Source organism: Flavobacterium akiainvivens (assembly GCF_001278115.1).
Taxonomy (GTDB): domain Bacteria; phylum Bacteroidota; class Bacteroidia; order Flavobacteriales; family Flavobacteriaceae; genus Flavobacterium; species Flavobacterium akiainvivens.
Genome location: NZ_LIYD01000005.1, coordinates 3,251,223 through 3,366,565, shown reverse-complemented (window position 1 = coordinate 3,366,565; position 115,343 = coordinate 3,251,223). Strand labels below are relative to the sequence as shown.

At 44.7% G+C, this 115,343-nt stretch carries 114 protein-coding genes, 2 tRNA genes and 1 pseudogene (1 of these 117 only partly in view); 58 read left to right on the top strand and 59 right to left on the bottom strand.

Going from position 1 to position 115,343, the window contains the following annotated elements; all coding sequences use genetic code 11:
- Nucleotides 1-126 precede the first annotated feature (126 nt).
- The 3 genes from fabF (at nt 127) to AM279_RS15250 (ending at nt 3,759) form a co-directional block, all read left to right on the top strand.
- Nucleotides 127-1,365 carry a beta-ketoacyl-ACP synthase II gene (fabF, locus tag AM279_RS15260; RefSeq protein ID WP_054408891.1) on the top strand — a complete coding sequence of 413 codons (1,239 nt, stop codon included), beginning with the start codon at nt 127-129 and terminating at the stop codon, nt 1,363-1,365.
- Between the two features lie 286 nt (nt 1,366-1,651).
- Nucleotides 1,652-2,047 carry a YegP family protein gene (locus AM279_RS15255; protein WP_054410361.1) on the top strand — a complete coding sequence of 132 codons (396 nt, stop codon included), beginning with the start codon at nt 1,652-1,654 and terminating at the stop codon, nt 2,045-2,047.
- Nucleotides 2,048-2,484: 437 nt separating this feature from the next.
- On the top strand, nt 2,485-3,759 hold the full coding sequence (locus AM279_RS15250) for a T9SS type A sorting domain-containing protein (protein WP_054408890.1): 1,275 nt from the start codon (nt 2,485-2,487) through the stop codon (nt 3,757-3,759).
- A gap of 66 nt (nt 3,760-3,825) precedes the next feature.
- On the opposite strand, the gene AM279_RS15245 is transcribed toward AM279_RS15250, so the two are convergent.
- From AM279_RS15245 to AM279_RS15235, 3 genes are all read right to left on the bottom strand, one after another.
- Nucleotides 3,826-4,338 (bottom strand): hypothetical protein, encoded by a 513-nt coding sequence (locus AM279_RS15245; protein WP_054408889.1) that lies wholly within the window; start codon nt 4,336-4,338, stop codon nt 3,826-3,828.
- A 44-nt stretch (nt 4,339-4,382) separates the two neighbouring features.
- Entirely contained in the window at nt 4,383-4,976 is a 594-nt protein-coding gene (locus tag AM279_RS15240; protein ID WP_143090359.1) for a hypothetical protein, read from the bottom strand.
- A gap of 77 nt (nt 4,977-5,053) precedes the next feature.
- Nucleotides 5,054-5,872, bottom strand: a complete 819-nt coding sequence (locus AM279_RS15235; RefSeq protein WP_143090358.1) for a DUF6193 family natural product biosynthesis protein — start codon at nt 5,870-5,872, stop codon at nt 5,054-5,056.
- Nucleotides 5,873-5,979: 107 nt separating this feature from the next.
- Here AM279_RS15235 and AM279_RS15230 point away from each other — a divergent pair, with 107 nt between their 5' ends.
- The gene (locus AM279_RS15230) at nt 5,980-6,435 is read left to right on the top strand and encodes a TlpA family protein disulfide reductase (protein WP_054408886.1); all 456 of its coding nucleotides are present in this window, start codon (nt 5,980-5,982) and stop codon (nt 6,433-6,435) included.
- Nucleotides 6,436-6,495: 60 nt separating this feature from the next.
- Here the strand turns inward: AM279_RS15230 and AM279_RS15225 are convergent, their stop codons facing one another.
- The 5 genes from AM279_RS15225 to AM279_RS15205 all read right to left on the bottom strand — a co-directional run bounded on the left by AM279_RS15225 (nt 6,496) and on the right by AM279_RS15205 (nt 15,394).
- Nucleotides 6,496-11,349, bottom strand: coding sequence for a DNA repair ATPase (locus tag AM279_RS15225; protein WP_054408885.1), 4,854 nt, complete (start codon nt 11,347-11,349; stop codon nt 6,496-6,498).
- 111 nt (nt 11,350-11,460) lie between these two features.
- Nucleotides 11,461-13,494, bottom strand: coding sequence for a flotillin family protein (locus AM279_RS15220; protein ID WP_394331222.1), 2,034 nt, complete (start codon nt 13,492-13,494; stop codon nt 11,461-11,463).
- A gap of 129 nt (nt 13,495-13,623) precedes the next feature.
- A complete protein-coding gene (locus AM279_RS15215) occupies nt 13,624-14,262 on the bottom strand; it encodes an OB-fold-containig protein (protein ID WP_054408883.1) in 639 nt (212 codons plus the stop codon).
- 18 nt (nt 14,263-14,280) lie between these two features.
- The gene (locus AM279_RS15210; protein WP_054408882.1) at nt 14,281-14,994 is read right to left on the bottom strand and encodes a PspA/IM30 family protein; all 714 of its coding nucleotides are present in this window, start codon (nt 14,992-14,994) and stop codon (nt 14,281-14,283) included.
- Nucleotides 14,995-14,998: 4 nt separating this feature from the next.
- Nucleotides 14,999-15,394, bottom strand: a complete 396-nt coding sequence (locus AM279_RS15205) for a YbjN domain-containing protein (protein ID WP_054408881.1) — start codon at nt 15,392-15,394, stop codon at nt 14,999-15,001.
- A 203-nt stretch (nt 15,395-15,597) separates the two neighbouring features.
- Between AM279_RS15205 and AM279_RS15200 the strand changes: the two genes are divergently transcribed.
- Complete coding sequence (locus tag AM279_RS15200; RefSeq protein WP_054408880.1) at nt 15,598-16,353, top strand: helix-turn-helix transcriptional regulator; 756 nt, start codon at nt 15,598-15,600, stop codon at nt 16,351-16,353.
- A gap of 180 nt (nt 16,354-16,533) precedes the next feature.
- Here the strand turns inward: AM279_RS15200 and AM279_RS15195 are convergent, their stop codons facing one another.
- Nucleotides 16,534-16,854 carry a DUF3892 domain-containing protein gene (locus AM279_RS15195; protein WP_054408879.1) on the bottom strand — a complete coding sequence of 107 codons (321 nt, stop codon included), beginning with the start codon at nt 16,852-16,854 and terminating at the stop codon, nt 16,534-16,536.
- Nucleotides 16,855-17,072: 218 nt separating this feature from the next.
- Nucleotides 17,073-17,144, bottom strand: a tRNA-Arg gene (locus AM279_RS15190).
- A 334-nt stretch (nt 17,145-17,478) separates the two neighbouring features.
- On the opposite strand from AM279_RS15190, the gene AM279_RS15185 reads away from it, so the two are divergent.
- Together AM279_RS15185 and AM279_RS15180 are read left to right on the top strand one after the other, a co-directional pair.
- The gene (locus AM279_RS15185) at nt 17,479-18,522 is read left to right on the top strand and encodes a hypothetical protein (RefSeq protein WP_054408878.1); all 1,044 of its coding nucleotides are present in this window, start codon (nt 17,479-17,481) and stop codon (nt 18,520-18,522) included.
- Complete coding sequence (locus tag AM279_RS15180; protein WP_054408877.1) at nt 18,512-19,843, top strand: hypothetical protein; 1,332 nt, start codon at nt 18,512-18,514, stop codon at nt 19,841-19,843. Before AM279_RS15185 ends, AM279_RS15180 begins: the two co-directional genes overlap by 11 nt.
- A gap of 215 nt (nt 19,844-20,058) precedes the next feature.
- Here the strand turns inward: AM279_RS15180 and AM279_RS15175 are convergent, their stop codons facing one another.
- From AM279_RS15175 to AM279_RS15155, 5 genes are all read right to left on the bottom strand, one after another.
- The gene (locus tag AM279_RS15175) at nt 20,059-20,550 is read right to left on the bottom strand and encodes a hypothetical protein (RefSeq protein WP_054408876.1); all 492 of its coding nucleotides are present in this window, start codon (nt 20,548-20,550) and stop codon (nt 20,059-20,061) included.
- A 6-nt stretch (nt 20,551-20,556) separates the two neighbouring features.
- Nucleotides 20,557-20,799, bottom strand: a complete 243-nt coding sequence (locus AM279_RS15170) for a hypothetical protein (RefSeq protein WP_173571682.1) — start codon at nt 20,797-20,799, stop codon at nt 20,557-20,559.
- Nucleotides 20,800-20,822: 23 nt separating this feature from the next.
- Nucleotides 20,823-21,893 (bottom strand): helix-turn-helix domain-containing protein, encoded by a 1,071-nt coding sequence (locus tag AM279_RS15165; RefSeq protein WP_054408874.1) that lies wholly within the window; start codon nt 21,891-21,893, stop codon nt 20,823-20,825.
- Between the two features lie 46 nt (nt 21,894-21,939).
- Nucleotides 21,940-22,593, bottom strand: a complete 654-nt coding sequence (locus AM279_RS15160) for a hypothetical protein (protein WP_054408873.1) — start codon at nt 22,591-22,593, stop codon at nt 21,940-21,942.
- Between the two features lie 269 nt (nt 22,594-22,862).
- A complete protein-coding gene (locus AM279_RS15155) occupies nt 22,863-24,194 on the bottom strand; it encodes a hypothetical protein (protein ID WP_054408872.1) in 1,332 nt (443 codons plus the stop codon).
- Nucleotides 24,195-24,964: 770 nt separating this feature from the next.
- Here AM279_RS15155 and AM279_RS20685 point away from each other — a divergent pair.
- Nucleotides 24,965-25,105 (top strand): CBS domain-containing protein, encoded by a 141-nt coding sequence (locus tag AM279_RS20685; protein WP_160316457.1) that lies wholly within the window; start codon nt 24,965-24,967, stop codon nt 25,103-25,105.
- On the opposite strand, the gene AM279_RS15150 is transcribed toward AM279_RS20685, so the two are convergent.
- Complete coding sequence (locus AM279_RS15150) at nt 25,102-25,284, bottom strand: helix-turn-helix domain-containing protein (protein WP_236688524.1); 183 nt, start codon at nt 25,282-25,284, stop codon at nt 25,102-25,104. The two genes, AM279_RS20685 and AM279_RS15150, sit on opposite strands and share 4 nt — an antisense overlap.
- Before the next feature lie 160 nt (nt 25,285-25,444).
- On the opposite strand from AM279_RS15150, the gene AM279_RS20515 reads away from it, so the two are divergent.
- The 6 genes from AM279_RS20515 to AM279_RS15120 all read left to right on the top strand — a co-directional run bounded on the left by AM279_RS20515 (nt 25,445) and on the right by AM279_RS15120 (nt 29,366).
- Nucleotides 25,445-25,957 (top strand): hypothetical protein, encoded by a 513-nt coding sequence (locus tag AM279_RS20515; RefSeq protein ID WP_143090357.1) that lies wholly within the window; start codon nt 25,445-25,447, stop codon nt 25,955-25,957.
- A gap of 12 nt (nt 25,958-25,969) precedes the next feature.
- Nucleotides 25,970-26,449, top strand: a complete 480-nt coding sequence (locus AM279_RS15140) for a hypothetical protein (RefSeq protein WP_143090356.1) — start codon at nt 25,970-25,972, stop codon at nt 26,447-26,449.
- A 208-nt stretch (nt 26,450-26,657) separates the two neighbouring features.
- Nucleotides 26,658-27,338, top strand: coding sequence for a recombinase family protein (locus AM279_RS15130; RefSeq protein WP_054408867.1), 681 nt, complete (start codon nt 26,658-26,660; stop codon nt 27,336-27,338).
- A 551-nt stretch (nt 27,339-27,889) separates the two neighbouring features.
- Complete coding sequence (locus tag AM279_RS15125; RefSeq protein ID WP_054408866.1) at nt 27,890-28,174, top strand: hypothetical protein; 285 nt, start codon at nt 27,890-27,892, stop codon at nt 28,172-28,174.
- On the top strand, nt 28,174-28,320 hold the full coding sequence (locus tag AM279_RS21060; RefSeq protein ID WP_143090355.1) for a recombinase family protein: 147 nt from the start codon (nt 28,174-28,176) through the stop codon (nt 28,318-28,320). The genes AM279_RS15125 and AM279_RS21060 overlap by 1 nt, the downstream gene beginning before the upstream one ends.
- An 11-nt stretch (nt 28,321-28,331) precedes the next feature.
- Entirely contained in the window at nt 28,332-29,366 is a 1,035-nt protein-coding gene (locus AM279_RS15120) for a recombinase family protein (protein WP_054408865.1), read from the top strand.
- A gap of 21 nt (nt 29,367-29,387) precedes the next feature.
- On the opposite strand, the gene AM279_RS15115 is transcribed toward AM279_RS15120, so the two are convergent.
- Both AM279_RS15115 and AM279_RS20820 read right to left on the bottom strand, forming a co-directional pair.
- Nucleotides 29,388-30,239, bottom strand: coding sequence for an IS3 family transposase (locus AM279_RS15115; RefSeq protein ID WP_054406426.1), 852 nt, complete (start codon nt 30,237-30,239; stop codon nt 29,388-29,390).
- A gap of 14 nt (nt 30,240-30,253) precedes the next feature.
- A complete protein-coding gene (locus tag AM279_RS20820; RefSeq protein ID WP_054410124.1) occupies nt 30,254-30,682 on the bottom strand; it encodes a transposase in 429 nt (142 codons plus the stop codon).
- A gap of 13 nt (nt 30,683-30,695) precedes the next feature.
- Here AM279_RS20820 and AM279_RS15110 point away from each other — a divergent pair, with 13 nt between their 5' ends.
- Nucleotides 30,696-31,268, top strand: a complete 573-nt coding sequence (locus AM279_RS15110; protein WP_074961732.1) for a hypothetical protein — start codon at nt 30,696-30,698, stop codon at nt 31,266-31,268.
- On the opposite strand, the gene AM279_RS15105 is transcribed toward AM279_RS15110, so the two are convergent.
- A tRNA-Asn gene (locus tag AM279_RS15105) sits at nt 31,231-31,307 on the bottom strand. The genes AM279_RS15110 and AM279_RS15105 overlap by 38 nt on opposite strands.
- 175 nt (nt 31,308-31,482) lie before the next feature.
- Complete coding sequence (gene rseP / locus AM279_RS15100) at nt 31,483-32,808, bottom strand: RIP metalloprotease RseP (protein WP_054408864.1); 1,326 nt, start codon at nt 32,806-32,808, stop codon at nt 31,483-31,485.
- Between the two features lie 224 nt (nt 32,809-33,032).
- Here rseP and AM279_RS15095 point away from each other — a divergent pair, with 224 nt between their 5' ends.
- From AM279_RS15095 to AM279_RS15055, 8 genes are all read left to right on the top strand, one after another.
- Nucleotides 33,033-34,109: an NADH:flavin oxidoreductase/NADH oxidase gene (locus AM279_RS15095; protein WP_054408863.1), complete on the top strand. Its 1,077-nt coding sequence runs from the start codon at nt 33,033-33,035 to the stop codon at nt 34,107-34,109.
- Nucleotides 34,110-34,492: 383 nt separating this feature from the next.
- Entirely contained in the window at nt 34,493-35,533 is a 1,041-nt protein-coding gene (locus AM279_RS15085) for a Gfo/Idh/MocA family oxidoreductase (RefSeq protein WP_054408861.1), read from the top strand.
- Between the two features lie 4 nt (nt 35,534-35,537).
- Nucleotides 35,538-35,948 carry a DUF1304 domain-containing protein gene (locus AM279_RS15080; RefSeq protein WP_054408860.1) on the top strand — a complete coding sequence of 137 codons (411 nt, stop codon included), beginning with the start codon at nt 35,538-35,540 and terminating at the stop codon, nt 35,946-35,948.
- Between the two features lie 23 nt (nt 35,949-35,971).
- Complete coding sequence (locus AM279_RS15075) at nt 35,972-36,919, top strand: aldo/keto reductase (protein WP_054408859.1); 948 nt, start codon at nt 35,972-35,974, stop codon at nt 36,917-36,919.
- 131 nt (nt 36,920-37,050) lie between these two features.
- Nucleotides 37,051-38,016 (top strand): 2-hydroxyacid dehydrogenase, encoded by a 966-nt coding sequence (locus tag AM279_RS15070; protein ID WP_054408858.1) that lies wholly within the window; start codon nt 37,051-37,053, stop codon nt 38,014-38,016.
- A gap of 342 nt (nt 38,017-38,358) precedes the next feature.
- A complete protein-coding gene (locus tag AM279_RS15065; protein WP_054408857.1) occupies nt 38,359-39,393 on the top strand; it encodes an IS110 family RNA-guided transposase in 1,035 nt (344 codons plus the stop codon).
- A 154-nt stretch (nt 39,394-39,547) separates the two neighbouring features.
- Nucleotides 39,548-40,771 carry an MFS transporter gene (locus AM279_RS15060; protein ID WP_054408856.1) on the top strand — a complete coding sequence of 408 codons (1,224 nt, stop codon included), beginning with the start codon at nt 39,548-39,550 and terminating at the stop codon, nt 40,769-40,771.
- Nucleotides 40,772-41,215: 444 nt separating this feature from the next.
- Complete coding sequence (locus AM279_RS15055; protein WP_054408855.1) at nt 41,216-41,455, top strand: hypothetical protein; 240 nt, start codon at nt 41,216-41,218, stop codon at nt 41,453-41,455.
- Between the two features lie 6 nt (nt 41,456-41,461).
- Here the strand turns inward: AM279_RS15055 and AM279_RS15050 are convergent, their stop codons facing one another.
- The 5 genes and pseudogenes from AM279_RS15050 to AM279_RS15035 form a co-directional block, all read right to left on the bottom strand.
- On the bottom strand, nt 41,462-43,255 hold the full coding sequence (locus tag AM279_RS15050; RefSeq protein ID WP_054408854.1) for a hypothetical protein: 1,794 nt from the start codon (nt 43,253-43,255) through the stop codon (nt 41,462-41,464).
- 77 nt (nt 43,256-43,332) lie between these two features.
- Nucleotides 43,333-44,136, bottom strand: coding sequence for a TdeIII family type II restriction endonuclease (locus tag AM279_RS15045; protein WP_054408853.1), 804 nt, complete (start codon nt 44,134-44,136; stop codon nt 43,333-43,335).
- Nucleotides 44,137-44,170: 34 nt separating this feature from the next.
- Nucleotides 44,171-45,253, bottom strand: coding sequence for a DNA cytosine methyltransferase (locus tag AM279_RS15040; RefSeq protein ID WP_236688545.1), 1,083 nt, complete (start codon nt 45,251-45,253; stop codon nt 44,171-44,173).
- 2 nt (nt 45,254-45,255) lie between these two features.
- A pseudogene (locus tag AM279_RS20900) lies at nt 45,256-45,388 on the bottom strand (MerR family transcriptional regulator); the annotation flags it as partial.
- Nucleotides 45,389-45,454: 66 nt separating this feature from the next.
- On the bottom strand, nt 45,455-45,910 hold the full coding sequence (locus tag AM279_RS15035; RefSeq protein ID WP_143090439.1) for a very short patch repair endonuclease: 456 nt from the start codon (nt 45,908-45,910) through the stop codon (nt 45,455-45,457).
- A gap of 128 nt (nt 45,911-46,038) precedes the next feature.
- Here AM279_RS15035 and AM279_RS15030 point away from each other — a divergent pair, with 128 nt between their 5' ends.
- Both AM279_RS15030 and AM279_RS15025 read left to right on the top strand, forming a co-directional pair.
- A complete protein-coding gene (locus tag AM279_RS15030; protein WP_054408851.1) occupies nt 46,039-47,082 on the top strand; it encodes a ligase-associated DNA damage response exonuclease in 1,044 nt (347 codons plus the stop codon).
- Nucleotides 47,079-48,683, top strand: a complete 1,605-nt coding sequence (locus AM279_RS15025; protein WP_054408850.1) for an ATP-dependent DNA ligase — start codon at nt 47,079-47,081, stop codon at nt 48,681-48,683. Before AM279_RS15030 ends, AM279_RS15025 begins: the two co-directional genes overlap by 4 nt.
- A 16-nt stretch (nt 48,684-48,699) precedes the next feature.
- Here the strand turns inward: AM279_RS15025 and AM279_RS15020 are convergent, their stop codons facing one another.
- Nucleotides 48,700-50,211 carry a glycoside hydrolase family 43 protein gene (locus tag AM279_RS15020; RefSeq protein ID WP_201782550.1) on the bottom strand — a complete coding sequence of 504 codons (1,512 nt, stop codon included), beginning with the start codon at nt 50,209-50,211 and terminating at the stop codon, nt 48,700-48,702.
- Between the two features lie 359 nt (nt 50,212-50,570).
- Here AM279_RS15020 and AM279_RS15015 point away from each other — a divergent pair, with 359 nt between their 5' ends.
- The 3 genes from AM279_RS15015 to AM279_RS15005 all read left to right on the top strand — a co-directional run bounded on the left by AM279_RS15015 (nt 50,571) and on the right by AM279_RS15005 (nt 55,564).
- Nucleotides 50,571-52,259, top strand: coding sequence for a carbon-nitrogen hydrolase family protein (locus AM279_RS15015; protein ID WP_074961677.1), 1,689 nt, complete (start codon nt 50,571-50,573; stop codon nt 52,257-52,259).
- Between the two features lie 149 nt (nt 52,260-52,408).
- Entirely contained in the window at nt 52,409-54,874 is a 2,466-nt protein-coding gene (locus tag AM279_RS15010; RefSeq protein WP_054408848.1) for a ligase-associated DNA damage response DEXH box helicase, read from the top strand.
- 87 nt (nt 54,875-54,961) lie between these two features.
- Nucleotides 54,962-55,564 carry a DUF1349 domain-containing protein gene (locus AM279_RS15005; protein WP_054408847.1) on the top strand — a complete coding sequence of 201 codons (603 nt, stop codon included), beginning with the start codon at nt 54,962-54,964 and terminating at the stop codon, nt 55,562-55,564.
- Here AM279_RS15005 and AM279_RS15000 read toward each other — a convergent pair whose 3' ends face one another.
- Together AM279_RS15000 and AM279_RS14995 are read right to left on the bottom strand one after the other, a co-directional pair.
- A complete protein-coding gene (locus tag AM279_RS15000) occupies nt 55,565-56,356 on the bottom strand; it encodes an HAEPLYID family protein (RefSeq protein ID WP_054408846.1) in 792 nt (263 codons plus the stop codon). It abuts the gene before it with no gap.
- A gap of 63 nt (nt 56,357-56,419) precedes the next feature.
- A complete protein-coding gene (locus tag AM279_RS14995) occupies nt 56,420-56,797 on the bottom strand; it encodes a winged helix-turn-helix transcriptional regulator (RefSeq protein WP_054408845.1) in 378 nt (125 codons plus the stop codon).
- A gap of 107 nt (nt 56,798-56,904) precedes the next feature.
- On the opposite strand from AM279_RS14995, the gene AM279_RS14990 reads away from it, so the two are divergent.
- From AM279_RS14990 to AM279_RS14965, 6 genes are all read left to right on the top strand, one after another.
- Nucleotides 56,905-57,504 carry an FMN-dependent NADH-azoreductase gene (locus AM279_RS14990; RefSeq protein WP_054408844.1) on the top strand — a complete coding sequence of 200 codons (600 nt, stop codon included), beginning with the start codon at nt 56,905-56,907 and terminating at the stop codon, nt 57,502-57,504.
- 119 nt (nt 57,505-57,623) lie between these two features.
- Nucleotides 57,624-59,828 (top strand): S41 family peptidase, encoded by a 2,205-nt coding sequence (locus tag AM279_RS14985; protein ID WP_054408843.1) that lies wholly within the window; start codon nt 57,624-57,626, stop codon nt 59,826-59,828.
- Nucleotides 59,829-59,910: 82 nt separating this feature from the next.
- Complete coding sequence (locus AM279_RS14980; protein ID WP_054408842.1) at nt 59,911-60,414, top strand: DinB family protein; 504 nt, start codon at nt 59,911-59,913, stop codon at nt 60,412-60,414.
- A 187-nt stretch (nt 60,415-60,601) separates the two neighbouring features.
- The gene (locus AM279_RS14975; protein WP_054408841.1) at nt 60,602-61,954 is read left to right on the top strand and encodes an ammonium transporter; all 1,353 of its coding nucleotides are present in this window, start codon (nt 60,602-60,604) and stop codon (nt 61,952-61,954) included.
- A 100-nt stretch (nt 61,955-62,054) separates the two neighbouring features.
- A complete protein-coding gene (locus AM279_RS14970) occupies nt 62,055-62,513 on the top strand; it encodes a DUF4259 domain-containing protein (protein ID WP_054408840.1) in 459 nt (152 codons plus the stop codon).
- Entirely contained in the window at nt 62,510-63,037 is a 528-nt protein-coding gene (locus AM279_RS14965) for a nuclear transport factor 2 family protein (protein WP_054408839.1), read from the top strand. The genes AM279_RS14970 and AM279_RS14965 overlap by 4 nt, the downstream gene beginning before the upstream one ends.
- 62 nt (nt 63,038-63,099) lie before the next feature.
- On the opposite strand, the gene AM279_RS14960 is transcribed toward AM279_RS14965, so the two are convergent.
- The 3 genes from AM279_RS14960 to AM279_RS14950 all read right to left on the bottom strand — a co-directional run bounded on the left by AM279_RS14960 (nt 63,100) and on the right by AM279_RS14950 (nt 67,114).
- Nucleotides 63,100-64,035: an L-threonine 3-dehydrogenase gene (locus tag AM279_RS14960; protein ID WP_054408838.1), complete on the bottom strand. Its 936-nt coding sequence runs from the start codon at nt 64,033-64,035 to the stop codon at nt 63,100-63,102.
- A gap of 216 nt (nt 64,036-64,251) precedes the next feature.
- Entirely contained in the window at nt 64,252-64,914 is a 663-nt protein-coding gene (locus AM279_RS14955) for a response regulator (RefSeq protein WP_074961680.1), read from the bottom strand.
- A 154-nt stretch (nt 64,915-65,068) separates the two neighbouring features.
- Complete coding sequence (locus AM279_RS14950) at nt 65,069-67,114, bottom strand: M13 family metallopeptidase (RefSeq protein WP_054408836.1); 2,046 nt, start codon at nt 67,112-67,114, stop codon at nt 65,069-65,071.
- A 185-nt stretch (nt 67,115-67,299) separates the two neighbouring features.
- Here AM279_RS14950 and AM279_RS14945 point away from each other — a divergent pair, with 185 nt between their 5' ends.
- The 6 genes from AM279_RS14945 to AM279_RS14920 all read left to right on the top strand — a co-directional run bounded on the left by AM279_RS14945 (nt 67,300) and on the right by AM279_RS14920 (nt 71,967).
- Nucleotides 67,300-67,986 carry an SCO family protein gene (locus AM279_RS14945; RefSeq protein ID WP_054408835.1) on the top strand — a complete coding sequence of 229 codons (687 nt, stop codon included), beginning with the start codon at nt 67,300-67,302 and terminating at the stop codon, nt 67,984-67,986.
- Nucleotides 67,987-68,071: 85 nt separating this feature from the next.
- Nucleotides 68,072-68,305, top strand: a complete 234-nt coding sequence (locus AM279_RS14940) for a FeoA family protein (RefSeq protein ID WP_054408834.1) — start codon at nt 68,072-68,074, stop codon at nt 68,303-68,305.
- 6 nt (nt 68,306-68,311) lie between these two features.
- Nucleotides 68,312-70,417, top strand: a complete 2,106-nt coding sequence (gene feoB, locus AM279_RS14935; protein WP_054408833.1) for a ferrous iron transport protein B — start codon at nt 68,312-68,314, stop codon at nt 70,415-70,417.
- Between the two features lie 10 nt (nt 70,418-70,427).
- Entirely contained in the window at nt 70,428-71,249 is an 822-nt protein-coding gene (locus AM279_RS14930) for a hypothetical protein (protein ID WP_054408832.1), read from the top strand.
- Nucleotides 71,249-71,371 carry a FeoB-associated Cys-rich membrane protein gene (locus tag AM279_RS14925; RefSeq protein WP_074961682.1) on the top strand — a complete coding sequence of 41 codons (123 nt, stop codon included), beginning with the start codon at nt 71,249-71,251 and terminating at the stop codon, nt 71,369-71,371. The genes AM279_RS14930 and AM279_RS14925 overlap by 1 nt, the downstream gene beginning before the upstream one ends.
- An 11-nt stretch (nt 71,372-71,382) precedes the next feature.
- A complete protein-coding gene (locus tag AM279_RS14920; RefSeq protein WP_054410357.1) occupies nt 71,383-71,967 on the top strand; it encodes a Fic/DOC family protein in 585 nt (194 codons plus the stop codon).
- Nucleotides 71,968-72,211: 244 nt separating this feature from the next.
- Here the strand turns inward: AM279_RS14920 and AM279_RS14910 are convergent, their stop codons facing one another.
- From AM279_RS14910 to AM279_RS14885, 6 genes are all read right to left on the bottom strand, one after another.
- A complete protein-coding gene (locus tag AM279_RS14910) occupies nt 72,212-72,643 on the bottom strand; it encodes a VOC family protein (protein WP_054408830.1) in 432 nt (143 codons plus the stop codon).
- 129 nt (nt 72,644-72,772) lie between these two features.
- Entirely contained in the window at nt 72,773-73,231 is a 459-nt protein-coding gene (locus AM279_RS14905; RefSeq protein WP_054408829.1) for a hypothetical protein, read from the bottom strand.
- 65 nt (nt 73,232-73,296) lie between these two features.
- Nucleotides 73,297-74,028 (bottom strand): hypothetical protein, encoded by a 732-nt coding sequence (locus AM279_RS14900; protein WP_054408828.1) that lies wholly within the window; start codon nt 74,026-74,028, stop codon nt 73,297-73,299.
- Nucleotides 74,029-74,163: 135 nt separating this feature from the next.
- Nucleotides 74,164-77,508, bottom strand: a complete 3,345-nt coding sequence (mfd, locus tag AM279_RS14895; protein WP_394331221.1) for a transcription-repair coupling factor — start codon at nt 77,506-77,508, stop codon at nt 74,164-74,166.
- A gap of 33 nt (nt 77,509-77,541) precedes the next feature.
- Nucleotides 77,542-78,261 carry a hypothetical protein gene (locus AM279_RS14890; protein WP_143090440.1) on the bottom strand — a complete coding sequence of 240 codons (720 nt, stop codon included), beginning with the start codon at nt 78,259-78,261 and terminating at the stop codon, nt 77,542-77,544.
- 20 nt (nt 78,262-78,281) lie between these two features.
- Nucleotides 78,282-79,079: an NAD(P)H-binding protein gene (locus tag AM279_RS14885; protein WP_054408825.1), complete on the bottom strand. Its 798-nt coding sequence runs from the start codon at nt 79,077-79,079 to the stop codon at nt 78,282-78,284.
- Between the two features lie 344 nt (nt 79,080-79,423).
- Here AM279_RS14885 and AM279_RS14880 point away from each other — a divergent pair, with 344 nt between their 5' ends.
- Together AM279_RS14880 and AM279_RS14875 are read left to right on the top strand one after the other, a co-directional pair.
- The gene (locus AM279_RS14880; protein WP_054408824.1) at nt 79,424-79,705 is read left to right on the top strand and encodes a hypothetical protein; all 282 of its coding nucleotides are present in this window, start codon (nt 79,424-79,426) and stop codon (nt 79,703-79,705) included.
- A 105-nt stretch (nt 79,706-79,810) separates the two neighbouring features.
- Nucleotides 79,811-79,990: a hypothetical protein gene (locus AM279_RS14875; RefSeq protein ID WP_054408823.1), complete on the top strand. Its 180-nt coding sequence runs from the start codon at nt 79,811-79,813 to the stop codon at nt 79,988-79,990.
- A 26-nt stretch (nt 79,991-80,016) separates the two neighbouring features.
- On the opposite strand, the gene AM279_RS14870 is transcribed toward AM279_RS14875, so the two are convergent.
- A complete protein-coding gene (locus AM279_RS14870) occupies nt 80,017-81,150 on the bottom strand; it encodes an OmpA family protein (RefSeq protein ID WP_082344241.1) in 1,134 nt (377 codons plus the stop codon).
- A gap of 183 nt (nt 81,151-81,333) precedes the next feature.
- Between AM279_RS14870 and AM279_RS14865 the strand changes: the two genes are divergently transcribed.
- The 5 genes from AM279_RS14865 to AM279_RS14845 all read left to right on the top strand — a co-directional run bounded on the left by AM279_RS14865 (nt 81,334) and on the right by AM279_RS14845 (nt 85,514).
- Nucleotides 81,334-81,567, top strand: coding sequence for a hypothetical protein (locus AM279_RS14865; RefSeq protein ID WP_054408821.1), 234 nt, complete (start codon nt 81,334-81,336; stop codon nt 81,565-81,567).
- Nucleotides 81,555-81,866 carry a type II toxin-antitoxin system RelE/ParE family toxin gene (locus tag AM279_RS21055; RefSeq protein WP_054408820.1) on the top strand — a complete coding sequence of 104 codons (312 nt, stop codon included), beginning with the start codon at nt 81,555-81,557 and terminating at the stop codon, nt 81,864-81,866. The genes AM279_RS14865 and AM279_RS21055 overlap by 13 nt, the downstream gene beginning before the upstream one ends.
- Before the next feature lie 411 nt (nt 81,867-82,277).
- Nucleotides 82,278-84,413, top strand: coding sequence for a methionine--tRNA ligase (metG, locus tag AM279_RS14855; protein ID WP_054408819.1), 2,136 nt, complete (start codon nt 82,278-82,280; stop codon nt 84,411-84,413).
- A gap of 68 nt (nt 84,414-84,481) precedes the next feature.
- Nucleotides 84,482-84,799 (top strand): hypothetical protein, encoded by a 318-nt coding sequence (locus tag AM279_RS14850; protein ID WP_054408818.1) that lies wholly within the window; start codon nt 84,482-84,484, stop codon nt 84,797-84,799.
- 82 nt (nt 84,800-84,881) lie between these two features.
- The gene (locus tag AM279_RS14845; protein WP_054408817.1) at nt 84,882-85,514 is read left to right on the top strand and encodes a chloramphenicol acetyltransferase; all 633 of its coding nucleotides are present in this window, start codon (nt 84,882-84,884) and stop codon (nt 85,512-85,514) included.
- 92 nt (nt 85,515-85,606) lie between these two features.
- On the opposite strand, the gene AM279_RS14840 is transcribed toward AM279_RS14845, so the two are convergent.
- Nucleotides 85,607-86,431, bottom strand: a complete 825-nt coding sequence (locus AM279_RS14840; protein WP_054408816.1) for a winged helix-turn-helix domain-containing protein — start codon at nt 86,429-86,431, stop codon at nt 85,607-85,609.
- A 142-nt stretch (nt 86,432-86,573) separates the two neighbouring features.
- Here AM279_RS14840 and AM279_RS14835 point away from each other — a divergent pair, with 142 nt between their 5' ends.
- Together AM279_RS14835 and AM279_RS14830 are read left to right on the top strand one after the other, a co-directional pair.
- A complete protein-coding gene (locus AM279_RS14835) occupies nt 86,574-86,792 on the top strand; it encodes a DoxX family membrane protein (protein ID WP_054408815.1) in 219 nt (72 codons plus the stop codon).
- Nucleotides 86,793-86,818: 26 nt separating this feature from the next.
- Nucleotides 86,819-87,010, top strand: coding sequence for a hypothetical protein (locus AM279_RS14830; RefSeq protein WP_054408814.1), 192 nt, complete (start codon nt 86,819-86,821; stop codon nt 87,008-87,010).
- Nucleotides 87,011-87,134: 124 nt separating this feature from the next.
- On the opposite strand, the gene AM279_RS14825 is transcribed toward AM279_RS14830, so the two are convergent.
- The 15 genes from AM279_RS14825 to hemA form a co-directional block, all read right to left on the bottom strand.
- Nucleotides 87,135-88,034, bottom strand: a complete 900-nt coding sequence (locus tag AM279_RS14825) for a histone deacetylase family protein (RefSeq protein ID WP_054408813.1) — start codon at nt 88,032-88,034, stop codon at nt 87,135-87,137.
- 153 nt (nt 88,035-88,187) lie between these two features.
- Nucleotides 88,188-88,964, bottom strand: coding sequence for an enoyl-CoA hydratase/isomerase family protein (locus AM279_RS14820; RefSeq protein WP_054408812.1), 777 nt, complete (start codon nt 88,962-88,964; stop codon nt 88,188-88,190).
- A gap of 11 nt (nt 88,965-88,975) precedes the next feature.
- Nucleotides 88,976-90,484: an ATP-binding protein gene (locus AM279_RS14815; protein ID WP_054408811.1), complete on the bottom strand. Its 1,509-nt coding sequence runs from the start codon at nt 90,482-90,484 to the stop codon at nt 88,976-88,978.
- 3 nt (nt 90,485-90,487) lie between these two features.
- Entirely contained in the window at nt 90,488-91,039 is a 552-nt protein-coding gene (locus tag AM279_RS14810) for a CopD family protein (protein WP_054408810.1), read from the bottom strand.
- Nucleotides 91,040-91,047: 8 nt separating this feature from the next.
- A complete protein-coding gene (locus tag AM279_RS14805; RefSeq protein ID WP_143090441.1) occupies nt 91,048-91,503 on the bottom strand; it encodes a hypothetical protein in 456 nt (151 codons plus the stop codon).
- A gap of 12 nt (nt 91,504-91,515) precedes the next feature.
- Entirely contained in the window at nt 91,516-92,211 is a 696-nt protein-coding gene (locus AM279_RS14800) for a hypothetical protein (RefSeq protein ID WP_143090442.1), read from the bottom strand.
- Between the two features lie 35 nt (nt 92,212-92,246).
- Entirely contained in the window at nt 92,247-93,584 is a 1,338-nt protein-coding gene (locus AM279_RS14795) for an MATE family efflux transporter (protein WP_054408807.1), read from the bottom strand.
- Nucleotides 93,585-94,622 (bottom strand): ferrochelatase, encoded by a 1,038-nt coding sequence (hemH, locus tag AM279_RS14790; protein ID WP_054408806.1) that lies wholly within the window; start codon nt 94,620-94,622, stop codon nt 93,585-93,587.
- A 177-nt stretch (nt 94,623-94,799) separates the two neighbouring features.
- Nucleotides 94,800-95,459 carry an endonuclease/exonuclease/phosphatase family protein gene (locus AM279_RS14785; protein ID WP_054408805.1) on the bottom strand — a complete coding sequence of 220 codons (660 nt, stop codon included), beginning with the start codon at nt 95,457-95,459 and terminating at the stop codon, nt 94,800-94,802.
- Nucleotides 95,456-95,992: a GNAT family N-acetyltransferase gene (locus AM279_RS14780; protein WP_054408804.1), complete on the bottom strand. Its 537-nt coding sequence runs from the start codon at nt 95,990-95,992 to the stop codon at nt 95,456-95,458. Before AM279_RS14780 ends, AM279_RS14785 begins: the two co-directional genes overlap by 4 nt.
- Entirely contained in the window at nt 95,989-96,360 is a 372-nt protein-coding gene (locus tag AM279_RS14775) for a hypothetical protein (RefSeq protein WP_074961684.1), read from the bottom strand. The genes AM279_RS14780 and AM279_RS14775 overlap by 4 nt, the downstream gene beginning before the upstream one ends.
- A 115-nt stretch (nt 96,361-96,475) precedes the next feature.
- The gene (gene hemE, locus AM279_RS14770) at nt 96,476-97,501 is read right to left on the bottom strand and encodes a uroporphyrinogen decarboxylase (protein ID WP_054408802.1); all 1,026 of its coding nucleotides are present in this window, start codon (nt 97,499-97,501) and stop codon (nt 96,476-96,478) included.
- Nucleotides 97,502-97,664: 163 nt separating this feature from the next.
- Complete coding sequence (locus AM279_RS14765; RefSeq protein WP_054408801.1) at nt 97,665-98,333, bottom strand: uroporphyrinogen-III synthase; 669 nt, start codon at nt 98,331-98,333, stop codon at nt 97,665-97,667.
- Nucleotides 98,333-99,256: a hydroxymethylbilane synthase gene (gene hemC, locus AM279_RS14760; RefSeq protein ID WP_054408800.1), complete on the bottom strand. Its 924-nt coding sequence runs from the start codon at nt 99,254-99,256 to the stop codon at nt 98,333-98,335. The genes AM279_RS14765 and hemC overlap by 1 nt, the downstream gene beginning before the upstream one ends.
- 15 nt (nt 99,257-99,271) lie before the next feature.
- Nucleotides 99,272-100,534, bottom strand: coding sequence for a glutamyl-tRNA reductase (hemA, locus tag AM279_RS14755; RefSeq protein ID WP_054408799.1), 1,263 nt, complete (start codon nt 100,532-100,534; stop codon nt 99,272-99,274).
- A gap of 226 nt (nt 100,535-100,760) precedes the next feature.
- Between hemA and AM279_RS14750 the strand changes: the two genes are divergently transcribed.
- The 6 genes from AM279_RS14750 (at nt 100,761) to AM279_RS14720 (ending at nt 105,740) form a co-directional block, all read left to right on the top strand.
- Nucleotides 100,761-101,633, top strand: a complete 873-nt coding sequence (locus AM279_RS14750; RefSeq protein WP_054408798.1) for a helix-turn-helix transcriptional regulator — start codon at nt 100,761-100,763, stop codon at nt 101,631-101,633.
- Nucleotides 101,634-101,667: 34 nt separating this feature from the next.
- Nucleotides 101,668-102,570 carry an oxygen-dependent coproporphyrinogen oxidase gene (gene hemF / locus AM279_RS14745; protein ID WP_082344240.1) on the top strand — a complete coding sequence of 301 codons (903 nt, stop codon included), beginning with the start codon at nt 101,668-101,670 and terminating at the stop codon, nt 102,568-102,570.
- Nucleotides 102,561-103,517: a DUF4421 family protein gene (locus tag AM279_RS14740; protein WP_054408796.1), complete on the top strand. Its 957-nt coding sequence runs from the start codon at nt 102,561-102,563 to the stop codon at nt 103,515-103,517. The genes hemF and AM279_RS14740 overlap by 10 nt, the downstream gene beginning before the upstream one ends.
- 46 nt (nt 103,518-103,563) lie before the next feature.
- A complete protein-coding gene (locus AM279_RS14735; RefSeq protein WP_054408795.1) occupies nt 103,564-103,935 on the top strand; it encodes a four helix bundle protein in 372 nt (123 codons plus the stop codon).
- A 27-nt stretch (nt 103,936-103,962) separates the two neighbouring features.
- On the top strand, nt 103,963-104,976 hold the full coding sequence (hemB, locus tag AM279_RS14730; RefSeq protein WP_054408794.1) for a porphobilinogen synthase: 1,014 nt from the start codon (nt 103,963-103,965) through the stop codon (nt 104,974-104,976).
- 365 nt (nt 104,977-105,341) lie between these two features.
- Nucleotides 105,342-105,740 (top strand): c-type cytochrome, encoded by a 399-nt coding sequence (locus tag AM279_RS14720; protein WP_054408792.1) that lies wholly within the window; start codon nt 105,342-105,344, stop codon nt 105,738-105,740.
- A gap of 83 nt (nt 105,741-105,823) precedes the next feature.
- Here AM279_RS14720 and dprA read toward each other — a convergent pair whose 3' ends face one another.
- Nucleotides 105,824-106,927, bottom strand: coding sequence for a DNA-processing protein DprA (gene dprA, locus AM279_RS14715; RefSeq protein ID WP_054408791.1), 1,104 nt, complete (start codon nt 106,925-106,927; stop codon nt 105,824-105,826).
- Nucleotides 106,928-107,024: 97 nt separating this feature from the next.
- Between dprA and AM279_RS14710 the strand changes: the two genes are divergently transcribed.
- The 3 genes from AM279_RS14710 to AM279_RS14700 all read left to right on the top strand — a co-directional run bounded on the left by AM279_RS14710 (nt 107,025) and on the right by AM279_RS14700 (nt 113,813).
- Nucleotides 107,025-107,966, top strand: a complete 942-nt coding sequence (locus AM279_RS14710) for an HU domain-containing protein (RefSeq protein WP_054410355.1) — start codon at nt 107,025-107,027, stop codon at nt 107,964-107,966.
- Between the two features lie 78 nt (nt 107,967-108,044).
- Nucleotides 108,045-108,554, top strand: coding sequence for an acyl-CoA thioesterase (locus tag AM279_RS14705; RefSeq protein WP_054408790.1), 510 nt, complete (start codon nt 108,045-108,047; stop codon nt 108,552-108,554).
- 270 nt (nt 108,555-108,824) lie between these two features.
- A complete protein-coding gene (locus tag AM279_RS14700) occupies nt 108,825-113,813 on the top strand; it encodes an Ig-like domain-containing protein (RefSeq protein ID WP_082344239.1) in 4,989 nt (1,662 codons plus the stop codon).
- A 76-nt stretch (nt 113,814-113,889) separates the two neighbouring features.
- On the opposite strand, the gene AM279_RS14695 is transcribed toward AM279_RS14700, so the two are convergent.
- From AM279_RS14695 to trhO, 4 genes are all read right to left on the bottom strand, one after another.
- Nucleotides 113,890-114,363: a methylated-DNA--[protein]-cysteine S-methyltransferase gene (locus tag AM279_RS14695; protein WP_054408788.1), complete on the bottom strand. Its 474-nt coding sequence runs from the start codon at nt 114,361-114,363 to the stop codon at nt 113,890-113,892.
- 16 nt (nt 114,364-114,379) lie between these two features.
- Nucleotides 114,380-114,580, bottom strand: coding sequence for a helix-turn-helix transcriptional regulator (locus tag AM279_RS14690; RefSeq protein ID WP_054408787.1), 201 nt, complete (start codon nt 114,578-114,580; stop codon nt 114,380-114,382).
- Complete coding sequence (locus AM279_RS14685; RefSeq protein ID WP_143090443.1) at nt 114,570-115,061, bottom strand: hypothetical protein; 492 nt, start codon at nt 115,059-115,061, stop codon at nt 114,570-114,572. Before AM279_RS14685 ends, AM279_RS14690 begins: the two co-directional genes overlap by 11 nt.
- Nucleotides 115,062-115,212: 151 nt before the next feature.
- A protein-coding gene (gene trhO, locus AM279_RS14680; protein ID WP_054408785.1) for an oxygen-dependent tRNA uridine(34) hydroxylase TrhO crosses the window boundary here: on the bottom strand, nt 115,213-115,343 show its end. The gene runs 1,222 nt beyond the window's last position; the window shows 131 of its 1,353 coding nt (coding positions 1,223-1,353); its start codon lies beyond the right edge, outside the window; its stop codon occupies nt 115,213-115,215.

Genomic DNA, 115,343 nt, shown 5'->3' with positions numbered 1-115,343 from the left:
GCGGCTTTTTTTATATAAAACACCCAACCTATCGTGCTATATTTTAAATCAATAAACTAAATTATACCAATTGGTTTATTTTTATACCTTTGTATCTACAAACAAAATATACTAATTGGTATAATTATGAAACGAGTAGCAATAACAGGCCTGGGTACTGTAAACCCGCTAGGCAATGATGTAAACACTTTTTGGGATAATATACTTAACGGAAAAAGCGGCGCAGGTACCGTAACGCGGTTTGACCCCTCGCCTTTCCGTACACACATAGCCTGCGAGGTTAAGGGTTTTGAACCGGAGAAATACCTTGACCGCAACGAGATTAAACGCAGCGACCTCTTTACGCAATATGCGCTATATAGTGCGGCTCAGGCCCTTGAAGATTCAGGTCTTGACGTAAAAAAGCTTGACCCGTTTGATATCGGCGTAATTTGGGGTGTAGGCCAGGGTGGCATGGAAACCTTTGAAAACGAGGTGGAAGGGTTTGTAAAAGGCAACTATGTTTCACGATTCAGCCCGTTTTTTATTCCAAGGCTGATAGTAAACATGGCCAGCGGCATGATATCTATGAAGTTTGGCCTGCAGGGCATTAACTATACTACGGTTTCGGCATGTGCCACAGCAAACACCGCCCTTATGGATGCCTTTAACTACATACGCCTAGGCAAGGCAAAAATTATTGTGGCCGGTGGCAGCGAGGCGCCCATTACGCCTGCCTCAATAGGCGGGTTTAGCGCCATGAAGGCCATGTCTACCCGAAATGAAGATGCCGCCACCGCCAGCCGTCCGTTTGATGTAAACCGCGATGGGTTTGTAATGGGCGAAGGTGCAGGCGCTTTGATTCTTGAAGACTATGACCACGCCATAGCCCGTGGCGCAAAAATATATGCCGAACTTGCCGGTGCCGCCATGACGGCAGATGCCTACCACATGACATCGCCACACCCCGAAGGAATAGGCGCTGCAAAAGCCATGCAGCTTGCGCTGGAAGAAGCCGGTATTGCCCCATCTGAACTGGATTACCTCAACCTGCACGCTACCTCCACCCCGGTGGGCGACATTGCCGAACTTAATGCCGTAAACCGCCTGTTTAACGGTTCGGCCAACCTGTGGGTAAGCGCTACCAAGAGTATGACAGGCCACCTGCTGGGTGCTGCCGGTGCCATTGAGGCCATACTGGCAATTAAGTCGATTACCGAAAACACGATACCCGCTACTATAAATGTAGAGCAGCTTGACCCTACTATTCCCGCGGGTATTAATATAGTGGTAAACAAACCGCTGCAAAAAACGGTTAATACGGCCATGAGCAATGCCTTTGGCTTTGGCGGGCATAATGCGAGTGTGGTTTTTAGGAGGTTCTGAGGCACTTAGGTACTGAGTTGTTAAGGTTTATTCCATATTTTACCCCCCGGATTTCATCCGGGGCTAATCTACGCGACCCCTTCAGGGTCGATCTACCGAAACCCCATCCAGTCAAAGTAAAGACAAACAGAGAAACTAAAACCAGCCTCAGAACCTAAGTACCTAAGTACCTCTTTTAACACATCTTTATTAATTTACAATAGCCCCCGGCTCTAAAAAAATTCCTATTTTGTTTTACTTTTGCGCCCCCGCAAAAAAAAGACGGCAACTAAAAAGTACTACAGGAATGGGAATGTTTATTATAAGCAAACGCCACAATGGCGAGTATAAATTTGTGTTTACCTCACGCAAGGGCAAAACCGTGTTTACCAGCATTGGCACCAAAGAAAAAGCCGACTGTGAGCGTATGATTGCCGCCATACAGGAAAACATAGATATGTTTACATTCCGTAAAAACGGTACGGCTTCGGGCAAGTATTTCTTCCGCCTTAGCAAAGACGGGCTTGTGCTGGCCACCAGCCGTAAATATTCTACTGAGCTGAGCCTGCAAAAAGGCATCAAGGAAATTGTGACGTATATGTATCGTTCTGAAGTGCTTGATTTTTCTGAAGACAGCATGGTGTTTCCTCCTGCCGAAGACATTTGGGGCACTGAACCCGAAGCGGTTTCGGTTTCTGCGTAATAGCAGCCCTGTTTCTTTGTACACCTATACTACACCACTTTAAAAACACCTCCCACCCCACAACCTTAATCCATAGTATTGTCCATATTTATAAAAATAAAATCCATTTTAACATAGATTTTAGATTATAGATTTGACTGTTAGAACAAACAACTAAATCGTTTTAGAAAACCAATTCAGGCAACTCAGCATAAGCCACCAACGGACAAGGCTTAAGCACACTTATTAGATTATCAAACAATTACAATAAAATTAGTGGTGATTCACATCAACTTACCACACGGCTGACTCATGCCTTAAAAAAACAAAAAAGCAACGTTTATGACGAAAAAGCAAATTACCTATAACCCAAGTAATATCCATAAAAAGCTAATAGTACAGCTTATATAAACCAGAAGTAAATCAATCCCAAATAACGTAAATCAAACCGAATTTCTATGAAAACAAAACTACTTGCTTTAAGCTTTTTACTTGCCGGATGGGCCGCCAATGCCCAGGTGCTAAACGATTTTGAGGCCGACTCGCCGGCGGTAACGGCTGCATATGGCGCAGAATTCAGTACCATTGCAAACCCTGACCCTAACGGAAACACCACGGCAACCGTAGGCAAAATAAACAGGACCTCTACTGCATGGTATGAGCTTGTGCGCTTTAATGTATCGTTTACCGTGCCTGCCAATACAACAAAGTATGTGCATATGCTGGCGCGTTACACATCAACAACAGAGCCCAATATGTCTATACGTGTAGATGCAAATGGCAACGACGGCAGTGTAGACATACACCCCATGAACACCTACAACACACCCGGCGAATGGATGGATATGGTATTTAAGGTAGAGGGCGGGGCCACAGGCATTACCCCTACCGAGATACTTTTCTTTGCCGATGCATCGGTTACGGTACTTGACAATGCAGATTTGTATGCGCTTATAGATGAATTTGTACTTAACGACAGCGACACCCCTATAGGCTATGAGCCACAGGACATGATGCTGAACGATTTTGAAGAAGGTTCTCCGGCCGTAACGGCACATTATGGCGCTGAGTTTACTATTGTGGCTAACCCGCTTGCCACAGGAAACCCATCTGCCAATGTGGGCGAAATAAAACGCACAAGCGGCGAATGGTATGAGCTTATACGCTATGCAAAATACTTTAATGTTCCGGCTAACACCACCCGCTATATACACGTACTGGCACGCTACACCACTACAACAGTACCTAATATGTCAATCAGGGTAGACGGCAGCGCCACAGGCGATGGCAGTGTAGACATACACCCAACGCTTGAATATACTAACGTGGGCCAGTGGCAGGATATGGTTTTTGCAATACCGGGCGGCGAAAACGGCATTAGCGTTACCCACATCCTGTTTTTTGCCGATGCGTCAGTAGGTGCTATAAACAATACTGATTCTTTTGCCTACATAGACCAAATGCAGATTAACGACAGCGCAGAGCCTGTAGCAAGCGTCCTTACCTTTGAAAAGAATGCAGTTAGCGCATACCCCAACCCAACTAACAATGTGTGGAATTTTACCGCCGGCAGTAGTGAAATTACATCTATACACATTGCAGACTTAACCGGTAAAACCGTGCTTAAATCAAACAGCGCTGCTGTAGATGCCACAGGGCTTACAAGCGGTATGTATTTTGCGCAAATAACTGCGGGCGGGGCAACACAAACAATTAAGGTTATTAAGAATTAATCCCGTAAGTAAATACTTTTCATGTTAGTGCCGCTCCGCAAGGGGCGGTTTCTGTTTACAGTATCTTTAATTTTGGCAGTAGTTATAAGCCTTTTCAGGTGTAAATACAATATTGTTTATTTTGCCACGGCTAAAATTTACGGGTATATCTTTATAGGCTACAGTACCCCCGGCCCCAATACCAGAGCGTTCTACAAGTACCAATGGCATACTTTTCTGAACAATCATAATCCTGAAAACATTGCTACGCAGTTCGGTATTATCATATTTTAAATGTATTTGCTTGTCATACTCCTGCTTACAGTCTATGCCCCCCAAATTAATATTAACAGGCACAGTACCCACTTTAAAGTCCCCTGTTTTTACCGGCAACATACAGGCAAGAGTTTGCCTTTGCGGATTAAAAGTACCGGGCTGAAGGCCAAAATATGCATCTATATCTTCGTCCGGGATTGTAGTATATACCTGGAAAACTGCCTGGTTACTCATAATGTTGCTTGCATTATAAGCACTGAAAGCCTGGAAGGCAATAAACAAAATACCTATAATTGTACCTATTACAATAAGTACCCTTTTCATACTTGTGAGGTTTTATGGTTGGATTTAAAAATAGGCAAAAAGCTTTACCTGCACAACACCGCCTTTATTTCATCCTGAGTCTTGGCTTTCAGCAACTTATACTGCCTTGACGTAGGCGAAAAACTACACGTCCTGCATTCGGCAACATTTTTATCTTTCAGGTAGCGAATGGCCTCATCATTTTGCACATAAGTGCGGTATTCATTTTTCTTTATGCAGCCTTCGCAGGCGGGGCCACCTTCAACAAATTCGTAGTTAAACACAAGTTTGCCTTTATCATAATAATAGCCTTCCTTAGCATACACATCGCCCACGGTGCCAAAGTCTATCGCAATTTTTACCAGTTCATTGCCTTCATAAAAATAATCAACCATCATCTTTTCATCACACATAAACTCAAAGTGCTTTTTTTCAAGCTTTGCAGTATTAATATGTTCTACCCTTTGGCGAATGGCCGCTATGGGTTGGATTGATTTTTCAGTAGTTTTCTCTAAAGGTTTTGTGGTGTCGGGTACGGGTGTGGTATCCGTCGCCGGAGCTGTTGCAGCAGGGCTATCTGTAGAAATAACAGGGGTTTGGGTTTCTTTTTTGCACGATGCAAATGCTATTATACAGAGTATTACAACAATCTTTTTCATAGCATGAATTTTTGTTTTTCCCTTAAAAGTAGCCATTGCACAGCGGCAAAGCAAGCTTTTTAAGAAAACCGAAACGTTCAGGCAAGGCCATCGGCAGTACCTGCAACGGCGGGCTGTATATGAGGCGGCAGGTGTAGTTTTATAAGGGCGAGGGCTTCGGCGGCATTGCCTTCGCCCAGGTATTCGCTGCGGTTGCGGGAAACAATATACCGCCCGTCTTCGCCTTCACTTTCACCCATAATCAGGCGTCCGTCTTCAAACCGGGCAAATTGTGCGGGGGTAACATACGGCAGGCCAATATCATCATACGGGTAGCCCGTACAGCGGCTCAGGCACAGGGTGTAATGGCTTGTAAACGGAAACAACCTGCCTACTACCTCATCGTGCATGGCAAGGCTTATTATAGGCTTAAGATGCTCGCCACGGGTATTTAGCATGCGGTTCCAGGCATAAGCTACTTCCCGGCCCTCATCAAAAGCGGCAGCGTGCTCGTGAGGCACTATAAACGGGTATTTTTCGGCGAGCTGCCGGGTGGTAACATCATAAGTTAACCAGTAATCTATAGCCTCTGCAAGCAGGTTAAAATCATCAGTACCGCCCTGTGCGAGGCACACTCCATTGCGCCAAAAATCAGGCAAAAAACGCCTTACATCCTGCGCTATGTATACTTGCGAAAACTTGTTATTGTTTACCATATGTGTGTTGATCACCGGAAAATCATAGTCGGCATCACGTCGCATAACGCGCAAAGAAGAGCCCCTTGCCTCTAAAGCCTTATCAAGGGCATTAGGCAGGTTGCCCGCCTTTTTAACTTCGGGGTACAGGTCTTTCTTAAATATATTGAGGAGCTTCTTTACAAATGCATCGCCCTGTTTTTTAACTATATAGTATGGCATGATATAAAAGTAATTAAAAAACAGATACTGTATTACCTCTTTAAAATGCATTTTTTGCGTTATGTTTTTACACCCTGATTTATTTATATTTACACAAAACCCTTACCATGAAAAAACTCACATTTGTATTTGCCGCAATTGTAGCACTAACCACAGCCGCGCACGCCCAAACCAAATCATTTAAAGAAATACTGGCCGAAAACAAAGGCAAGGTAATACTGGTAGACTTTTGGGCCAGCTGGTGCGGACCCTGTATGGAAGAAATGCCCGCCATGAAAAAAATACATGATAAATATAAAGATAAAGATGTGGCGTTTATATACCTTTCTTATGATGCCAATGCCGAGAAATGGAAAGCTGCCGCCAAAAAACTGGGTTTTATAGATGAAAAACACAGCTTTATGACCTCTGACCTTTCCGAAAGCGAAGTGCTGAAGGCCCTGAACATAAAGAGTATTCCCCGGCACCTAATTTTTGATAAAACCGGCACCCTTGTCAATCCCGATGCGCCGCGCCCAAGTGATGGCGTGCTGGATAGAGAACTGGATAAATATCTGGAATAGGTAAAACAAAAAAGCAGCACATTGCTGTACTGCCTTCCGGAGGAGGAAAATTATAATGGTTTATACTTTGTCCTGATTGCCTTTAAGGATTTCTTTAATACCCTCTATATGGCCGGTAAACTCCATCATTTGGCGGAGTATTTGTGCCATTTCGTTTTTATTGCCAAAACCTTTCAGTTTGTTGTTTTGTACAAACGTTTCCTTGATGGATGCCCAACGCTCTTTTTCAGTTTCGTTAAGGGAGCCTGCCATTTCTTTATATTTTAACAGGTTGGCCTCTGCCGCACTGGTAAGGGTTTGCGTTTCGTTTTGATAATGCGATAACAAAAGCGCGTTAACCTCATCATCATTCATTATGGCATCTATTTTGGCCACGAGCTTGTTCATATCGCGGTAAGAACCCTGTAGTTTAAAGGGCGGCTCTGTCCTGTAGGCATCTTCCATAGCGGCAGATGCTATATAGGCCGCATTTGCCTGCAACACCATTGTTCTTACCTTAACAACCTTATCCAGCAGCTGCACATAGGTTTCTATATCCTGCTTGGTATGGTTGCCCTTCAGCTCCAGCCCGTCGCGCTGGCCGGTTTGTGCCATGGTAATAAGCGGGTACAGGTCTTCCATACTTTTTGAGGCAAGCTGCGCCAGCAACGGGTGCGATGTAAGCGCATTTTCTATAAGGCTCAGCTCAAACAGGTGGGCGGTATTGCCTATAACATCGCCCAGGTTGTAAATATCGGCACGGTTGGCAAGCATATCGGGTATGCGGAATTTCTCGCCCGTTTCGGTATATGGGTTGCCTGCCATTACCACACAAAACTTTTTAGATTTCATGTCGTAGGTTTTAGGCTGCCCGTTATATACACCTTCTATCTTACGGGTACCATCGGCCAGGGAGATAAACTTTTGAAGGAACTCCGGGCTGCAATGCTGTATATCGTCCAGGTAGAGCATAACGTTGTTGCCCATTTCCAGCGCCAGGTTAAGCTTTTTAAGCTCTTCCCTTGCGGCAGAGTTTGTTGCCGAAAGCGGGTCTACCGATGTAACCTCATGGCCTATGGCAGGGCCGTTTATCTTCATAAATACAAGCCCGAGCCTGTTTGCCAGGTATTCCATAAGGGTGGTTTTACCATACCCCGGCGGCGAAACCAGCAGCAACATACCCGATCGGTCTGTGCGGCGGTCGTTGCCGGCACTGCCAAGCTGCTTTGCAAGGTTATCTCCAAACAGGGGCAGGTATACCTGGTCTATAAGCTTGTTGCGCACAAACGATGTTAACACCTTTGGCATAAACTCATGCAGCCTTAAATCGGCTTTAAGCTGCTGGGTAAGCTTGTGGCGCTCTTCCTTAAAATGCTCAAAAGCGGGTACGTCTTTCTCAAAATGCTGCTTAAGCAGGGCCGTAAACCTATGGTAATGAAACAGGAACACGCCATCTATAATTGACGGATGCGCCCCGGCAAGGCCTGCAATGGTTTCTTCAGGCTCTATGCCCGATACCTTTTCGGCCGATTCATGCCTGTACAGCAGCAGCGCCACCACCTCATAAAGGTATTCGGCACTTTGTGCATCGGCGGTTTGCGCCAGGTAAGACGATACCCACTGCACCGCCAGCAATAACGCCGACTGGTTATCTACGGCCTCATCAATACTGCGCCTGAAGCCGGTTAGGGCACCTTTAGCTTCCAGCACCTTTATAAAGCTTTCGGCTATTTGTGCAGCACGGTGGCTTACGGTAAAGGCATCATCATCTTTAAGCTCGTTAAAAAGATAATGGGCCGCCGCATTGGCATCAGCCGCTTCGCTGCCCAGCCAGTTGTTACTTTGTACAAAGGCAGTTGTTATTTGCCCCAGCTGTGCAATGATATAATCAAACTCGCCACTTTGCGGGAAAACCGCCAGCACACTGCCCGAGGCCTTTATTTTAGCATTAAGGCTGCTGCGGGTTTCTTCTTTAAGGCCAAACCATGCAAACTGAGCCAGGGCACGCGTGGCGGGCGCATATTGCAGCAGCTTTAAATTGTTGTGCTTTGCCACAAGCACCCTGAGTATTTTAAAGGCATCGGCATCGTGCACGCCTTTTACATAGCCTTCTGTATAGTTTTTAGATGTTTCTTCTTTTACAATGGCCTCCAAAGCCTCATCGGTAAGGTTGTAGAGGTTACCCGCCCCATAATTTTTGAATATTTTATAGGCCAGGTATGCCCCGCGGTAAATGGCATCGTTTTCTGAAACCAGGCTTTGCGACCAGTATTTTTGCAATGAATCGAGGCTGCTGCCTTTTATTTGCTGGTAAAAATCAGTCCCGGTTAAGTGATAGTTAAGCGCCCCTTCCTTAAAAACAATGGTAAGGTCTAAAGGCTGCTTGTTAACCGTAAACTTATGCTTGCCCAGGCGTATTATATTTTCGCCGTCTTCATAAAGCTCCTGCCTGTCTTTAAGCTTGCGCAGGGCATCTTCGCGGGCGGCTTTTAGCTGCGTTTCTATAGCCTCGGCCTTGCCGGTATCTTCCAGCTCAATAAGCTGTGCCGTAAGGTCGCGCAGCTTGGCTATCATCAGGTCTGATGCAAAATAACCGTTAATCTCATCGGCCGAATTAAGGGTAAGCGCCTTTGCGGCCACATTTTTAAGTATGCGCGCCGCGGCACCGTCAATAGCCACAGCTTTTTTGTTACGGGCTTCGGTAAGGCTGTTTTTCTTAGCCTCAAAAGCGGCATAAATCTCCTCGCGCTTTTCAATTATAGATTCGGTAAACTCCTCATAATCGGCAAAGCGCGCCTCGAGGTCTTCCAGCTGTACCGATATTTTATTGAGCAGCTCATCTGTCTTTTCGGGCGTTGTGGCGCGGTCAAGGGCGTTTACAATGCTTTGGTCTATCAGTTTAACCTGCGCGGCAAAATCGGCCTTTGCCTCTTTACCGCCCAGTGCTGTAACCTTGTTTTTAATATCGGCCTTGAGCCTGTTTAGCGTGGCAAAAATGAGCGATATGGTATTGATGATGTGCGTAGACTTACTTGTATCGTCAATCTTAAGGTTTGATACGATTTCGATAAGCATTTCCAAATCGGCCGTAATGGTGTTAACCTCATCTTCAAGCTTGCGGGCCTGTGCCACGGTGGCTATATCATCAAGGCCTTTTTGCTTTTCTGCCACGCGGTTGTGGTAGGGCACAAGCGCCTTATCATCCATAAGGAACTGCACGCAGTTTTGCGAAATATGCTCGGTCTGGGCAACAATTTCGGCCTCAAGCTCATTAATAAAGGCCTCGTCTACATAGCGCACTTCTTTAAGGCTTATAACCTCGCCCCGCAGGGCACGCAGCCCGGCAAGGTCGGCCACAAAAACATCTATATCGTCAAGCGGCGAGCTCTTTATTTTAATGAAGAGGCTTTCGGCTTTGTCCTTTACATCCTGTGTGGTTTTGGCGGCGTTTAGGCGCAGCTGCACCACTTTTTCAAACTCGTCTATGGCCGCATTTGCCGTGTTTTTAATTTCGGTAAGCGGAAGGCTGAGCTCAAAGGTTTCTTTGCCGGTAATCCAGTAATAGCCGTCGAGCACGTTTTGGGCAAGCCTTGTCAGGTCGGCATACAGGCCGTCATAATCATCGCTTTTATTAAGCAGCGTTATGATGGAGTGGCTTTCGGCCATGGCCTTTACAATATCTTTATTGCCTATTTTATATACATAGCTGTCTTTGTGCTGTGTGGGCATAACATCGCCCTTTATAAAGGGGGTTTGCCATATTTGCACCAGATGGTTTTTAGTATGTTCTGCCTCTGCCCTAAAGTAGCACAGCTCGCCGTTTTGCAGTATGGTAAAGCCGTTGCAAATTATGGGCGTAGAAACTTCATGCGTTATAATGTTATAGGCCATGAGCACATACTGCCCCGTGGCCTCTTCATAAAACACATACATAAAATCTTCGCCGTTAGGAGAGGTTATCCTTTCCTGGAACAGCAGGTTTTGCAGGCTGTTTTCAAATATTTTGTATTCGCCCGTTTGCAGGTAGTAGCCGTTAGAAAAAATGAGCCCGTGCTGATCGGGCAACAGTATTGCCGATGTAGAAAGGCTGTCTATTTTGCGTACTTCCTGCAGTTTGTGGTTGTATATAAAAAACCGAGGGTCTTCCTGAAAAGGCTTTATTTGGAGAGCTATAAGGTTGCCCAAATCGGCATACTGAAAGTTACCGTCATCAAGGGTCTGGTCCGGGTGTATAACGTCTTCATCATAAATGCCCTTGCCGGTAGTGGTGTTGTCTTCTACCTTTATGGTAAGGGTGCCACCTACTGTTTCTACAAAAACCTTGTCTAAGATAGACACGTGCGGATGCTTGCCATAGCGCTGCATTTCGCGCGCGGCCTCCTGCCAGGTAAAATCGTGCTGGCGCGGGAAACGGTATTCGTGGTCGCTGCGGTTATCCTGGTATACAAGCGTATTGTCTTTTATAAGCCACTTAAAGGTTTTTATGTCTGACACCCTTTCGCTTACCTGGAACACCATGTACAGGTAGTTGCCCGATACAAAAAACTTCCTGAACTCTGTATCCCTGTAATACTTATACAGGTTAAAGAAATCATTAAGGAAACCCTCGTCATTAATAAGGGTTAAATCCTGCTGGCGGAAATCGCCCTCCTCATAGCTGTAAATGCTAAAAACATCCTGTGTTTTAATATCGGTACGCAGGCCAAAATGCACGTTGTAGCCAAAAATACAGGTGTTGCCCAGGCTAACAATATCGCCGGGAATACAGTTGTTTTCGGTTATAATGCGGTTATTGGCAATAAGCCTTGTTTCTATACTGCCAAAAATTTCTTTCCTAACCGTGTTAAGTTTTTGCAGCCGGGCCAGAAGGTCGTTTTTCTGTGCTTCCAGCCTGCTGCGTATAATTTCATATGTACCGCCTTCCAGTGTACTCATGATGGGTTGGTTTAAAAATTATTAAACTGCGTGGCAGTTAAAAATGAGGTGTATTCCCGTGCGGTATAGTGCCCCGCACGGGAAAGGTTTATTAAAAAAATACAAAGAGGCTTATCCTAACTTTTTACCCGACAGGCCAAGGTTTTTAGCCATATCCATAAGTTTGGCAAACAGGTTTTGCTCACCCGCATCGTTACTGCGGTTTTGCAGTTCTAACAGCAGGCCTGCCACGGTAAGGTTTTTAATATCTTCAGATGATATGCCATACTTATCGGCAAACCCTTTTATCCTTTCCAGCAGGTTTTCGCCGCCTTGGGCACCATCGCCCAGTATGGCCTCTTTAATATCGGTAATATTCTCTGAACTGTTTACCAGCTTATCAAAGCCTTTCGCCTTGGTAATCTGCCCCACAATATGGTCAAAGAACATGGTTTCGCCACCCACAATATCAATTTTGGCGGCCCTAAGCGCCTCGGCAAGTACGTTAGCCTGGGCATCGGCAATATCTTTTTGTATGTTAATATGAGCCAGGTCTACCTGTAGCTCTTTATTAAGCTTAAGCTTAAACTCTTCGTGCTCTTTGCCCACGCCGTCAAGCTTTTTCATGGCCTCGGCTTTTTCTTCAATACCGCTTGCTTCGGCAAGGGCTTTTTCTTTAATAACCTCGGCTTCGGCAACACCCAGTTGTTTTTCGGCTTCGGCTTTGGCCTTAATACCCGCTGCTTCGGCAAGGGCTTTTTTCTCTATAACCACGGCATCTACAATACCCTGCCTTTCGTTAGCATCGGCCTTGGCATGCATTACCTGCGCTTCAGAAAGGCCTATGGTAGCGTCTTCCTTAGCTTTGGCTTCAGCAAGTATTTTACGGGCTTCGGCTTCTTTTTCGCTGGCAGCCATCCTTGCGGCAGCCTCAATGTTTATCTCCTCAGCTTTTTGCTTGGCAGCCTCTTTTTCGGCCTCAGCAGCCTTTAGGCGCTTAATGTACAGTTCCTCGCTCTCTTTCTCGGCAAGGGTAACGGCCACTTTTTTCTGCCTGTCTGCCTGCTTAAAGGCTTCAATGTCCTTCATGCTTTCCTGCTCCTGCACCACGCCTTTTTCAAGCACTACCCTGTCTCGGATTACATTTTGTATGTTTTTGCGCTCTACCTCTACCGCCTTTTCTTTTTCAATCTGGGCAAGGGTAACAATACGCTCCCTTTCAGTCTGCTCGAGGGCGCGGTCTTTTTCTACCCTTTCGGTTTCAACCGCCTCAGTGCGCTGCTTGTTCTTAGCCGCTACAATAACCAGGCGGTCTTTGTTTTCTTCGGCCACCATTACTTTCTCGGTAGTGTTAATACGGGCAGTTTCAGATTTTAGCCTTTCTTCTTCAGATACCTTAATAATCTCGGCCTCTTCGCGGGCTTTAATATTGGCAATTTCCCTTTTTTGCTGCTCTTCTTTTTCGGCCAACTGGCGGTCTAAGGCCAGTATGGCCTCACGCGCCTCTACGTCCTGCTTGCGGATGGTTTTTTCTTCATCGCGGCGGATAAGGTTGGCCTTAATGTTTTGGGCTGCGGTAAGCTCGGTAATTTTCTTTATACCTTCAGAATCCAGAATGTTATCGGCCTTAAGGTGCGATAGCGGTGTTTGCTCAAGGTCATCAATAGCACAGTCATCAAGCACATAACCGTTAAGGTCTGTACCAATAATTGAGATGATTTCTTCCCTAAACTCGCTTCGGGCCTCATACAGCTCGATAAAATCGAACTTTTTACCCACTGTTTTAAGGGCTTCAGAAAACTTGGCATCAAAAAGGTTCCTTAGTACATCTATTTCCGAAGCGCGTTCGCAACCAATAGTTTGCGCCACATTTATAATATCTGTAGTAGACTTGTTGATTTTTATGAAGAAGGTAACCTTAATATCGGCCCTTATGTTGTCTTTGCATATAAGCCCGTTAACGCCTGCGCGCTCTACATCGAGCTTTTTAACCGATATGTCCATAATTTCCATTTTATGCAGTACCGGCACTACAAGGCCTGCATTGTAGAAAACCTTTGTGCCACCTGCACCGGTGCGCACAATAACTTTTCCCTGGATGATTTTTTTGTACATTGAAATGACCCATACCAAGAGGCCTATTACCACCACTATAATGGCAATCATTGTAATAAGAAGAGAGTTTCCTAACATTGTATTTGTATTTAATAATTGGTTTTTTAAAATAGGTTCGTGAGAAGATTAAGTGTGTAGTGAACTACATAAAGTATAGCTGTGCACATAATTGGTTTGTTTTTAATAGTCAAATTTTTCTATGAGGTAGTACTTTTTATCGGCGCTTTCGCCCACAATAACTGCCGGCTGCCCGGCTGCAATTACCTCTTCGGTATTGCTGCGTGCGTAGAGTTTTATGGGGTCTCCGTTAACAGTAAGCTCGAGCTGGCCTGTTTTGTGCGGCCCTACCGATGTTATAACGGTACACCTGCGGCCCAAAAAGTCTATTTCCGGCTCGCCCTTGTGGTTGAGCTGTTTGTAAAAGTAAGACAGGGGCTTGCTGAAAAGCTTTACCACAAAAAGGCTGAGTATAAAATTAGGAATGAGCAGCACAAAGCCCAGCAGGGTGCTTTCTATGCCCAGGTAGTAGGTTACATTTACCCCTATGAGCCACATACTAAAGAACACAATGGTGATGATGAACATAAGCGGGAGCTCATCAAAATTAAAGTATTCCAGCACCTTCATAACACCGCCGGTATCTGCCTCGCCATCGCCGTCAAAACCGGTGTCGAGGTCGGCTGAATCAAAATCAACGCTAAACAAATCAGGGTCTATACCCGCAATTATTACCAATAGCCAGTACAGTACCAGCAAAATGCACATAATAGAAAAAAAGGCATTTACCGGCGAAAACGAGATTTCGATTAATTCTTTCATTTAAAAAAAGCGGTTTTATCAGTCGGTGTTGTTGTCTATGCCCATTTGCTCCTTAAGCTTTTCGAGCTCTGTGGTGGCTTTGGCTTTTTTAACGTCTACCGCCCTGTTTATTTCATCGTCAATAGATTTTGATGCACTTGCAATTTCGCCATAGGCTTCGGCAAGGGCTTCTTCCTGGTGCACTTTTTCTTTCATGCGTTCCAGCAGTGCTATGGTGCCGTTGCTGTCTATCTTAGCCATTTGCTTGTTAAGGCTTTTTGTGGCATCGGCCACTTTAACACGTGAACGCAGTATTTTTAGCTCGTTTTCCCACTTGCTTATATTTTGCTTAATGGTTTGCACATTGGCCTCCATTTGCAGCACATTCTGGTCAAACTTTTCCTTGTCGGCCATAGCCTGGTTTTGCTGGCCTATGGCTTCTTCTTTTTTAACCAGGGCCTCTGTAGCCAGCCTGTCGGCCTCATCGGGCTCTATGCCGCCTTTCTGGGCTTTTTTAAGTATAAGCATGGCCTTGCCATTATAGTCTTCGGCTTTTTCGCCATACTCGCTTACCTCTTTCTTGGCGCGTATGCTCATGGCTTTTACCTGTGCCAGCGCCTCAAGCGCCTTGTCGAGGTCGTCTTTCATATCCCTTATGCCCTGTTCGGTCATTTTAATAGGGTCTTCCATATTATCAATGGCATGATGTACTTCGGCCTGGCCTATTTTAAAAAGTCGTCTCAGAAATTTCATGTCGTTAGTTTTTTGAAAAGTTAATAATTTGTTCAGAATACTCGCTAAGCAAAAGGCTAAGCGAATTTAAAGTGGCACCAAACTCATTCTGGTCCAGGTTTTCCAGCTGCAGCGAGTCCCTGAATATAACCTTTCTGCCTGTAGCATCGAGAACAAAGGCCCCGTGAATAATATCGCGGTTTTTTTGAAGCAGCGCTTTATAAACTGCGGGCGACTCTGCCTTAATTTCAAACAGGAACTGCTCGAAAATAACAATAGGGTATGCCACGCAAATTATAAGGTTAAATACACCCTCCTGCTCATTGCTTACAATAAAAATACCCTCGCGGCTATTTTCATATTTTATGTCAAGCTCCAGTGCATTGAGGTAATTTTTTACCACTCCATAATAGTCTTTCATCATCTACAGGTTGTTAGTTGGTTAAATCTCGCTTTTTTTACCGGTTGAATAAAACTTTGTTATCATATTTTTTTAACAGGCATTAAAAAACCCTCTCAGCCTGCTCATATAATTAGCATTTAATTTTTATATTTGCTAATATTGTTAGGCAAATATACTAAGTGTTTTTATATTTGCAAATAATATTAGCAAAATATTTAACTATGGTGTTTGGCAAAAACTTAAAAAAGATACGCAAAGTACACAGCCTGAGTCAGCAGGATTTTGCAGAACTGTTTGATTTAAAGCGTGCTACGCTTGGTGCGTATGAAGAAAACCGCAGTAACCCCAAGATTGACACCGCCATAAAAATTGCTCATCATTTTAGCATTGGACTCGAAGATTTACTTATTAAAGAGCTTACCATAAATGATTTGCTCAATTTTAATGAGAACATAACCACCGCCACCAGTATGCCCGCTACCCCTACCTTTGAAGGTGTTGCCTGCATTACCCCCGAGGTAGAGCAGTCTTTTTTAAATGAATACCGCACGGCTAATACCGTGGGCAGTATTTACCTGCCCTACTTGTACCTGCCCAATATTACAGGGGGCGATAAGCTGGCCTATGTGGTTAACGACCTGTCTATGTCGGGCGGAGATGGTAAATTTTTACCCAAAGATGTTGTTATAGGGCAGGAGGTGCCCCCGGCAGAAAAGTTCAGTATATCGGGCAGCCTGGTAATTGCCGTTACCAATACTGCAATATACCTGCGCACCATAGAAATGCACGGCAGCATTGCCCTGCTTAAAGCCAACCACGCAGGCGTAGAAACCATTACACTGGAAAATAAGGATATTATAGGCTTATGGAAGGTGCAGCACGTTTTTAGGTATACCCTGCCACAGCCCGGCAATGAGCTGGAACAGCGCCTGGCCCTGCTGGAAAGCTCTATTGCGGCGCTGAATAAGAATGGGTAGGATATCAAACAAAAAAAGCAGCACATTACTGTACTGCTTTGCTTTTTGTAGCCTCCGATAAATCAAACAATTGTATTAATTATAATCGTTACACCAATATCTTTGGCAAACTTTTTCAATATGTTTCGTATACAACCCATTAACAAATAAATCATGTTGATACCCTTCTGAACATGTCATCTATGGTGCGATCCAGTCATAATCAATCAGATGTCCTAAATTATCAGTCAATTTATTATCTGGATTAGAACGAAGGTATTTACCATTAGAACCATTAACAACCGTAACGGTTTCACCAATAATCCAAATGCATTTATTATAGCTCCAAACCCATGTAGTAGCACTATTTCCTGCTTGTTCCAGAAGCGCTATTGCTTGCGCTTTTGTTTTTTTAACTGCTCTCGAAGCCGAAGCACCTGTATCATTTACAGTATGAAAAGCGTAAGCAATAATTGTGTTATTGGTGTCTTTCCATACACCGGAAATTCTATACTCTGCCATATTTAAATATTTTAGACAGCAAAAGTATTCAACATTGAAAACTTGTTTTTGCGGCTTTCCTCATTCTTGAATAAATTTATTACCATCCTGATATTTATATCAGACGTACACCCTATGTAATGTTTATTGAGTTTTGCAGAATGTAAAATGTAGACAAAATATTCCATGAAATAAAGAAACAAAAAAAGCAGCACATTACTGTACTGCTTTGCTTTTTGTAGCCTCGCCAAGAATCGAACTTGGATCAAAAGTTTAGGAAACTCCCATTCTATCCGTTGAACTACGAGGCCGAATAAAAAAGGCCATCATTACTGATAGCCTTTAGATAAGCTCCCGCTAATGTTGTTTTATCGAACCAATTCGCATCAGATTTGAAGAAATTGTATAATCTATATCACGACATTATGGAAACCGTTTAAGGCTATCGACACCCCTTGTTACAGGGTCGTCCTTTTTTAGAGGTGCAAATATAGAAACTCTATTCATATCTGGCAAATATGAATAGAGATATTTTGCAGCTTTAAACCACGTACATCATCTTTTAACCGTAATATGATTTTCCTGCTGAATTAATTATAAGATTTTCATTTATTATTATATTTGTGTTGTCCTCAATAAATCTATGTGAAAAATATTAAGCCAATCTCCTTACACCCTATTTTAGTCAGTGCTTCTGTGGAATTCCTCAAAGATGAGGTAATGGAGTGCTTAACAACTCAAGATGGTCTACCTGAACTTATCGGTCAATTGTTATACTATAAGGAAGAAGGTAAGGCTCTTTATCCTGAAATATATATATTTGACGATATTGATTTAATTAAAAAAATTCTGTTTAACTCACAATTCTGTTTACTAGGTTCAGGGGAAAAATCTAAAGAAGTGATGTTGAAGGCACTTAAAAAATGTGCTCCTTTAACTGAAAATGGCTGGGCAATATATATTCTTAGGAAAGATAATTCACTTGAATATGGTGTATTTAGGGCTGGCAATTCAATTTTATCAATGTCGATATCAGAAGCACTTATTGACGAAGGCTCTGAGGAACTAAAAGTTATTTTAGTCCACCAAATAGCTGACAAATTAATTGAGGTCAGAGGCATAAAGGCAGATACTCTTCTAATCAGCTATGGAAATCAACAATTAGCGAAGAATTCTCCCACTACGAATCAAATTGAATTCATATCCTCAATAATTAAAGATGTGAAATCAGAGTACAAAGACCCTACAGTAAATTTTTTAAGAAAAGTATTCCTTGAAGTTTTACAGAAAGGTCATGGGACATTAGCTTGTGTCATTCATCACAAAAAGAAGGTAATACCTAAGAAACTTGAAGATGGGATAGTATTAGGAAGTAGGATTAATATTCCTGATATGATAAAGGAATTACAAGATAAAAATGATTTACAGGCTAATTCTAAATTAGAGGCTCACTTTGCTTTAATAATAGGAATGATGCAAAGTGATGGTATCACAGTATTTACAACAAACGGTGAAGTAGCATCTTATAATGTATTTGTTAAGCACCCTGAAAAACTCATTAATTCGAAAACTAGTGGCGGTGCAAGAAGTAGAACATATTTAACCCTATGTGATATGATTGGAAATGGAGTTGAAGCAGCATACATACAATCCCAAGATGGTAAAATAGAGTATAGTAATGGAAAATAATATAGCTGTATTATGGAGTAAAACTGACACCCCAGTCTTACCCAAAAAAGTTAATAATATCTCAGAACTGGTTAGTCTTGGCATGCAACTATCGAGCAAAGACCAAAGCCAGATAATTAGGACTTTTGAAGACGGCTCGTATGAGATGGTCTCAACTTATATTTGGACTAAATCGATTAATTCATTACGAAATCAGTTAAGTAAGATGGGTATGTCATTTATTGCTGAAATGTTAGACAGGCCAGATATAAACGAACATACAAATTTGCAGCAAGCCATCTCTGAATTTGAAGCGATTAAGTTAGCTGAGGAATTAGGAGTTATAAGTCCCACTTCTGCCTTTAGATTAAAACAAGCTATGCAAACAGTAACTCATTTTAATCAACCTGAATTAGAGGACGACCCAGAAAATGAGTTAACGGAAGAGGAAGCAAAAATTATTGTTCGTTCTTGCATTCAAGGTATACTTGGGTACAATAGAATTGAAGCTGCGATAGACTTTAAAAATTTTCGTACCGATTTAGAAGAAAAGACACTTACTGAGGATAGCGTTTATATTTATAAGCTTATCCAAAGTCCATATTTTTTCCATAGAACTACAATCCGAATATTACTATCACTTGTTAAATCTGCTTCGGGTGCCCAATTAGAAAACTCATTAGCGAATTCAAATCTCATTATACCCAAGATATGGGAGGGTCTGAAACACCCTGAGAGATACCAAATAGGACGAAGTTACTCTGAATTATTTGCAGATGGAAAAAACAGAGCAGCTAGTGGTTTAAAACAAGTTTTACTAAAAGTAAAAGGTTTTGATTTTGTTCCCGAAGATTTACGCTCATCATCATTTATAAAAGCTGCAAATGAAGTTTTAATAGCGCATGAAGGGATGAATAACTTTTACAATGAACCTGCTCCATTAAGAACATTATACAATATGGGTAGTGTCATTCCTATTCCTGCTTTTCCCGTATGTATAACTGCTATTCTTTCTGTAAGGCTTGGAAATTGGTATGGTGTTTCAAGAGCAGCTCAAGATACTGCAACCGAAATGTTAAAAAATATAACTCAAGAGCGTTGGGTGTTCTTTTTTAATGAACTTTTAGAGACAGACGATAGAATTCTTTATAAACTTACCCAAGATAGCCCATCATCACGCTGGATGAAATTGTTTAGCGATAAGTTCATAGATAGCATACTAACTCAGATACAGCACAGAGACATTATTAATCTCTTAAAATTTACAAAGGAGAAAAAGCAAAGTAGGGTCAATAAAATTGCCAGCGAAATGTATGTAAAACTTGGTTATGGTGATAAATAATACGATTTACTTATAACAACAAAAACCACCCTAAGGTGGTTTTATCATTTACTACTATCCTTTTTAGGTGGTGGTGGAGGTGCTTGATATGTTGGCAATGTATTACTTTTAAGTCTTCCTTCACCATGCTGGGACTGGCTGTTAGTTCCTGAATTCCCCCGCTCTTGTTGGGAATTACCCGATGATTTTCCTTTGTCGTTACTCATAAATAATCTTTATATATTAAATGCTCTTTGAAAAAAATTGTCACATTCTGTCTGCGCTTTTCGAGCAAGCTTTTTATTTGTAGACTTGTGAATTTCGTTTACAATTCGATTGATTTCTCTTTCAGTTTGCTTTAGCTCTTGAAACTTTTGCAATAGTTCGGTATCATCAATCCTATCATTTTCGTAATCAAACCAAATTTTTTCTAGTTTTAAGTAGAAATCATAGTAAAAGTCAGAGACTTTATTTAGTTTTTCAATTTGTTTATCAGAAGGTATAAGATGCGGCTGAGCAAGTTTTGCTAATGATATAAAAGCAATTATACCACATGCCAAAGCTGGTAAATCACTCCAAATCTTCCATCCCATTATTCCCGCAGTGGAAAACACGGTGATAATCAAATTAAATATATTTAGTACCCCACGTTGGTAGCCTATTAAAGTGCAAGTGTAAGTTTCGGAATATTTTGCCTGAGCTAGCTCATACCACAACCTTGCCCGCATAACCTATTACCTTTGTTTATTAGATTGTGATAAGATTGAAGCAGCTAAAGTCTTAGTGTCGTCATTATATTTCGAGCTATCAAGAACTTTTGAAGCTTTAGTTTCCATACTGGAGCCAGTTTGGTTCTGCTTATTAACTTGTGAAAGTGCTGAACCTGCTAAAGACTTAGCAGTTGCAGAAGCATTTGGGTTTGTCAGTGTCTTTGAAGCTAAAGAAGCTACGGAAGACGATGTTTTTTTATTGTTCATAATACTGCGATTTGAAATAATAATTATAAAATGATTTTCATTTTAGGCCTGTCTCTATCAACTAATGTAGAATAGACTTCTTCAAAAATTTTTTTCGAAAGCCCAAATTCTCTATAAAACTCTGCTTCATCACCTATATCTTCTTGGCATACGTTAAGCATCTTTCTTAATAGTACAGGTGTATTAATATCTATATCATGAGGCTCATTTTTTCGATATGGCGCAAGCATTGTTACCCACCTCCTGTATTGGTCTTCAGAAAGAATAGTGCCTTTAGCCTTATATAACAATGCGCCAACAGATATTTTCCAATAGGCTTTTAACTGAAAAAGTTTAGATAAGGTTAGCCCTCTATATTCACTTCTTAAAGCAGTTCTGGGAGCCAAAAACTCAGAAGCGAATACATTCGCTTCTTTCTCTATATCTCTTTCATTAGAGATGATTGTGTCGTTATGATTATGTGCAATAAGGTGGCATAATTCATGGGCTAAGGTAAAAACCTTCCTGGCGTTCTGAATTTTATTGTTTATTAATATTACGGGAACACCTTTCACATAGAAACTAACACCATCAAAACTTTTATTTTGGGCAGATATAAAATCGTACTCAAAAAAATATACAACAACGCCATTACTCTCAAGCAGCCTAACTAAATCTTCTATAGGTTTTCTTCCCAGCCCAAAATAATCCCTAATCTCTGTTGCCAGATATTCAGCATCTAATTGGAAATTTTCCAAATCCAGCTGAGGAATTTTATTCTCAGGAATTTCAACATACTCCAGTAACTGTTCAATTTTGTTTGAAATTATCAATAATCTCGCTTCAAATAAATCAGTGTATTTTTTAGCAACAGTTGCACTAGCCCTGTAATGAACCTTCAAGTTAGGACTACTCATCATTTGTGAAAAAAAACTTTCTCCAAATTCATCCTTTAACTTTTCAATTATATCACTAGTCAATGGCTTTAGGCCTTTTTCCAAATTACTTACCAGAGCTTGTGATATTTCAAGCTTTTTCGCAAACTCCTTCTGGTTTAAACCAAAATAGTTACGTGCCAACTTTAATGTATCATTTTTTAATATAATTGCTCCCATAATTATTTTTGTTAATTAATCTTCGAATGATGGTCTCGCTTAATATTTAATTACCAGTTTTTTTATTATGATTTTTCCTTTTAGATGTAACTTTTATTTCATCTAGAAGGTCGGCACCATTAAGATTAAATAAGTTTGGCTTGAAAATTTCTTCTAAGCTTACCTCATAAGCAACACCTCCATTATTATAATGAACCAATCTTATATCAGATAATGAATTTCCCGTTTTATCTAAAATATGTCCAATATAGTATATAGGTAAAGGCTTATTTATGCCCATCTCATATAAATTATCGAGCATTACTTTCGAGTAGTGTATTATATTACCACTCATTATTTCTTTAAACCTTTTACTATAGAAACCGCTAATCCTGCCTCTTTCATCCATTTTTTTAAAGCAAATCAATGCTTTTCCATCTAACGAATAATAATCCACTCCGTGAGATTTCAAGTGGTTTACCTTCTTCATTAGTTGATTATCAAAAAGAACACTACTATAAAATAGTTTCTTTACTTTTGAGTTTATCCAGATAGCTTTTGCTGACCTGAACTCAAATTGCCCAGGGTCGTTCTTAAAATCAGATAAAGAACTTTTTACACCCTCTTTTACCTTACTGTATGCCGTTCGCTTAAAATTAACATACAACTCATTAGGAACACCTTGTGATTCTAATGAAAAATCATTACTTTTGTGGAACATAAGCCCAATTTTTTTGAGACCACCATTTCAAAGAACTTAAACAAAAGCACTCTTCGCAACAGAGTGCTTTTTGTTTTTCAAAGATATTGAAAAAAATTAATTGCGCATAATTATAAAAAAATATTACAAATATATTTTTTAACAATCACATTGTTATTATCTTGTTGATAAGCCGCGGTTCTATGTTCAAAACCAAAAAATTATCAATAAAATAAGGGTAAAGGAAAAATGTTCATTATTATATCGTTGAGTAATACTTGTTGATTGTATTAAAGTTTAACCTCAGTTTTAACCCCTTGTTCCAGTATTACCCTATTCATGGTTTCAATAACTGCTGACTTATCCTTTTCTTCGCATAATAACGCATCGTAAACATATAAAACCTGAATGCCCTTAGCGCTGAGGTTGGTTATAACATCTGTCATTATATCCACCTCTACCATAAACATCTTGCGGGAAGTAACTTTATAACCATTGGTAGCCTTATCCTTGCGAATGCGTTCCAACATCAGCGGCTTATGCTCTGAGTAGAACTTATATAGCGGTGATTTCTTCATCTCAACCCATTTTTTATTGAAGAACGCCAAATGTTCTACCTTAACCGCTTTAACATCAATAGCAGCCCTTTCAGCCACTTTTTGGTGTGTGATATAACTTTCATTGCCGCCGTATAAGTGGATGGCTATATTCGGGTGTAGCGCAGTATAATCGCATTCTGCCAGCTTTTTGCCGTCTATAGTAATCTGTTCCCTTATCCACGCTGGCATGAGTGTAAATGAATCCACCACACGCCCACCGCTTGCAGCATCCCCAGCACTTGGTACCATAAACCCACGCCCTGTTAAGAACTCAAACAGTTTGATATTGTCCTCTACAAAGCTGCGGTTCTTCCAGTCGTTCCAGTAGTCATTCTTATGCTTGTTGCGCATTGTAAGTAGCTTGCCCTTTTTGGTGGTACGCCCTTCTTTAACCAGTTTTTTACCAATGGTAAGTAGTTCCGCTGAGATTGGCAGTTGTAGCTTAGGGTACATCTTTACCAAATTCGCACTGATTGGGTTGGTCATAGCATTTGCAAGCTGCTGGTAAAAGAGCCTGTTCCTTGTAGCAATAATACCACTGTTTTTAATGAGGTATTCCGTAAGCCCAGCTTTAAGGTATTGTTCCGTTAATCGGTACTTTTTGGATTGTACACCTACCTCGTAAGAATCGGCTACCTCTATGAATGCGCCTGTTTTCGTTCCTGCCTTTAGCAGTTCCACAATTTTAGTATAGATATAGGTATTGCTGGCATTCTTTGTCTGTTCATGCAGTATAGCAGAGCTTAAAGACTTCCAAGGGTCTTCCGTGTAGTAAGTGCTGGCAAGGTTTGAGAGTACCAGCAGGCACTTTTCAACGGCTATATTAGTGTTGGGGTCTATTTCCCTGAGCAGTGCCTTAGGAACGTATTTAGTGAGGTTGTACTGGGCTTTCTTCGGCACCAGTATGGAATTGACATCTGGAAACACCATCGCCAATTCAGAGAGGTTAAAATCATTGTGGAGGATGCTAATATCCTCAGTATCGCCAGTCAGGGCGATATAATCATCATTTTCAGTAAACATTTTTTGGTTATACTTCTATTCACCCACCAGTAAGGTACTGGTGCTTATTTATAAGGTCTTTACTTATTTTACTTGGTAGAAGCAGCTGGAGGCAGCTTATTCCTCCAGCAACCAAGAATTTTAGTGAGTTTATTCTCATTTTGATAACTATAGACATTTCGGCCCAGATAGTCAATAGTTGTGTGCATATTTATTACAATTATTTTATCAGGATAGCGCAATCCAAGCATAACATTATTACATAGTATCTTTAGGAATGCCTTATTTTATTAATGTTTTCAAACTACATAGTACTATGATATTAAGTAACATATATGAGAGTAGTTAAGAAGTAATAGATGGTAAATAATGGGATAGGAAAGTATGAGCAATATATAATAGCGATAGAATACTACAATAATGCGCTACAATTAATGTAAATAACTTAAGAACATTGGTGTATAATAGCTGTTTATACACATCATTATACAGGAACATTAGCACGTATGGGAACGGCAAAACCCTTGAAATCTCACAGCAATCAAAGGTTTACACAAATAAATTCACCAAAATCTTTAAAAACACGGATGGCTTCACATCCCCTGCCTCCCTGTACTATACTTTCTCAAAAAGCGGCCAGCCGTATCGCACCTTATGTAAAGGAGTAAAATTCCAAAGAGGTTATCGATAATCAGAGTCCTTCAAAAATTTTTTTTTGGAAATTTGTATGGATTTTTTGGAAAACCAGTCCTGAAAAACTGTTGCGACACTATTTATTGTAAAACAGGAGCATGAAAATAAAAATAACTTTGGAACAGTTAAAGAGGGTGTTAACCACCGAAAAGCCGAAATATCCAATTACCGTTGTAATGAAAGGCATTGATAAGGCCGAACTTGAAGATGTTGTTAAATTGCTAAAAAAGAAGGGTTAACCAATAGTCAAAGACAATCCTTTTAATAAATCGGTAACTTCTATATCCAAAGCTTTAGCTAATCTAAAAAGTAAATTAATTGTTATACCCTGTTCATTTCGGAGAATACGTCTTATAGTGGATTCTCTACAATAGGCGGCACGTGCGAACTCAGATTTATTACCATCATATTTTTTCATGAATAGATTATAAATCCTTTTTGATAATTCTGCTTCTATTTTAGCCAACTCATCAGACATTAAGCAAAGAAATCAAACCTAACACCCAAGTTGCAAGGATTGAATTCGCCATATATGGCGAATTTTATTACATTTGTATTTGTAATAAATTCCTCCAAACATGAAAAGACCTTTCTTTATAATACTATGTGTGTTTATAGTATTATTTGCCGTGGCTAATAGATGCGATAAATTGGCATCGCTTACACCACCCGTTGAAAACAGCAAAAGCTATATAACTCCTACACAACCCGCAAGACCTGGGCAAGCTCGTGCAAACTGGAAAAAAAATACAGCAGAAACAAATATTTGCGATGAATGCGGCGGCCGCTTTTTTGGGCGGGGATATACCGAAATAGCACATGGGCAATGGCAGGAAACAGAAGAACCGTACCAAAGCTTTATATGTAGCCGCGCTTGTGGGAGGCAGCACACAAGAAAATGGGAGGAAAAATCACATAAGCTTCATACCACTGCACAACCAGCCAAACCATCGGGCTACAGGAATTACAACAATGAAAATAGTATTGATGACCCCTGCGGCCTATGTGGGGGTACTGGCTATGAAAGCAACCGCTATGGCGATGCAAGAATTTGCCCTCAGTGCGAGGGTACAGGAAAACGTAACAATTAAAAATTTTAAAATATGGCAAATAGTTCAAGTGGTTTTGGTATGAAGCTCGTTATAGGTTTTGCGGCCTCATGTTTAGCACTCGGTATGTTATCCCAATATCAAGGTAAAAATTCTATTAGTGAAATTTCAGCAACTGATTTTGTAATCGTAATAGCAGTTATTACACTATATACTGGTTTCATCATTTTAAGGAATGCGAGTACCGAAAGAAAATATGTACTGTTATCCTTAATGAGATTTTGGTACAACTTAATCGGGCATCTATTAATAATGGGTACTATCCTGTATTGCTTCATATACCTCAATAACACAAACAACTTTATTACTAAAGATATTTTGAAAACGTATAAAGAGGTTGAATTTTCATCCAAGCATTTTTTCACTATATTTTTAGGGGGTATTTCAGCAGGTATGTTCTCTGTTGGCTTTTCATATTTAGTTAGTATGACTTTAGATAAAGAATATCCTCAGGAAGAAATAAACAATGCTTAAAACAGATTCGACATATAATATAAACGAGGCCGACCAGCCTCGTTTTTTATTACCATACACCGAGAACCTCACACCAAAACAGCAGCCAAAACCCAACTACCAGGAAAACCAGGATTTTTCTTGTGCATTAAAAACCAGGATATTACATTCGCTTCAAGTTTGTAATAAATCATAAACGGACGTTTAAGTTTTAAAATTAGTATAAGCCATGAAGAAGTATATCGCCTATTATAGAGTAAGTAGAAAAGAACAAAGTATTAGTGGCCTTGGCTTATCAGCACAAAAAACATCCGTTGAAAAATATGTTGCTTCACAAGATGGTATTATATTAAAGGAGTACACAGAGGTTGAAACGGGAACAAACAAGCGTGAGCGTGTAGAGATACACAAAGCTATCCAAATGGCAAAGAATGAAAGTGCAGTACTGGTTATTGCAAAGCTGGACAGATTGGCACGTAACGTGAGCTTTGTAAGCAGCCTCATGGATGCGGGTATTGAGTTTGTGGCGGTGGATATGCCAAGCGCAAACAATTTTACCATCCATATTTTCGCAGCTTTAGCAGAACAAGAAGCAAAATTAATAAGTAGCCGAACCAAACAGGCTTTGGCAGAACTAAAGAAAAAAGGTGTGAAACTGGGCAATCCTAATAATCTTACCAGTGAGGCACGTGCCAAAGGCGTACAAGCTGTTAAAGAAAACGCACTCACCAATGACAGGAATAGGCAAGCACAATCTATAATAGCAAGCTGTAAAGAAAAAGGAATGACTTACAGGGAAATTGCCACATACCTTAATGAATTGAACTTTAAAACCCGATACGGCAAACAATTTTTACCATCTACCGTATATCAACTGTATAACAAACTTAACCTCATACAAGCAGCCTAATTATGAAAAATTTTAAAGTCCGAATCTGGATTGGCTCCAATCTCACATATATTATAGTACCCGCATTTAACTCTGCCGCCGCGCTATCAACCGCAAGAAAACTTTACCCAAATGCACGTGTAATAAGTGCATCAGTCTAACGTTAGAAATATAATACTATATTTAATTTATTGATTATTAAATGTTTATATAAAATATTTTTCAATATTTGCTTGCAACCTACGTGAAAATTGTGTAGATTTGCATTATAAGATTTTCAAGGAAAGTCTTACCGAAAATCTAAAACTTTTGATTTTCATGTTCTACTCTACACTGTAGAGATAGATGTATAATTCCTAAAAAATACTCGTAGGGAGTCCAGTTGTGACTATAAAAGAATAATTCTCCGCAATAAAAAATTGGAAGAAGCGGAAGAATCGTATGCTATCCCATACAAAATGCAAACAAATTTTGAACCGTGACGGTATTTTCTACTCAGATGCTGAGATTGAAACTATTAGGCAGGTACTTTACTCACTAGCTGAATTACAATTAACCATAAAATATTAAATATGAGCAAATTAAAATTAATCATTGATTTAGATTTACCCATCAAGGAACTAATTGAAGTTATTAAACTACAAGGAGATGTAATAGAGACCGAAGAAAATATATTTGGTGTTTCTAACAATAAATACGTTGACAGAAGGATAATTTATTACGATAAAGTCTTTTGGGTTATATACTCAATACTTGACAATTATGAAGATAAATGCTATTGGGAGGATATGGAAGGATATAGTTCTGAGCAATTAGCTTTAATAGGGTATAACGAATTAAAAAAAACACTAGGATAATGAATACCATAATTTATACACGTGTCAGTACAGACGAGCAGGTAGAGATAGGCTTTAGCTTATGCAATCAGAAAAAAGCCCTAACCACCTACTGTGAAATAAACAAATTTACGATTACTAAACATTATCAACACACTAACAATTAAACAACAATAACATGGCTACAATTATATATACACGTGTTAGTACAGACGAACAGGCAGAAAAAGGCTTTAGCCTACGCCACCAGCAACAAATCCTAACTACTTACTGTGAGATAAACAAACTTACGATTGCTAAACATTTTGAGGACGATTATTCTGCAAAGAATTTTAACCGTCCTGAATGGAACAATCTTATGGAGTATGCTACAAAAAACAAACAAGCTATTGGTAAGATTCTTTTTACAAAATGGGATAGATTCTCCCGAAATGCAGAAGAAGCTCTGGCAGTGATAAGAAGGCTAACAGATATGGGGATAGAAGTAAACTCTATAGAACAGCCATTAGACCTCACAAACCCAGATAATAAGGTTTTATTGTCAATGTATCTTATACTCCCAGAGGTTGAAAATCTTAAAATATCACAACGTACGAAAGACGGGATGAGACGCGCAGTAAAAGAAGGGTGTTTTTTATCCAAAGCACCTTATGGATATGATAACGGGAAAGTTTTAGGTAAGACTTCTGTAATCCCTAATGCCGATGCCAAAATTGTCATTAAGGCTTTCACAGAGGTTTTAAAAGGTCTTGAAGCAGTTGAAGTAATACGAAAAAGATTTAAAGTAGAGCATGGTTTAAGGCTGGAAAAACAACAGTTTTACAATATGCTGAGGAATATCTTATACTGTGGTATGGTTGTAGTACCTGAATATAAAAAAGAGTCGGCACACCTTATAAGAGGACTACATGAACCCTTAATAAGCCGTGAATTATTTGACAAGGTACAGGATGTTTTAGATGGCAGAAAAAATGTAGGCGCAAAGCTACCCACATCTATAAATCCAGCATTTCCATTGAAAGGTAGCCTGATATGTCCTATTTGCGCGAAGCAGATAACAGCGAGTAAATCCAAGGGTAATGGCGGACACTACGAATATTATCATTGTACTTCTAAATGCAAGGTGAGGTATAAAAAAGATGTGCTACATAGTAATGTAACCAGTATGCTCGACAAAGCATTGACTAGTCCTAAAATAACGATACAGGATTAATAATAGTAAAAATACATTTTTTTAGACAGAAGTAGCTTTCGGGTTACTTCTGTTTTTTGTTTTATAGGTTTTCATTTTGATACTGCTTTGCAGGTGCATTTTGTTTGGAGTCAGCATATAATTTGACCAATGTGGCCTGATTTGATTATACTTATTTATAACCTCCGCTACCAGCTTTTTCATTAATGATAATTCAAGATGGTAAGCGTCAATCATAAACTCCTGTTTTAATATTCCATTTACCCTTTCCGCTACTGCATTTTCATAAGGATCTGAGTTTTGAGTCATACTACATTTCAAGTTACATTTTTTTAATAAATATTGATACTCATCCGAACAATATTGTATTCCCCTGTCTGAATGATGTATTAATGATTCAGCCTTAAACATCCTGTTCTTATGAGCCATTTTTAGAGCATTAATACTGCCTTGTGTGCTCAGGGAATCAGACACATCATATCCCATTATCTTTTTAGAATAAGCATCTGTTATTAAGCTTAAATAACAAGGTTTATCCCGTTTCCCGATGTATGTAATGTCGGATACCCACACCTGCTCCGGTTTAGTAATATCAAGTTCTTTAATCAGGTTAGGATGCTTTCTAAAACGATGGTGTGACCATGTAGTGACATGATAACTCCTTTTAGGCTTTATCAGTAAATGATTTGCTTTTAAAATACTAAAGAACTTATCCCTTCCTACTTTTAAATCTTTAAGCTTATTATTAAGTATATGATACAATTTGCGTGTACCAAGCCGGGGTTGGGCTATGCGCTGTTCCTTTACAAGTCCTACAACCTGTTCCGCCAGGCTCCTGCGAAGCTTGACACGTTTAACACTTCGATAATAAACCTGCCTGTCTATCCCGAACAAACCACAGCTGAAGCTTAAGCTTTCCTGCCTTTTTTTACTGAAGGATTGGATTGTCCGGGTGGTAAGTTTTTTCTGATGTCAATATTATATTCCTTTTCCGCTAAGTCTATCATCATATCAAAAATAATAGCTTTAGAATCGGATATATGGTTTTGACTTTCAAGCTGGGCTTTCTGCTTTTCTAAAAGCTTTACTTTGGCCTCAAGTTCCATAATACGTTGTTCAGGTGTCTTTGGCATATTCGATGGTGTTTGATTCTCCCAATCAAAGTTACCATATTTCCTAAGCCAATTTACAACTGTTGAACGAGCCTGGATGCCATATTTTCTTTGCGCGGCATAAGTTGAAAGCTCACCCGATTCAATCTCTTTTACAATTTGAATCTTTAAACTTAAAGTGTAATCTTTTTGGGTACGCCTTACATAATTGTTTTGTCCTTCCATTTTGATACTTTTTTTGTGTATCGATATTTCAGGACGGGACACATCACTAAACAAAAATGTTGGCTCACTTTATAGCGAGGTTTTAAGCGACTTAATAAGCCAAAGTGAGACCGATGCTTACATACGAAGAGAAGAACTCACTAAAGAGAAAGAAACACTTGAAAAACTGATACTGGATGCAGAGGACAGACTAATGAGCAGAGAGATAGACTTAGAGTTGTTCACAAAGATTACAACGAGGTATAAAACAACTATTAACGAAATAGAAGATAGTATATCAAAACTTGCAAGGAATGATGTATATCTTAAAAAGTATGTCGCCGATTCGGTAAAATTACTATGTAGCATGGGTAGTTTGTTTAACCAACTGGAAGACAGAAAGAAAGGCAGTTTTTTACGAACTATTTTCCCTGAAAATCTGATAGTCGAAAAAGAGGGTTTTCGAACCAATTCGACTAATACTATTTTGGAGCTATTATCCCGTAATACCAAGGAGTTAGAAAAGGCTAAAATGAAAAAAGCCGCTAAAATTAGCGGCTTTTCCAATCTGGCTCCCCCTCTTGGGCTCGAACCAAGGACCCTCTGATTAACAGTCAGATGCTCTAACCAGCTGAGCTAAGGAGGAAACTGTATATTGTTTCTCGAATTTATAAAACCTTAAGGCTTTATTAATCTGGTATTAACTTCTAAAGAACTTTTGTAGCGCTAAAGCCGTCAGCTTTATTGCGGTGCAAATATATAACCATTTTTAATTTCTCCAAACAAAAATTTAAAAAAAATTAAAACGTTTTTTCAGCAGCCTAACCCACAATAAGTTGGTAAATGTCTTTTCCGAAAACAAGTGCCATTAAACTCAGCAAAATTACCATTCCCACCGTTTGTACAATGCCTGCAGCCTTATCGCTAAGCTTGCGGCCGGTAATCATTTCGGCAATGGTAAATATGGCATGGCCGCCGTCAAGGCCCGGTATGGGCAGTATGTTCATAAAGGCAAGGCCTATGCTAAACAGTGCCGTAAAGTTCCAGAAGAACTCCCAGTCCCACGTGGTAGGCAGTTTTGTGGCAATACCCACCACACTTGTAACCTGCTTGTAGGCACCCGTGCTGGGGCGCAGTATAAGCTTAAACTGCTTAATGTTGTATATAATCAGGTCATACGACTCGGTTATGGCAGCCGGTATGGCACCAAAAAAGCTATAATGCTCTGTTATTTTGTAATGCTCAAGGCCTTCCGCCACCTGGTTTATACCCACCTTGCCAATAGAATCTACCGGCACGTTAAGCGTCATGGGCTGGCCGTTGCGCTCAATACCAATGTTTATAAAGCCTTTTTTGTGCTTAAACGCCTCTTCGCTCATTTGAGAAAGGTAGCGCTGCTCTTTTCCGTTTACAGTGCGTATTTTGTCGCCCACCTTAAGGCCACCCTTAGCAGCTCCTGAACCCGGCGCTACAGAGTCTACCGTTGCGCTTTTAATCCACGGGTGCATAAAGTCGCGCCCTTCGGTTTCCAGTATCAGTGCTTTGTTTTCATCGCTCAGGTTAACGTCTACACGTTTTCCATCGCGCTCTACCACTACTTTATCCCCTAAAAGCACATCGAGGGTCATACGGTTAAAACTTTTCTGGAATTTGCCGTCGGCCTCTACAATACGGTCGCCGTCTTTAAAGCCCACCTTGTGGCCGGTTTCGCCAAAAACAAGGCCGTTTTTCTGCATTACCTCAGTACTTACATAGGTTTTGCCATAGGTGCTGTATACCACAGTAAAAATTAACCACGCCAGCAGTATGTTTACAATAATACCGCCCAGCATGATTATAAGCCTTTGCCAGGCCGGCTTAGAACGAAACTCATACGGCTGCGGCTCGCTTTTCATTTGCTCGGTATCCATACTTTCGTCAATCATACCACTCAGCTTTACGTAGCCGCCCAGCGGAAGCCAGCCTATACCCCACTCGGTTTCGCCTATTTTCTTTTTAATAAGGCTAAACCCGGCATCCATAAAAAGGTAAAATTTTTCTACCCTTACCTTAAACATTTTAGCGGTGATATAATGGCCAAATTCGTGCAGAACTACAAGAATTGAAAGCATAAGTACAAGTTGTGCAACCTGATTGAGTGTATCCATTTGCGAGAGTTAAATACTTTGTGAACGCACAAAAATACTATTTTTAGGCTAAGCATGGCATTTTTTAGCGTTTTCGTATGTTATTTAAATGTTTTGTTAATAATGATGAATGCAATTTGTAATTGGATAGTATAAGATAACTTTACAAAACGTAACTTTATACTGTAAGGCATTACTGTAAAACTAACGCCTTTTTTACAACTAACCCAAGCCAAAAACAAATTATGTCACACTTATTTTCAATATTCCAGCTCAGGAGCCTTATCCTTAAAAACCGCATAGTGGTAAGCCCTATGTGCCAGTACAGTGCCGAAGACGGTTTTGCTAACGACTGGCACCTGGTGCACCTTGGCGCGCGAGCCATAGGCGGTGCAGGCCTTATTATTCAGGAAGCCACAGCCGTATCGCCGGAAGGCCGCATATCGCCGTGCGACCTGGGCATTTGGGATGATGCCCATATAGAAAAATACAAACAGATAACTGCTTTTATATTACAACACAACGCTTTCCCCGGCATACAGCTGGCACACGCAGGCCGCAAAGCAAGCGTGAGCGCCCCATGGCAGGGCAACCACAAACTTACGCATGCCGAAGGCGGGTGGGACTCAGTAGCGCCAAGTGCCATACGTTTTAGCGAGCACGAAGCCGAACCGCCACAGGAGCTGGATAAGGCCGGTATTGCCAAAGTGGTGGCCGACTTTAAAGCCGCTACCCGCCGTGCACATGAAGCCGGTTACAAGGTGGTGGAAATACACGGGGCACACGGCTACCTGCTACACGAGTTTCTTTCGCCGCTGGCAAACACACGAACCGACGAGTATGGCGGCAGCTTTGAAAACCGCACCCGCCTGCTTTTAGAAGTGCTGGAAGCCGTGCAAAGCGAATGGCCTACCGAACTGCCCATTTTTGTACGCATTAGCGGTACCGACTGGGCCGAAGGGGGCTGGAATGTAGACGAAAGCGTGGCACTTGCCAAAATACTGAAAGAAAAAGGTGTTGATGTGGTAGACTGCTCAAGCGGCGGCGCGGTGCAGCACCAGCAAATACCTGTAGGGCCGGGCTACCAGGTGCCTATTGCCGAAAGGGTTAAAAAAGAAGCCCATATTGCCACGGGCGCCGTGGGCCTTATTACCGAAGCCCAACAGGCAGAAGACATCATTGCATCTGGCAAGGCCGACCTTGTGCTTTTTGCCCGCGAATCGTTGCGCGACCCTAACCTGGCGCTGCGTTTTGCCCATGAGTTAAATGCAGAAACCATCTGGCCCAAGCAGTACGACCGCGCACAGTGGAGGAAGAGGTAGTAGGCAGTGATCAGTAATCAGTGTTCAGATGGCAGATAGCTGGTGGCAGGTAGCAGTTTGCAGCAGCTGTAGAGATGCATTGAATGCGTCTCCCATAATGATACAATACACGCCACCCGACCCTGAAAGGGTCGCGCATATTAGCCCGGGATGAAATCCCGGGGGATGTCAATAATTAAACGTCTGAGTGAAGCTATTCCCCTCCTCCGGAGGGGTGGCGAAGCCGGGGTGGGATTTTTGAATGAGATATCCTGAGTTGAAAAACCACCCCGCCCTACGGGCACCCCTCCGAAGGAGGGGAATACCCATCATACCCTTTAAAATAAAACTTTGTGTACCTCTGTGCTCCTTTGTGAATCTTTGTGGTACCATAATATATACAAATGAAAAAAATTAAAACAGCACTACTCTCTTACGGTATGTCCGGCAAGGTATTTCATGCACCATTTTTAACCCTGCACCCCGGCTTTGAGCTAACGGGCGCATGGGAACGCAGTAAAGACCTTATCCGCCAGGATTACCCCAATGTAAAACGATATGAATCAATAGAAGAACTGTTAGCCGATGATGTAGACCTGGTGGTGGTTAACACCCCCGTAGACACGCATTATGAATATGCCAAACAGGCCATAGCCGCCGGCAAGCACACCCTGGTTGAAAAAGCCTTTACCACTACAGCCGCCGAAGCTAAAGAGTTAGGCGAACTGGCCAAAGCCAAGGGCGTAACCCTAACCGTGTACCAAAACCGCAGGTGGGACAGCGATTTCCTTACCGTAAAGCAAGTGCTGGAAAGTGGTGTTTTAGGCGATATTGTAGAGGCTGAAATACGTTTTGACCGCTACAACCCTATACTAAGCCCCAAAGCATGGAAAGAAAGCGCCAATGCCGGTGCAGGCGTACTGAAAGACCTTGGGCCGCATATTATAGACCAGGCACTGGCACTCTTTGGTAAGCCCGATAGCGTGTTTGCCGATATCCGAACGCTGAGGGAAGGCTCTGTGGTAGACGATAATATTGATATACTGCTGTATTACCCCAATAAGCGCGTGCGCCTGCATGCCGGATTCTTTAATAAAGAGCTGTTGCCGTCTTATGTATTGCAGGGGCGCGAGGGTTCGTTTTTTAAAGACCGTGGCGATATTCAGGAAGACACCCTTAAAACCGGTGCAAAACCCAACCTTGACAATTGGGGTACCGAGCCTGAAGACAAATCGGGGTTGCTGCACTACTCGCAAAACGGCGAGAGCATCCGCAAAACCATACCTACCCTTAAAGGCAACTACTACGGCATTTTCGACGGTGTGTACAACGCCATTACCCAGGGCATTCCGGAGCCTGTTACCGCACAGGACGGCCTGCTTGTAATGCAAATTATAGATGCTGCTATTGAAAGCGATAAAGAAAAGAAAGCAATAAACCTGTAAGATTATGGAAGTATTGGTTATAAACCGGGCAGGCATTTTAGACATTGTTACCAGCATACTGGTAACCGTTATTGCCCTGCTGCATTTATACATTATGTGGCTGGAAATGTTTGCGTGGGAAACACGCGCGCCAAAGGTGTTCCGCAACTTCCCAAAAGACCTTTTCCCAAAAACCAAAACGCTGGCGGCCAACCAGGGGCTGTACAACGGCTTTTTAGCCGCGGGTTTACTATGGACGTTTTTTATTACCGATATGCTGTGGCACAGCTACATACAACTGTTCTTTTTAGGCTGCATTGCCATAGCGGGCATTTATGGTGCTGCCACCGCCACCAAACGCATATTTTTTATACAGGCACTGCCTGCATTAATAACCATACTACTGATTCTTAAAAACCTGGAATCATATCTATAACTATAAGCCAAAATTATTTAATCATGGAAAAAAGACAATTAGGCACCACCGGCCTGCACATGTACCCCATTGCCTTTGGCGGTAATGTATTTGGGTGGACTATTGACCAAAACAAATCATTTGAAATACTGGATGCCTTTACCGGCGCCGGGTTTAATTTTATTGACACGGCCGATGTATACTCGCGCTGGGCACCGGGCAACGCCAGCGGCGAGAGCGAGGCCATTATAGGCAACTGGCTCAGGGAACGCAACAACCGCAGCGAGGTAATTATTGCCACCAAGGTGGGCAGCGATATGGGCGACAGTAAAAAAGGCCTTAAAAAAGACTACATCATTCAGGCGGCAGAGGCATCGCTTAAGCGCCTTAAAACCGATTATATAGACCTGTACCAAACGCATTTTGACGAAGAAAGCACACCCGTGCAGGAAACCCTTGAGGCCTACCAGCAGCTTATTAAAGACGGCAAGGTGCGCTATATAGGCACCAGCAATATGTCGCCCGAAAGGATAAAGGAGTCATTACAAACGTCTCAGGAACACGGGCTGCCGCTGTATGAAACCCTGCAGCCGCACTACAATATGCTGGACCGCCAGGGTTATGAAAGCACGTATGAGCAGCTTGCCCTTGCAAACAACCTTGGGGTTATTCCGTATTTTTCGCTGGCAAGCGGTTTCCTTACGGGGAAATACCGCACTAAAGAAGACCTCGGCAAAAGCGCACGTGGCGGCGATATGGACAAGAACTTTAACGAAAGGGGATTCCGTATTCTTGCGGCGCTTGATAAGGTGGCGGCTCAATACAACGCCACCCCTACCACCGTGGCGCTGGCATGGCTTATTAATCGCCCAAGTATTACGGCTCCTATTGTAAGCGCCACAAGCATTAGCCAGTTAGACAGCCTTATTGCGGCGCCTAAACTTAGCCTTACGGCAGAAGATGTGGCTTTCCTGACGCAGGAGAGTAAATAAGCCTCTCCCCACCCCTCTCCAAAGGAGAGGGAGTAGCTTCACTCATACTTTAAACTATTATAGAAACCAATTTTCACGCTCTTGACTCCCCTCTCCTTTGGAGAGGGGCCGGGGGTGAGGCCAATTATAAAATGAAAGTATTTATAACACGTAAAATACCACAGGCGGGGCTGGCGCTTCTTGAAAAAGAGGGCCTTGAAATTACGCAGTGGGAAGAAAAGCGCGAACTTACCGAAGCCGAATTTATTGAACACTGCAAGGTTGCCGATGGCATTATATTAAGCGGCAGGCGCATGGTTAATGCCGCTTTTTTTGAGCAATGCAGCCATTTAAAAGTGGTATCGCTGCTCTCTATTGGTTATGATAATGTAGATATTGAGGCGGCTACAAAGGCTGGCGTTGCCATAGGCAATACACCCGATGTGCTGAGTAAATCCACCGCCGAAACGGCTTTCCTGCTTATGGTTGCCACTGCCCGCAAGGCCTTTTACCACCATAAACGCATTGGCAACGGCCAGTGGGGATTTTTTGAGCCCACCGCCGGGCTGGGTACCAGCCTGTTTGGCAAAACACTGGGCATTTTTGGGTTAGGGAATATAGGCCTGGAAATGGCGCGTATGTGCAAAGGCGCTTATGGCATGGATGTTATTTACCACAACCGTGGGCATAATGAAAAAGCCGAACAGGAGCTGGGTGCACGCCGTGTGGGCTTTGACACCCTTCTCGCGCAAAGCGATGTGCTTTCAGTTCACGCTAACCTTAATGATGAAAACAAGGGGCTGTTTGATGCCGGTACATTTGCTAAGATGAAAAATTCGGCGCTCTTTATCAACACCGCTCGAGGTGGCATACACAACGAAGCCCACCTAAAGACAGCCCTTGAAAACGGAACAATATGGGGCGCGGGGCTTGATGTTACCAACCCTGAACCCATGGATAAAAGCAACCCTCTGCTAAATATGGAAAACGTGAGCATACTGCCGCATATAGGTACTGCTGTTAAGGAAACGCGCGATGCCATGGCGGTACTGGCTGCCCAAAACCTTATTGCAGGGCTTAAGGGTGAGGAGTTGCGGGCACAGGTTACTTTATTATAAATGAGGTAAAAAACTGTTCCTTGAAGATATAATTTCAAACACAAAGACACAAAGGGCGCAAGGGAAAAGCTTCATTTTATAATAAAATCATGCTTTTCCCTTGCGCCCTTTGTGTCCTTTAGTTTGCAAAGTGGATTGATTAATAGTATTCCGAAGTATATTTATTGTTATTAATCATTCCACAAGAAACAGGGTGAATCAATTTGTGTCAAAGGATTCCGAGGCCTATACGAAGATTACGTACCCTGTTTCTTAGAGAGCAAGATCATAATAGAAATTTAGGTTAACGACCTATTATCAAGGACTTAGATAACACTCTCTTTGTGGAATAAAATATTCAATATGAAACAAAAGTACGTAATTGGAATTGATGTTTCCAAATCTAAACTGGACATTGCCATTTTAAACAATCAGCTGGAATTACTCCAGGAGAGGGTAATTCTAAACAACAGGAAAAGTATTAGAGCTTTTATAAAAGCAGTATTAAATACTTACAGGATAACCAGGGGAGAAGTGTTAGTATGTTGTGAAAACACAGGGATTTACAACAGGCCTTTAGAAGTTGTTTGTTCCGAATTGGATGTGCCCTTATGGGTTGAACATGCCCTTAAAATCAAATGGGCCACAACGGATATGAGAGGGAAAGACGATCGTAAAGATGCGTTGCGGATTGCCCAATATGCCATCCGATATAATGATAAGCTTATTCCTTACCGTGAGGCCACAGAAGTTATTAAACAACTTGGTGTCTTAAACAAAGTACGTGAAGCTATGCTGGGACAAAAAACAGCTTTAGAGAACCGCCTGAAAGAAGCTAAGACGCATGATGCTTTTGAATATCAAATACTCTCCAAATCCTTTAAACAGGTATTAAATGCTTTGGTTAAATCTATAAAACAAACAGAGGAAAAGATAGAACAGTTAATTGCAAATGATCCTGAAATAAGCCAGACCAAGGCACTCATAACCACCATACCGGGTATAGGGCCACAATGTGCTGTGAATTTAATAATTGCAACAAATAACTTCACATCCTTCCAGAGCGCCAGGCATCTTGCCTGTTACGCGGGAGTGGTGCCTTTTAAAAATCAATCCGGTACTATAGTAAAAAAGGAACGAGTATCAAAAATGGCCAATAAGAATATTAAAAAACTACTGCACTTGGCTGCAATGGCATCAATAAGGTTCGATGAAGAAATCAAAGAATACTATCAACGTAAAGTATCAGAAGGAAAAAATAAAATGAGTGTATTAAACGCCGTTCGAAATAAACTTGTTCACAGAATAATGTCTGTAGTAAATAGAAAACAGGCTTACCTGTCAAAAAATGAATACAGCTCTCAAAAAACATTGGACTTTACTTGTTTGATAACATAGAAATCTTTGTGTTTTTTAAAATTACTTTAGCGTCCTTCCTATTTATCTCTCCAAAAAAGGTATACCGCACACTGGCAAACAAATACTTAACAAAAAATGCACGCCTAAGCTGCACATAGAAGCATTGAAACAAAAAACATAGTAACTTTGCAGCATGGATACCGAAATAAACCTGTCGCGAAAGGTGCGCAAGCCTTTAAAATCGTATAAATTAGCCAAAGAGGGCTACCTGAACCGTGTGCGCCTGGCGGTGAGTTTGTTTTACTTTAGCATGGGGCTTACCTTCGCCACATGGGCCAGCCGTATTCCGGATATTAAGGAAACGCTGGGGCTTAGCGAGGCCGACCTTGGTACGGTGCTGTTTGCCATACCGTGCGGGCAGCTTCTCATGATGCCTTTTTCGGGCAAGCTGGTGGTTAAGTACAGCAGCCGCAAAACGGTACAGATGGGCATACTGCTGTACATAGCGGCCATGGTTACACTGGGCCTGGCTACAGAACGCTGGCACCTTATGCTGTCGCTGTTCTTTTTTGGTGTTTTTAGTAACGTTACAAACATATCGGTCAACACACAGGGATTGCTTACTGAGGGTATTTTCCGCAAACCTATTATGTCTTCCTTTCACGGGGCATGGAGCCTGGCGGGTTTTACCGGGGCGCTTGTGGGCCTGCTGATGATGAACCTTAAGCTACAGCCCATTTACCATTTTGCCATTATAGGGGTGGTGCTGTACATTAATATATTTTTAAACTACAGCTATTTAATTAAAACACGCCCACCAAAGCCCAAAGCCGTTGAGGCGGAGAAAAAACGCAGCCTGCTGCCCAAAATGAACCCTGCCCTGGTGTGGCTGGGCATTATAGGTTTTTGCAGTATGGTAAGTGAGGGCATTATGTTTGACTGGAGCGGGGTGTATTTTAAAGATGTGGTAAAAGCGCCGGAATCGCTGGTTATACTGGGCTACACATCATTCATGATCATGATGGCATCGGGCCGTTTTATAGGCGACAGGCTGGTGGGGCGTTTTGGTCGTAAACGCGTGCTGCAGGTTAGCGGCGTGCTTATTACCGGGGGTATGTACCTGGCGGTGCTGCTGCCTTATGTGGTGCCATCAGCCCTTGGGTTTATGCTTGTTGGCCTGGGCGTAAGCACCGTAGTGCCGGGGGTGTACAGCCTTGCGGGGCGCACACCGGGCATTGAACCCAGCCAGGCCTTAACGGCGGTGTCGAGTGTTAGCTTCCTGGGCTTTTTAATAGGCCCGCCGGTTATAGGCTACATTGCCGAAGAGGTAGGCCTCAAGATGTCGTTTGCCATAATAGGTGTTTTCGGTCTGGGCATTGTGGCGCTGGTATCGAGGATAAAAATGGAAGCCCCCTAACCCCCAAAGGGGGAATAGTCGAAGGTCAAAAGTCGGCTGTTCGAAACTAAGGGCTTTATGACTTTTGACCTTCGACTTTTTTGACTGAAATTTAAATTCACGATATATCGTGAATTTTTTTTGAGGTACCGGATTAATTTTGGAACGTCCTTCAAAAATTCAGTTTATTTTTTTATTTCCAATTTTGGACTCAGACCTCAAACTTTGTCACTTTGCAACACTGTCACTTTGTTACTCAATTTCAATGTCCAAAAGTGAAATATTAAGCACTTTTTGATGCTGTTTTGTAAGAAAACATCCTGTTTTGAGAATCACGATTTCACATTTTTTTAACAGCCGCAATCGTACAGTAAAATTTTGAAAATTTCGTAATGATTTTGCCAATATTCTAATTTTTTTTAGCAAATTGCTGCCTCAAAGTCAATCAATTAAGCGAATTTTATTATGTACGATTTAATTTACACCGTTGAGGGCAACAAACTGCTGGAAGCACTTGCCGATATAGCCTACCTTGCCGGCCAGAAGGGGTTCTTTAGCGGCGACTCCCGCGAAGACATAGCCGCATTTATTAGCTGGGCCAAGGAATTTGAGACCATGCACGACGAAACCAACTGGGACGAGGTAGACTACCATGACGCTATTGAAGCCTTCACATTCAACAAGTTACGCATAGACGCACACTAAAAATGGCTATATTGCCACAGCTAACTGAGGTACCACTAATGCTTCTAACTGTGTTTTATACTCCTGTAATTTTTGCAGGTTATCCATTCTTTGCTCCTCAAAATGAACACTTTGCGTGAATAATTCCTCATAATAGGCAATACCCGAAAGCAGGTTGGCCTTAAAAACTGTCCATTTTTTGATTTGCGCAGCAGTTAAGTTATTGGTTAACAAGCTTTCGCGAAAGTATTCCACATACAAATCCAGCTCTTTAATAAACATATTAGGGCGGTATCCTTCAGCGAGTACGAACTCATACCCATAAATATGCCTAACCATTTGGCTGAGTGATACTTGCTTATCAAAATACGCTAAATTAGGCCCGGGGCATACCACCACGCCCTGTTGCTCTCCTTTTATAACCATCTCATTTTCAATGTATGCAGGGTTGGCAAGCCCCACACAAAGGCACGATTTTACGGTTATGGCTTCCTGCTCTTCTGTAAAATCGACATCAGAAGCAGTAAGTTCCTGTAATTTAAGCTTTTGGTACTTGTGCGATGCGGTACAAAGCCCCTCGGCATCATACTGTGTGTTGAGTGCCAGCAGCTTTTTGGGGCATGAGCTTCCGGGGCGGCCATCGGCTATGCGTTTGGCCTTAAAGTACTCATTAGTAGTACCCTTAATGGCGTTGAACGGCACCCCTAAAGGCGAAATATCGCTACGGTAAAAGTCAGTATCACAGGCAGTTGCAAGCAGTTGTCGGGTTTGGGCATCGGTTGCAGTGGCTTCGGGAACCAGCAAAAACGGCGACCCCCAGCCTACTGAATCGGCAGCATATTCGTCCAGCAGGAAATCGTGTTCCCGGGCTGTACCCACCCCGCCCTGCACGGTAATTTTAAGCGGGAGCGGCTGTACAGGCACCGGTAATTCCTTCTGCATAAGTACCTTAGTCATAAGATTGTGAGCCGTTTCGATAAGTTCCTGTCTGCGATTTTTGAACTCCTCCATAATAGAACCCAGCAAAAGGCCATCGGTAGCAAAGGCATGGCCACCGCAGTTAAGGCCTGATTCTATGCGGTATTCACTCACCCAGATGCCCTTTTTGGCAAGGAAACTGCCCTGTATGAGTGCCGAACGGAAGTCGCTTACCTTCAGGATGACCTTCTTTTTGAGGTGGCCAAAACGGTCAGGGTAAAAATCATTAAACTCTGATATATAGCTGTATAGCGATGGGTTCATCCCTGCCGAAAGCACTACAGACGACCCTAACGTGCTGTTGGCAAAGCCCCTAAGCGATGCATGGGCATCGTTATAAATGGTTGGCAGGGGCTGCTTTTGGCTGAAGTTGGTCTTGTCCACCTTGGTCATGATGTTAACGTCGATAGTCCCCGGCGGCACGTGTTGCGCCAGAAAGTTCCTGATTTCCTGGCTTTTATCAAACGTGCTGTAGGCATATACCTGCAGGCCGCGCTTTACGTGGCTCATTTGCGGCACGGTGTTTATAAAACTGATGAGCGACTCCTTGCAGGTGGCCAGCTCCGCGCAGAAATCCGTGTACTTTTGCTTTACTACCCTGTCTAACATATTGAGGTACTGGGTAGTGCGTTCAGCGCGGTAGTCGGCCATTTTTTGGGTTATCTCCTTATAGGGCAGTGCCAGCTTCTGGCTGTAAAAGGCGCGCATACGCTCCATGAGCTCGTCGTCTACTATTGAAACTACGGAGTCAATGCCAAATTTGGCCACTTTTATAGGGGTGTCTATGGTATACGCCAGACCCATAACGGGTATGTGAAAGGTGTGGGGTTGTGCAGTTGTCATGTGTCTTCCGGTAAAAATATCCTGCAAATATGGGGCAGGGGGGCTTATCGGAATATGATAAATGTCATGTGGGGGGATTAATTAAATATTTGTTCCAATATATCCTTCAAATCTCCACTTTCCGCAATATCAACAAAAGCTTTGTGGATTACCGAATAAGAATTTTCGAACCCGGTACAAAAATCCCAAAACTCATTTTGAACCCAAGCTTCATTTATTTGTTCAAGTGGCCTACCTCTATTTACAGTATTATCCCAAAAATCTAATTGACCATAAGGATTATAAGGAAATACTATCCTAGCCTCTGCTAGACCCTCAGGAAATTGAGAATAAAAATAAGCATACCAAGTTAAAAGTTGTATCAAATACTTCGAATAATCACCTACATTTGGTTGAACAGTCTTAGTATCAAAAAAATAATTTACACCATCTTTAATGAGCCAAACATCCACACCATGACCTGAAGGGGCTTTTTTAAAATTATCTATCGGATTCTGAATAAAATCTTCACAAACACTTTTTATTGCCAAATGAGAAGCACGAGCATCGTATTGTTTACTGCCATTTCTCCTACTTGCTATTATTGTCTGCAATGTATTGTGTAAATTGTGAGGCATATTGGTAGGCATTTGCAAGTTGTTTTTAACTACTTCAAAACCATTCAATTCCGCTAAATTTCTCGCTAAAGGTTCCCACAAAGTTGTACCTAAAGATGTTTCAAGCCCTCCAACTATTGACCTTACTTTTCTTTCATTAGGCATTATCAAATCTAAAATTTGAAACTTTTTTTTCTTTTTAAGTTTAGTAACTGCATATTTCCTTATACTATTAATTGCAGTATTTCTTGTAGTATCAAAAATCTCTTGTTCAGTTAGTGGCATATGAGGATTATTTGGCCACAATATAAGAATTTATTTATGAATAATACTTATTCAAAAAGCTAACTAACGAATACCCTATTTCCTTACCTAAGTTGACTGGTACCGCGTTACCTATCTGTTTATATTGATGCGCAGCTGAACCCTTAAACTCCCAGTTATCAGGAAACGTTTGGATACGGGCATATTCTCGTACAGTAAACGGGCGCGTTTCTTCAGGATGGCAACGTTCGGTTTGTTTTTGGGCAGGGCTACAAGTTAAGGTAAGGCAAGGTTCATCCCAGCCAATCCTGCGTGCCATACCTGTTTTGCCGCCACCTAAATAAAAGCTTTTACCCATAAACTGTTTTTGAAGTTCAATGGGTAGGTCACGCCAGTAACCTTTCTGAGGCACAAGATCTAATACCTCTTTTTTACTTACAGGATATTTAGCACCTATTGATTTAGGGACATCAGTATCGAATAAATCCCCCTGTTTTAGTGCATCTTCTAAGTTATAGATACGCTTATAGGGCTTAGGATACTCAAAATCAAAAGCAATATCTTTTCGAACCCCCACTAAAATAAGCCTTTCACGTTTTTGAGGTACCTTATAGTTAATTGCCTTTAAAACCTGCACCGGCATAACCCTATAACCAATTTCATCAAGTATTGAAATCATGCCTTGTAGCGTTTTACCGCCATCATGGTTTAATAACCCCCTTACATTTTCTCCCACACAAATTAAAGGCTCAACCTCTTTTACAGCCCTGGCAAATTCATAAAACAACGTACCCCTTGCATCCTCTAAGCCCAATCTTTTACCGGCATAACTAAAAGACTGGCAGGGAAACCCACCTGTGACAATATCAGCTTGCCCTTTATAATTTGAGAAATCATATTGCTTAATATCCCCTTCAAGGACATTCCATTTAGGCCTGTTAGCGCGTAAAGTTTGGCAGGCGTACTTATCTATTTCATTTAATGCAACGCATTTAATACCAGCTTGTTCGAGCCCAATAGCCAGCCCACCAGCACCCGCAAAAAGCTCAAGTACAGTAAATTGCTCCTGTGGAACTACTTTGTTTGATTTTTCAGAAATATATTCAGCTTGAAAATCATCTGTAAAAGGAAGGAGCATATCAGTAGTATAATACCTTTTATTTGTAACGGGCTCCCGTAAAGCTTTTAACTTACCCTCATCATCCCACCTTATAATTGTTTTTTGGCTTTTACCTATAATTTCAGATGCTTCGGCAGTATAATATTTTTTCATAACCAATTGGACAAAGTTGGACATTGGTTACAAATCTATTGAAATAGATTTAAAGAAAAAACTTATTTAAAGAAATTTTTCATTATCTATGTAAAAAATTTTCTTCTTCATTTCATCTACTTGTGTTTCAATAATTTTCAAACAACCCTGTAAATTTTTTTTCACATCAAATCCCCAAAAACGTAAGACTACCCATCCTTTTGATAATAAAGATTCGTTTACTTTTTTATCACGAGCCATATTACGCTCAATTTTTGCAATCCAATAATCTCGGTTACCATGTAGTTTAGTTTTTTTTATTTCCCAATTATAACCGTGAAAAAATTCGCTATCTATAAATATAGCAATGCGGTACTTTTTAAAAACAATATCAGGTGTGCCAATTATAGTTTTATCGTTCTTTCTATATCTATAACCCCGTTTCCATAGTGCTTTGCGTAATAAGACTTCTACAGACGTATCTTTACTTTTGATAGCCCGCATGATTTTTCGCCTCTCCTCCGTTGTATCTAATTTAACCACCGCGAATAAACTTTCAGAGTCTGTAACAAAGGTAAGCAACTTAATGGTATACTTCCGTTAAACTTCTCAAAACCCCTTACCACTCAACCACAACGTTTTGTAACTTTAAGAGTACAAAACCAAACCCCATGAAGCAGCCCCTGCTGGCATTTAACGACAAAGGCATATACTGCGCCGCGGCCGATGTGTACCTCGACCCGTGGCGGGCTGTGCCAAAGGCCATCATTACACACGGGCATGCCGACCACTCCCGCTGGGGCCACGGCAGCTACATAACCCAGCACATGAACGTGCCCATAATCCGCCACAGGCTGGGAGACATAAACGTAACGGGTAAGGACTGGGGTGAAACGTTTACCATAAACGGCGTCAAATTCAGCTTTCATCCTGCCGGGCACATAGTGGGCAGCGCGCAGGTGCGCGTGGAGCATAAAGGCGAGGTATGGGTGTTTACGGGCGACTACAAAACCGAAGACGACGGCCTTTCCACCCCTTACGAAGTGGTTAAATGCCATACGTTTATCACCGAAAACACTTTTGGGTTGCCCGCTTTTAAGTGGACTCCACAGGCCGAGGTTATGGCTGATGTAAACAGCTGGTGGGCGCAAAACCGTGCCGACGGCCAAACCTCAATACTCTTTGGCTATACGCTGGGCAAGGCGCAACGGCTGCTGAAACACCTTGACCCGGATATCGGGCGCATATATACACATGGTGCGGTAGAGAACATGACGCAGGTTATCCGCCAGATGGTGGATTTGCCCGAAACCATACGCATTACCCCCGAAACCAGAAAGGAAGACCTATTGGGTAGCATTGTTTTGGCTCCGCCCAGCGCCCACGGCAGCACGTGGATACGCCGCATGACACCCTATGTAACGGGTTCTGCAAGCGGCTGGATGGCCTTCAGGGGGCACCGCAGGAGGCGTGCAATAGACAAGGGTTTTGTGCTGAGCGATCATTGCGATTGGCCCGGCCTTTTAGAAAGCATACGCGCTACCGGTGCCGAAAAAATAATCTGTACCCACGGCTATAGCGATATTTTTAGCACCTACCTGCGCGAATTAGGCTATGATGCCCGTACCGAACACACCCAGTATGAAGGCGATGAGGGCGACACTGAAGTCCGCACTGCTGCCGAAGCAGAAGATGAGGAAGGAGGTACACAATGAAGAACTTTGCCGAACTGATAAAGACCCTCGACAGCTCTAATAAAACCAACGTTAAGGTGGAGGCGCTTACGCAATACTTTAAAAATGCGAGTGATACCGACCGTGTGTGGACAATTGCCATACTCTCGCACCGCCGCCCGCCACGGCCTGTAAATACTACCCTTTTACGCCAATGGGCTGCCGAACTGGCGCAGATTCCGCTATGGTTATTTGAAGATTCGTATCACATAGTGGGTGATTTGGCCGAGACCATTGCCCTTGTTATCCCCGCCTCTAAAGAGCAGAGCGACAAGAGCCTTACAGAATTTGTAGAGGAAATGATTACGCTGAAGCGGAAAACCGATGATGAGAAAAAAGAATACCTGCACCGCAACTGGCTCTCCCTTAACTACTACGAACGCTTTGTATTTACCAAGCTCATAACCGGTAGTTTCCGTATCGGCGTAAGCCAGAAGCTTATGACCCGTGCCCTGAGTAAAGCCACGGGTGTAGACGAAGATGTACTGGCCTACAAGCTTATGGGCGAGTGGGACCCTTCCCGCATTAGTTTTCACAACCTGGTTTTAGAAGAAAGTGCACAGGACAACCTGAGCCGCCCTTACCCGTTTTACCTGGCCTATGCGATTGAGGGCGAGCCTGAAGACCTGGGAGATGTTGCTGAGTGGAGTGCTGAACACAAGTGGGATGGTATCCGCAGCCAGACCATTGTGCGCAATGGGCAGCTGTACATCTGGAGCCGCGGCGAAGAACTGGTTACCGATAAATACCCTGAACTGGCCGTTTTTATTGATGTGATTCCGGATGGAACCGTGATTGACGGCGAAATCCTGCCCTGGGTAGACGGCAACATAGGCTCGTTTAACGACCTGCAAACACGCATAGGCCGCAAGACAGTTTCGGCGGCATTGCTTAAAAAAACGCCTGTGGTCATCCGTGCCTACGACCTTTTGGAATGGCAAGGCGAAGACATCCGCAACCATCCGTACATTAAGCGCCGTAAGCTTTTAGAACAGCTGTATGAAGACATAAAAGCCTACCAGACACCCCTACAGATAAGCGAACGCATAGACCTGGACAGTTGGGACCATGCCCTGCACGAAAAGGCCAAAGCACGCGAGTTGCGCAGTGAGGGGCTTATGTTTAAACGGAAAGATTCGCCGTACCTGGTGGGCCGTAAAAAGGGCGACTGGTGGAAGTGGAAGCTGGACCCGTTTAGCATTGATGCCGTGCTCACATACGCCATGCGGGGCAGCGGCCGCCGTAGCAACCTGTTTACTGATTATACTTTTGCCTTGTGGGAAGATAAGGAAGACGGCACCCGCGAGCTGGTTACGTTTGCCAAGGCTTATTCCGGTTTAACCGATGCCGAGTTCCGCATGGTAGACGATTACATTAAGAAGAATACGCTCGAACGTTTTGGCCCTGTGCGTAGTGTTACCCCAAAGCTGGTGTTTGAAATTGGCTTTGAGGGCATTGCCTTTAGCGGAAGGCACAAAAGCGGGGTGGCTACACGTTTCCCCCGTATACTGCGCTGGCGGCACGATAAAACCATTGAGGAAGCGAATAGTATTGACGATTTGAAGGCAATGATACCGAAGTAGTTTTCAGTTACAGCTCCTACTCAAAAGTATAATGGAACCAGTCAAAATGCGCCGTGCCACCCTCCTGCACTTCATTATAAGAGAATAGCGCCGGGCGTGCGCCTTTCCAGTAGTTGCTGTTAGCTATCTCGCAGTTAGTACCAATTAGTATGTAGGCCTTACCGTCAGTACTATAAGAAAGTACCGTACTGCCTTTCAGGTTAATATCCATTTTAAGGTACACGTATTCTCTGTTCACTTCAGGCCCTGTTACTGCCTCGCCTTTGTTAGAAGCATAAAAGTACAGCCTGTCCCCTTTCTTTATAACGCCCACCTCGTGGATGTTTTGCCCCACAAGGCACAGGCCCGCCTTTTGCCCATCGGCCAGGTCTTTGGTAGCCATACGGGTGGTAACGGTACCGCTGTTGCCCACCATTTTCTGCGTAAGTGTGTTGGGTGCATTCTTGTTATCATCGGCCTTAGCGGCAGTTAAAGACAAGTGCCCTTTCTTTTGCAAGAGCGACCGGTTTTTATCAATCGGGTTGTGGTTCCACTGCCACTGAAAGCCCAGGTTTTTACTATCAAATTCATCGGACGTTGCCGGAAATTCAGGAGTGTATGCCTTACTTACATCGGGCTTCTTATAATTTGCTACCGGTTCGCCAATGCCGTTTCCATCATAATCAATACCCATTAGCGGCCAGCCATCCGTCCATTTTACAGGCTGCAGGTGGCAAATCCTGCCCAGCGCGCCCACATCCTGAAAATGCATAAACCACGCCTCGCCTGATTCCAGCTCTACAAGCCCACCCTGGTGCGGCCCGTTTATAGCCGTACTGCCCTGTTCCAGCACTATTTTATGCTCATAAGGCCCATAAATAGATTTAGAACGCAGCGCCACCTGCTCACCCGTAGCCACACCCCCTTCAGGAATTATAAGGTAGTACCAGCCCCCTCGTTTGTAAAACTTAGTACCTTCGGCCACATTACCGCGGTATACCTCAACCCCATCGTCAAGCAACTTTGTGCCGTCAGGGCTCATTTTATGTACAATTATAGGCCCTGCACCCAGCACGCTGTGGCCCAGATAAGCCGTACCGTCTTCATCCCAAAACGGGCACGGGTCTTCCCAGCCTTTGGTGCGCTTTACCTCAACCAGCGGGCTCCACTGCCCGGCAGGGTCTTTGGCTGTAGCCATATAAACACCTTCTTCCGGCGTGCAGAAATACACATAAAACAACCCGTTGTGCTGCCTTATACTGGGCGCCCAGCTGCCCTGGCTGTACTTTTGCATTGTGTTGTAGCCCTCTGCAAAATCAAAGCGGTTGTATATTTGATTAATAAGCGTCCAGTTTACCAGGTCTTTAGATTCCAGCACCTGCATGCCCATGTAATGAAAATCAGAACAGACCATGTAAAAAGTATCGCCTGCCTTAATAATATCGGGGTCAGAATAATCGGCGTTAAGCACCGGATTGTTATACGTACCGTTGTACTGGTCGCCCCAGGTTAAGGATTTTGGCTCGCTTTGCGCGAAAATTGTTCCCACACATAACAGGCACAGAAGGATTGGTTTCATCATAGTAGTACAGAATAGTATAGCAAATATAGTAAAAGATACCATAAGTGATTTCAGAATTCAGATTTTAGATTTCAGATTGCTTTACAGCCCGGTGAGCTTCACTTTATAATCTAACGACTATGCGAAACCTTTAGCCTCCTTTGTGTCCCGATAGCTATCGGAATTGCGAAATAGCCTCCCCCACAACCTTAACCTTTTGTAAGGATTTACCACACAACATTTTCCGTACATTTGGGTAAAAGCCACCAACGGCACAACATTAACCATTTAACGTCCCCAAACTCCCCTCTCCTTTGGAGAGGGGCCGGGGGAGAGGCTGAAATTTTATGCAGGCAGAGATAAGCAAGGTTGAATTGCGCAACCTTAAAATAGAAGATTATAAAGAGCTGCGCCTTAGTATGCAGCACGCCTATACCGGCGCCGATATGGATATGGATGAGCCCTACTGGGGCCTGGCCGATATTAAGCGCCTGTTGAAGATGTTTCCCGAAGGGCAGCTGGTAGTGCTGGTAGACGGCAAGGTGGTGGGCAGCGCGCTGTCGCTTATTGTAGACCTTAAAAAGGCTACGGCAAACCACACCTATGAGAAAATAACCGGCAACTATACCTTTGATACCCACGATTATGATGGCGAGGTATTGTATGGTATTGACGTATTTATAGACCCCGCCTACCGCGGCCTGCGCCTGGGCCGCCGCCTGTATGATGCCCGTAAGGAACTGTGTGAGCAGCTTAACCTTAAGAGCATCATCTTCGCCGGGAGGATGCCCCATTTTAATGACTACAGCGGCGAGCTTACCCCAAAGGACTACATAACTAAGGTGCGCCTTAAGGAGATTTACGACCCCGTACTGTCGTTTCAGCTCAGTAACGATTTCCACGTGATTCGCATTATGCGCAACTACCTGGAGGGCGATAACGACAGCCAGGACTATGCAGTGCTCATGGAGTGGAATAATATTTATTATGAGAAGGAGCCCAAGCTCATCAACGCCCGTAAGAGCGTTATCCGTCTGGGGCTGGTGCAGTGGCAAATGCGCCCCCTGGCTAATGTAGAGGCGCTGTATGAACAGGCTGAGTTCTTTATCGATGCCGTTTCGGGCTATGGGTCGGATTTTGCGCTGTTCCCTGAGTTGTTTGTGGCGCCGCTTATGGCCGACTTCAACCACCTTAGCGAAGCCGATGCCATAAGGGAAATTGCCCGTTATGCCGAGCCGATACGCAAGCGTTTCCAGGAAATGGCTATTTCGTATAACATCAACATCATAACCGGCTCCATGCCGCTTGTGGAAGACGGCGTTCTGTATAATGTGGGCTTTCTTTGTAAGCGCGATGGTACCTATGAGCAGTACACCAAGATACACATTACGCCAAACGAGGTAAACTACTGGGGCATGAAGGGTGGCAGCACCATACAAACCTTTGATACCGACTGCGGCAAGATAGGCATTGTAATTTGCTACGATGTAGAGTTCCCCGAGCTGAGTCGCCTGTTGGCCGATGACGGCATGGAAATACTTTTCGTGCCCTTTTTAACTGATACCCAAAACGGCTACACCCGCGTGCGCCACTGCGCCCAGGCACGTGCTATAGAAAACGAATGCTATGTGGCCATTGCGGGCTGTGTGGGCAACCTGCCGGGGGTTAACAACATGGATATTCAGTATGCCCAGACTGCGGTGTTTACGCCCAGTGACTTTTCGTTTCCCAGCAATGGCATAAAGGCTGAGGCCACCCCAAATACCGAAATGACCATTATTGTAGACGTAGACCTGGACCTGCTTAAAGAGCTGCACGAGTTTGGCAGCGTGCGCATACTTAAAGACCGCAGGCTCGACCTCTACAAGCTTAAAAAACAACCGGTAGCCCCACCAAAACCGGAACCTGTTACAGAACCTGAACAAAAAGAAAACGCACCCAAAGCCCTTAAGGCCAGTGCCGCCCGTGGCCCAAGGATAACCGGTGCAAAACCCGCTAAGCCTGCCACCACAAGGGCTACAAAGCCAAAGCAATAGTTAAGCGGTTGGTGGTTAAGGGTTGGGCGTTGTTTTTAAAGTTGCGCTTCGACAACCTGAGCGTAGACGATTTGCGCAAGTACTTCAGCCTGAGTTTGTCGAAGGCTTTTTATGCGTCCTAAAAAACTTTAAACCTTAAACCCGTAAGCATGACCCGCGACCAGCTTTTTAACATAGCCCATACATGGTTTGAAAGCCGCGGGTGGAAGGCATTCCCGTTCCAGACCCAAACGTGGACAGCGTTCCTGCAGGGCAAAAACGGCCTCTTGAATGCCCCAACCGGCAGCGGAAAAACCTATGCACTATGGGCACCCGTTATTCTGGACTATATAAAAAAGAACCCCGACTATAAAAAAAAGCATAAACCCGGCCTGAAAGCCATTTGGATAACCCCGCTACGGGCACTATCCATCGAGATAAAACAGGCCGCAGAGCGCATGGCCGACGGGCTTGAAACCGGCCTGACTGTAGGCATCCGCACCGGCGATACATCATCTGCCGAAAGGGCTAAGCAAAAAAGCAAAATGCCCGACCTGCTCATTACCACACCCGAAAGCATGCAGCTGATGCTGGCTTCTAAAGACTATGCCTCAGTGTTTAAAACCTGCGGGGCAATAATTATTGATGAATGGCACGAACTGCTGGGCACCAAGCGCGGTGTGCAGGTAGAACTGGCACTCAGCCGCCTTAAAACCATAGCGCCCAATATGCGCATCTGGGGCATATCGGCCACCATAGGCAACCTGCAACAGGCCATGGAGGTGCTGCTTGGGCCGCATTCATCCGCCTTGGATAACGCCACCCTTATCCGGGCGCACATCAACAAGAAAATCAATGTTATATCGGCCATCCCCGAAAAGATGGATGCCTACCCCTGGCGTGGGCACATGGGCCTGCATCTGGTTAATGAGGTAGCCGAAATCATTAAAAAAAGCCGTACCACACTTATTTTTTGCAATACACGCTCGCAATGCGAACTGTGGTTTCAGGCATTGTTAGAGAAGTTTCCGGAGTTTGCCGGTGAGCTCGCCATGCACCATGGATCTATTGCCCGGGAGACTCGCCAATGGGTAGAACAGGCCATTCGCGATGAGCAGCTTAAAGCTGTGGTGTGCACCTCAAGCCTTGATTTGGGTGTAGACTTCGCCCCCGTGGAAACCGTAGTGCAGGTAGGCGGGCCCAAGGGCGTAGCGCGTTTCTTGCAAAGGGCAGGGCGCAGCGGCCACCGCCCGGGGCAGGACAGCACCATTTACTTCCTCGCTACACATGCTATTGAATTGGTGGAAGCCAGTGCCCTGCGCCGCGCCGTAGCCGATACCGTTGTGGAAGACCGCGTGCCTTACCTCAACAGTTTTGATGTTTTGGTGCAGTATTTAGTTACACTTGCCGTTTCTGACGGGTTTTACCCCGATAAGATATTCAATGAAGTAAAGCAGACCTTTTGCTACCAGGGCATGACGCAAGACAACTGGCAGTTTTGCCTTAACTTCATAACCCGGGGCAGCCAGAGCCTACAGGCGTATGACGAATACAAAAAAGTGGAGATTGAGGAAGACGGCAAATTTAAAGTCAACAGCAAGACCGTTGCCCTGCGCCACCGCATGCAGATAGGCACCATTGTGGGCGATTCGGTTATGAGTGTAAAATTCTTCTCCGGCGGGTACATAGGCAGTATTGAGGAGTGGTTCATAAGCAAGCTCAACCCCGGCGATGTGTTTATCTTTGCAGGGCGAAAGCTGGAGCTGGTACGCGTTCGGAATATGGAGGTACTGGTACGTGCCGCAAGCCCCTCGGCAAAGGCCATGCACGCCAGCTGGATGGGCGGCAGGCTTACCCTCTCGAGCCAAATGAGCGAGCTGATTCGCGAAGAGTTATATGCCGCCAATACCACCACCATGAGCCGCGAATTAAAAGCCCTGGCACCTATGTTCAGCCGCCAGCGCAAGGAGAGCATTGTACCTACAGACGGGCAATTCCTCATAGAAACCTTTAAAACCCGCGAGGGCTTCCACACTATATTTTACCCGTTTGAAGGCCGTTATGTGCACGAAGCCCTCGCCAGCGTTATGGCCTACCGTATCAGCCTGCTGAGCCCCATTACGTTCTCGCTGGCCTATAACGATTATGGTTTTGAACTGCTGAGCGACCAGGAAATAGATATGCAAATGGTGCTCGATAACAACCTGTTTACCCCCACGCACCTGCACGCCGACCTCCAGCAAAGCCTTAACGCCACCGAAATGGCCCGCCGCAAGTTCCGCGATATTGCGGTTATTGCCGGGCTCGTGTTTACGGGCTACCCCGGCAAGGTGGTAAAAACCAAGCACCTGCAAAGTAGCAGCCAGCTTATTTTTGAGGTGTTCCGCGATTATGAGCCACAAAACCTTTTATTCCAACAAGCGTACCGCGAAACCTTTGAGCACCAGCTTGAAGAAGGCCGCCTCCTGCTTGCCCTTGAGCGCATACAGCGACAGGAAATCGTCTGGAAACAGTGCGAAAAGCCCACGCCGTTCAGCTTCCCGATTATTACCGACAGGCTGCGGGAGAAATTGTCTTCTGAAACCTTAGCAGAACGGATTAAGAAAATGACAGCGAGTTATATGAAAGGGTTTTAGATTATTGGATTGTTGGATTTTTAGATGGTTCGACTGTTCGTAAATACATGATTTGTATCTTTACCCTACCATCAACATCTTATCCAAATGAAAAACATCTTCATCCTTTTCCTCCTTGCAACAACGGCAACCTTTGCGCAAACCACACCTTTAAAATGGTTTAACGAACCCAAAGTACACAGCGGCGATGCAAAAAAGCTTACCTACACCGTTGAGCCGGGCACCGATTTCTGGCAGGTAACGCACTACGGCTTTAAGCGCGATAACGGCCCACTGGCGTATGTAGAAATGGAAGGCGATTTTGAGGCCAGCGTTAAGGTTACAGGCAGCTATAAAGAGCTTTTTCACCAGGCGGGCATTATGCTGCGCATTGACGAAAAGAACTGGATAAAGACCGGTATTGAGTTTGTAGACGGCAAGCAAAACGTAAGCGCCGTGGTAACACGTGAGGTTTCAGACTGGTCGGTTATACCGCGGGAGGACAGCCCTAAATCAGTGTGGCTTAAGGTGCTGCGCAAAGGCGATTATGTAGAGGTTAAATTCTCGTTTGATGGCACTAACTTCGAGATGCTGCGCCTGGCGTACTTCCCGCCAAAGGTAAAAGTTATGGTAGGCATGGTGGCCGCTGCCCCCGGTAAGGAATCCTTCCCCGTTACGTTTGAAAATTTCGAGGTTAAAAAAGTACAATAATTACGGCACCCATATCATACGCGTCATGGCGCTAAGGCCGTGGTTTTGGTTAGACACCGGTATACCCGCCAGTACGCCCAGGCTCACGCTTTTGCTAAAGGCCACCTTAAACTGCGGGCGTAGCACAATATCGGGCTTTTCAGCAGAAAAATCCATATTGGTTTCCACACCCACAAAATTGCCATTGGCAAACACATAGTGCAGGTTGGCATTTACCGCCATGGTAGTAGTGGTATGCCCGGTGGCGAAGTCCTGCTCAATTTCAGGGCCGGTATAAAGTAGTGTATGTATATTTGGCGTAAGCCGTGTTGCCGCAATAAAAATAGGGTTGTAGCGCGTGCCGCTAAACAGTGTACTGCTGGTTTGGTCAAACGGGGAAAACTCCATTTCCTGGATGTAGCCCACCGCCATACTGGTTTGCCATTGCTGCGACACTAAAAAAGTGTACTGTGTGGCCAGCTTTATACCCTCTACCCTGTTGCCGGGCGCTACGGTTTTATCATATCCGGGTGCAGCGGTGTTTACTTCAAAAGGCACCTCAACCTCAAGGCCCAGGCGGTTGGCAATGGCAAATTCATATTCGGCAAAACCGGTGTACGAGTAATAGGTTTTTTCATCGTTTACGCCAAAGCCAATGTTTAGCTCGTGTTCGCCTTTGCGTGCACCCAGGTCGCGTATCAGGTCGGTATAGAGCGGTTCAGCGTGGTGCAGCTTCAGGGGTTTGGTATCGGCTGTTTGCGCAGCGGTTTTTAGTCCTAAAAAAACGGTTAGCAGTAGCAGTATCTTCTTCATATTTCCTTGTTTTGAGGGCAATGTGCACCCCAAAACAGGAAACAATTAGGAATTAACAAAACTTTACCGCGCCTCGTTGCGCAGTTTTTCACGGTGCAGGGCGCCCCATTCGGCAAGGGCTTCCAGTACGTTTTGCAGGGTGTGCGTATAGTCGGTAGCATGATAGGTAACCACTATGGGCGTACCTGTATCTACACGGCGCTGCACAAAGCCACTCAGCTCCATTTCCTTTAACTCATTGCTCAGCACCTTGGCAGATATGCCCGGTATGGCGCGTTGCAGCTCGTTAAAACGGCAGTGCCCTTCGTGCAGGGCTATTATAATGCGCAGTTTCCACTTGCCGCCTATTACATATATGGCATCGCCTACATTGCTCAGATGGGCCGAGCATTGTGCCGGGGTTATGTTGCGCCTGAAACCTACTTCTGTTTCTGTTTCCATAATTTAAAAGGTTACCAAAAGGTAAGTACTAACCTTTAGTATACTACTTACTTTCTGAAAGCTAATGTACGTAATTTTGGTCAATAAATAACAAAAGAAACGTAGTCATGAAAAACATACTTCACATTATCAGCAGCCCGCAGGGTGCACAATCTGTAAGCATAAAGCTGGGCAACTCTATTGTAAGCCAGTTGCAGCAAACCTTCCCCGGAAGTACCGTAACGGAACTAAACCTTGCCGAAAACCCGCTGCCGCACCTTGACGAAACCACCGTTACCGCCCTGCGCACGCCCGAGGACCAGCATTCTGACATACAAAAAGAAGCCATTAAAGCATCGGACGCGGCCATTGCCCAGTTGTTTGATGCCGATATACTGGTTATAGGTGTGCCGTTGTACAATTTTGGCGCACCATCGCAACTTAAAAGCTGGCTCGACCACATTGCAAGGGCAGGGAAAACCTTTAGCTATAGCCCCGAAGGCGCAAAAGGCCATGTAGAAGGCAAAAAGGTATACCTGGCGTTTAGTGCCGGCGCTGTATATTCTGACGGGCCATATAAAGCTTATGATTTTGCAACACCTTACCTAACCGCTGTACTGGGCTTTATAGGCATTACAGATATAACCATTATCCGTGCCGAAGGGCTGGCATTCCCGGATATGAGGGAAAATGCCGTAGAAAGGGCACTTGAGGCTTTTGCTATATAAGCCACTATACATAAAAACATTAACAGGATAGAGGGAGGCAATTGCTTCCCTTTTCCTGTTAAAAAGTACTATAACCCCATAAAGTGGCGTTAAGGGTATACCAACAAAACCACTTTATAATGACCAAACCACTTTACCGGGCTGCACAGGCCTGCCTGTTTGCCCTGCCCGTACTGGCACAGGATGTTGATACTCCTTTTTTTAACCTTGATTACGAAATTACCGTAGATAAGTCTAAATTACCCTTGTCTGCCCATGTTTGGGGAAAAGACTATATTGTACAAACCGATGCCACGGTGGCCAAAAGCGGAACAAAATCAGTACTGATACAAAAGAATGCCGATAATGCCCAATTTGGCTGTATTGCCACTGCAATCCCCGCGGTGTATGAAGGCCAGACTATTTTACTTACCGGCTGGATGAAACTGGAGGGCGTAACTGATGGCAATGTGGGCCTGCTGTTGCGTATTGACGGTGCCAATGATATTCTGGAATTTGAAAATATGGATGCTCAAGGCATTAACGGCACGTCTGACTGGGCTAAATATGAAATTGAACTGCCCCTGCCCAAAGATGCCCAAACCATTTATGTGGGTGCGCTTAACGGTGGCAGCGGCAAGCTTTGGGTAGACGACCTTAAGATAAGCATAGACGGCAAAGACATTTCTAAAGCCACGAAAAAGGTAGTGGTAGAACTGCCTGCCCAAAAAGATAAAGAGTTTGACGGCGGTTCTAAAATAAACGCCATTACCCTTACCCCTCAAAAAACGCAGGATTTAAAAGTACTGGGCCTTGTGTGGGGCTACCTTAAGTACTATCACCCGGCTATTGCGGCAGGCAACCACAACTGGGATTATGAGCTTTTCCGTATAGTGCCAAAAGTACTGGAAGCCAAAAACGCAGCCCAGCGTGATGCCGCCCTTCTTGCCTGGGCTAAGGCCCTTGGCCCGTTTGAAAAAGCCCCGGTTGTAAAAAGCGAAAACGTAAAGCTGTCGCCCGACCTGGACTGGATTACAACCTCGGGGCTTTCGCCGGAACTGAGCACGCTGCTAACCGACCTGAAATCGGCCACACGCACCGGCAGCCATTACTACATTGGCCTTGCTGAAAGCGTTCAAAACCCTGAATTTAAAAATGAAAATCCGTATAAAGACATGGATTTTGCCGATGCCGGCTACCGCCTGCTGGGGCTGTACCGCTACTGGAATATTATTCAGTACTACTTTCCTAACCGCCACCTTATAGGCGAAGACTGGAAAGGCGTGCTGGAGGAGTTTATCCCGAAATTTGTAAACGTTAAAACCGAAAAAGACTACAAACTGGCAGCCCTGGAGCTTATAGGCCGTATAAACGACACCCATGCTAACGTATATGGCGACCCTACAATTGAAGAAATAAGGGGCAACCGCTTTGCTGCCGAGATAGTAGCCTTTACCGAAGGCAAACCCGTTGTTACCCGTTTTATGAGCAGGGATGGGGCTTCTGTTTTGCAAAAAGGCGATGTTATTACCGCCATTAACGGCACCCCGGTAGATAAGCTGGTGCAGGAACGCCTTAAATACAACCCGGCCTCTAACCAGCCTACAAAAATGCGCAACATAGCCCGCGCACTTTTGCGCAGCAACAACAATACCCTTACTGTAGACTACACCCGCAACGGCAAGCCCTTTAAGGCTACATTGCCAACCTATACTAAAGATGAGATAGACCTTAAGCTACTCAGCCAAAAGAAAGACACCTGCTTTAAGATGCTTTCGCCAAAAATTGCCTATATGTATCCCGGTACTATAAAAAATGAGTACATACCGCAGTTTTTTGAAGATATTAAAAATACCGACGGCCTTGTGATAGACCTGCGCTGCTACCCGAGTGACTTTATTGTGCTTGCTGTTGGCGAAATGATTGCCAAAGGCAGTACTGAGTTTGTAAAATGGAGCAACCCCAGCATAACCACCCCGGGAGAGTTTAGCGTAATACCCTACATGGAGCTTCAGGGTAGAAACAACTACAAAGGCAAGGTTGTAGTGCTGGTTAACGAGGTTACACAAAGCATGGCCGAATATTCGGCTTTAACGTTCAGGGCGGTGGGAGCTAAAATTGTTGGGTCCACCACATCTGGCGCAGATGGCAATATAAGTCCGTTTTACCTGCCCGGAAATGTATACACCGTTATAAGCGGCATTGGGGTGTATTATCCTGACGGAGGCGAAACCCAGCGCGTGGGCATTGTGCCCGATATTGAGGTAAAACCTACCGTTAAGGGTATTACCGATGGCCGCGACGAGGTGCTGGAAAAGGCCGTTGAATTCATAAATAAAAAATAATTGAAATTTGTAAAAACCTGCTGACATACCCTTGTCACTACCCGCCTGTACTTTTGCTTTAGAAATCAAAACAACAGTTATTATGGAGACAACAGCAATTACAGCAGGCATTATTTCATCTGAACAATTGTTTAACCACTGGCAGGGCCACCGCGGGCTTACCCGCAGGGTTATAGAGGCTTTTCCTGAAAAGGAGCTTTTTGAGTTCAGCATAGGCGGCATGCGCACGTTTGCGCTACAGGCCATGGAAATTATAGACCTTACCGGCCCGGGCATTAAAGGCCTTGCCACCGGCGACTGGGGTAACGAAATGATGGCACACATGAGCGGCGAAGGCCTGCCTAAAACCAAGGCAGAGCTTTTAGAGCTGTGGGACGAAGCCACAAGCAGGCTTGAAACATACTGGCCGCAAATACCGGCCGGCGATTATGAAAGAAAAATTAAAATATTTGGCCAGTGGGACGGCACCGTTTTAAGCGCCATACAGTATTTTATGGATAACGAAATTCACCACCGCGGGCAGGGCTATGTATACCTGCGTGCCATAGGAGGCATAGAGCCGCCCGCATTTTGGGACAGGCCATAATTGTTAACCGGGGTTTAAACATCAGTCAACATAAAAGCGCTAACTTTAAGGTGGCGCTTTTTGTTTTAAGGCTGAATCTATGTTAAGCACATTCATTAGCTAAAACTTTAACCCCTGTTAATTTTAGGGGCTATATTTTAATTAACATAATTTTTATATTTTTGACCCCAAATAAAAACAGGTTACAATGGAGAAAAAATTAGAAAAACGCTGGATAGCCGCTTTTATCATTACGGCAGCCCTTGCCATTACAGGACTTTTTTGGGACCACGCCGTAGTGGCCGATAACAACCCTAAATTTAACTCTCCCGACACCATTGTACCTGCCGATGTGGCCTGGCTGCTAACCGCCGCCTGCCTTGTGCTGCTCATGACACCCGGCCTTGCCTTTTTTTATGGCGGCATGGTGGGCAAGAAAAACGTAATCAGCACCATGCTAAAGAGCTTTATATGCCTTGGCGTAATCAGTATGCTGTGGGTAGCTGTGGGCTTTAGCCTTTCCTTTGGCGACCCAATAGGCATTACCATAGACGGTGTTAAGTATGGGCTTATAGGCAACCCTACAGATTTTGCCTTTTTTGATTATGTAGACCAGCACCCAAGCGCCACCATGGCCAGCACCATTCCGTTTATACTGTTTGCGCTGTTCCAGATGAAGTTTGCCGTTATAACCCCCGCCATTATTACCGGTGCACTTGCAGAGCGCATACGCTTTATATCGTTCCTGCTGTTTATATGCCTGTTTTGTATATTTATATATGCACCGCTGTGTCACATGGTGTGGCACCCTAACGGGCTGCTTGGTGCTTACTTTGGCGTAAAAGACTTTGCGGGCGGAACCGTGGTGCACATGAGCGCCGGTTTTGCCGCCATTGCCGGTGTGCTGTGCATTGGCAAACGCAAAAACCTGGAATACATTCCTACCAATATACCTTTTGTACTGTTAGGCACCGGGATGCTTTGGTTTGGCTGGTTTGGCTTTAATGCGGGTTCTGCCCTTGCAGCAAACAGTACCGCTGCCATGGCCTTTGCCACTACCACCATTGCTTCGGCTTCAGCCATGCTAACGTGGTCGTTTTTTGACAGGCTAAACGGGCGCAAGGTTTCTGCCCTTGGCGCGTGTATAGGCGCTGTTGTGGGCCTTGTGGCCATTACCCCTGCCGCAGGTTTTGTAAGCATACCAAAAAGTATATTCTTTGGATTTAGCGCCGCTATTGTTAGCAATGTTATGGCACACTGGCCAAGGCTTAAGCGCTATGACGATACCCTTGATGTATTTGCCTGCCACGGCGTGGGCGGTATTATGGGCATGATACTTACCGCTATTTTTGCCGAAGTACCGGGCGGCAGCCTGCTGCACGGCGGGTGGAATGTTTTTGGCCACCATATGATAGCACTTGTGCTTGTAGCGGTGTTCTCATTCTTTGGGGCTATGCTGCTGTATAAGTTTACCAACCTGTTTATTCCGCTTCGTGTTAGCGAAGAGGCCGAAGACCAGGGGCTTGACCTGAGCCAGCACAACGAAACGCTTGGATTGTAATAACAACTACTATACACAATACATAAAAGCCATGCATTAGTATGGCTTTTTTATTTGCCAAAGGTGTACATTTGTTTTAAACCAAGTAAACAAATTAAGTATGGGTGCATGGGACTATGGTATTTTTGATGATGATACCGCCTATGAATTTGAGGATGAGATTAAAGAAAATCCATTGGCCTTTTTTGAAACCTCTGTAAAGACAGCCATTAAGCCCGGTTATTTAGAATCTACAGAAGCTTATGCGGCATTAATATCGGCGGCTTACATAGACAACCTTCTTAACGGCACAGTTTACCGTACAGATGCTGACGACCAGGAAGATGAAGGCAATGTGAACAAATTTGGACAACTGCATAAAACCCTAAATGTTAGCCACATAATAGCCCCTGCTATAAAAGCGCTTAAAAAAATAACCGGCAAAAATTCTGAGCTTAATGAGCTTTGGCTGGAAAATAAAGAACTTTACCCTAAATGGAAGGAAACTATAGAAAGTCTTAGCAAAAGGCTTGAGAACCACACACCTAAACAAAACTTTTGGCAAAAAATATTCAAATGAAAAAACTAACCCCTTACCTGGCCTTAACCTCTTTAGCCATTAGCCTTTTTATATGGCTTAAGCCACAGGAATCCATCAATACAAAAGATGAAACTGCCACCATAAAAACCTTGTTAGACAACTGGCATGCAGCTGCGGCAAGGGCTGATTATGACGGGTATTTTGGCAAAATTGCCGAAGATGGCCGCTACATAGGTACAGATGCTACCGAAAACTGGGACAAAACAGCGTTTGCTGCCTTTAGCAAACCGTATTTTGATAAGAAAACAGTTTGGGATTTTAAAGCCCTGGAGCGCAATGTATATTTTAGTAAAGATGGTAAAACTGCCTGGTTTGATGAGTTTCTTGATACCTGGATGAAAGGCTGCCGCGGCAGTGGCGTGCTAACCAAAGAAGGCAAGGAATGGAAAATAAAGCATTATGTACTAAGCATGACCGTGCCTAATGAGGTGGTAGACGATGTACTGCCCATAAAGGCAAAGTATGAGGACAAGCTTATTGAGAAGATGAGGAAGAAAAAGTAAGTTTTCAGTCGCAGTCGCAGTTTTCAGGTTGTTGCACTGTAAACTGTGACTGCGACTGATGACTATTTTAAATGTGCTATCATATCAGCCGTCATGGCCTGCAGGTCAAAATCGTGTTTCCAACCCCAGTCCTGGCGTGCGCTGCTGTCGTCAATGCTTTGTGGCCAGCTGTCGGCTATTTTCTGGCGGAAATCCGGCTCATAATCTATTGTAAAATCAGGGATTTCCTTTTTAATGGCCTCAGCAATTTCTACCGGGGTAAAATCCATGGCACTCAGGTTGTAGCTTGAGCGTATTTTTATGCTTTCGGCAGGCGCCTGCATAATTTCTACCGTGGCGCGAATAGCATCATCCATATACATCATGGGCAGGCGTGTTTCTTCGTTAAGGAAACAGGTATATTTACCATCGGCCAGGGCTTTGTAGTAAATATCTACGGCATAATCTGTAGTGCCGCCACCCGGAGGGGTGCTCCAGCTTATAAGCCCCGGATAACGAATGCTGCGCACATCTACCCCATAAATGTTGTGGTAGTATTCGCACCAGCGTTCACCGCTTTGCTTGCTTATGCCATACACGGTGCTGGGCTCCATTACGGTATATTGCGGGGTATTTTGTTTAGGCGTAGTAGGACCAAAAACAGCAATACTACTGGGCCAGAATATCTTTTTAATCTTATCGGCCTTGGCAAGGTTAAGCACATGGAACAGCGAATTCATGTTTAAATCCCACGCAAAGGCAGGGTTCTTTTCGGCTGTAGCCGAAAGCAGCGCCGCCATAAGGTATACATCTTCTACACCGTGTTTTTCTATAACCTCTTCTACCTGGTTAAAGTCGAGTGCATTTACTACCTCAAACGGGCCCGAAGCCACAAAATCAGGGTCGCCCTTGCGCACATCGCTGGCAATAACCTGGTTAACCCCATAAATGCTGCGCAGTTTTTTAGTAAGCTCTGTGCCTATTTGCCCGCAGGCGCCAATGATAAGAATCTTAGCCATGTTAGTTGTGTTGTTGCTGCAAAGATATAAGATTAAAATTATGGATTTTGTTTTTAACCTGTGCAAAAACAACTTTTTGTTGAAAAATTGTTACACATAACACCTCATTATGACAATATCTATAACAGACAAAAAAATCCGCCGATGTAAAAAGGGGGGAACACACGGCGGAATAAAACAATTTGTTTTTAGAGAGAACTTAGCTGGATGTAAGTATTATATAAAACCCTGGTTACGGGCTTCGTTTATCAGGTCTTCATCATCGCCTTTAACCTCAAGTATACGTTTAATATTATACTTGCGCTTTTCTATGGCGCTGCCGCTAAGCGGAATGTAATTTTCAAGGTTCTTGTTTTTAATGCCTTTTGCCAGCAGGAGTATAATGCGCACATCTATATCTTCAAGCACCACGCCCTTGTTGCGGCGCTTAAAGTAATTTTCTACGGCACGGCTGTAAAACGTTTCGCCGTCGAGCACTTTTTTAAACGCTTCAAGAAGCTCATCTGTATTACAGTCGCTTTTGTTTATAAAACCTTCGGGCTTAACGCTGTCCAGAATGCCGGCAATAATATCTATTTCCTTGTGCATGGTCATCATTACAATTTTGCAAGATGGCATGGTTTTGCGCACCAGCATGGCGAGGTCCTGCCCGGTGTACATTTTTTCTTCCTCAAAACGAGGAATACTGTAATCTATAAGTGCAATATCAAAGGAACTGCCTTTGTGGGCAGATATAAGCCCATGGCCTGATTTGCAGTCGTGTGCTTTCTCAAAATGAGGAATTCCATAACTGTCATCGAGGTTCATGAACATATAATGATAGCCTTCGAGAACCGCAACATGGTCATCGATGGCAAGCACGCGTAATTGTTTAGCCAATTTGTCCTGTTTATTTTTTGCATAACAAAATTATACTATAAATGTCAGAAAAAATTGCGGATTTTCCGCAATTAACACTTTTTTAGTTTTTTTGTTCAAAAAAAATGCCTATACTATGCAAAACAGTATAGGCATCTTTAGTTTTTTAAGGTTTTTACCAAATTTTAACCCTTTTATCCGGCGCTACATATAGTGCATCGCCCGGTTTTATGCCAAATGCATCATAGAACTCGTCTACGTTTTGCAGCGGCACAAAAGCCCTGTACATACCCGGAGAGTGCGGGTCTGTCTTTACCTGGTTTTTAATGGCTTCATCGCGCATTTTTGTCCGCCATATAGTAGCCCATGATATAAAGAACCTTTGCTGAGGCGTGTAACCGTCTATAAGACCGGGATCGCCATGTGCGGCAAGGTGCAGCTTAAGGCCTTCAAGGGCAGCGTTTACACCACCAAGGTCGCCTATGTTTTCGCCAAGGGTAAACTTACCGTCTACATATATACCCGGTAGTGGCTGTAGCGCGCTATACTGGCCTGCAAGGGCATCGCCCAGGCCGGTAAACTTCTCAAGGTCTTCATCGCTCCACCAGTTAACAAGGTTACCATCGGCATTATAACGCGAACCACTATCGTCAAAACCATGCGATATTTCGTGGCCTATCACGGCACCAATACCACCATAGTTTACAGCCTCATCGGCACGATAGTCATAAAACGGCGGCTGTAGTATACCGGCCGGGAACACAATTTCGTTATAAGACGGGTTAAAGTAAGCGTTTACAATTTGCGGTGCCATGCCCCACTCTGTTTTATCAACAGGCTTGTCAAGCTTAGCTACATCTTCTTTCCAGCTCCATGCATAAACATTTTTCATGTTCTCAAAATAAGAACCTCCTTTTTCTGGCCCCACAATGGTAAGGGCGCTGTAGTCTTTCCACTTATCAGGGTATCCTATTTTAACCTGTAGCTTGCGCAGCTTTTTAACGGCATTTTCTTTAGTGCCTTTAGCCATCCATGGCAGGCGGTTAATGCGGTTTTCATAAGCCTGCATTACGTTTTTAATCATATCTTCTGCCTTGGCCTTAGCTTCCGGCGGAAATTTCTTGGCTACATACAGCTTGCCAAGTGCTTCGCCCACAGTACCGTTTACCGTTTGCAGGGCACTCTTATCGCGCGATTCAGGCTGTATGGCACCACGAAGGGTTTTGTTGTAAAACTCCCAGTTTGCCATTTCAACATCAGTGCTAAGCAACCCGGCGCTGCGGCGCAGCAGGCTCCATTTAAGGAACGCTTTCATGGTTGCCATATCGTCTTTTTTAAGTATGGTATTAAGCGCCTCCATGTAGCGTGGCTGCATTATTACAACATTGCTTACTTTGCCCAGGCCTACACCTTTAAGAAAATTAGCCCAGTTTAGTGCCGGAGCCAGCTTTTGAAGCTCAGCCACCGTCATTGGGTTATAAGTTTTGCGGTCGTCACGGCTTTCAACCCTGTCCAGCATTGGCTCGGCCAGGCTTACCTCAAGGGCAAGTATTTTTTTGGCAAGTGTGGTGCTTTCTGCCTGCTTGTAACCCAGGTATTGCAGCATGCGGGCCACGTGGGCTTCATACTTGGCGCGTTTTTCCTGGCTGTCGGCATCGGTACCGGTGTAGTATTCCCTGTCCGGAAGGCCAAGGCGGCCCGGTGCAAGATATACCACGTTTTTATTACTGTCCTGGGCATCGGCACCTATATAAATACCCACAAGGGCAAGGCCACCCTCATCTTCCATATCTATAAGCAACGCCTCAAGCGATTTTAAATCCTTAACGTTGTCTATTTTTTTAAGGTAAGGCTTAAGCGGGGTTATACCGGCCTTGTTACGGGCCACGGTATCCATAATGGTTTTATACAGGTTAGCCGCCTTGCCTTCATCGCTGGTAGCCGAAAGGCTTTTATTGGCCGCAGCCTCTTTTAGTATTTCAAGTGCGTCTTTATTTGTGTTTTCGCGAAGCTCGTCAAAGCTGCCCCAACGGGTTTTGTCAGACGGTATTTCGGTCTTGTCTACCCACGACCCGTTTACATAACGAAAAAAGTCGTCGCCGGGTTTAACGCTCTTATCCATGTACTGGATATTAATGCCGGGCCTTTGCTGTGCATAGCTCAAACCACCTGCCATAAACAGGGCAGCAAGGGCATATTTAGCATTGTTGTTTAGTTTCATGTTTAATATTTTTAAAAACAAAGTAACAAATATAGTCTACCTTCTTTAAAATCAGTCTGACGATGTGTTAAATTGTTACAGTTTGGTTGCAGTATTATCAATAAAAAGCACCGGGATAAATCTTTAACAGCCTTAACAAACCCTTTTTAGCCTGTTGCGTTGTACATTTGCTAAAATTTATTGCAATGGCATCTTTCATAAAAAAATACAGGCTAATAATAGGCACGCTGGTGGTAATTTCTATAGCCTTTTTAATACTTGCTATTAAATTTCTTACGCCGCAAAAAGACCTTAAGGTATACAGCCCCATAGATGTTAACCCAAAGCTGGTAGACAGCACCGTGCAGGATGTGGGCACCAAGCACCGCATAGCGCCTTTTAGCTTTATAAACCAGAACGGAAAGGTTATTACCGAAAAAGACTATGAAGGCAAGATTTATGTAGCCGATTTTTTCTTTACAAAGTGCCAGACCATTTGCCCCATAATGACCGATAATATGACTTGGCTACAGGGGCAAATTAAAGATATGCCCGATGTTATGCTGCTATCGCACTCGGTTACACCCGATATTGACAGCGTGCCCGTGCTGCGCCGCTATGCTACCGAAAAAGGCGCCATAGATGGCAAGTGGAACCTGGTTACCGGCAACAAGCGCGATATTTTTGGCATTGCCCGAAAGAGCTACCTGGCTGTAGAAACCAACGATGCTGCCGACCTGTATGATATGGTGCACACCGAAAACTTTATACTGGTAGACAAAAAAGGGCGTATTCGCGGGTTTTATAACGGTACCAACCGCGACAGCCTTGCAGAAGGCGAAAAAAACGTAACCCAGCTGCTGGAAGATATTAAGTGGCTGAGGGAGCAGTAGGGCTAATTATCAAAAAGAAGCATTAAAATATAACTTATACCGCTTTTATTGTTACTTTTGTAATCTAAAATGATTCTAAATAAAGTTGAAAACCACCCTTGCCGCCCTTAAAAAAGGCCAGAAAGCCATAATAACCGATTTTAATACGGATGCCATTCCGCTAAAGTTGCTGGAAATGGGCTGCCTGCCGGGCAATGAGGTGCAGCTTTTGCAAATTGCCCCCATGGGCGACCCTATTTATATTAATGTGAGCGACAGCCATGTGGCCATACGCCTTGAGACTGCCGCCGAAATAGACGTTATCCTGGTAACGGAATAGTATTTAATGGCCGGTTCTACAATTAAAATAGCCCTTATAGGCAACCCTAACGTAGGGAAAACATCAGTATTTAACCAGTTAACGGGGCTTAACCAGCAGGTGGGCAACTACCCCGGTATTACTGTAGAACGCAAGGCCGGCACCTGCAAACTACCCAACAACATTAAAGGCGCCGTGCTCGACCTGCCCGGCACTTACAGCCTCAACGCCAGCTCTATGGATGAGAATGTGGTGATTGAGCTGCTGATGAACAAAAACGACAAGGATTTCCCGGATGTGGCCGTTGTGGTTACCGAGGTGGAAAACCTAAAGCGCAACCTGTTGCTTTTTACCCAGATAAAAGACCTTGAAATACCCACCATACTCGTAATTAACATGAGCGACCGTATGGAAAAAAAGGGCATTACCCTGGATGTGCCTTATCTTGAAGAGCACCTTAAAACCCGCATTGCACTGGTAAGCTCGCGCAAGGGTACCGGCATGGACCACCTTAAGGACCTTATTGTAAACTACACCCATCTTAATACAGAGCCCTGCCTTAATGCATCGTCTATAGACCCGGAGTATTTTGGCAGCCTGCGCAAAACCTTTCCGCAGCAGCTGCTGTACAAGCTGTGGCTGGTAATTACACAAGATGCCAACTTTGGCATTATAGACATGAAGGAGCTTCAGGGCACTTCATTCACCAAAACAAAGTCGGAGCTAAAGCGCCTGCAACAAAAGGAAACCGTAAAGCGCTACCAGTTTATTAACGACACCCTTAAGATAGGCCAAACCATAGATACAACGGCTGCAAAAGACCTCCGCGCAAAGCTGGACAGGGTGCTAACCCACCAGGTGTGGGGCTATGCCATTTTCTTTTGTGTACTGATGCTTATTTTCCAGTCGATTTTTTCGTGGAGCAGCATACCCATGGACTGGATTGATGAAACCTTTGCCGGCCTGGCCACCTGGGTTCAGGACAGTATGCCACCCGGTAAGCTGACCGACCTTGTTGCGCAGGGTATTATTCCCGGAATAGGCGGCGTGGTAATATTTATACCCCAAATTGCCTTCCTGTTCCTGTTTATATCGTTACTTGAAGAATCAGGCTACATGAGCCGTGTGGTGTTTTTAATGGACCACATAATGAAACGCTTTGGCCTTAACGGAAAGAGCGTGGTGCCGCTTATATCGGGCACGGCCTGTGCCATACCGGCTATTATGGCAGCACGAAATATAGAAAACTGGCGCGAAAGGCTCATCACTATACTGGTTACACCGTTTACTACGTGTTCGGCCCGTTTGCCGGTGTATACCATACTTATTTCGCTTATAATACCCGAGCGTTATGTGCTGGGCATTTTTAACCTGCAGGGGCTTACGCTTATGCTGCTGTACATGCTGGGTTTTGCTATGGCTATACTTTCGGCATGGATATTAAACAAAGTATTAGACCGTAAATTCAAGACCTTTTTTGTGGCCGAAATGCCCAACTACAAAGTGCCTATGTTTAAAAACGTAGCCATTAACGTGCTTGAAAAAACAAAAGCGTTTGTGGTGGGTGCCGGTAAAATAATTTTGGCGCTGAGCATACTTATATGGTTCCTTGGCTCTCACGGTCCGGGTGATGATTTTAATAATGCCGAGGAAATTGTTACCGCCCAGCCCGAAAGCCAAAGCCTGCCTGAAAACGAACTTGCCGATAAAGTAGCCTCATACCAGCTTGAAAACAGCTACATAGGTATTATGGGCCACGCCATAGAGCCGGTTATAAAACCGCTGGGCTATGACTGGAAAATAGGCATTGCCATAGTATCGTCTTTCGCAGCTCGTGAGGTATTTGTGGGCACACTGGCCACCATTTACAACATAGGCAGCTCAGGCGAGGACGAGAACACCATACGCAGCCGTATGGAAGCCGAAATTAACCCGGTTACTAAAGAAAAAACCTTCAATTTTGCAACAGGGGCATCATTATTGCTGTTTTATGCTTTAGCAATGCAGTGTATTAGCACACTTGCCATTGTAAAGAAAGAAACCAACTCCTGGAAATGGCCTGTGGTGCAGCTTGTGTTTATGAGCGGTATTGCTTACCTGGCATCGCTTATTGCCTTCCAGCTGTTACAGTAAAAATCGCCTTATGAAGAAAACCCTGCTGGCGGTGGCTTTGTGCTGCCTGCCCTACCTGATGGTTGCCCAAAACAAAATAGAAACTTCTAAAGAGACCCTGAACAGCAGTAAAAGCGATGACGATGACAACGATTCCGGCAATGAGATTGACGAAGAATCGATAGAAGGTACGCTGTTTTTTGCCTTTGTAGATTATGTGTTGATGGTGGGCTACTGGGGGGCTGTGGGCTATTATGACGAAGAACCGCACCTGAGCCGGAATGTACTTACCCACCACCCGTATCAATATACCGAAACGGGCAACTATTACCGCCCGTTTGAAGGCGACAGCCTTGTTAAAGATGCCTTTAGGTTTGATGTTAAAAACAAGTTTCTGTATGGTTATGGCGCGCTATATGGCAACCACCTTGAGGCTAAAATAAGGCCGTGGCGCTATTTTTACTTTACTACTGATTACTATCAGATTCTGGAGAAACAAATAGGCGAAAATACACATGACAACCTCTCGGTTTTTTACTTTAACTTTGCATACGACCGTATTCGCCTTGAGCGTTTTAACCTGGGCTGGACGCTGGGTGCAGGCTTTGTGGGCAGCGGTGTAAACCGGGCCGGTATAAGCTACGGCCTTAACGCCGAATATTTTTTTAAGAAGCGCATAAGCCTTGCTGCGGGTGCTACGTTTTCTCATATAAATAAAGAGCGCGTGCACGCTTATGAGGCAGAGATTAAACGCCACAGTAAAAATTTCTTTTTATCGCTGGGGTTTGAGCACCTTGAAATTGCAGGGCCTAATTATAACTTTGTGTCCCTTGGGGCCGGATTTTATTTTTAATGGATATACAACAAATTATAGCATATGCAATTGTAGCCGTAGCAGCTGCCTGGCTGGTTAAGAAGTTTTTCTTTAAAAAGAAAAAGAAAGCCGGCTGTGGCGATGACTGCGGTTGCCATTGAACAGCCTGATTATGAATAAGTATGCATCAGACCCAAATGAGCAGGAAATACTGCCAAATTTGTTAAACTTAAAAACTGAGCAAGAAATTGCACAGGCAGAGCTTAACGGGTTTATATATGCTGAAGCGGTTTTATATGACGAACTCACAACATCTACCGTTTTCAATACCGGTTACATCTGTAAAATTCATACGCTTATTTTTGGCCATCTCTATTCATTTGCCGGAAAATACAGGCAGGTAAACATCAGCAAGGCAGGATTTTCATTTCCTCCTGCAAGATTTCTTGAGGCCAGCATGGCAGAATTTGACAAAGATATATTTAATAAGCTTCCACGCATTTATAATTCAAAAGAGGAATTGATAATAAATGTTGCCAAAGTGCATGGAGAACTATTGTTTATTCACCCCTTTAGAGAAGGAAATGGCAGGGCAAGCAGGCTATTGGCCAACTTAATGGTTCAGCAACAGGGCTATGATGATTTAAAATTCGAAAAAATTAATGATGGCCTTTTTGAAACATATATAGAGGCTGTTCAAAAATGTGGATTGAAAAAATATGAGTTGATGCAGGAAGTTATCTCGACTCTGCTTTAAGCCTTTGTTTTGCTTTCTCAATAGCAATACGCATCATGTCATCTGACACATCTATATTTTCTATTTTAAAAGTAGCAATAGCAGACCGCGACATCTGTTCTACAGACCTCGACTCTCCAAAACGCTTATATAAAGGTTCTTTTTTCACAATCCAAATATACTGATTTTTAACCACTTTTGCAAGTATGGTTCACGCAATCGCCGCCATAGCAATAAAATATTCAGCAGCTAAGCGGCTCAGTAGCTAAGACGCTTTATAGTCAAAACTCACCATCCATTCAATGCCATACTTATCACGGAACATGGCAAAGTAAGAACCCCACGGGCTGTCCTGTATGGGCATTTCTACGGTTCCGCCGGCTGAAAGCGCGTTGTATAGCTTGTCGGCCTCTTCTTTACTATCGGCTGCTATAGATATTTTGCTGCGGTTTTCGGCCTCGTTTACCGTGCCCATAAACGAAGGGACATCGCTGCCCATCAATACGCTGTTGGCCGATACGGGCAACGAAATGTGCATGATTTTGTTGGCTTCTTCCTCTGGTAATGCGGGCTCAGGGTTTGGGAAATCTTTAAAGCGTACCAGCGACAAAAATTCGCCGCCAAAGGCCGCTTTGTAAAAATTGAATGCTTCTTCGGCATTGCCGTTAAAGTGGATGTAAGGGTTTAATTGTGCCATGGTTAGGTTTTGTTTTTATAAAGGTAGGGGAAATAAGTTTATGATGAACTTCTTTCTTAACTGGCGCGAGCCTCTGGCTCGTGCTTTACCATGAGCGCACGAGCCAGAGGCTCGCGCCAGCGGGGGAATTTATCCCCATCCCGGACCCAGTTTTTCTTCAGGCTCAGGCTCAATTACAGTAAGATGATTCAGCAACATGGGGTCTTCTTTTTTAAGTATGCGTTTGTGCATATCTAACAAAATAGTAAGTATAAAAATACTGCCTTCGTTATCAGCATCTTTAGCTATTATCAGCCTTTTAAGAGCACGTTGCGCAGCCATCCAAAAGAAATCCCGGTTTTGGGGTGCAAAGCTCCTCAAATCAAAATTAAACATAATACTTTCCTCGCCCCTTATAAACCCGCCATAGCCGTTGATTTCATCGCCTTCTTCATCACGAAAAACAAATGGTTCAAGATATTCGTAAAATGCTTTAGCCCCTCTTATATGCTGTAGCTCATCAGTAATAAGCAAAAGCATATGAGCCATCCAAGACCATTTTCTTGAATAGCAGCGCCCATCTTCCAATGTCCAGAATGCTGATGCCATTTTGTGTTATAATTATGCTATTCTTAAAAATGATCGGATTATGTTTTACTCAGCTATGAGAGTGATCAATTTATTACTTTATCGTTTAACGACTCGTAAATAAGTTTTTGACCTAACGATTCTATAGAACCCTTTCCCCGTTGGAAACATTCAGAAAGCAGGTCTAAATCATTGGTGTATTTTAAAGCCTTACTTAAAAGTTCTTTTTCCTTTTCAGACCAGGACTCATATGCCCTCGCATAATTTTTTCTCGAATTTTGAACGTATTCAGACAGGTTTTCTGTCTTTAGTACACCAATCTCATTTATTTTTTCTTTGAGCTGATTTATTGCATTCTCTGTTAACCTATTAAATCTTTCTTTCTGAAAAAAATCAATTTCTCTGTATGCTTCATCTTTGTTTTTGCCCAATCCATTTTCGCCAAGATATTCAGAGAAAAAATCTATCAGTTGTCCTTGTGTATATACATCACTATATTTCTTGTAAAAGCTATTTTTTATTATTGTAGAGTCTTTAAACTTTTTTGTTCCCAGAAAAAAACCTACCAAATTATTAATAGTTAAGCTTATTGACTTTTCCCTGAAAACATTTGTTACATATTCAATTTCTTCAGACTGAATATCGATGTTACTTTTACTTATAAAAGTTTCTTTTTTAAGTAATTCAATAGCAACCTGTAATGCCCTGATTACATCGCGCTCATTAAGTATGCTTTCGTCTGCAACTATTTCACCGGTTTTAGGTGAACAGCCCGATGCTAAGGCTTCTAAAACTTGTAAAGCTTTGTCAAGATTCATGATTTGAGGAATTTTATTGGTATGTAAACCTACAAAAAATTCCTTAACAAAAAGATGGCCACGCTCCGTTCCTCTGCCCGCCACAACAGCATGTGAAAAAAGCTAAGAAGCTAAGCGGCTCAGTAACTCAGCAGCTTATTCAAACACCAACGTAAGCAAATCAAGTGCCCTCTTAACCGTCTTAACGTTCTCAAAGGTAAGCAACAGGCGCAGGCCGTTCTTGGTTTGCTTTTCCTTCATTTTGCCAAGGGTTGGGTGTTGTTGCACGAATTTGAGTACGCGGTAGAATGTACCGCTTTGGTAGTAGTCGCTTTGCTGATCGCCTACAAAGTAGCCCACCATTTTGCCCTGCTTTAATACCAGTTTTTCAAGGCCCATTTTTGTAGCCAGCCACTTAATGCGCATACTTGTCATAAGCGCCTGTGCCTCTTTAGGCAGCGGCCCGAAACGGTCTACCAACCGGGCTTCAAACGCTACAAGGTCGTCTTCGGTTTTAAGGGCGGCGAGGTCGTTATACAGGTTAAGGCGCTCGGTAATGTTGTTTACATACTCATCGGGGAACAGCAGCTCAAAGTCAGTATCAATCTGCAAATCTTTAACATATTCTTTCTCCTTGCCGGTTTCGCCCTCCACCTCATCATACAGGTCTTTAAACTCGTTTTCCTTAAGCTCGTCTATGGCCTCATTCATGATTTTCTGGTAGGTTTCAAAGCCAATTTCGTTAATGAAACCGCTTTGCTCACCACCCAGCAAATCGCCCGCACCGCGAATTTCAAGGTCTTTCATGGCAATGTTAAACCCGCTGCCCAGCTCGCTAAACTGCTCCAGGGCCTGTATGCGCTTACGGGCATCTTCGGTCATGGCGCTGTAGGGCGGGGTAATGAAATAACAGAACGCCTTTTTGTTGCTACGGCCCACACGCCCGCGCATCTGGTGCAGGTCAGACAGGCCAAAGTTATTGGCGTTGTTAATGTAAATCGTGTTGGCATTGGGCACATCAAGGCCGCTTTCTATAATGGTAGTCGCTACAAGCACATCAAATGCGCCGTCCATAAAGGCAAGCATTAATTCCTCCAGTTTTTTGCCGTCCATCTGGCCGTGACCTACGCCTATCTTGGCATGCGGCACCAACCTCTGAATCATACCGGCAACCTCTTTAATGTTCTCAATACGGTTGTGGATGAAGAATACCTGGCCCCCGCGTGAAATCTCGTAGGCCACGCCATCGCGGATAACCTCCTCGTTAAAACCTACCACCTGTGTTTCAATAGGGTATCGGTTGGGCGGCGGGGTGGTAATAACACTCAGGTCGCGCGCGGCCATGAGTGAGAATTGCAATGTCCTCGGAATAGGTGTTGCCGTAAGCGTAAGGGTATCTACGTTTTGCGAAATGGTCTTGAGCTTGTCCTTAACGTTTACGCCGAATTTCTGTTCTTCGTCGATGATAAGAAGCCCAAGGTCTTTAAACTGAACGTTCTTGTTTACCAGCTGGTGGGTGCCGATAAGGATATCTACCTTACCTTCTTCAAGTCCCTTAATGGTCTCGGCTTTTTGCTTTGCGGTGCGGAAACGGTTAAGGTAACTTACCGTAACCGGCATATCTTTTAAACGCTCGCTAAAGGTTTTGTAGTGCTGGAATGCAAGGATTGTAGTAGGCACCAGCACGGCCACCTGCTTGCCGTTATCTACGGCTTTAAACGCAGCACGAATGGCTACTTCGGTTTTACCGAAGCCCACATCGCCACACACCAGGCGGTCCATAGGGCGGTCGCTTTCCATATCGGCCTTTACATCGCGCGTGGCGGTAACCTGGTCCGGGGTGTCTTCATATATGAACGACGATTCCAGTTCGGCCTGCATGTAGCTGTCCGGCGCAAACCGGTGGCCCTTTTCCAGCCTGCGCTTGGCATACAGCTGGATAAGGTTAAAGGCAATGTGCTTAACGCGCGCCTTGGTTTTTTGTTTCAGGGCTTTCCAGGCGCCGCTGCCCAGCTTGTATATTTTGGGCGGAGCACCGTCTTTGCCGTTGTATTTAGATATTTTGTGCAGCGAGTGTATACTAACGTACACAATATCGTTTTCGGCGTAGACCAGCTTAATGGCTTCCTGGGTTTTGCCCTCAACCTGTATTTTTTGAAGGCCGCCAAACTTGCCTATGCCGTGGTCTATATGCGTTACATAATCGCCCACGCTAAGCGAGTTGAGCTCCTTAAGCGTAATCGTCTGTTTTTTGCTGTACCCGTTCTTGATGCTGAATTTGTGGTAGCGCTCAAAAATCTGGTGGTCAGTATAGCAGGCAAGCTGGTTTTCCTCGTCTATAAAGCCCTCATACAGGGGCGTAACAATGGTTTTATACTGCTTGCGGATGTTTTCGTGATTGGCCTCGTCAAGGCTTTCAAATATGTCGTGAAAGCGTTTTGCCTGGGCATCGTTGGCACAAAAAATATAGTTTTTGTAGCCGTTTGCGTGGTTGTCGTTCAGGTTGTTGAGCAGCAGGTCAAACTGCTTGTTGAACGACGGTTGCGGCTGTATGTAAAACTCAAAGCTTTTTTGCGTGCGGAACGTGGCCTGGCTACCCAGTTCTACCACGGTAAAATCGAGCGCTTTTTTAACAAAGGCCTGCTGGTTTACAAAGAGCTCATCGGGCGTGGCGTGCTTAATGTCTTTGCTCAGCTTGTCAAATGCCTCGTTTGCCTTGCGGTACAGGGTATCGAGCTGGGTAAGCAGGGCATCGGTATTTTGTATGAACAGTACGGTTTTTTCGTTGATATACTCCAGGAAGCCTTCGCGCTTTTCGTTCAGCAGCTTGTTCTCAAGATTGGGGATAACCGTGATTTTGTTCTTCTTTTCAAGCGAAAGCTGGCTGGCTACGTCAAAAGTACGGATGCTGTCTACCTCATTGCCAAAAAACTCCATACGGTAGGGGTTGTCATTACTGAACGAAAAAACGTCTACAATACCCCCGCGTACGCTGAACTCGCCGGGTTCGGTAACAAAATCCACACGGCGGAATTCGTACTCAAACAACACCTCGTTAATAAAATCTATCGAAACCTGGTCGCCCACCGCAACTTTAAGGGTGTTCTTGTCCAGCTCCTTACGGGTAACCACTTTTTCAAAAAGCGCTTCGGGGTACGACACTATTATGGCGGGCTTCTTGCGGCTGTTGATGCGGTTAAGCACCTCGGCACGCAGCAGCACACTGGCGTTATCAGTATCTTCTATCTGATAGGGGCGGCGGTAAGAACCGGGATAGAACAGCACATCGTCAGCTCCTACCAGTTGCTCGAGGTCGTTAAGGTAATAGGCGGCTTCTTCCTTATCTTTAAGGATGAGTAAAAAAGGCAATCCGCTTTCGCGGAAAAGCGGGTCAACCACAAAGCTTAACGACGAACCCAGCAGCCCCTTTACATGGAGCTTGTTTTCGCGCTGTTGCAGGGCCGCGGCTATTTGCTTTACCTTAGCCGAACCGGTGTATATGTTTACTATTTCTTCTTTCAAAACAAGGTGTAATTAGGGTGTTTGCCTGCCTGTTTGGTAACTGGGCTGTGCGGGCTGCCTGCGCGGTGGTGTGCCGGTAGCGGGCTGTGCCATAACATCGGGGTTTGCCATACGCACGGTATCGAGCGCACGGATCATTTCTTCCTCGCCCTGTTCTGTGCGAATCTGGCTGCGGCGCACCAGCTCGTCAAACTGCAGGAGCAGCAGGGCGCTTTCGCGGTTAATATCGGTTATAAGGGCTATAATCCGATCTGCCGGTATGTTGTTATCGGCATCAATAAACGTGCTTATAAGGCGCACCTTTGTAATAAGCACGCTTATACGGGTGCGCACAGCGGGGTTATCATACAGCGGCGGTATGTTGTTTAGCAGGCCTTCAGTACGGGTTACCATGGCCTTTGCCTTTTTGCGATAGGCATCGAGCCCGGCGGCGGGTTTTTGTGCCAGCTCTTTGGTGTAGAGCTTCCACTCCTGCCAGTTGGCCATTTGCCCGGCAGCAGCGGGTGTGGGCTGTGGTATATTAAACGCCCATTTGGCGCTTATGTCCTTAAAGGCATTGTTGTTTTTCTTGGTAATTTCCTTAATCTCGGCAGCGTGCTGTGCGGCGTCGTCCTGGCAGGAAAACAGCACACTTAACATGCCGAATAACAGTATGTGGCGCAGGTGTTTCATGGTGGTGCAATTGCAGTGCAAAGGTACAAATCCCGCGCCAAAGTTGTGCGGGTTATGCATACAGGTTTAACCGGGATTTTTTACACCTCGCCGCTAAGCCATACATTTAGCACAGCCTGGGTTTTATGTGCCTCTATAATTTTACCTACAGATGGCGCGCTGTGGTTAAATTTCGGCGGTTGAAGCCCAAATGCCTTTGCCTTTGCGGTGTAATATTCTTCACGCAGGGGGTGGTGGCTGTAGGCTGCTAAAAACACCTGCCCCCAGGCATTAGCCTCTACAACCCGAAACATGGCATAGGTAGCCATGGCGGTGCTTACAAGGTTTACCGGGGCCAGCGGGTTGTCTATGCCCTGGCGGCCTGCCAGCTGCTGCACGGGGTGGCGCAATTCGCTAAAAAGCCCGCTAAGGCGCAGTATGGTGGTTGTAAAAGCGGTAGTATTTTGCAGCACCTGTTCGGCTTCAAAAACCTGCCTGCCGCTTTCGGTTTGCGGGTTGGGCGGGGTTTCCTCGGTTATAACCGGAAACGGAAACGCATCGGCATAGACCGAAGTAGAGCTTACAAACAGCACTTTTGTAATGCCTGCCTGCACTATAAAGGGCACTAATGCCCGCATTTTATCGGGGTATGATATGGCTGACTCCTTAATTTTTGGCGGTATGTTGATGATAAGCGCTTCACTACCCTGCAAAAAACCGCCCAGGGTTTCGGGCTCGGGGTTTTCAAGGTTTACCAGGTAGGGCACAATGCCGCTATCCTGCAATATAGAAAGCTTGCCGGGTGTTGTGGTAGAGCCTTTTACGGCATAGCCACTCTTAACCAGCTGGCCGGCAACAAAATGGCCCAGCCTGCCGCACCCCAAAACCGATACCTGCATTGTTTGTTTTTTTTTAGCCTCTTAACTACTGAGCCACTTGGCTCCTTAGCTTTGAAATTGTAGTGGTGTTTCACAAAATTACACAAAGTTTTCGGGTTGTACCACAGCGCCTAACAGAGGAAACAGTGAAATACACAGACATTTTGATGTGGCCGCCTGCGGCAGGAAAGCACAGAGCCAACGCGCCCTGCCGGGTTTTGCAGGGAACCTTTGCTAAACTTTACAGGAAACTAAACCGGGAACACCTTATTTTACGCATAAAACACTTTCTGTAACATGATAAATATCATGTGTTTAGCTGGGTGTGCGGTGTAATTTTACCTCATAATTAAACACTTAAGGTTATGAGCACTTATCAAAATTTACTAAACACATATAAAAGCGGTTATTACGGGTTTACAACCATGAGCGTAATGGTACAAAGCTGCCTGGGCGGCCTTACCGCAATGTTTATATTAATGAACGGCGTAACGCCCGTGCAAATGGTACAGCTGTTTTTTACGGTAGTATTATGTTCGGGGTTTAACGGCGCCGTACTGGCACAGCAGCCTCCTAAGCTGGTATTTAACCTGCTTATAGCAAGCGTGGTGATTAACACGCTGCTGCTTATTGTTAATGTGGTGTAACCCACCAATCTTCTTCTTCTTCTTCTGCAAAAGCAAGGGCTCCCGTTTGTACAGGAGCCCTTGTTGTTTATCTTTGCCACATAAGAAAACTTAGATTAAAGCATTATGAAGAAAGCAATCATTATTGGGATACTTACCGTAGTCTTTTTAAAGATAGCCTATAATGTGTATTCTTTTGTAAGCGATACCGCCCATACGGGTATTGAAAGCCTGTTGCGTTATGCGCTGATTGTTTCTATATTTCTGGCATTAACGGCGTTGCCCGGCAAAGAAAAAGCTTCATAAAAACAATAGTATGTGAATAGCTTTTGCTATGAAAACTGCCTTGAAAGCCACGCCCAAAAGCCGGTTTTCTTTTTCTGCAACGTGCTTTTATTCATAACATAATAATCATTATCAAGTGCATCCTGCTTATAGGTGCAACGGTCCAGCCTGAAGGTAACGGTTTTTTTCTGCCCGGGCAGCCACCCTTTAAAATTGAGGTTTTGGGTTTTGGTTTTCCTGTTTACGGTAAACACATACAGCGTATCGTTAAGCTTTGCCGAAAAGCCCACCCTGCCGCGTGGCCCGCCTATGTTTACATTGTTAAACCCGTAGGCCTTATCGGTATGCACATATATCTTTTTGTATTCTACAGACATTGGCGTGCCGCTTGTAAAGTTGGTGGGCTTGTCGAGGTTTACCCAGCACCAACTGTAGTCGCCTACAGGTACTTTCAGGGTATAATACCTGCCTTTAGGGTCTTTCTCAATTTTAATATCAGAATTTCTCCACCTCACACCATCACGCCCCTGTTCGCCCAGCCACACAGTCATATCGGGGTCGGTTGCCTCTTCAATAGGAATCATAACGGTGTAATAGCCGTCATCGCTGCCGCCCTGTATGGCTACCATGCCAAAGGTTTTAAGGATATTATTGTTTATATCAATGCCATACATATTGTTCCTTAGCATTTGCCCCGCCGAAAGGCTGGAATTAACCACAAGGTTGCTCCGGCCATAAAAGTCAGCGGCAATAACGGTAACACCTTCGGCGGTTGTAATGTTTTTTGTATAGAGTTCCTGGTAGCCGCAAACCTCCAGGCTTTTTACTTTTATGGTTACGCGGCGCTTTTGGGCATCGGTAGTGCCGGCGGGCCAGGTGCTGAGGCGCTGGCTGTTAACCCGGGTAATAAGGGTGGGGTTAACCTGTTTGAGGTAGGCTTCAACGGCTCGGGCACGCTTAAGCGCCAGGGTATCGTTATAGGCAGAAGCGCCGGTGTCATCAGTAAAGCCCTGTATTTCCAGGTTTGGGCTCTGGTAGTATTTAAGGTCTTTAAAGTCGTTGTCGAGCGCGGTTTTGGCATTGGCCGTAAGGGCATAGCTGTCAAAATCAAAATAAACGGCAACATCCTGGGCACGGGCCACACCGCACAGCATCAGGGCAATAAGGAGTAATGTTCTCATAATGGTGGTATTTTTAGGGAAAGATGCAGGCGGGGGTGTGGAGGGTTGGAAAGGGAGGTAAAGTTTTAGCTTCGCTCAGTTCGGCTTTTGCCTCGGGTAAGTCGCAGTCGCAGTTTACAGGGACAATGGTTACAACTAAATAAAATTTATGTAACTTCGTTATACTTATCAAACAATGATGCCATGACCGCTTTAGAAAATATTAAAAACAGTTTGATTGACAGGATACTGGCCACGCAAAACGAGCGCTTGCTACAGGCAATCAGTACCATTTTTGAAACTTCAGCCTCAGAAGAAACTGTTGGGCTTTCATCTGAACAAATTGAAATGCTTGCCATGAGCGATGACGATATTGTTAATGGCAGGGTAATATCTGAAGAAGATTTAAAGGCATCTGACCCTGAATGGCTACAATAACCATTGCCTGGACCCAAACTGCCATAAGGCAACGTAACCTTGTTTTTGAATATTGGAACGAACGCAACCAGAGTTACGCCTATTCAAGAAAATTGTATGCGAAAATTAATGAACGTACTAAAATTCTGAAACAAAATCCCGAGATAGGTAAAATCACAGTTTATCAAAATACAAGGGTATTATCATTAGGACACTACAGCATTTTTTACAGGATAGAAAACACCAAAATTTTTATTACCGGTTTTTGGGATAACCGCCAAAATCCTGGTAAGCTTTTAAAAGCATTATCGCCATTTTAATATTTCACTCCATAGGGTAAGTAAAATCCCGGTTTTTTGGTAGTTCAAAAAGTCATAATCCAAAAGTGAACTATCAAACAAAAACGAATTACCAAATGGCCCAATTTTCAAATTACCAAAAAGTAATATTTCACACCGTAGAGGGGGTGCAAGACCGGAATGGCAAAAAATGGCAAAAAACGGTAAAAAACACCCAAAAAAGTGCTTTTTTAAGCGAATCCAAACTCCAATTGTGAAATATTAGGCACTTTTTGAGGTGGAAACAGCCAAAAGACTATCAAAAGTACCCTCAAAAAAGACACTTTTTAGCAGAAAGTGAAAAATTAAAACCCCTCAGAACCTAAGAAACTTAGTACCTCAGTACCTTCCCGAAATTTTCGTAACTTTGGGCTCTTAAAATCTCAAAGAAGAATGTTACAAGACCCGAAACGCTATACCGTTACCGCAGCATTGCCTTATACTAACGGCCCCATACACATAGGCCACCTGGCCGGGGTTTACGTTCCTGCCGATATTTACAGCCGCTACCTGAGGCTTCAGGGGCGCGATGTAGCCTTTATCTGCGGCAGCGATGAGCACGGCGTAGCCATATCTATGAAAGCCAAAAAAGAGGGCATTACCCCCCAGCAGGTTATAGATAAGTACCACAGTATCATTAAGTCAAGCTTTCAGGACTTTGGTATTTCGTTTGATAATTATTCGCGTACATCGGCTAAAATACACCACGATACGGCGTCGGAATTCTTCAAAAAACTGTATAACGACGGCAAGTTTATAGAGGAAGTTACCGAGCAGCTGTATGACGAAAAGGCTGAACAGTTTCTTGCAGATCGCTTTGTTACAGGCACTTGCCCCAAGTGTGGCAACGAAAGTGCTTATGGCGACCAGTGCGAAAACTGCGGCACATCGCTTAACGCAACCGACCTAATTAATCCAAAAAGTACCATAACCGGCACAACGCCAACACTTAAGAGCACAAAACACTGGTTCCTTCCGCTTGACCAGTATGATGCATTCCTGCGTGAATGGATTTTAGAAGGCCACAAAAACGACTGGAAACCAAATGTTTACGGTCAGGTAAAATCTTGGCTGGAAGACGGCCTGAAGCCACGCGCCGTTACGCGCGACTTGGATTGGGGTATTCCCGTACCGGTTGAAGGCGCCGAAGGCAAGGTGCTATATGTGTGGTTTGACGCGCCAATTGGTTATATATCAAGCACTAAGGAATGGGCTGAGCGCGAAGGTAAAGATTGGGAACCCTACTGGAAAAGCGACGATACCAAGCTGTTGCACTTCATTGGCAAGGACAATATTGTGTTTCACTGCGTGATATTCCCGGCCATGCTAAAGGCGGAGGGCAGCTACATTATGCCGGACAATGTGCCTGCAAATGAGTTCCTTAACCTTGAGGGCAATAAACTTTCAACCTCTAAAAACTGGGCGGTTTGGCTTAACGAATACCTGGAAGATTTCCCGGGGCAGCAGGATGTACTGCGCTATTCGCTAACGGCCACAGCGCCAGAAACTAAGGATAACGATTTTACCTGGAAAGATTTCCAGGCACGCAATAATAATGAGTTAGTGGCCATTTTTGGTAACTTCATTAACCGTGTGGTGGTGCTTACCAACAAATACTACAACGGCGAAGTGCCTGTGCCCAATGACTTTACAGATGTTGATAACGCCACGCTGACTGAAATGCGCGCCTACCCGGCCGTGATTGCCAGCAGTATAGAACGCTACCGTTTCCGTGAGGCTCTGGTAGAGCTTATGAACCTTGCCCGTTTGGGTAACAAGTACTTAGCCGACGAGGAGCCGTGGAAGATGATTAAAGAAAACCCGGAGCGTGTAAAAACGCAAATGTTTGTGGCTCTGCAAATTGCAACATCTCTTGCCGTATTGAGCGAGCCATTCCTGCCGTTTACCGCCGCCAAACTTAAAGACATCCTGAAGCTTGACCCAAGGCCGGAAGCCGTTATTGCAATGGGTGTTGTAGATGAAACACTTAGCTTTAACGATGCTGCCCGTACCCCGCAAACACTGGGCTGGAACGATATTGCCGTTACGCAAAACCTGTTGGTTCCCGGCCATGTTATAGGCCAGGCCGAGCTGCTGTTTGCCAAGATTGAAGATGAAACCATACAAAAACAGGTCGACAAGCTGGAGGCTACAAAAACAGCAAACAAGGCTGAAAATAAGGTAGTTACGCCACAAAAGGACCTGATTCAGTATGATGATTTTGCCAAAATGGACATCCGTACCGGTACTATTATAGAGGCTGAAAAGATGCCAAAAGCCAACAAACTGCTTGTGCTTAAGGTAGATACAGGCATAGATGTGCGCACCATAGTAAGCGGTATTGCTGAGAGCTTTACCCCACAAGAGGTTGTAGGTAAGCGTGTTACGGTACTGGTTAACCTTGCGCCCCGCAACCTGCGCGGCGTTGAGAGCCAGGGCATGATACTCATGACACAGCAGCCTGATGGCAAGCTGGTATTCCTAAATCCTGATGTTGAGGGTGTTGGGAATGGTGAGGTTATAAGTTAATAATCTGACACATAGAACACTATAAAAATGAGGCTTGAAGGCCTCATTTTTTGTTTATCTTTAACCTAATGAAAAAACAACACTTCCTCTTTGGCATTGCCATCATTATACTCATAGCCGTATTGGCCGACCTTTACCTGTGGTTTGTGGCTGCCGGTAACAGCCCTGATGATTTTGAATATGCCCGTGCCCAGTATTTGTATAACTACCCTGAGTCGCTGCGCAACGCGCGGTGGCTTACGGCCTTTAGCATATTACTGCTCACGGCAAGCGGCTTTATCTTTCTCAACCTGCGCAACAGCAACCGTGGGTTAAGGGTAGCGGCATCAGTAATGGGGCTGGTGTGCGCCGTGCTGCTTATTTGGAAGATCTTCTCGCTCATGTAGTCGGCCTCTACTCTTTCGACTTTAAGACTTTCGACATTTGACTTAATGGAGTATCTTTGTCCGTCAATCAAAAATCAAAACAATGCCCGTTAAGTTAGACCTTACCACCTGGCCCCGAAAGGAACATTTTGAGTTTTTCAGCCGTTTTGAAGAACCGTTCTTTGGCCTTGTAGCCACTATAGACTGCACAAAAGGCTATGCCGCTGCCAAAGAGGCCGGTGTGCCGTTTTCGTTATACTACCTGCACAAAACCCTTGCCGCCGTTAACGGTATAGAGGCGTTTTGCTACCGCATAAAAGACGGCGAGGTATGGCTGCATGAGCAGGTAGACGTATCCAGCACCGTAATGCGGGACGATACCACCTTTGGCTTTTCGTTCATGGAATACTACCCTGATTTACACACTTTTGTTGCCGGCGCACAGGCAGAGATTGCCCGCGTGCAAAACACCCCGGGGCTTATAACCCGTACATTTGATATGGATAATATCATCCACTTTTCGGCCATACCGTGGATTGATTTTACATCGCTGTCGCACGCCCGCAGCTTTACGTTTCCGGATAGTTGCCCCAAGGTTTCGATAGGTAAAATGACGGTAAATGAAGCAGGTAAACGCACCATGCCCGTATCATTACACGTGCACCACGGCCTTATGGACGGCTACCACACCGGCCTGTTTTATGAAGCCCTGCAACGGGAAATGGACGGGGAATAAAAGTCAGAAATTAGAAGTTAGAAATTAGATTGAGCTTCACTCAAACCATTCGCCACTTGTAGAAAACGCTTAATAGGGGCAGGTTCAACCTGTCATTCAACCACCAGTTTGTACCCCCGCCCGTGTATGCTTACAAGCTGTACACCGGGTTCGGGCTGTAGCTTTTTGCGAAGCTTGGAGATAAACATATCAAGGCTGCGGCCTACAATAACGCCTTCGTCTTCCCACACTTCTTTTTGCAGGCGTTCCCTCGGAATTTCCTCATTTATAGCCTGGGCAAAAATATGCAGTACGCGTGCCTCCTTTCCCGTAAGGGATATACTGTTGCCCTGCACCCTGAGTTTTTGCAGCTGCGGGTAAAATACTGCGGTGCCTATGGTTAAGCATTCTGCTTCAGTGGGGGAGCCAACCGGTTTCTTTTTGTAAAACCGCAGGCCTAAAAACAAAAACAGCGGCAGTACCCCCGCCGAAAGCCATGCCAGCTGGGTGTCCTGTTTTAAAGAGATACTAATGTAATAACAGCTTTTGGGCAGCGGGCGGCCCAGGCAGGGCAGGGTTTCGCCTTTTTCTATGGGTATGGCATAGGCATACTGCACGGCACCATCGGCACAGCCGTGTACTTCTACCACATATCCGCTTGGCAGCAGCCCGGCTTTTTCCTGTTTTGCAACAATATCGGCCAGGGCATCGGGGTTAAGGGCAATGGGCTTTTCAAAATGTATTTCAAACGCTCCGGGAGCCGTTTCTTTTATGGGGAGGATGCGCGATGTAGTGTCGCCACCCGTTAGCAGCAGTTCATGGCCTATGGTGCGCAGGGCAACCGCCTGTTCTTTAGGGGGTGCAGTATGGCCCGCCGCCACAAAAGCACTGAGCGATACCACCGCACAGGCGAGGATTATATAGATGTATTTAACCATGCCTAAAAGTACAATTTTACACGTTTTTACAAGTGCCCTTTTGCAGATTTTACATTTGTTTACAATCGTTTTACAGGCTTTTACCTGCCTTATTACCAGGTGCTTTTAGTTTTGCGGCAATAACCAAATACATTCACTGTTTATGAATTCAAAAATCTTTACTGCAAAACCGGCCTGGGCAGAGGGCATTGCCATTATGCGTGTTTTTACCGGAATCCTTATCATTAAATTCGGGTGGGAAATGTTTAACCAGCCCCTCATGGCAGATTATGCCCGTTTTCTTACAGAACAGCACTTTCCTGCACCAAAACTAAGCGCTTACCTGGCCAAGGTAGCCGAACTGGCCGGGGTATCTTTTTAATCCTGGGGCTGTTTACCAGGCTTATCGTGTGGCCGCTTATCCTTACCATGATGGTTATTATCTGGTTTACCTCGGGCGGCAATTTCTTCAACGGGGGTATGTGCGCCTGCTTTACCCTGCTATTTTTGCTGTTCTTTTTTGCCGGCCCCGGCAGGTGGAGCCTGGATTATGTGCTGTTTGAAAGGGGAAAGAAAATTAGAAGCCAGGAATTAGATTAAACTTCGCTCAAACCTGCGCTATTTTGGGTCAGGCAAAAACGCTGTGGATGCTCAATATAGCGGGAAACACGTTCATTTGTCCCTACAGAATTTGTGCTTACTTTTTGAAGTATTTCCTTAAAAATCAATACACGCCCCGCGCTACCCTGTAGGTATTGGCGTGTGCCTCTATAATAACTTTTATATCGGGGCTGTAGCCGCCGCCCATGCTGCACTGCACCGGTATGCCCAGCTTGTGGCACAGGTTAAACACAAGGGCATCGCGCTGTTTACAACCGTTTAGGGTGCAGCCCAGTTTACCCAGCTTATCGGTAGCCAGTATATCTACCCCGCTCAGGTAAAAGATAAAATCAGGCTTTTCGGCATCAATCAGTTTGGGGAGGGTTTCCTCAATTATGGCAAGGTATTCGGCATCGCCAGTCCCATCTTTAAGGGCAATATCAAGGCTTGACGTTTCTTTCTTAAACGGATAATTCGTTTGCCCGTGTACCGAAAAGGTAAACACCCCGCTATCATTGGCAAAAATCTCGGCAGTGCCGTTACCCTGGTGCACATCAAGGTCTACAATAAGTATCTTTTTGGCCAGGTTGTTGTTTAAAAGGTAGCGTGCTGCAATAGCCTGGTCGTTCAGCAGGCAAAAAGCCTCGCCGTGGGTGCTGTAGGCATGATGTGTACCCCCTGCAATGTTAAAGGCAATGCCCGTTTGCAGTGCCATTTCTGCACCCGTAATAGTGCCCTGTGCAATGCGCAGCTCCCGCTCTACCAATGCCGCCGAAAGCGGAAAACCCGTTTTCCGTGCCGCACGCGGGTTAAGCGTAAGGTTGAGTAAATCATCAACATAGCCTTTATCGTGCACCGCCAGTACAGGAGCCAAATCAGGTATGCCGGGGCTGAAGAAATCGGCCTGTACAGCCGTACCTTCATACAGCAGCTGCTGGGGCAGCAACTCATATTTTACCATAGGGAAACGATGCCCCTCCGGCAATGGGTGTTTGTATATGGGGTGGTAGGCTATGGGGAACATGGTTTACTATAAAGATGCAGTTTGTCATTGCGAGCGCAGCGCAGCGGAGAAATCTTTAAAACACACCCCTACCCCTCTCAAGAGGGGATAGCTTCACTCGTGCCTTTAAAAGATTCTTCGACTCCGCTGCGCTACGCTCAGAATGACAAAAAATTATTTCCCCGGGAACTCAGCCTTCCTCTTTTCAAGAAAAGCAGTTGTTCCCTCTTTAAAGTCTTCAGTGCCAAATGCCTCGCCAAAGCCCCTTATCTCTTCGTTATAGCCGTCAATAGTATAGCCTGCATTAACGGCCTTAATGGCTTTGCTAATGGCAACAGGGCTGTTTTTTATAATTTTTGCGGCAATGCCTTTAGTAAAGTCCAGCAACTCTGCCTGTGGCACCACATGGTTTACAAGCCCCCATGCCTTAGCATCTTCGGCACCTACCATACCGGCAGTCATAATCATTTCAAATGCGCGGCCTTTGCCTATAAGCTGCGGCAGGCGCTGTGTGCCCCCGTATCCCGGGATTACACCCAATGACACCTCCGGAAGGCCCATCTTTGCATTATCGCTCGCTACACGGAAATGGCACGCCATAGCCAGCTCAAGGCCTCCGCCAAGGGCAAAACCGTTAACGGCAGCAATAACAGGCGTGCCCAGGTTTTGCACCAGGTCAAACAGCAGGGTTTGCCCCAGGGCGGCCAGTTTTTCGCCTTCTTCAACACTAAAATTGGCAAATTCGGCAATATCGGCGCCGGCTACAAAAGCCTTTTCGCCCGTACCGGTAATAATTATGGCCTTAACGTATGTATTGGCATCATAGGCCTTAATAGCATCGTGAAGCTCGGTAATAGTAGCCCTGTTTAAGGCATTAAGTTTTGTGGGGCGGTTTATGGTAATAACCCCTATGTTATCTTCGGCGGTTGCCGTAATGTTTTCGTAAGCCATTTTAAATATATTTAGTTGTTTGGTTCTTCGTTATGCTCGGGCAGGTCTATAATGGTAATGGGCAATGATACCGTAAACATGGTGCCCACACCCGGCGTGCTCTCAAAGCTTATGGTGCCGTGGTAGTTTTCTACAATGTTTTTTATAATACCAAGGCCAAGCCCCATGCCGCTGCTTTTGGTGGTAAACTTAGGTTCAAAAATACGGCTTTTATCTTCAACGCTTATACCCTTACCGTTGTCTTTAACAGTGATTTTAGCACGGTCGCCCTGGCGGAAAACGTGCACCACTACCCGTGGGTGTGGCTGGTATTCATCCATTGCCTGTGTGGCGTTTTTAACCAGATTGGTAATGATACGTATAAGCTGTGTGCGGTCCATACGGGTTACAATGCGGGTTTCCTCCGTTTGGAACGTAATGTAAGGCTCATTGAAAATTTCCAGCGCCAGCTGCACGATTTTTACCACGTTAAGCGTCTCGTTTTGCTGTGCCGGCATACTGGCAAAGCTACTAAATGCCGATGCCACCGATGTCATAGTGTCTATCTGCTGTATTAATGTGGCGCTGTATTCTTTCAGCTTGGCTTTAATATTAGGGTCGGCCGGATCAAACTTGCGCTCAAAGCTCTGTACCGTAAGGCGCATGGGTGTAAGTGGGTTCTTAATTTCGTGGGCTACCTGTTTGGCCATTTCCCGCCAGGCTTCCTCGCGCTCTTTCTGGGCCAGCAGGGCAGCGCTTTCATCAAGGTCGTCTACCAGGTTGTTGTAGGCATCTACCAGCAGGCTTATTTCCTGCGGGCTGTCGCCCAGGTCTATCTTTTCGTTTACCTCATTAAGGCGGGTTTCCTTAATGCGGTCGGTAATTTCTTTAATGGATTTGGTAATGTAGCTCGACAAAAAGTAGGCTATAACCACAGATATGAGCAGCATGAACGAATACACCTGCCCAAAGCGGATAAGGAAATTGTTGAGCTCTTTATCATAATAGCCGTCGTCTTCCATGTGGGGCAGGTTGAGTATACCCAGCGGTTTAAACTTCGTGTCTTTTATATAGCTGTAGCTTGCGCGGAACTTTTTACCGTCGGCCTGCGTGCTTACGTTTACAAAGCGCTTTTCGGCAGTAGAGCGTATAATCCGCAGTATATTGGGCGGAATGTTCTGGTTTACGGTATCTATACTAAAGGCCGCCTTGCTGGATTTAAGCAGGTGCCCGTTAAGGTCATACAAATTAATTTCGGTACCCTGAATGTTAGCCAGCTCGTGTATGCGTTCGCGGAAAATAAGCGGGAGGTTCTCAGTATTTAGCGGGTAAGTTGTAGTAGCAAGAATGTAGCTTATGTGCTCTTTAATAGAGTTTTCCTTGCGTTCCAGACGGTCTTCGTGATATTCCTTTGCCTCCTTCTTAAACTGGTAAACCGATACCAATGCCACTAAAAACGAGGCAATAAGGGTAATAAGGATAAGCGATAAAAATATCCTTAACCTTAGCGACCACCGTTTTATTTTAAATTTTTCTTTCAATACTTACGAGTTATTCCGTTCGCGGATGCGCTTGTAAAACTTATAGCCCAGCATAAGCAGTATGCTAAAGGCCATAATGCCCAGCACGCCATATATCCAGTTAATGGCATTTTTTAAAATTACCAAAAATACCACGGCAAACAAAATAAGTGTGGCGCCCTCGTTCCACAGGCGCATAAAACCGGTAGTGTGTTTTACCTCATCGCGCTGCAACTGCTTAAATATCTGGTGGCATTTGGCATGGTACAGGTACAGTAAAAACACAAAGCATAGCTTAACGTGCATCCACGGCTGGGTGAGCCACGCATTGCCCGTGGGCGTAAAAAACAGCATCCAGTAGGCAAAAATGCTTGCCAGTACGGCCGATGGCCATGTAATAATATACCACAGCCTGTAGCTCATAAGCTTGTACTGCTTTATAAGGATTTCCTTTTCGGGCGAGGGCTTGCTGTTAGCCTCTATGTGGTACACAAACAGCCGCACAATATAAAACAGCCCGGCAAACCAGGTTATTACAAATATTAAGTGCAGCGATTTTATATAGTTATAGTCCATTTGTTATTCTAATTTTCAACCTTAAGGATCATACTGGCAGGGGTTTCAATAATACGCCCACCAAAAGGGATTTTAACTTTAAGGTTAACCTCATTATCCTTAAGCGATTTTGGGATGAATTTGTATTCAAACATTGTCTTATTGCTGCTACCCACCTTGATTTCATCTTTGCCTTTTACTTCATAAATATCATATTTAGGCATCTCCATGGCATAGGGATGAAATACTACTTTGATATTATTTTCTTTTCCCACTTTTGCAATCTGCGCATCCGGAATACCTATCAGTATTTGCGACATAACAAACCGTTGCTCATAAAGAGATAGTGAATCGTTAAGAATCTTGTTTTGCTTAAGTAATTCAGCATTTTGTTTCTTTAAGCTCTCAATATCGGCTGCATCGTGTCTGTCGTCGCCACAACCTGCAAGGCTAATCAATAATATGGCAAAAAGAATGTTTTTCATGTAGTCCATTTCTTAAAACTGATACGCCAGCTTCAGCTCCATGTTAAAGTTAAAGCCAAAATAATTCCCTTCTTTCTCTAAATGGCTGTCCATCCCGAAAAGATCAAAATGGTCATCGTCATTATCATACCGTTCAGACGGACGGTTGTTTACAAAGTTATCATACTTTACATTGCGGTTTTTAAGGCCCACACCCATTTTTTGCCACAACATAAGCTTTGGGGTAAGGTAATACAGCACCCCATAATTAAGGTTAAAGCCTGTTTTTATCCTTTTATAATCGGCCGCATCATATTCATACCAGCGGCTTTCTGATTTATCACGATACTTGTCGGTTATAAACCGGTCGCGGTGATTTATGTAAAACACCTCAAGCGACACCGTGTGCTTTAGCTTGCCACGGTTGCGGATGTCATAATACAACTCAGGGCGCAGTTCAAACAAACGGTAATCACTACCTGTAACATCGCTGTCGCCCAGCGGTTCCTTTACAATATTTATACCATCGTTGCCATAGCCTGCCTCAAGGCCTGCCCACCAACGGCTGTTTAATTTGTGCACATAGCCCACACTATAACGCGGTGCAAGGCTTAGCGTAGGGCTTAGCAGGCTAAAGGTTATAATCGACTTTCGTTCTGTTTGAAGGCTGTCCTGTGCAAAGCTAAACATTGACACTAACAGGTTGATAATCAGGAAAATTCTTTTCATAGTATAGGTGGTTTTTTTGAATATAGGATACCAAACTATGTTTTGAGTTGCGTACCCATTTCCTTCTTTAAAAACACCCCCGTTACAATAGTGCTCAGCACATCGGCAATGGGAAAGGCTATCCAAACCCCCAGCAGCCCTAAAAACTGCGGTAATAGAAGTACCAAAGGTATTAAGAAAAAACCCTGTTTGCTCAGCGTAAGCATAAGCGCCTTTGTGGGTTTGCCCGCCGCCTGAAAGTAAGCCGCGCCTATAAGCTGCACCGCTATAATGGGCGATGCCGCAAACACCCAGCGCAGCGCACCCGGGGTTTCGGCTATAATGTGCGGGTCGGTTGTAAAGACCGATACTATGGGCCTGGCCAGTATCATTATTATGGCAAACACCACAATAGCCAGCCCGCCTGCCATTTTGATGGAAATGCCCACGCTTTTGCGCACGCGCTCTGTATTGCCTGCCCCATAGTTGTAGCCCGCCACCGGCAAAAAGCCCTGCGTAACCCCCAGCACGGGGAACAGCATAAACATAAGCAGCCTGCTTACTATGCCATATATGGTTATGGCTGCCTCGCCACCCTGTGCAAACAGCGTATGGTTAAGCAGCACGTTAAGTATACTTATAACACCCTGGCGTGCAAAGGTTACAAAGCTCATGGAAATGATTTCCCAGGACAGCTTTTTATCCCACACAAAGTTGTGCCAGTGTAGTTTAAGTTCGCTTTTGGCAAGAAAGAACCAGGCAATGTAGGCAAAGCACAGTACAAACGATGTGCTTGTGGCCAGCGCCGCGCCCATAACTCCAAGGTTCAGGAATTTAATAAACACCACATCAAGCACCAGGTTGCTCACGGTACTGATAATCATGGCTACCATGGCGTGTTTTGATTTGTCTTCGGCACGCATAACGTTATTGCCCATCATACACAGCGCCTGAAACGGCACGGCCAGTAATATGGGGAAGAAAAACTCCTTTGCCAAGGGTGTTATTTTTCCGTTTGCACCAAAAGCATACAGTATTTCATCGCCAAAGAAAAGCCCCGCCGCCACAAAGACCGACGATACAATAAACGTCATCATGAGCTGGTGGGCAAAGGTGCTTATGGCCTTGTCTTTATTGCCCGCACCCAGTGCACGGCTCAGTACAGAACTGCCGCCCACCCCTATGGCCATGCCCAATGATGATATAAAAAACGTAATGGGCAGCACCACGCTTAGCGCGGCAATTGCCAGCGAACCTATCCAGCGGCCTACAAAAATGGTATCGATAAGGATATTGACACTCATGAACAATATCCCTACAGACGACGGAATGCTCTGCTTTATCAGCAGGCTTTTAATATCTTTTTTTGCAAGCTCCTTGGATGTTACGTCCATTTAGTTGGGTAATGCACCGGTTTTGGCCCAGTTGTTAATCCACTTGCTCAGTACGCCCACCCATTGCGGGTCGTCGTTAAGGCACGGAATGGCCTTAAAGTTTTCGCCGCCGTTTTCCTTAAAGTCCTCATCGGCACGCATACCTATTTCTTCAAGGGTTTCAAGGCAGTCGGCCACAAAGGCCGGGGTTACCACCGCTATGTTTTTAATGCCTTTTGCGGGCATTTTGTTTATCTCAACATCCGTATACGGTTCCAGCCATTTATCGCCCGCCAGGCGGCTCTGGAATGTTTGGTAGTATTTATCTGCAGGCAGGCCCAGCTTTTCTACCACAAGGCGTGTAGTTTCATAGCAGTGCGTACGGTAGCAAAATTCGGCCGCGGGTGTGCCAGGCGTGCAGCACATTACATCGGTCGTAAATTTTTTGTGCGATTTGGTGGCATCGGTCTTGCGCACATGGCGCTCGGGTATGCCGTGGTAGCTAAACACCAGCTGGTCATACTCAAAGCCTTCCAAACCTTTTTTGATGGAATTGGCCAGCGCATCTATATAATCAGGGTTGTTGTAAAACGCAGGTACGTTGGTAAGCTTCATACCCAGAAATTGCTTAGCGCGAATTTCCTCAGCCAGCTTTTCTATGGTCATGGTGCTTGCCATAGCATATTGCGGATACAGCGGGAAAAGCAGTACATCAGTAACCCCTTTGTCGTGCAGTTCTTTAAGGCCGGTTTCAATACTTGGCTTGCCGTAACGCATGGCCAACGCCACCGGAACCTCAGCCTGCTCCTTAACCAGTTCGTGTACTTTTTTAGAAATAACAATAAGCGGCGAACCCTCCGGCCACCATATTTTCTGGTAAGCATGGGCGCTTTCTTCCGGCCTTTTACGCAGGATGATGCCACGTACCAAAAATGCACGCAGCAGCCACGGCACGTCTATAACATACTTATCCATTAAAAACTCATCAAGGTAGGGCTTTACATCCTTAGCCGTGGGGCTATCGGGCGAACCCAGGTTTACTAAAAGTACTCCTTTCATTTTTGTTTGTGGTTTATTTTAACCCCGCAACAGTGCATCAAAAACCGTGCAAGGGATTTTTTTTAGATTGATATTAGCTGCTTTTTTAACCGAACCTGTACAGGTTATGCTCAAAAGCATATAGTAACTTTATTTAGCGTAATCTGATTTTATAAGGCCAAAGTATTTTTCATAGTATCATATTATCGTAAGGCAAATACCCACGTGGTCGCTCAATTTAAAATCCCGATTCCAGGTTTCAATACTGATGGTTTTATTTTCTGTAAAATGCCTGTTCATGGCAATATGGTCAACATTTTTTTCTATGTCCGCTGTTAAGCAATCAAGATCAAGTTCTTTAAATACTTCCCGTAACGCCTGCCTTGCACTATAACTTGGATATGCATAACCTGAAAGGAATGTGTTAAAGTCTCCGGCAAAGCAAAGAGAATCATCCCTATTAATTTCTTTTAAATCAGATAGTGTAGCGGTAAGGTCTGCTTTAAAACGCTCACCTTTTCCGCCAAACACACCTATTATTGTTCCGTATATTTTTAGATTTCCAAATTCTGTATCAGCCACTGCGCAAACATTCGTATAGTTATCATAAGTTGGTATCGAGCCAATTATAGGATATTTAGTCCATATTGTTGTACGTTTTTCTCCCGGCTTATAATGTACCCCATCAAAAAAAAGAGGTAATTCATGCGTTGCCAAACAATTATATTCCTCTCCGGGATATATGGATGTATTTGTTTCTGTGAGTACTAAAATATCGGCATCAAACTTTTGCAATGCTAAGAGAATATCTGCTTTACCTCTCTTAACGCGTTCAATATTCCAGGTTAAAATCCTCATTTCCCATACTCTGATTTTATTAACCCAAAGTACATTACATCCTCAAGCACGCCCTCGCTGTTTTTAAACTCTTCCTTAAGTATGCCTTCCTGAACAAAGCCGTTTTTAAGGGCTACTTTTTGGCTGGCATGGTTGGTAAGCGAGGTACAAATGTATACTTTGTTCATCTTTAGGGTATTGAAACAAAAGTCTACCACGTGTGCTACAGTTTGGGTCATAATACCCTGGCCCTGGTAGTTTTTGTCTATAAAATACGCCAGTTCGCACTTTAGTACATGGTGCTCTATGTTTTTAACTACAATATAGCCCGTAAGGTTGCCCTTTATGGCATCGCGCAGGTAGAAGTAATAGTTTTCGCCCTCCTGCTGTTTTTGGCGGGCTGTATTTATAAACGCGGTAACCGCAGCGGCATCTTTGCAGCCTTCAAGCGTGCGCGGAAACGTCCTGGCAATGTGCTCCCTGTTGCGCTCTATAAGCCGGTGGAACTCCTGTGCCGAGATGTTGTGTATGCTTACGGTTTCCCAGTGTTTCATGATCTCAGGGCTTTTAGTTTACCGGCAACGGTTAAAGAAAACACATCGCCTGATTGCTGTATGTGCTCATAGACACCCACGGCATGGCCGGCCAGTACTTCATATCCCGCTTTTTGCGAAAGGTTTACAAGGGCATCGGCAAGTAACTCCAGGTTATCCGGGTCTACCTTGTAACGCGCTATAAAAGACACAAACGCTGCTGTGGGCAACGCCGCCAGTTCATCAATCTTAAGTAAAAAAGGCTTTAGCTGCTCGTTAACGGCATCGTCATCCCAGCCGCCGGGCACAAGGGTTAGGGCCATAAGGCGTTGCAGCGCGTTGTTAATACGCTGGTTGTGCTCGTCCCGTGAATTAAAGGTTAGTGGCATTTTGTTGTTGTTGATAAGCCCCAAACCCCCAAAGGGGGCTTAGCTTCCCTCAGTCCGATATATCTTAGAGTGAAGCTACTCCCTCTCCTTTGGAGAGGGTTGGGGAGAGGCTTTTTTATTTATATTCTTTAACCGCGTCTACAAACGCTTTGGCATGGTCTACCGGAATGTTTGGTAAAATGCCGTGGCCTAAATTTACAATATAATTGTCTTTGCCAAACTCGTCTATCATTTGGTGTACCATTTTTTTAATGGTTGGTATAGGGCTTAGCAGTCGGCTTGGGTCAAAGTTACCCTGTAGTGTAATGCGGCCTCCGCTAAGGTAGCGGGCGTTGCGGGCACTGCACGTCCAGTCTACACCTAGCGCCGAAGCCTTGCTCTGTGCCATATCGCCCAGTGCAAACCAGCAGCCTTTGCCAAACACAATTACGTGTGTTTCAGGCGCTAAAGCCTCAACAATCTGGTTGATGTATTTCCATGAAAATTCCTGGTAGTCTACCGGGCTTAGCATACCGCCCCAGCTGTCAAATATCTGCACGGCATTAACACCGGCCTTTACTTTTTCCTTAAGATAGGCAATAGTGGTATCGGTTATTTTTTGAAGCAAAACGTGCGCTGCCTCGGGCTGGCTGAAGCAGAAACCCTTGGCCGTATCAAAGCTTTTAGAGCCTTTGCCTTCTACCGCATAGCAAAAAATAGTCCACGGGCTGCCGGCAAAGCCTATAAGCGGCACCTCATCATTAAGCATTTCCTTAGTGAGCTTAATAGCATCCATTACATACCCCAGCGTTTCATGGATATCCGGAACGATAACCTTTTCCACATCCTGTGCAGAGCGAATGGGGTTGGGCAAAAACGGACCCACGCTTTCTTTCATCAGCACCTCAATGCCCATGGCCTGCGGCACTACAAGAATATCGCTGAACAATATGGCGGCATCAGGCTTTACAATACGAATGGGCTGTACCGTAATTTCGGCAGCAAGCTCAGGGGTTTGGCAGCGGGTAAAAAAGTCGTATTTATCGCGCAGTGCCCTAAATTCCGGCAAATACCTGCCTGCCTGGCGCATCATCCATACGGGTGGGCGCTCTACGGTTTCGTTGCGCAATGCTTTTAAAAAAAGGTCGTTCTTTATGCTCATTGTTTTATTTTTTGCCACGAATTACTCGAATGGCACTAATTTATTTGTTTGACTTAGTATTGTTTCCGGTTTCTGTCATTGCGAGGGAGGAACGACCGAGGCAATCTCATGTTTATTATATTACTTCTCTATGAGATTGCTTCGTTCCTCGCAATGACGGACGTTAATATTTGTCTTCTTTATAATAGCCTCTCACCTGTACAATCACGTTTTCTACGCTGGGCTTATTGGCAAGGATAATGTTATCCGTTACTCCCTTAAGCGCCTGTGCCGTGGTTGCCCCTATGCAAAAGCAGGATTCATCAGTAATCATATTCCCTCTTAAATAACTCACTACGGCTGAAGGGCTAAAAAACATAATCCCATCAGGCTTTGCTGTTATAGTGTGCGGTGTAAGCGCTGTTTCATATACCTGGATTTCATTAAAATCAATACCTGCATGAGTTAAAACCAGGGGCAAATCATTACGGCGCAGGTTACCGCTAAAAAACGTAAAGCTTTCGCCGGGATAGCCGGTTACAATGGCTTCGGCAAGCTGGGCGGCATCATCCTTACACTCAATTACATTAAACCCACTACGCTCTAAAAACAGGCGGGTGTTAGGACCCACGCAAAACACGTTGCTGCCAATATAGGTTACACTAAGCGGGTTGGCCAAAAACGCCTCCACGCCGTTGCGGCTGGTAAAGATAAGATTGGCCTTAACCGTATTAATATCAAACGCCTTATGCTGAATGCCAATAAAATTTGCGTCAACAACACTAAGCCCGCCGTTAAGCAGGTACAGCCGTTGGTTGGGCAGCAGTTTTTTGGTGCTCAGTATGCGCTTCATTACTTTTTCAGTTGGCTGCGAATTTTATCCATCAGCTCCACGCCACCGTTTTGCAAAATCTCATCGGCACAATCGTTACCTACGTTGGTATAATCTGCATCAGGTGGAATAACCTTTTCTATATGCAGCTTTTCCTGCCCGTCTATGCTCAGCAATACGCCCTCAAAACGAATGGCACCGTCTATACTGCTTGCAAGCGCCCCAATAGGTGCCGTACAGCCACCTTCAAGCCTGCGAAGGAACTGGCGCTCTATGTGCGTGGCAATCTCGGTAGGGGTATGGTTTAATTTGGCAACGGCCTCACGGCAAAAGGCATCGTGTTCCATAGCTACTACCACCATGGCGCCCTGTGCCGGTGCGGGTATCATCCAATCCAGGGTGATGTGGTTATTTGGTAATTTGTTTATTCGTTCGAGACCGGCAGCGGCAAATATCGCCCCGTTCCATTCGCTTTCGTCCAGCTTTTTAAGGCGGGTATTTACGTTGCCACGAATGTCGGTCACGCTGTGGTGCGGGTAGCGGTTAAGCCATTGCGCCTGCCTGCGCAGTGATCCTGTGGCTATGGTGGCGGCTTCGGTATAAAAATCGGGGTTGCCTTTATAAACCAGGATATCATCTACATTGGCGCGCTCTAAAACGGCTGCCTGCACAATGCCTTTGGGCAGCGCGGTGGGCACGTCTTTCATGCTGTGCACGGCAATATCCACCTCGCCTTTTATCATGGCTACATCAAGCGTTTTGGTAAAAATACCGGTAATGCCCAGCTCATACAGCGGCACGTCAAGTATCAGGTCGCCAGTGCTTTTTACGGCCACAATCTCGGTTTCATAACCCAGTGCGTTTAGTTGACGCTCTACGGTATGTGCCTGCCAAAGGGCAAGCTCACTGTCGCGGGTGCCAATCCTTATAGTTTTTGGTTTCAAGTTTCAAGTTTCAAGTTAAGACGCCTGCTCTTTATTTTCTATGCCAAAAACCTTTTCAATCCACTCAATGCTTTCGTCTACTACAGTATCGCGGTCTTTAAGGTGGTTGGCAAAATGCGTTGTAATTTTATGGATGATGCGCTGGCTTATAATTTCGGCCTGCTCTTCATCAAAATTACTGATTTTTTTACGCTGAAAATCAAGTTCGCCGTCTTTTATAGAGTTTAGTTTCTCTTTAAGGGCGTTTATGGTAGGGGCAAATTTGCGGGCGTTGAGCCAGTCGTTAAATTCGCCCATAATGGCCTCAATAATAGCCTCAGCTGCGGGTACGTGCTTTTTGCGGTTTTCCAGCGTACTGTCGGTTATTTTGCTCAGGTCGTCCAGGTGCACCAGGGTTACGTTGCCCAGCTCTCGCACATTTTCATCTACGTTTTTAGGCACCGACAGGTCCAGTATAAGCAATGGCTTATTAAGCACCAGCATGTCTTTATCTATGGTGGGCTGCTGTGCGCCGGTAGCTACTACAAGCACATCGGCTGCAGGTATTTCCAGCGGAAGCAGGTCATAATCCTTTACCACAAGGTTAAATTTACCGGCCACCTGCTCAGCTTTTTCGCGGGTGCGGTTTATCAGTACAATGTGGTCGTTCTTGGTGTGTTTTACCAGGTTCTCGCAGGTGTTTCGGCCTATTTTACCGGTACCGAAAAGCAGTATGTTTTTATCGGCTATAGCCTCAACATTGCCCATAATATATTGCACCGCCGCAAAAGATACCGATGTGGCACCGCTGCTCAGCTCGGTTTCGTTCTTAACGCGTTTGCTGGCCTGTATCACGCTGTTTACAAGGCGCTCCATATAGGCATTGGCAAGTCCGTGGTTTTTGCTTTCGATAAAACTTAGCTTTATCTGGCTAATGATTTCAAAGTCGCCCAGTATCTGGCTGTCAAGCCCCGTGCCTACGCGGAACAGGTGACCAATAGCCTCGTGGTTTTTATATACAAAGGCAGCGCGCTGAAACTCTTCTACAGTGCCGCGGCTGTTATCGGTAAGTAACTTAATAAGCTGAAAGGGGTGCTGGGCAAAGCCATAAATCTCGGTACGGTTGCAGGTGCTAACCACTACCAGGCTGCTGATGCCCTCCTGTTGTGCCTGCAGTAGCACACGGGTGCGGGCATCCGCATCAAGGCTGAACCGTCCCCTTGTTTCGGCATCGGCTTTCCGGTAGCTCAATCCCACTGCATAAAAATACTGATGCCTCGAAACGTTGTTATGATCCATATACACTTTTCCTAAAAGTTTCACAAAATTATACTAACCCCTTTTTAAAAAATAACGCTGTAAGTCCTTTTTATGTCGTTTAAGGATATTTAGGCTCTACAGCGTTGTTTTTTTGAAGAATACGCTACATTTGCAGTAAAATCAATGCCTTGCGGCGACACTGTTTAGAATTATTCTAAATAAAAATTGCGAAAACATTGTTGCAGGGCTGCTAAAAAATATCGCTATGGGAACCCATGAGGAAATCATGATAGAAGACGGTTTTTATGTACTGCGCTTTGAGAACAACACCGATGAAACCGCCCATTTTGAAAGGGAAGTAGACGTAGACCTGATACAGTTTCACTTTGGCATAAAAGGCCGCGGCAAGTTTATTTTTAATCAGGGCCGCTATGCGCTCGACCTGCGCGAAGAGGTTTCGCTGTTTTTATACAACCCGCAAAAAGAGCTACCCCTGCACCTGGAAATTGCCCCGCACAGCTGGGTGGTATCGGTACTGATTTCTATAAAAAAATTCCACGGCTTTTTCTCAGACCAGGCCGACCATATTCCGTTCCTGAGTGCCGATAATATAGACCGTAAGTATTATAAAGACGACAAGATAAATCCGTCTATGGCCATTGTACTCAGCCAGCTGTTTCACTTTAACCTGCACCCCAGCATTAAAAAACTGTACTTTAAAGGCAAGGTGTATGAACTGCTAAGCCTGTACTTTAACCGTACCGAAGACCCCGATGCCGAGCAATGCCCATTCCTGATAGACGAAGAAAACGTAATCAAGATACGCAAGGCCAAGGATATTGTTATTGCCAACATGGCCGAGCCACCCGGGCTGGAAGAACTGGCCGACCAGGTGGGCATTAGCCTCAAAAAGCTTAAAATGGGCTTCCGCCAGATATATGGCGACAGCGTGTACAGCTTTCTTTTTGACTATAAAATGGATTATGCCCGCAAGCTGCTGGACAGCGGTTCGTATAACGTAAACGAAGTAGGCCTTCGCATAGGCTACAGCACGGCCAGCCATTTTATAGCAGCCTTTAAAAAGAAATTTGGCACCACACCTAAAAAATATTTAATGAGCATTAATGAGAAGGTGTAAACGGCCTTATGCTTTTAGTTCACAATATATTACAATGAAAGACACCTTTTACGCATACATACAACAACTGCAGGATACCATTACCGCCGGGCTTGAAGCCGTAGACGGAACCGCAAAATTTCGTGAAGATTTGTGGCAAAGGCCTGAAGGCGGCGGCGGCCGTACCCGTGTTATAGAAAACGGCGCCGTGTTTGAAAAAGGTGGGGTAAACATCTCTGCCGTGCATGGCCCGCTTGCGCCCGCCATGCAGCAGTACTTTGGCGTGGGCGATGTAGATTTTTTTGCCTGTGGCCTCAGCCTGGTTATCCATCCTAAAAACCCTATGGTGCCCACCGTGCATGCCAACTGGCGCTATTTCGAAATGTATGACAAGCAGGGCACACTGGTTAACAGCTGGTTTGGCGGCGGGCAGGACCTTACCCCCTACTACCTGTTTGATGAAGATGCACAGCACTTTCACCACACGTGTAAAACCGCCTGCGATAAGCACAACCCGGAGTTTTACCCGCAATATAAAAAGCAGTGCGATGCCTATTTTTGGAATGCGCACCGCAACGAGGCACGTGGCATAGGCGGCCTGTTTTTTGACCACTGCAAGGCTACCGAAACCTTTAGCATGCAGGACTGGTACAATTTTGTTACTGAGGTAGGCAACAGTTTCCTTAGCGCCTATATACCTATTGTAGAGCGCAGGAAAGACCTGCCCTACACCCCCGAAAACCGCACCTGGCAGGAAATTCGCCGTGGGCGCTATGTAGAGTTTAACCTGGTGCACGACAAAGGCACGTTGTTTGGCCTTAAAACCAACGGGCGTATTGAGAGTATACTCATGAGCCTGCCACCGCACGTGCAGTGGGTATACGATCACCAGCCCCTGGCAGGGAGCGAGGAAGAGCGACTGATTGACATATTGGCAAATCCGGCAGAATGGGTATAAAACGTTTTATAGCGGCGCTTTTTGCATCGGTGGGTGGTTATGCCCAAACCGACAGCCTGGAGAATGCCTATTACAAAACGTTTGACAACATGCTGGCAACACAGGTTTATACCCTGAGCACCAGCAACACCTTTAGCCTCTACTACCCACAGGAAAACCTAACGGTAGACCTGGTGCCCAACAGCCGCACCACGCTGGGCGCTGCCGTACAGTATAATATTATATCGTTAAGCCTAGGTTTTGCACCCTCGTTTTTTGACGATAATAAAGACAACCACAGCGCAAAGTCTAAAATGACCAACTTTAGCTTTGGGTTTTTCCCCGGCAGGTTTATGCAGCATTTTGATTTTGTATACCAAAAAGGCTTGTCGCTACAGGTAGACGGCGGCGAGCTGTACCTGCCCCAAATGAAGTCACTTAAAATAGGCGGCAGCACGGCCTATATGTTTAACCGCAATTTTTCGTTCAGGGCCACGTCTTTCCAAAACGCCAAGCAGTTAAAAAGCGCAGGCACGTTTGCCCCTACGCTATCTTATTATTACACCGAACTAAACAGCAAAAAGCAACCTGAAATAGGCGGCAAAATATACTTTGTAGATGTTGCCGTAGCACCGGCCTATTACTATAACTGGGTTATTGCTAAAGATTTCCTACTATCGGGCGGCATGGCCCTGGGTGCAGGGTTTACCACCACGGTAGATGACAACACCACAACCTCGCTGTTAATTAACGGGTCGCTGCACCTGGCGGCAGGCTATAACGGCAAGCGCTTTTTTTGCGGCTTTAACTCGCGCGCCATGTTTTTTACGCACAATTCGGGCAGCAGTGTAGAAATGAACGATGTTACGGGCTATGGCACCCTGTTTGCCGGTTACCGGTTTGACGAGCCCACGTTGCTAAAGAAGCAGCGTGAAAAAATTGAAAAGTGGGAGAGAGAGATAAAATAAGCTGTCAGCGATTAGCTGCCAGCCATCAGCTATTCAAAAAAAGAACATGAAAGATTATAAGAATTTCCTTGTCTGGCAAAAATCACATCGGTTAACTCTTGATGTATATCAACTTGTCCGGGATTTTCCAAAAGAGGAAATGTTTGGACTTATCAGCCAGATGAAAAGAGCATCAAGTTCCATTCCAATGAATATTGCCGAGGGATGTGGCAGAAATTCTGAAAAAGATTTTGCCAGGTTTCTTGTAATTTCATTTGGTTCAGCCAATGAGTTAGAATATCAGATTATATTAAGCATTGATTTAAAATTTATTAGTTTCGAACAGGGCCAAAAATTCTTGTTTCAAATTGAAGAAGTTAAAAAAATGCTAACCGGATTAATATCAAAAATAAACAAGACTAAAAACGCTGAAAGCTGACAGCTGAAAGCTAAAAATTAAACAATTATGTTCCCAATACACCGAAATAGAAGGCTAAGAACCAACGATTCCATCCGCGCCCTTGTACGCGAAACCGTGCTTACGCCAAACGACTTTATGTTCCCCATGTTTATTGCAGAGGGCACCAATGTAGAAGTGCCCATTCTGTCAATGCCCGGCATATACCGCCGCTCGATAGACCTTACCGTTAAGGAGGTTAAAGAACTTTGGAGCCTGGGCATAAAGGCTGTAAACATTTACGTAAAAGTGGGCGACCATCTTAAAGACAACACCGGCAAAGAGGCGTGGAATCCTGACGGGCTTATGCAGCAGGCCATTAAAGCCATTAAAGATGCCGTGCCGGGGATGATAGTTATGCCCGATGTAGCGCTGGACCCTTACTCTATTTACGGGCACGATGGTATTATAAAAAATGGCGACGTTGCCAACGATGAAACGGTAGCTGCTTTGGTTAAAATGGCGGTTTCACAAGCTGAGGCCGGAGCTGATTTTGTTGCCCCAAGCGACATGATGGACGGCCGTGTTATCCGCCTCCGCGAAGGGCTGGACAGCGCCGGTTTCCAGAATGTGGGTATTATGAGCTATGCCGCCAAGTATGCCTCGTCGTTTTACGGGCCGTTTAGGGATGCGCTGGACAGTGCCCCGAAAGAAGCCGATACTTCGGCAAGCTCAGTACAGGTTCCCCCAAAAGACAAAAAAACCTATCAGATGGATTATGCCAACCGCATAGAAGCCATTCGCGAGGCACTGCATGACGTTGAGGAAGGCGCCGATATTGTTATGGTAAAACCCGGCATTGCCTATCTTGATATTGTACGCGAAGTGAAGAATGCGGTTAACGTGCCGGTTTCGGTTTACCAGGTATCAGGAGAATATGCCATGGTTAAGGCCGCTGCAGAACGCGGCTGGCTGGACCATGATAAGATTATGCTGGAGCAGCTGTACTGCATTAAACGCGCCGGCGCCGATATTATAAGCACCTACTTTGCGAAAGAAGCGGCTATTTTACTGAATGAATAATACACCTGCAAGATTTCCAAAACACAGTTGTCAGGAAAAATGAAAAGATGATGATTTTGACTGTTTACCTGGCTACTTTTAACACAAAGGCCTCCAAGATTTACACAATGAGCACTAAGAAAACCGCCTTTGGCGGAAGAACACAAAGCTTTGTGGCCTTCAAAATAATTTTTGCCTCTACATTGTGTTCTTCGTGCAAATCTTGGTGGCCTTTGTGTTTAAATTTCTTCACCAAACGCTTAACAATAACTGTGTTTTGGAAATCCTTTACATCTAAATTATTAATGAGGCTGACATATATCATTTCCTCCAACACGCAAAAACCCGTATTTTTGCATCGGTTTTAAACCGGGAATACAACTAAAATGAAACAACTACTACTGCTACTCGCTGCCGTTGCACTTATTTCTTGCAAAGGCGAAGAAAAAAAAGAATCACTATACCCTGCCGATACTACGCAAGATGAAGGTGCAGCCCCGAAACTAACCCCGCAGCAACAGCTGGGACAGGAAATTTTTGATGGCAAGGGCAACTGCTATACCTGCCACAAGCCACAACAAAAAGCCATAGGCCCCGCCATTCGCGAAATTGGCAAAATATACAAAGAAAAGAAAGGCGACATGGTTACCTTCCTTAAAGGCAATGGCGAACCCATTGTAGACCCCGCCCAGTATGCCGTAATGAAAACCAACTTCTACATTACCAAAACCTTTACAGATGAAGAGTTAAAGGCCGTAGAAGCGTATATTTATAGTATTGAATAATGTTTGTGGTTTCGTGTTCATTGTTCATTGTTAAGAACCCTAAGAGGCAACAATGAACAATGAACCCTAAACCACGAACGGCACTAAACCGCTTCAAACACCTTACCCGGCAACGGCCGTATAACGCCTTTCAGCTCCATGGTGAGCAGTAAAGACGACAGCCTGTAAATGGGCAAATCGCAGTTAAGGGCTATGATATCCATAAGTTCCTTGCCGTTTTTAAGCAGGTAGTCGTATATTTTTTGTTCGTCAGATTCCAGGTCAATAAACAGCTGTTTTTGCACCGGTTTGGTTTTCTTTTCCTCCAGTTCCCAGTTTAGCATATATAACAAGTCGGCCGCGCCGGTAAGCAGGTTGGCGCGCTGCGTTTTAATCAGGTGGTTACAACCCATACTGTATTTATCGGTAATGCGCCCGGGCACGGCAAACACATCACGGTTATAATCATTCGCCACATTAGCGGTAATTAATGACCCGCCTTTCTCGGCGCTCTCAACTATAATAGTTGCCTCGCTAAGCCCTGCCACAATGCGGTTGCGCTTTACAAAATTCTCACGGTCGGGGTTGCTGGTGCTCCAGAATTCGGTAAAAAAGCCGCCGTTCTGTTCCATTGCCGCTACATACTTTTTATGCGGTTTGGGGTATACCTGGTTAAGCCCGTGCGCTACCACGCCTATGGTTTGCAGGTTGTGCTCCATAGCCACCAGGTGCGCATGGATATCAACCCCATACGCAAACCCGCTGATGATAACCGGATTAAGCGGAGCCAGGTCTTCCAGCAGTTTCCTAATAAAATCGGCGCCATAGGCCGTCATTTGGCGGGTACCTACAATACTCAGTGTTTTACGGCCTTCAAGGTTTATGTTGCCCGAACCAAACAACACCAACGGGCCATCTACACAATGCTTCAGCCTTTCGGGGTAATTTGCCTCCATAAAATACAATGGCTTTATGCCTTGGGAATAGATAAACCTCATCTCGCTTTCGGCAAGGGTAAAAACACCGGTATTGCGCAGGTTGTTGTACAGCACCTCGCCAACACCTTCTATAGATAATATTTGTTTGCGGCTGGCCTTAAATACCGCTTCGGCGCTGCCCATGTGGTTAATCAGCTTTTTGGCCACAATATCGCCCACACCCTCTACACGCATCAGCGCCAGTGTGTTAAATAATTCCGTCTCAGTCATGAGTTATAAACAGTATTGTAAATCAGTTGGTTGTGATTGTTAATAAAATTTGTGGATAAAATTTTGCATTGGCCGCCTTATGGTTAAATTTGTTGTTATGAGGATAGAGAAACACATTTCCGCTTTACTATATCGTTACCAGTGCGTTACCGTTCCGGGCTTTGGCGCTTTTCTTGCCGAAGTGCGCCCTGCCGTGGCAGACAACGCCACCAATACATTTTATCCTCCTAAAAAGGCGGTGTCATTTAATGCGAATGTAAAAAATAATGACGGGCTTTTAGCCAATCACATTGCCCTGCAGGAAAAAATTTCTTACAGCGAGGCCGTTACCCTTATAAACACTGCCGTAACCACATGGAAACAGCAGCTGGATAACCTTGATGTGATTACCCTGAAAAACATAGGCGACTTTGGGCTTAACGCCGAAGGCAGCCTGGTATTTAGCCCTGCCGACAACACCAACTACCTTGCAACAGCCTTTGGCCTTGCCAGCGTGGTAAGCCACCAGGTAAAACGCGAAGTGCTTAAAGCCGAAGTAGAGGAGCTGGAGGAAAAAGCGCCTATTATCTTTACGCCGGAGCGTAAACGCAGTTATTCTTACCTTAAATATGCGGCGGTATTTGCCGTTGTAGCAGGTGTGGGCGGCACAGCGCTGGTTAACTACCGCAATGCACAAATAGCCCAGCAAACCCTGGCTGTAGAAAAGGCAGTACAGCAAAAAGTACAGCAGCGCATACAGGAGGCCACCTTTTTTATAGAAACCCCGCTACCGGCCGTTACCATGCCGGTTGACGAAACACTGCCTGCCAACCTGCACTACCATATTATTGCCGGTGCTTTTAAAAGTGAGGAAAATGCCGATAAGGCTGTTGCCGAACTAAAGACAAAAGGCTTTAAATCGCAAAGGCTGGCGCCTACAAAGTATGGCTTATACCCTGTTACCTACAACAGCTTTGCCACCCGCCAGGAGGCTAACGCCGGCATGAAAGAACTGCACAAAACAACCGACCCGGGTGCCTGGGTACTTACAATAGAATAAAAACACTCCCTGCCTTGTGGCGGGGATTTTTTTTGCACGTTGCTTAGCACTATCTTTGCCCGAAAATTAAGAAGAAAGATGCAGGCAAAACACCCACAGGATTCGGTTTGTATAATGACCGATGTAGTACTACCGGGCGAAACCAACCCCCTTAACAACCTTTTTGGCGGCGAACTCCTTGCCCGTATGGACAGGGCTGCCAGTATAGCAGCAGGCAGGCACGCCGGGCGCGTAGTAGTAACGGCATCTGTAAACCACGTGGCATTTAACCGCGCCATACCCCTGGGCAGTGTGGTTACTATAGAGGCCAAGGTTTCGCGCACGTTTAACTCGAGCATGGAGACTTTTATAGATGTATGGACGGAAGACCGCATTAGTGGCGAACGTAAAAAGGCAAACGAAGCCATTTATACCTTTGTAGCGGTAGACGAACACGGCAGCCCCGTAAAAGTGCCTGCCATTGAGCCCCAAACCGAGCTGGAGCACCAGCGCTTTGCAGCTGCCCTGCGCCGCAAGCAGCTAAGCCTTGTACTGGCCGGTAAAATGAACCCGCACGATGCAACAGAGCTAAAAGCATTATTTATATAATAAATATCGTATAAGATTTATATAACAGCCCTCCCATACCGGAGGGCTTTTTTAAACAAAAAATCTAACAGTTTACTTAAATCTTGTTAAATAATTGATATTTCTTAACACAAGTTTCTAAAAACTTTACATTTAGCAACAGAATGTGCCATATAGCCATAAATCCTGTTGCATAACTTACACTTTATACAGCATTACATTTTTCTGAAAGTAGGGTTTAGGCTTTAAAGCTTGTTCTAACAATTAATTATTAAACCTTATTATTCAACCATGAAACATCTTTACAGTAAATCTTCTGTAAGTAGTGGCTTTGTCCAAAACAAAACGGATGATTTGCAAAAACCGAAACTAAGCCGGTTTTTATCAAAAAACACCGTTTTAGGGGCCTTTTCGCTACTGCTTGGCGGGGCGGCCTACAGCCAGACGTACCAGCCACTAACGGTTACGGGATTTAACCACGACGTAATTGCAAACGGTACAGGCCCTGCACTTGAGTCTACCACAACTTCTGTAGACAACTCGGCAAACGTAAATGCAAACTTTGCATTCTTATCGCTCGACTTTAAACAAACTGCCGAATCTGCCGCTGCCACTTTTGGCCTTCCGGTAGACGGGTTACTAACCAGCCCTAACGTTACAGGGCTTACGTATGCCCTTCAGCCTTACACAGGCAACAACTCGCTAAGGCTTCCTAACCAAAACGACTCAGGAACATTAACACTTACAACTCCTACACAGCTACAGGCCATTTACCTTGCGGTATCATCGGGCGATGGCAGCTCTGTAATTAGTGTTGAAGTAAACTTTGCCGATGGCACCTCTCAAACCGTAACAGGCCTTGCCGTTACAAACTGGGACAGCAACCCGGCCACCGGTGTAGACACCCCGGCTATTATAAGCAACATAGGCCGCGTAAAACGCACTTCGGGTGTAACAAGCTCGGGCAACTTCAGGCTTTTCCAGATTACCGTGCCAATAGAACTGGCCAACCAGGCTAAGCTTGTAAACTCAATTGAAATTACAAAGACTGATACCGGTTCAGAATCTAAAATACCTAACATTTTTGCTGTATCGGGTAAAACACTGGGTGCATGCCCGGCAATTGCCACAACAGCAGGTGCCCCAGCTACCTATACATCGGCAAATATAAGCTGGACACTGGGCTCCCTGGGCACCGGCGGAACAGCAGCTACTTATACTGTGGAAGTATATACCGATGCTGCCTTTACAACAGCGGTAACAGGCTCTCCGTTTACCGGAATTACAGGCACAAGCCAAACGGTAACCGGCCTTACTTTAGATACTACTTATTACTACAGGGTTAAGGCTAACAACGGCAGCTGCGACTCTGATTATGCAACAGGCAGTTTCCTTCAGGGCTATTGTGCTGCAAGTAAAACCGGTACCGGCACAGCTTATTATATAAGCAATGTGGGTACATCTAACGGCTATACCAATATTGCAAACAACACGGGTACTACCATAGCCTCTACAGGCTATACAAATTTTGCCGACACACAAAGTGTAAGCAAATCTCCGGGTACAACGTTTAACTATACTGTAACCAGGAGCGACCAGTATGCCAGCCTTGGCGTTTGGGTAGACTGGAACAACGACCTTGATTTTACGGATGAAGGCGAAACCATACATACCTCTACAGGTGCATGGAGCCAGCCTACAGTAGTCAATGGAACCATTACAATACCCGAAGGTACGCCGCTGGGCAGCTACCGCATGAGGGTGCGTTCTTGCTACTACTGGCTAACAACCCTTTCACCTTGTGGCGGCCTTGCAACAGGCGAAGCCGAAGACTACACCATACACGTTATTACCCAGCCGGCAGACTGCGATGCACCTGCTGCACCCACCATTGCTGCTGTTGCTGCAAACACTACAATAACAGCTACAATTACACCTGCTGCCACAGCACCTTCAGGATATATTTTAGTACGCAGCACCGCTGCAACACTTACCGCAGAACCTGTTACCGGCACTAATTATGTGGCGGGCACGGCACTTGGCGGTGGTACTGTTGTGGCTAATAGCGCTACACTTACCTTTAGCGACTTTGTTGCTGCAAATACCAAGTACTATTATTTTGTATATGCTTACAACCAGGGCAGCCTTACCTGCTTTGGCCCAAGATACAGCACATCTGCCGTAGCAAACGCTACAACCTGCGCTAAAGCCGTTCAGGTAGCCGGCGCCAGTAACATTACACACATATCGGCAAACCTAAACTGGTCTAACATTGTAGGCCCGGGTGGTACTGCCGCTACTTACACTGTAGAAGTATATACCGATGCTGCCCTTACAGCACTTTTCGGCTCTTATACTTCAACTACTAACACATATGCCCTTACAGGCCTTACAAACGCCGCTACGTACTGGTACCGCGTTAAAGGCGAGGCAGGCGACTGCGATAACGATGCATGGAGCGGCGCTTCAAGCTTTACAGCAGGCAATGGCTTTACACCGGTAGATGTTACCGGTCATAATGCCGACGTTATTGCTAACGGTACCGGTATTGCAAATACCTCTACCAACAATGCGGTAGATGGCGTAAGCAACTCTTATGTAGCGCTTGATTATGAAAAAGTAAGCGGTACTGTAACTACGGTAGGCCTTCCGCTTAACCGTACGCTAACCGCTGCTGCACCTAATGCAGGACTTAAATTCCTGTTGCCTGATTATGGTAGTAACAACGCTCTAAGGCTGCCTGCACAAAACCAGGAAGGTACTTTTACACTGGCTACACCACGCAAGTTTTCAGATGTTTACCTGTCGTTAACATCAGGTAGCGGCGGAAGTACCATTACCGCAGAATTAGAATTCCAGGATGGCACAACACAGGCTGTTTCAACCTTCACACTTATAGACTGGTACCAGGGCGGTTCTGCCACACAGCCGGCGCTTATAAGCAACATAGGCCGTGCTAACCGTGCTAACGCAGAAGGTAACGTAGAAACCGGCAACTCTAAGATTTTCTATGTAACCATACCTGTAGAAGCTGCTAATCAGGACAAGTACCTAAGCAGCATTGTTATTACAAAAACATCTACCGGCGCTACAGAGCCCGTACCAAATATCTTTAGTGTATCGGGTAAAGCAAAAGACGTATGCCCTGCCCTTGAGCCTGCTGCAAACAGCAACATTACCGGTACCGGCGCTACCCTTAACTGGACACTTGTAGCCGGCAGTGCAGCGGTAGATTCTTATACTGTTGAAGTATTTACAGATGCTGCCTATACAACACCTGTTACAGGATCTCCGTTTACCGGAATTACCGAAACTACCTATACCCTTACAGGCCTTAACGCCTCTACCCCATACTTCTTTAGGGTAAAAGGTATAAACGTAGACTGTACTTCGGGTTACTTTGAAGGTTCTTTCAACACATCATGTGTTACACCTGCCGTGCCTACAGCAAGTGCACAAACATTTTGTGGCGCTACTACTGTTAGCCAGCTTGTTGCTACAGGCACTACAGGTACTACCATTAAGTGGTATGCTACCGAAACGGCTACTACACCGCTTGCCGGTACAGCTGCTGTTACAACCGGCACTTACTATGTATCGCAACTTATAAGCATCTGCGAAAGCGCGCGTGTACCGGTTGTTGTTACTGTTAACACAACTGCTGTACCTACAGCTGCTGCACAGGCTTTCTGCGGAAGCGCCACTGTGGCCGACCTTACTGCTACTATACTGGAAGGTGCTACCGTTAGCTGGAGCACTACTGCAAACGGCACTGCCCTTGCAGCTACTACTGCACTAACCACAGGTACTTACTATGTAAAACAAACCGTTGACGGATGTGCAAGTACTGCTGTGGCTGTGGCTATAACTGTTACACCTGCCCCTGTTGCCCCTTCTGCCAATGCCACACAGGCTTTCTGCGGAAGCGCAACCGTTGCTAACCTTACTGCAATAGGCACAGGTATTACCTGGAGCGCTACACAGGGTGGCACAGCACTTGAGGCTACTGCTGCGCTTACTACGGGTACTTACTACGTAACACAAACCATTAACGGCTGTACAAGTGCTGCTACACCTGTAGCTGTAACCGTAACGGCTTTACCAACCCTTACCATTACTAACCCTGCTGCTGCGTGTGCTCCGGGCACAGTAGATATTACGGCTGCTGCAGTTGTAGCCGGTTCTGATGCCGGGCTAACCTATTCTTACTGGGCAGACCCGTTTGCAACAGTAACATTCCCAGATCCGGATGCTATTGCAAGTTCAGGCACATTCTACATCAAAGCCGAAAACGCGGGCGGTTGCTCGGTAATTTCATCGGTTGTAGTAGTTGTAAACAGTACTGCTGTACCTGCAGCTGAAGCACAAACATTATGTGGTGGCGCTACCGCTGCTGATATTGAAGTTACCGGCGAAACAGGTGCTACCTTTACCTGGTATGCTACCGAAGGCGGTGCTGCAATTGCTGCTACTGAAGTTCTTACAACCGGCACTTACTATGTGGCCCAAACCGTTAACGGATGTATTAGTGCTGCAATACCGGTTGCTATAACCATTAACACTACTCCTGCTGTTGTAGCTGAGACGCAAAGCTTCTGTGGAGAGGCAACCGTTGCCGATCTTGAGGCTACACCTGCCGAAGGTGCTACTGCTGTATGGAGCGCTACACAGGGCGGTGCTGCTCTTGCAGGTACTGAGGCACTTGTAAGCGGTACTTACTATGTTACCCAAACCATTAACGACTGTACCAGCACTGCTACGGCTGTTGTAGTTTCGGTAACAGCTATTCCTGATGCTCCTGCCGGAGAAGCTACCCAAACTTTTGAAGAAGGTTCGGGCGATACTGTGGCTGACCTTGATATTACTACTGTTGCCGGTGCTACCGTAACATGGTACATACAAAACATAGCTATGGAATATGAGGAAATCCCTGCTACTACGGCTCTTACAGATGGCGGTGTTTATTATGCAACCCAGTCGGTTAACGGTTGTGTAAGCCCATACTTTAGTGTAACAGTTAGCCAGGTAACCAGTATTAAAAACTTTGGCTTAAGCCGCCTTTCGGTTTACCCTAACCCAACCCAGGATATTATAACGCTAACTAACAGCGAGGCAATAACTAAGGTTGAAGTGGTTAACCTGCTTGGCCAAACGGTTATTACACAAAACACGAACACCGAAACCGTTCAGGTAGACCTTTCGAAGCTTGCTTCGGGTACATACCTTGTACGTGTAGCTACTGCAAATGCAAACGCTACGGTTAAAGTGGTTAAGAAATAACAAACCAACCATTACCAATAAGTAAAAGGGCCGCAATTTGCGGCCCTTTTATGCTTTTATAAAGTAAGTGTAGTGGTTAAAACAGGCTTTGTTGCACGGGTGGGGTTTCATGCTCCAGCAGCCACTTTTTGCGCCAGAGCCCTCCGGCATAACCGGTTAAAGAGCCGTCTGACCCTATAACACGGTGGCAGGGTACAACTATCCACAACGGGTTTTTTCCGTTAGCCGATGCTACGGCACGTATGGCCTTTACATCGCCCAGTTGTACCGAAAGTGCCTGGTAAGACGTGGTCTTACCAAAAGGGATAGCCACCAATGCCTGCCATACTTTCTTCTGGAAATCAGTCCCCTGCGGGTTTAGCTTAAAGGTGAATTGTGTAAGGTTGCCGGAAAAATACTCGGCTAATTGACTGGCTGCCTCCTGCAATTCGGCGGGAATTACGGCACTAACAGGCACATCGCCGTCCAGCACATGGATTTTTGAGATGCCATTTGCATCGCCCTCTAACAGTGCAGTGCCAAGCGGGGTATGTATGTAAGCCTGTTGCATGGGGTAAAGTTACACATTAATCGCCTTCTTCAAGTTCAAAAATCTCATTTACCGGTTTGCCAAAAAGTTCCGACAGCTTAAGTGCCAGCACCGTAGACGGCACATACTTAGCGGCTTCCATGGCATTAATAGTCTGGCGGCTTACGCCAATGCGCTCGGCCAGTTCCTGCTGCGTAAGGTCGTGTATGGCGCGCTGTACTTTTATGTTATTCTTCATTTGGGGCAAATTTAGTAAAGCGATACATATTAATCCTGAGGAGGATGATAAAGATAACCAGTTGCATTACCATGGCAATTATCATTACATTATAGAATATGCTGCCATAAATAAACAGGTAGCCCAAAAGCAGGAGGGTGTAGCTGGCAATAGTGGCCGACACCAAGCTCTTTAGGCGAATGGATGCAACCATCTCATCTTCAAACTTCTCCCTCGAAAAACCAAAGATAATACCTGATATAATGAGTAGTGAAACCCCAATCTCATCGGTAATGGAATCTTGTATCCAGGTAAAATATACCAAGCCATTGAACAGGTCTGCGCCCTGGCCGTCGCTTACAAAGGCAAATACCCGTGTATTGAGCTCAAGGGCCTCGCTATCAAGCACAAACATCTTAAGTATCATTAAGATACAGGAAAGGATAAATACAACACAGCTAACCCATTTTAGCCGGTACGGAAATAAATAGCTCGTTTTCATTTGATTGATGATTTAAATTTCAACGAATGTAAAACAAGTTTTTCATAAAGTAAAATATATTTTACATTTTGTAATAAATATTTTCCAAATCAGAACTCCCATAAACTAAAAAATCCCGCCGAAGCGGGATCTTAAATATCGTTAACCGGTTTTATTCCAGCACTTTATACAACTTATCAGACAACCTGATACGGAACGGTACGTTAAACGTAACCTTGTCGCCCGCTTTGGCAACATCGCCTTCTTTACCATTTATACGCATGGCACCAAGGGTAAGTTGCT

Excerpts from the sequence above, each read along its gene's own strand:
- AM279_RS14800 (WP_143090442.1), bottom strand. The coding sequence starts at position 92,211 with ATGAAAAGAATTTTCCTGATTATCAACCTGTTAGTGTCAATGTTTAGC.
- AM279_RS14720 (WP_054408792.1), top strand. The coding sequence starts at position 105,342 with ATGAAACAACTACTACTGCTACTCGCTGCCGTTGCACTTATTTCTTGC.
- AM279_RS15095 (WP_054408863.1), top strand. The coding sequence starts at position 33,033 with ATGTCACACTTATTTTCAATATTCCAGCTCAGGAGCCTTATCCTTAAA.
- AM279_RS14980 (WP_054408842.1), top strand. The coding sequence starts at position 59,911 with ATGGAGACAACAGCAATTACAGCAGGCATTATTTCATCTGAACAATTG.
- AM279_RS14810 (WP_054408810.1), bottom strand. The coding sequence starts at position 91,039 with ATGGACTATAACTATATAAAATCGCTGCACTTAATATTTGTAATAACC.
- AM279_RS14910 (WP_054408830.1), bottom strand. The coding sequence starts at position 72,643 with ATGGCACAATTAAACCCTTACATCCACTTTAACGGCAATGCCGAAGAA.
- AM279_RS14885 (WP_054408825.1), bottom strand. The coding sequence starts at position 79,079 with ATGCAGGTATCGGTTTTGGGGTGCGGCAGGCTGGGCCATTTTGTTGCC.
- AM279_RS15070 (WP_054408858.1), top strand. The coding sequence starts at position 37,051 with ATGAAAGTATTTATAACACGTAAAATACCACAGGCGGGGCTGGCGCTT.
- AM279_RS14700 (WP_082344239.1), top strand. The coding sequence starts at position 108,825 with ATGAAACATCTTTACAGTAAATCTTCTGTAAGTAGTGGCTTTGTCCAA.
- AM279_RS15170 (WP_173571682.1), bottom strand. The coding sequence starts at position 20,799 with ATGAACAATAAAAAAACATCGTCTTCCGTAGCTTCTTTAGCTTCAAAG.
- AM279_RS20515 (WP_143090357.1), top strand. The coding sequence starts at position 25,445 with ATGAAAAGACCTTTCTTTATAATACTATGTGTGTTTATAGTATTATTT.
- AM279_RS21060 (WP_143090355.1), top strand. The coding sequence starts at position 28,174 with ATGAATACCATAATTTATACACGTGTCAGTACAGACGAGCAGGTAGAG.
- AM279_RS15015 (WP_074961677.1), top strand. The coding sequence starts at position 50,571 with ATGCAGGCAGAGATAAGCAAGGTTGAATTGCGCAACCTTAAAATAGAA.
- AM279_RS15195 (WP_054408879.1), bottom strand. The coding sequence starts at position 16,854 with ATGGCAGAGTATAGAATTTCCGGTGTATGGAAAGACACCAATAACACA.
- feoB (WP_054408833.1), top strand. The coding sequence starts at position 68,312 with ATGGCCGGTTCTACAATTAAAATAGCCCTTATAGGCAACCCTAACGTA.
- AM279_RS14950 (WP_054408836.1), bottom strand. The coding sequence starts at position 67,114 with ATGAAACTAAACAACAATGCTAAATATGCCCTTGCTGCCCTGTTTATG.
- AM279_RS15120 (WP_054408865.1), top strand. The coding sequence starts at position 28,332 with ATGGCTACAATTATATATACACGTGTTAGTACAGACGAACAGGCAGAA.
- AM279_RS15215 (WP_054408883.1), bottom strand. The coding sequence starts at position 14,262 with ATGAAAGAATTAATCGAAATCTCGTTTTCGCCGGTAAATGCCTTTTTT.
- AM279_RS15040 (WP_236688545.1), bottom strand. The coding sequence starts at position 45,253 with ATGCTCCTTCCTTTTACAGATGATTTTCAAGCTGAATATATTTCTGAA.
- AM279_RS15200 (WP_054408880.1), top strand. The coding sequence starts at position 15,598 with ATGGTGTTTGGCAAAAACTTAAAAAAGATACGCAAAGTACACAGCCTG.
- AM279_RS14850 (WP_054408818.1), top strand. The coding sequence starts at position 84,482 with ATGAAAAAACAACACTTCCTCTTTGGCATTGCCATCATTATACTCATA.
- AM279_RS15175 (WP_054408876.1), bottom strand. The coding sequence starts at position 20,550 with ATGCGGGCAAGGTTGTGGTATGAGCTAGCTCAGGCAAAATATTCCGAA.
- AM279_RS14840 (WP_054408816.1), bottom strand. The coding sequence starts at position 86,431 with ATGGTTAAATACATCTATATAATCCTCGCCTGTGCGGTGGTATCGCTC.
- AM279_RS14775 (WP_074961684.1), bottom strand. The coding sequence starts at position 96,360 with ATGCCACTAACCTTTAATTCACGGGACGAGCACAACCAGCGTATTAAC.
- AM279_RS14990 (WP_054408844.1), top strand. The coding sequence starts at position 56,905 with ATGAAAAACATACTTCACATTATCAGCAGCCCGCAGGGTGCACAATCT.
- AM279_RS15245 (WP_054408889.1), bottom strand. The coding sequence starts at position 4,338 with ATGAAAAGGGTACTTATTGTAATAGGTACAATTATAGGTATTTTGTTT.
- hemH (WP_054408806.1), bottom strand. The coding sequence starts at position 94,622 with ATGAAAGGAGTACTTTTAGTAAACCTGGGTTCGCCCGATAGCCCCACG.
- AM279_RS15045 (WP_054408853.1), bottom strand. The coding sequence starts at position 44,136 with ATGCCACTAACTGAACAAGAGATTTTTGATACTACAAGAAATACTGCA.
- AM279_RS14920 (WP_054410357.1), top strand. The coding sequence starts at position 71,383 with ATGAATAAGTATGCATCAGACCCAAATGAGCAGGAAATACTGCCAAAT.
- AM279_RS15130 (WP_054408867.1), top strand. The coding sequence starts at position 26,658 with ATGAAGAAGTATATCGCCTATTATAGAGTAAGTAGAAAAGAACAAAGT.
- AM279_RS14750 (WP_054408798.1), top strand. The coding sequence starts at position 100,761 with ATGGGAACCCATGAGGAAATCATGATAGAAGACGGTTTTTATGTACTG.
- AM279_RS14870 (WP_082344241.1), bottom strand. The coding sequence starts at position 81,150 with ATGAGAACATTACTCCTTATTGCCCTGATGCTGTGCGGTGTGGCCCGT.
- rseP (WP_054408864.1), bottom strand. The coding sequence starts at position 32,808 with ATGGATACACTCAATCAGGTTGCACAACTTGTACTTATGCTTTCAATT.
- AM279_RS14875 (WP_054408823.1), top strand. The coding sequence starts at position 79,811 with ATGAAGAAAGCAATCATTATTGGGATACTTACCGTAGTCTTTTTAAAG.
- AM279_RS15005 (WP_054408847.1), top strand. The coding sequence starts at position 54,962 with ATGAAAAACATCTTCATCCTTTTCCTCCTTGCAACAACGGCAACCTTT.
- AM279_RS14735 (WP_054408795.1), top strand. The coding sequence starts at position 103,564 with ATGAAAGATTATAAGAATTTCCTTGTCTGGCAAAAATCACATCGGTTA.
- AM279_RS15140 (WP_143090356.1), top strand. The coding sequence starts at position 25,970 with ATGGCAAATAGTTCAAGTGGTTTTGGTATGAAGCTCGTTATAGGTTTT.
- AM279_RS14785 (WP_054408805.1), bottom strand. The coding sequence starts at position 95,459 with ATGAGGATTTTAACCTGGAATATTGAACGCGTTAAGAGAGGTAAAGCA.
- AM279_RS15080 (WP_054408860.1), top strand. The coding sequence starts at position 35,538 with ATGGAAGTATTGGTTATAAACCGGGCAGGCATTTTAGACATTGTTACC.
- AM279_RS14805 (WP_143090441.1), bottom strand. The coding sequence starts at position 91,503 with ATGAAAAACATTCTTTTTGCCATATTATTGATTAGCCTTGCAGGTTGT.
- AM279_RS14710 (WP_054410355.1), top strand. The coding sequence starts at position 107,025 with ATGAGGATAGAGAAACACATTTCCGCTTTACTATATCGTTACCAGTGC.
- AM279_RS14925 (WP_074961682.1), top strand. The coding sequence starts at position 71,249 with ATGGATATACAACAAATTATAGCATATGCAATTGTAGCCGTAGCAGCT.
- AM279_RS15160 (WP_054408873.1), bottom strand. The coding sequence starts at position 22,593 with ATGTTCCACAAAAGTAATGATTTTTCATTAGAATCACAAGGTGTTCCT.
- AM279_RS14685 (WP_143090443.1), bottom strand. The coding sequence starts at position 115,061 with ATGAAAACGAGCTATTTATTTCCGTACCGGCTAAAATGGGTTAGCTGT.
- AM279_RS15025 (WP_054408850.1), top strand. The coding sequence starts at position 47,079 with ATGAAGAACTTTGCCGAACTGATAAAGACCCTCGACAGCTCTAATAAA.
- AM279_RS14695 (WP_054408788.1), bottom strand. The coding sequence starts at position 114,363 with ATGCAACAGGCTTACATACATACCCCGCTTGGCACTGCACTGTTAGAG.
- AM279_RS14765 (WP_054408801.1), bottom strand. The coding sequence starts at position 98,333 with ATGAAGCGCATACTGAGCACCAAAAAACTGCTGCCCAACCAACGGCTG.
- metG (WP_054408819.1), top strand. The coding sequence starts at position 82,278 with ATGTTACAAGACCCGAAACGCTATACCGTTACCGCAGCATTGCCTTAT.
- AM279_RS15240 (WP_143090359.1), bottom strand. The coding sequence starts at position 4,976 with ATGAAAAAGATTGTTGTAATACTCTGTATAATAGCATTTGCATCGTGC.
- AM279_RS15065 (WP_054408857.1), top strand. The coding sequence starts at position 38,359 with ATGAAACAAAAGTACGTAATTGGAATTGATGTTTCCAAATCTAAACTG.
- AM279_RS15030 (WP_054408851.1), top strand. The coding sequence starts at position 46,039 with ATGAAGCAGCCCCTGCTGGCATTTAACGACAAAGGCATATACTGCGCC.
- AM279_RS15010 (WP_054408848.1), top strand. The coding sequence starts at position 52,409 with ATGACCCGCGACCAGCTTTTTAACATAGCCCATACATGGTTTGAAAGC.
- AM279_RS14970 (WP_054408840.1), top strand. The coding sequence starts at position 62,055 with ATGGGTGCATGGGACTATGGTATTTTTGATGATGATACCGCCTATGAA.
- AM279_RS14960 (WP_054408838.1), bottom strand. The coding sequence starts at position 64,035 with ATGGCTAAGATTCTTATCATTGGCGCCTGCGGGCAAATAGGCACAGAG.
- AM279_RS14975 (WP_054408841.1), top strand. The coding sequence starts at position 60,602 with ATGGAGAAAAAATTAGAAAAACGCTGGATAGCCGCTTTTATCATTACG.
- AM279_RS15075 (WP_054408859.1), top strand. The coding sequence starts at position 35,972 with ATGGAAAAAAGACAATTAGGCACCACCGGCCTGCACATGTACCCCATT.
- AM279_RS14780 (WP_054408804.1), bottom strand. The coding sequence starts at position 95,992 with ATGAAACACTGGGAAACCGTAAGCATACACAACATCTCGGCACAGGAG.
- AM279_RS15250 (WP_054408890.1), top strand. The coding sequence starts at position 2,485 with ATGAAAACAAAACTACTTGCTTTAAGCTTTTTACTTGCCGGATGGGCC.
- AM279_RS20820 (WP_054410124.1), bottom strand. The coding sequence starts at position 30,682 with ATGGAAGGACAAAACAATTATGTAAGGCGTACCCAAAAAGATTACACT.
- AM279_RS15055 (WP_054408855.1), top strand. The coding sequence starts at position 41,216 with ATGTACGATTTAATTTACACCGTTGAGGGCAACAAACTGCTGGAAGCA.
- AM279_RS14845 (WP_054408817.1), top strand. The coding sequence starts at position 84,882 with ATGCCCGTTAAGTTAGACCTTACCACCTGGCCCCGAAAGGAACATTTT.
- hemB (WP_054408794.1), top strand. The coding sequence starts at position 103,963 with ATGTTCCCAATACACCGAAATAGAAGGCTAAGAACCAACGATTCCATC.
- AM279_RS14945 (WP_054408835.1), top strand. The coding sequence starts at position 67,300 with ATGGCATCTTTCATAAAAAAATACAGGCTAATAATAGGCACGCTGGTG.
- AM279_RS15255 (WP_054410361.1), top strand. The coding sequence starts at position 1,652 with ATGGGAATGTTTATTATAAGCAAACGCCACAATGGCGAGTATAAATTT.
- AM279_RS15225 (WP_054408885.1), bottom strand. The coding sequence starts at position 11,349 with ATGAGTACACTGGAAGGCGGTACATATGAAATTATACGCAGCAGGCTG.
- AM279_RS15155 (WP_054408872.1), bottom strand. The coding sequence starts at position 24,194 with ATGTTTACTGAAAATGATGATTATATCGCCCTGACTGGCGATACTGAG.
- AM279_RS15060 (WP_054408856.1), top strand. The coding sequence starts at position 39,548 with ATGGATACCGAAATAAACCTGTCGCGAAAGGTGCGCAAGCCTTTAAAA.
- AM279_RS15180 (WP_054408877.1), top strand. The coding sequence starts at position 18,512 with ATGGAAAATAATATAGCTGTATTATGGAGTAAAACTGACACCCCAGTC.
- AM279_RS14930 (WP_054408832.1), top strand. The coding sequence starts at position 70,428 with ATGAAGAAAACCCTGCTGGCGGTGGCTTTGTGCTGCCTGCCCTACCTG.
- AM279_RS14865 (WP_054408821.1), top strand. The coding sequence starts at position 81,334 with ATGACCGCTTTAGAAAATATTAAAAACAGTTTGATTGACAGGATACTG.
- AM279_RS14825 (WP_054408813.1), bottom strand. The coding sequence starts at position 88,034 with ATGTTCCCCATAGCCTACCACCCCATATACAAACACCCATTGCCGGAG.
- AM279_RS14900 (WP_054408828.1), bottom strand. The coding sequence starts at position 74,028 with ATGAATCTTGACAAAGCTTTACAAGTTTTAGAAGCCTTAGCATCGGGC.
- dprA (WP_054408791.1), bottom strand. The coding sequence starts at position 106,927 with ATGACTGAGACGGAATTATTTAACACACTGGCGCTGATGCGTGTAGAG.
- hemA (WP_054408799.1), bottom strand. The coding sequence starts at position 100,534 with ATGGATCATAACAACGTTTCGAGGCATCAGTATTTTTATGCAGTGGGA.
- AM279_RS14985 (WP_054408843.1), top strand. The coding sequence starts at position 57,624 with ATGACCAAACCACTTTACCGGGCTGCACAGGCCTGCCTGTTTGCCCTG.
- AM279_RS14740 (WP_054408796.1), top strand. The coding sequence starts at position 102,561 with ATGGGTATAAAACGTTTTATAGCGGCGCTTTTTGCATCGGTGGGTGGT.
- AM279_RS20685 (WP_160316457.1), top strand. The coding sequence starts at position 24,965 with ATGAAAATAAAAATAACTTTGGAACAGTTAAAGAGGGTGTTAACCACC.
- AM279_RS15230 (WP_054408886.1), top strand. The coding sequence starts at position 5,980 with ATGAAAAAACTCACATTTGTATTTGCCGCAATTGTAGCACTAACCACA.
- AM279_RS15125 (WP_054408866.1), top strand. The coding sequence starts at position 27,890 with ATGAGCAAATTAAAATTAATCATTGATTTAGATTTACCCATCAAGGAA.
- AM279_RS15085 (WP_054408861.1), top strand. The coding sequence starts at position 34,493 with ATGAAAAAAATTAAAACAGCACTACTCTCTTACGGTATGTCCGGCAAG.
- AM279_RS15165 (WP_054408874.1), bottom strand. The coding sequence starts at position 21,893 with ATGGGAGCAATTATATTAAAAAATGATACATTAAAGTTGGCACGTAAC.
- AM279_RS14880 (WP_054408824.1), top strand. The coding sequence starts at position 79,424 with ATGAGCACTTATCAAAATTTACTAAACACATATAAAAGCGGTTATTAC.
- AM279_RS14965 (WP_054408839.1), top strand. The coding sequence starts at position 62,510 with ATGAAAAAACTAACCCCTTACCTGGCCTTAACCTCTTTAGCCATTAGC.
- hemE (WP_054408802.1), bottom strand. The coding sequence starts at position 97,501 with ATGAGCATAAAGAACGACCTTTTTTTAAAAGCATTGCGCAACGAAACC.
- hemF (WP_082344240.1), top strand. The coding sequence starts at position 101,668 with ATGAAAGACACCTTTTACGCATACATACAACAACTGCAGGATACCATT.
- fabF (WP_054408891.1), top strand. The coding sequence starts at position 127 with ATGAAACGAGTAGCAATAACAGGCCTGGGTACTGTAAACCCGCTAGGC.
- AM279_RS14995 (WP_054408845.1), bottom strand. The coding sequence starts at position 56,797 with ATGGAAACAGAAACAGAAGTAGGTTTCAGGCGCAACATAACCCCGGCA.
- AM279_RS15150 (WP_236688524.1), bottom strand. The coding sequence starts at position 25,284 with ATGAAAAAATATGATGGTAATAAATCTGAGTTCGCACGTGCCGCCTAT.
- AM279_RS21055 (WP_054408820.1), top strand. The coding sequence starts at position 81,555 with ATGGCTACAATAACCATTGCCTGGACCCAAACTGCCATAAGGCAACGT.
- AM279_RS14795 (WP_054408807.1), bottom strand. The coding sequence starts at position 93,584 with ATGGACGTAACATCCAAGGAGCTTGCAAAAAAAGATATTAAAAGCCTG.
- AM279_RS15000 (WP_054408846.1), bottom strand. The coding sequence starts at position 56,356 with ATGAAGAAGATACTGCTACTGCTAACCGTTTTTTTAGGACTAAAAACC.
- AM279_RS14690 (WP_054408787.1), bottom strand. The coding sequence starts at position 114,580 with ATGAAGAATAACATAAAAGTACAGCGCGCCATACACGACCTTACGCAG.
- AM279_RS15220 (WP_394331222.1), bottom strand. The coding sequence starts at position 13,494 with ATGATTGCCATTATAGTGGTGGTAATAGGCCTCTTGGTATGGGTCATT.
- AM279_RS14835 (WP_054408815.1), top strand. The coding sequence starts at position 86,574 with ATGAATTCAAAAATCTTTACTGCAAAACCGGCCTGGGCAGAGGGCATT.
- AM279_RS15235 (WP_143090358.1), bottom strand. The coding sequence starts at position 5,872 with ATGCCATACTATATAGTTAAAAAACAGGGCGATGCATTTGTAAAGAAG.
- AM279_RS14705 (WP_054408790.1), top strand. The coding sequence starts at position 108,045 with ATGCAGGCAAAACACCCACAGGATTCGGTTTGTATAATGACCGATGTA.
- AM279_RS14905 (WP_054408829.1), bottom strand. The coding sequence starts at position 73,231 with ATGGCATCAGCATTCTGGACATTGGAAGATGGGCGCTGCTATTCAAGA.
- AM279_RS15205 (WP_054408881.1), bottom strand. The coding sequence starts at position 15,394 with ATGAAAGACTATTATGGAGTGGTAAAAAATTACCTCAATGCACTGGAG.
- AM279_RS14890 (WP_143090440.1), bottom strand. The coding sequence starts at position 78,261 with ATGCATAACCCGCACAACTTTGGCGCGGGATTTGTACCTTTGCACTGC.
- AM279_RS15210 (WP_054408882.1), bottom strand. The coding sequence starts at position 14,994 with ATGAAATTTCTGAGACGACTTTTTAAAATAGGCCAGGCCGAAGTACAT.
- AM279_RS15050 (WP_054408854.1), bottom strand. The coding sequence starts at position 43,255 with ATGACAACTGCACAACCCCACACCTTTCACATACCCGTTATGGGTCTG.
- AM279_RS14820 (WP_054408812.1), bottom strand. The coding sequence starts at position 88,964 with ATGGCTTACGAAAACATTACGGCAACCGCCGAAGATAACATAGGGGTT.